This is a genomic window from Zooshikella sp. RANM57 (assembly GCF_050749885.1).
In the GTDB taxonomy this organism is placed as follows: domain Bacteria; phylum Pseudomonadota; class Gammaproteobacteria; order Pseudomonadales; family Zooshikellaceae; genus Zooshikella.
Genome location: NZ_JBOIUB010000013.1, coordinates 1 through 115,343, shown reverse-complemented (window position 1 = coordinate 115,343; position 115,343 = coordinate 1). Strand labels below are relative to the sequence as shown.

Sequence of the window (115,343 nt, the reverse complement as noted above, 5' to 3'; positions counted from 1 at the left end):
GTTCTTTATATAGCTGTTCAAAGACCTCTTTAGCATTGGCTTCTCTTATTTTTCGTTGCCAAGGATCTGTAAAAATAGCATTAAGGTTTCCAGCCAGTCCTGCTTTTTTGAGTAATTCCCACTCACCTTTATCTAACCAAATGCCGTGCACATCAGGACTTAAATCCAAACGATGGTCGGTATCTTTAGAAATACGATACTTAACCATCAGTTTTCCTGTTTGAGGACAGGTCATCGCTCGTTTAGAATCTTCGGCTTCTACATCTATATTTGCCTGTTCAAACTGGTAATCTGGATTTGCCTCTTTCCAGCGTAAATAGTCTTTCAATAAGACCCAGTTGCCACCACAATGATCACATATATGGCAAGGAAACAGCATATCCAAATAACCTGGCGTCAACGAACCTTGACGACAGCTGGTACATTTCAACATAACGCACTCCTAATGCCGTCCAGTAGATGAGTTTATTAATAGCAAAAACGCATCCATTACGCAATTATTTCGATAACCGTCTCTTTGCCTTGTTTTGCAAGAAAAATAATCTATCAACACAGATAATCAACGTTTTCTACAAACCTGCTTGCTGTAAACGATTAGCATGTTGTCGATAGATACTAATGGGATTGGTATTAAAAAATCCATACATACCCATTACCTGATTAATTTCATCTAAATGATTAAGTTTATAATCATCTCGAATTACTTTTCCTAAATGCATATTACAACTGCTAACCAGACCATCATGTTTAGGCGTATTTGCATCGCCGTGCTTACCAAACATTAATGCTGTACCTAACATAATATAATCAGAAGGATCAACGGGATTAGTATACGATTTATTCCCTCCCCAAGAGTAATAATGTACGCCATTAACTACGGCTTCACCTTCTCCACAGGGAGTTAAAGGTAATGCGGCACTGTATTTTTCATTAAATGATTGCATTTTTTCAGTACTAAGCGCAGTCAACACATTAGCAATATTTTGACTCTTTCCTGAAGGGTTATCTGCAACAGCATTATCCACCAAGGTGATTGCACCATTCGTAATAAGCTGACCTACAAATTTTGTCACTTTACCTAATAATGGCTGTTTTTCATCCAGTTTTTTAAATACGCCTAACACCTTATCCGCAAAAATACTACCATTAACAGGTGTTCCAATGGCGGTTACTGACTTAACCAAATCTGGACGTACCGCAGCAACATAACGAATCGTATTACCACCTTGTGCATGGCCAATTAGATTAAAACCTGTCGCACCATTAATTGCCTGCCATTTTTCCAGCTGTTCAATTAACTGTTCACCACGTGCTTCATCAGACTCAAGTGCACTCAAATTTGCAGTAAATACTGTTGCACCACTTCTACGCAGTGATTGCGCGATACCATAGAAGTAATCAACGCCTTTAATGGATTTAAAACCCATTGTTCCATGTACAAGCACAATAGGATGAGCTGTTTTCGTATAATTTTCTTGCACTGTAGGCTCAGTCAATTGATTGATAAACTTAACCCAGTTTAACCAACCAGCATGTGCAGTACTTGTCGTTGCCAAAGCAACGCTAACAGCTACTGCTGATAGTGTTTTTTTCATTGATAATCTCCTCTTTTAAAACAACAAACATCTACATCAAAAAACTTCGCTATAGTTATGTATTTCTTGCGAAGCGAGTACAGAAAATTTATACCCACAGTGAAGGGTATATTTAGATAATTAATAGGGAGTACTTATATTTTCAATAGCAGCAACACGTTTACGTTCGTCAGAACTAAACTGCTGATTGAGTAATTGGTTAATTGCCAATTGTTGGTCACTAGTGGATAGTCCAGCATGTTCGATTTCTGCCTTCATTGTTCTAAAGGTTGAAAGTCGGGACTTCCATTGTTTTCTTTTTTTATCAAGTACTGCAAGTCTTTGTGCAGCCTCATTGCCTAATAACTCACTTCTCGCTTGGTAACGTTCAGTTTCAGATACATACTGCTGATCAATATTACTAAGCTGATTCATAACTTGTTCAGGCGCGACAATAAACCTGACTTGAGTAGGTATTTCATCCAATATACGAGTATATTCAGCCTGTTTTTCTGTAGAGGAAAGCGACTCATTCTGGGCTATTTTAATTTTTTGTAGTTGATACTGATCATACTCTTCCTCCAACCCGAAAAAAGCGTCTGCAGCTTCCATTCCAAGCTTATCTCGCCGTAATTGATATAAGTGTTCGAAATGAGCTTGAAGTTGTCCTACATTATTTTGAAAATTAACCTGTGTTGGTTCTACATTTCCATTTAAATGTATATTTGCATACTGTTCTTGATAGTTAGACAATTCGACGCGATAACTAATATAATCGCTCAGCAAGCTTAACCCTTCCTCTCTTGCTGGAGAGGGTAGGTTTTCAGTTAAATAATGCTGAAGCTTTATAATAAGCTCTTCAGTGGGAACCTCCCCTGTTGCAGACAAAAAATAATCAAATAAATCTTTTGTTTCTTGTTCTACAACAAGATGGCCTGCTTCATCTATTTGTAGTCGCCCGTCAATGCGTGTTCCTTCCCAAGATGAAGGTAAAAGCGCTTTTATTTTTGAAGTTTGGTTGGTGTTATTCTCATTGACAGCAATACGTTCACTGGATTGTTCATTTTTATTTAACGTTATCTGTTGACGTTGCTGAGTTATCATACCTTGTTGAACTACAGGCTCTGATTTAGATTGCTGCAATGAATGCTGTCCCTTTTGTAAGGTCGCAATACTGGCATATGCAACAATCACAGCTGGTGGCAGAATATAGTACCAAGCACGTTTCATAGTGACATTCCATGTAGTTACAGAAAATATCCCCATCCTGGCAAACAGTTAGGGTGCATTAGGACCACTATGGAGGGTGGAAATACAGCTTATCAATAACTAATACAAAACTTTTGCAGTGTTTTTCTTACTGCTATGAGTCTCAAATACACTTTATCATAAGGGCACCTCTAAAAATGTACTTTTTGAGAGTATGCCTATAAGCAAGTTATAAGCTATAAGCCGTATGGTTCCTTAAATTTTATTAAATAGAATTTTTATTTGGAACAGAATATACATAAATATGTGTGACAAGCATCATGTTTTTAACATTTATACTGACTACTGTATTATGTATAAAAATAACAGCAACCTTATAAAATATAAGAAATTCCTAAAAAACCCCTTTTCAGACAAAGTAGCGCTTCAACTAATCAATGAACATTATAACTGCAACACAACATATTATTGAACGCTAAAAGCTAAACCCAATACTAAGGGTATATTGGCTATAAGGGCATCTATAAGCCAGTAATACAGCAAGTCAATTGTTAAACAGATTAGGCAACTCAGACGCTCAATATGACTGTAATCAACAGCCATTCACCTGCCTTGTATTAAAATCACCAGAATCGTAAATTTTGCTGTCAATACAGCTAAGTATACAATATACCCATAACGAAGGGTTTTTAGGGGCGGCCGTCAAGTGATGAAGCCTCAGAAGCTTATATTAATAAGTGACTGAGGTGAAGAACGCTGACAACAAACCTTAAAAATGATTCGTGAAGGGTATAGCTATAAGTAAATCATGCCAAGAGTTAAGGTAACTCCATGAAAGACTCCATATCTTGTACAAAGCTAGAAGTGTGTGTTGACTCTGTCGACGGTGCACTCATTGCGGCATCCGCAGGTGCTGATCGCTTAGAGTTATGCGGAGAGTTAAGCTGTGGTGGGCTGACGCCATCAATTGGGCTGATTTACAATATTAGAGACAAAATTAATCTACCCATTAATATCATGCTACGTCCCCGTGCAGGAGACTTTTGCTACTCTGATGAAGAGTTTGCGGTTATGAAAGCAGATCTGTTAGCCATCAAACATGCTTTTCCAACGCTAAATGGTTTCGTAACAGGCATCTTAACCACAGAGGGAGAGTTGGATTATGACCGTTTACATAGTCTAATAGCACTGGCTCATCCCTTATCCATCACGCTGCATCGAGCCTTTGACATGACTAAAGACCCTATTCAATCATTAGAGGTCTGTTTAAAACTTGGCGTTGAACGAATTTTAACCGCAGGATTTCAGCATCATGCTGTTGATGGTATCAGTGTCTTACAAGAACTTATCAAGCAGGCACAAGACCAGTTGATCATCATGCCTGGCAGTGGACTAAAAGCCAGCAATCTTCAATCCTTTCTTGAAGCTGTACCTGCTCAAGAAGTCCATATGTCTGCAAGAAAACGTATTGCCTCAACAATGCAACACCAGAATCCCAATATACATATGGGTCCTAACGCTGCAGGTGATGAGTTTGGTTTCTATTTACCAGATATAGAAGAAATTAAAGCAGCCAAAGCGATCTTAAATCAAAAGTAATTTTATTTACCACCACTGACTATTAGCCTCATTATCCTCAATTAAAGGCTTATGAAAACTACCCTCTCTCCGGGTAGTTTTCAGCAATACGCTATTCACTTCTAGTCTAGCCCCCCAGTTTATTTAAAACGCTTTTCAATACATTATCGACAAGATTAGTAACAAAATAATTTTGCTACATTTATATAAAAACCTAATGACGCTTTCATCAAGCTAAAACGCTATAATTATAACGTTTACTTTACGCACAGTATCTTGTTTTGTACCAAAGGGGCTAACAATGACAAGCCATTGGCTGCGCAAAAAAATCAGTTTGCTTATCACTATAATAGCCGGCGTTTTGATTGCCTTTTTAATTACACAAAAAGATCAAACACTCAAAAGAGATGAAAATCGTAAGTCCCAAAAGTTAGCTGAGTATATCGTTGCTAAAACAATTCCTGTAAAAGGCAGAGCCATTGGTTATGGAGAGGTTAGCCCAGAAAAAACGTTAGATGGAAATGCTCAAGTTGAAGGAAGTATTATCTACATTAGCCCTGAGTTAAAAAAAGGCGCCAGTGTTAATCAAGGTGCTGTTCTGATTAAAATAGATCCCTCCGATTATCAATTATCTCTCGCCAAAGCCGAAGCCAGCCTGGCGATTTATCAAACAGAACGCGATAAACTAATAACCGATAAAAAAAATACTCAATCACTTTTTACCATTGCAGAGCAAAACTATACGTTGGGTTTAAAAGCACTTGAACGAAAACGCAAACTACTTAAACAAAAAAGTATTTCACAATCATTAGTTGAAGAAGAAGAACAAGCACTCCTCAAACTACAAGAAAGTAAACAAACACTAGAAAATGCGCTAAAAACGTTACCCGCTCAAATTAAAGTGACTGAAGCTCAGATTATTCAAGCGCAACAGGATATTGAGCAGCAACAGAATAATTTGGCGCGTACAGTCATTACCAGTCCTTTTAATGCACGTATTAGTCAGGTTTATGTAGAACAAGACCAATTTATTAGCCGAGGAGGAAAACTATTCACGGCTACCAATATAGGACGGGTTGAAATAACGGCAGAACTTCCTGTCTCTCACGCTAGAGTTTTATTAACCGGAATTGAAGAAATAAAATTTTCAAATACTATTCCATCAACCCAAGAAGTACTCAAAAAATTGGGACTAAAGGCAAAAGTAAAACTAGTGGGTGCATTTAAAGATACGCTCTGGCAAGGAAAAGCCATTCGTTTAGGTGAATCGATTAATCAAACCAGCAGAACTGTCTCAATCATTGTTGGGGTCGATGATTCATACCAAAAAGTCATTCCAGGTAAACGTCCACCACTACTCAAAGGAATGTATACTGAAGTAGAGTTTACAGCACCAGCAAGAGAGCGCCTAGTGATCCCTCGAACGGTTATTCATCAAAATAAAGTCTATACCGTAGGAAAAAATAACCAACTAGTCATTAAAGACGTTATTGTCGCTTACAATATCGGCGAACTTGCCGTCGTTGAACAAGGAATTAGTGATGGGGATAAAGTCATTACGACAGACTTGATACCCGCTGTAGAGGGAATGGTCTTACAGCCGAAGCTAAATACGACACAAGAGAAAATAATCCTGGCACTTGCTAATGCTGAGTCAGCATTTAAATAGATGATATGACCTAATACCTTATAAAAGTCCGTTCAAAAATATATTGGTTTTATTGTTAAAGAGGCATACATGATCAGGTATTTTGCAGAGCACCCAACTGCCAGCAATATATTGATGATACTTTTTTTGGTCTCTGGACTACTGACCATATCCAAAATGGAAAAAGAAACCTTTCCTAGCATCGAAAAGTATGAAGTGCAGGTGAGTGTCACCTACCCAGGAGCTGATGCCAAGGAAATAGAAGAAAGTATCTGTCTGCCTCTTGAAGATGCTACTGATACCATTAGTTTTGTAGAAGAAACACGCTGTGAGGCTGCAGATAATATGGGCAGTTTCGTGTTAAAAATGACAGAAAATGGTAATTTTGACGATTTTATTCAAGATATTCGTGATGCTGTAGATGCCGTGAATACCCTACCACAACAATCTGAATCCCCTGTAATTGAAGAGCTTAACCAAACCAGTGATGTGGTCAGTATTGCAATCAGTGCCAATATTGACAAAACCCAACTCAAACAGCTTGCAGAAATAATGAAGACAAAGCTTGCTGAAAACCCCATCATACCAAAGGTTTCTATCAGCGGTTTCTCCCAACGTATTCTTAAAGTAGCTATTGCAGAAGAAAATTTAAGAAAGTATGGAATGAGTATTCAGGATATCGCCAATGCCATTAGTAACCAGTCTCTCGATTTACCTGCAGGCGAATTAAACACAGATAATCGTTATTACCAAATCAAATTTTATGACCAACGAAAAACCCCTGATGAGCTAAGTAAGCTTATCATTTCAAGTAGTACTTCTGGCGCAGAAGTTACACTAGGAGAAATCGCAACTATTACTGATACTTTTGAAACAAAAGAAGATACCATAGCATTTAACGGACGTCCTGCCGCCATACTTAAGATTTCTAAAAATAAACGTGATGACAGCTTAAGTATTTATGAAGCTGTGAAAAACTTTGTCGAAAATGAAAATCAGACTCTACCCGATGGCATTGAGCTGATTATTACCAATGACTTTGCTTCAATTATTAAAGACCGTATTCAGCTGGTGCTCACAAACAGTTGGCAAGGTATCATTCTTGTCATCTTATCATTGTTCTTATTTTTTAACTTTAGGTATACCTTTTGGGTGGCTATGGGTTTACCTGTCGCATTTTTGGGAAGCTTCATGTTTATCCATGCCATGGATGTATCAATTAATATGATCTCAATGGTCGGCTTATTAATTGCCATTGGTATTTTAATGGACGATGCTATTGTTATTTCTGAAAGTATTGCCGCAGAATATAAGCGTGGTTTATCTCCTCTTGATGCAGCCATTGAGGGTACCAAAAAAGTTGCAAGAGGGATTCTTTCATCTTTTATTACAACCATTCTAATTTTTGGAGGATTGTTATTTCTTAAAGGAGATATTGGCCAAGTACTTAAAGTATTACCCATTGTACTCATCACCGTTATCACCGTCAGTCTAGTAGAAGCATTTATTATATTGCCCAACCATCTCATTCATGCCATTCAAAAAGACCATGATAATCCAACGAAAATACTTCACTGGAAAGAAAAATTTCACCATCTTTTTGAGCGTTTAAAAGAAAATGTTGAGTCCCTTGCTAAATGCTCAATTAAATATCGTTACCTGACGATTGGACTTACTTTTGCGTGCTTAATCATCACACTCTCTCTAGTACCGGCGGGACTTCTAAAATTTAAAGCATTTCCAGAAATTGATGGCAATAATATCGACGCCAAAATTCTGCTACCACAGGGAACACCGTTAGCACGTACAGAAGAAATTGTATCTCACGTCATCGCGGGTCTAAAGAAACTAGACAACGAAATGAGTCAAAACGAGATTGCACCTTTAGTGCAAAATTACAGCATTAAATATAACGAAAACAGTGTTGCGGACGAATCAGGGAGTCACGTGGCAACGATTAGTGTGGATTTACTTTCTGTAGAACAGCGAAAAGCCACTATCAATCAAATTACCGCGGAGTGGCAAAAAAACGTTGGTACCTTTGCTGATGCTATATCCATCATGTTCAAAAATCCTATGTCAGGGCCTGGTGGTCAGGCAATACAAATTCGTTTACAAGGAAATGATTTAAATGAACTATCCTCAGCATCTTATGCCCTACAAGAATGGCTTTTAGCTTATGAAGGGGTCAGCGGAATTCGTGATGACTTAAGGCCAGGTATGCCACAAATTCATATAAAAATGCAGGAAGGCACGCTGGCAAAAGGCATCAATGCCAACATGATAGCTCAGCAGCTACGAGGCGCTTACCAAGGAAATAATGTAGCAAGCATCCAATATGGCGATGAAGACTATGAAGTTCATGTCATGCTTGACGATAACTCAAAAAACACGCTTACCGACTTTGACTATATGTCTATCATTCATCCTGCAACAAATGAAGCGGTTCCCCTTAGTTCAATCGCTCACATAGATTATGCCCGTGAGTACGCCAAAATAAACCGAATTAATAAGAAAAGAACGGTTACCGTATATGGTGAAGTAGACGATAAACGGGCTAATACAGCCCAAGTATTGATTGATACACAAAAAAACTTTTTTCCAACATTAAAAGCAAATTACCCAGATATAGAGATTGGTCTGGAAGGACAAATGAAAAATAGCAAAACTACAGGAAGTTCATTTGGTACTATTTTTACGATGGGTATTCTAGGCATTTTTTGTTTATTAAGTTTTCAATTTAAAAACTACCTTGAACCTATCATCGTTTTATTAGCTATTCCTCTTTCTCTCATTGGTGTTATCTGGGGACATATTCTGCTTGGAATTGATTTATCCATGCCCAGCGTGATGGGGTTCGTTTCATTAGCCGGTATCGTTGTTAATAACTCAATACTGCTGGTAGAATTCGTCAAATTACATGCTAAAAATGGCATCGCTGTTCATGAAGCTGCCAGTAATGCCACTCGCGACCGATTCAGGGCCATTTTTCTTACCACATTAACCACAACCATGGGCATGATTCCATTACTGTTTGAAACCAGTATGCAAGCCCAAATTCTCATTCCACTCGTCACCAGTATTGTTTTTGGATTATTAACCTCAACCGTACTTGTATTAGTAGTTCTTCCTGCATTTTATATGATTCTGGAAGATTTTGGGGTAACATCCATTGAGCCTGAAACAACCATAGAGTAAAACATCACTAACGGGCACCTCTAAAGAAAATTTTGTCTTATTTGGCTAGCGACCAGTTGAGCAATATTATTCAGATCAGGAAGGCCACTGCTATTAAATAGATCATCACAGGTAAAAACATACCTTACGGCTTTATCATCAGTAGATTCATCATTCAAAAACAGCCTGCAAGAATCACTTTCTGACATAAATCTTCGGAAAGTAACAGAAATGCCACGACAACCATCTTGCCGCATAAGTAAAAAAATACAATCTAAACGCCCACTCAAATTATTTGGCATTTTAAATTTATAGGCAATTTGCATTCCACCACGAGGATTATTGTCATTAACAGGAATATAAGCACTATTTAACAACTCCATCTGCAGGTAAAATTCACAAGCACGTAATATATAGTGAATAGGTTCTACCGCCATAACCGGTAAATGTAAAACCATTACAGGATCAAGTGCTAAAGGAATATCAGCCTGAAAGTACAAACTCCATCCTTCATTTTGTCCACTTAAACGACAGTTTTCTGGTAGTCGAAAAGAAAAATCAAATGCGGTTTCGTCATGAGGTCTTATTTCAAACTGGCTCGCAACGATCATTTCATCACGACGCTTACGTAAAGCACGACGTTGAAATACACCATTCTCAGGTTTCAGATCAACCCAGTATTCTTGCAAGGTAAGATTAAGCTGTTGTGCTTTTTGGAGATGAGTCCCTCCTTTAACCATTACTTTGCCATTAATTGTTTCACCCTGGCAATAAACCTGCTTGTCAGTTTTTAGTAAAATCTGCACACCAGCAATCATACTTAAGCATGATTGCCCATCAAGTAAAATTGCCATGCGTGAAATACCTGAGTAATTTTCTACCTTGTTAAATAGTCATGGTAACAATTAGTTTATTACAAACTGCTCAAAAATATTTCAAATGAAAATTATTAAACTATAAACTACCGCTATTTTGTTCAAAAACAATTAACACTGAATCCTGAATCACCAAAGTAACAGCGCGCACAAAATAGATACGATAATAATCGTTACATTGTTAAGAGTAGATGAGCACTTTCTAGTGCTCAAATGGAAGTGTCATGTTTTAGCAATATCTTTTAATACTGGCATCAATGCCGCTTGCCACGAAAAATGTTTATCGCCTAAAACCAAAAAAGGAGGATTCAATAAAGATTCTTGAGTATTGTAAGTTAATGGCTGAAAATTAAAATCAACAAGACAGCCACCAGCCGTTTCTACAATTGCTTGTGCCGCAGCAGTATCCCACTCACTGGTTGGCGTAAGACGAGGATAAAAGTCAGCTTTACCTTCCGCAATTAAACAAAATTTTAATGCACTACCCAAATGTGAAATATTTATAGCAGGGAGAATTTCTGCAAGATGTGTCAAAAATGGGCTTAGACGTTCACCCATATGACTGCGACTGGCAATTATATTCACAGCATCAACTTGGTGTAGTGAGTTAACTTGAATAGGTTTCACTTCACCTTCAGCCGATTCCCAAAATGCTCCAACGTCATCAGAAGCATAATAAACTTCGTTCGTTACAGGGACAAAAATAATGCCCAAAACAGGACGGTGGTTTTCAATCAACGCAATATTAATAGTGAACTCACCATTGCGCTTAATAAACTCTTTTGTACCATCAAGCGGGTCAACTAACCAAAACGTTGACCATGTCTTGCGCGTGCTAAAGGGAATCTCTGAAGACTCTTCTGATAATACAGGAATGTCTGGCGTGAGTTGCTGTAACCCTTCAACAATAATTTGGTGAGATGTCATGTCCGCTTCAGTGACAGGAGAATGATCGAGCTTTTCCTTAACACCAAAATCATCATGTTGGTATATTTCAATGATTGCAGCACCGGCTTGCTGACATATTTTTTTCAGCTCACCAATTAACTTAGTCTTATTCACTACAGCTCCTGTTGTAAAATATCGCGCACCAAATATAACGCAGCAATTGCTCTTGCTTCAGTAAAATCATCACGCTGCATAAGTTGGTATAGATTGCGAAGATCAATAATTTCCTTTTCCATCGGCTCTGGCTCATCTCCAGGCAAAGATTCTGGATATAGCTCCTGAGCCAATACAACACTCATCGAGTGACTCATGTAATTAGGTGACAAGGTAAATTCACTGATAGTACGAAGCTGCCGAGCACCATAGCCCGCTTCTTCTTTTAGCTCTCTATTAGCACCCTCAAGTACTGTTTCTCCTACTTCAACCAAGCCTTTGGGTAAGGTCAGTTGATAGTTTTCCGTACCTGCTGCGTACTCTTTGATCATCACCACCTGGTTTTGATCAATCATCGGTACAATCATGACCGCCTTGCGCCCCGTTCCTCGATTGCCGAGGCGCTCATAGGTTCGTTGTTCACCATTAGCAAATGTTAGCTGCAACTGCTCTACTCTAAATAAGGCTGTTTCTGCAACAACTTCTTTACGATTAATTTTAGGCATGGACATATGCTTATTAATCCCTGCAGGACATGAGTTTATGACTACGTTAAGATATACGTTTCACATTCCCAAGCATTGATGACCAATGCTTGAGAGCATCCCTATAATTTTAGGGTGAACACTCAAGTACAGCGTTTTACTTCATACTACATCTGTAAGGTAACGAATGATCAATTGGCACGACATCGATACTGTCTTGTTAGATATGGATGGTACTCTTCTCGATCTGCATTTCGACAACCACTTCTGGCTTGAGTATATGCCCGCAAAGTATGCTGAAAAACAAGGCATTAGTCTCGATGCAGCCAAGCAACATCTTGAACCTATCTTTATGCAAACCAGCGGTCAACTTCAATGGTACTGCCTCGACTACTGGCGGCAAACCCTCGATTTAGATATGGTAGCCATTAAACAAGAAATTGCTCATCTCATTAGTTTAAGACCTTCTGCAGAAGTATTTCTAACTGCGCTTCATCAGTCGAAAAAACAAGTGGTTCTAATAACCAATGCCCACCAAGACAGTTTATCTCTGAAACTTGAGCGTATTGCCTTATCGCATTACTTTGACCATATGATCACCTCACATCAGTATGGATACCCTAAAGAGCAACCACCTTTTTGGGAACACCTGGCTAAGGAAATTCACTTCGATCCTAGTCGTGCGCTATTTATTGATGACAGTTTACCTATTTTGCGCTCAGCACGTGACTATGGCATTAAACACCTGTTAGCAATATCACGACCTGACAGTAAGCAGCCCCCCAAAGCAACAGAAGAGTTTCTTGGCGTGGACAGTTATCTATCTTTATTACCGATTAACGACTAACTAAACCTAAAAGACAATTTGTTAAAAAAAGAAGCAGGTAGTTAAACGTTGAGTAAACAAACAAACCAAACCTCAGAAAAATTACGACTTGATAAATGGCTTTGGGCCGCACGTTTTTTTAAAACCCGAGCACTTGCTAAAGCGGCAATAGAAGGAGGTAAAGTGCACTATAATGGAAGCCGCACTAAACCCAGTAAAGAACCCGTGGTTGGAGATTCATTGACCATTCGTCAAGGTTGGGATGATAAAACAGTGGTTATAACCGCTTTGTCACAACAACGTCGAGGGGCAACCGAAGCACAACAGCTTTATTATGAAACTGAAGAAAGTATCCAACGACGGGAAAAACGCGCTTTTGAGCGAAAATCCAATAATGCCAGTCAAATTGCCCCAGATTCACGTCCTACCAAAAAGCAGCGCCGTGATATTCGAAAACTAAAAGATCATGGCGCTTAACCACAGTAAGCGTTGTATAACGAAGTTTAAATCTACTAAATATAAGAGGCTTCGTCATATGACTCATTAAAGAAAGCGCTTCGACTTAAAGGGAGTCATCCTGTTTAGGGACTCGCTGCCAAATAGGCAGAAGTTCATCTGCGGTCTGATGTGCTGCCTCAATCATAGGTGCATGGCCAACATGAGGCAGAATAATCATACTGACGTCTTCAAGATAACGATGAAAATGTGGTGCAATTGCTTCTGAGAGTACACGATCATCTTTACCCCATAAGACCAGTGTTGGCATTTTTAATTGATTAAGGTATTCCGCCGCTTTTTGCTGTTGGTAAAACACTTCTGCTGAAGACCTTAAGTCTTTGAATATTTTCCTGTTACGCTCTGCATGTTCTATCTGCTCCAATTCCATCGCATGAACAATAATACGGGGGATTTCTGGAGGGTTGGACATGACAAACGCTAAAAATGCTGACATATCACCTGGTTTTTCAACAAGAAGTGGATTATTACCTTGCTTTAATAGCTTCTCATACTCACTGGGCATATCCAGCACGACAATACCTGCTGAGTTAAGCAGCCCTAATGTTAAAACCTGCTCAGAATGTTCTGCAGTATAAATAAAGCTAATCCACCCCCCCATCGAATTACCCACCAAGTGAAACGTTTCAAGCTTCAGTGCATCAACAATATGCTTAAAAGCAGCAACTTGGTTTTCAATAGAGTAACTCTCCAGGTCCCAATCCGTATTACCATGCCCTGGTAAGTCAATGGCAAAAAAGTGGTAGCGGTCGGGTAATAGCCTGATTAATTCCAGCCACACATCTTTATTAGCTGCAAAACCATGCACAAAAACCACTTTTTGCCCTTCAGGATCACCACCTTCCAGATAACTAACACGATGTCCTTTTACCATTACCTTTTTTACAACCACACCCGCACCATCGCGAGTATAAGTTAAGGCATTGTGATAAATCAGAATTGCTAAGCTATCGCGAAATAAAAGGCAAAAAGCGACAACAACAGTCAACGTAATAAATGCTGCTGTCACTCGTTTGACGGGGAATGCTGTTCTTTCGCTCAAATTACTCTTTGCTCTCAGCGGTCAACAACTTAAATAACACAGGAACAACAACAATGGTTAACATCGTCGATGACAGTAAACCACCCATAATTGTCCACCCCAGAGGTGCCCACAAACTACTACCTGATAATGTTAACGGTAGCAGGCCACCCACTGTTGTAAACGTTGTCAGTACAATTGGCACTAAACGTGTTTTGCCTGCTTCTAATGCAGCATTAACAACAGATAGGCCATCCGCTCTCAGTTGGTTTGCATAATCAATAAGAATAATAGAGTTATTAACAACAATCCCAACCAGTGAACTAAAACCAATAAAGGCCATAAAAGAAAAACTGTTTCCTGAAGCAAACAAACACACTAAAACGCCCACTACGGATAAAGGAATAGCGGCAAAAACAATGACAGGTTGTACAAATGACTTAAACTGCAGCACGAGTACGGCAAAAATACCCAGTAAAGCGATTAATAATGCCTTAGTAATACCTGCAAATGACTCTGCTCGGCTCTCTTCTTCTCCTCCCACCCGATAAGAAAAATCTGTAGGCCACGTTAAAGACTGTAGCTGTTTTTCGATGGCAGAAGTCACATTAACAACCTGGAACCCTCTGGCCACATCGGCAGTAACCAATGCTGTTCGTTCTAAGTCATAGTGATGAAAACTGGCTTGGCCTGGGGTGAAGTGTAATTGGGCTACCTGACGTAGAGGAATAGACTGGCCAGTGACAGAAGCTACGGTGATTCGCTCAAAATCATCCAGAGTGGGCTTATTATTATCAGCCAAACGAACAACAATTGAATACTCATCTCCCAGCTCATCGCGGAATGTACCAACTGATGAGCCCGACAGGGCCGTCCTGACGGTTTTATCTATTTTTACAATAGGGATACCCAGTAAACCGGCTTTATCTCGATTAATTGCAACATTAAGATCCGTTTTATATTCACCGGTGGGGTTACGTACATTAATGACTCCTGGAGTACTTCGCATAATATCCGCAACGGCATTCGCCATTTTTTTCAGCGTTGGAATATGATCACCTACTACCCAAATGGCGACTGGCGCATCTAATGGAGGACCTTGCTCAAACTCTTTTACCGCAATTTCTGCCCCTGGTATTTCAGCGACCTGTGTACGCAACGTATTTACAAATTCCGGTAGTTCCTCTTGCATATCCGGTGAGAGCTGAACAAACAGCTGAGCATGATTAGGTTGTTCCCGCTTGGGCTCCACATTGTAATAGACCTTAGGATTACCACGACCCACATTGGTTATAACACTCTGTACACCTGCATACTGTGCTAATCGTTGCTCAACTTGACGCGCTATGCTGCCAGTGGTATCAAAGCTGGTGTCCTCAGGCGTATCAATATTAATCATTAACTGGGGTTTTTCAGCTTTTGGAAATAGACTGACCCCTACTTTGGGAAATAGCCATACGCTACTGGAAAGTATCAATACCACGCACAACAATAGCCATACTGGGTGCTTAAGACTCCAATTGAGTAGAGGCACATAACAACGGTTGGTAAAGACAGACAACCATAAAGCAACTCGTGTTTCTTCTAATTCACTGGTTTTTTGATCAGCGTTGCCAGGCGTTCCCGTGTTATCTGTTTTTTTCAACATTTTACTGGATAACCAGGGCGTAAAAGAAAGTGCAATAATCAGCGAGGCCAGTAGGGTTAAAATAACCGTAACAGGGAGAGAGCGGATAAAGCGCCCTGTTCCACCTTCCAGCATCAATAAGGGAACAAAGGCTAATACGGTGGTTATTGTGCCACTGGCAACAGCCCACCCCATCTGTCCAGCCCCTTCAATGGCCGCTTGCAGGGGTGTTCTTCCCTGACGATATAATCGGGTAATGTTCTCAGTGATGACGATGGCATTATCAACTAATAACCCCAAGGCAATGACTAATCCTGCAATGGTAATCTGCTGTAACCCAAACCCTACAAGGTCCACCCAACCTATTGCCACCAGCATTGAACAAGGAATTGCCAATACAATCACTATGCTTTGTTTTAGCCCAATCACCGCCAAAACAATCAAACCCACTAACAATAACCCTTGTAACAAGTTGTTTTGCAATAATGACAGCATTTGATCAACACTGGCTGTCTGATCAAAAACAACATCTGCTTTTATGGTTTTAGGTAATGTTTTTTTAAATGTGGAGAGCGTTTCTGTTAAGCCCTGCTGAACATGAAAAATATTAGTCTTTTCTCGCTGTTTAACTGAGACAATAACGGATCGTTTACCATTATGGGTAATTGAGTGTGTGGGATCATCATCAGCAAAATGCACATCAGCCACATCGCTGACAAAAACTACATGCTTGTCCGTTCCGCGAACAATGGTTTTACGAATAGCATCCAGCGACTTGAAATCACCACTGGTTCGCACCGTAAAACGAGCCTGCCCTGCATCAACATGACCCGCAGGGATATTAACACTGGCCGCTTCCAATGCCTTTAACAGGGTATCCAGTGAAATATTCCACTGACGCATTTTTTCCAAATCAGCGCGCACTTGAATTTGCTGGCTTGGTATTCCCCATACATCTGCCTGTTTTACACCAGATACTTTTTCAAACTTTAACTCCAGGCGCTCTGCCAGTCTTCTTAACTCACGAAATGAAGCCTGTTCTGAAGTGAGCGCTGTAAGGAAAATATTGACATTCGTAGGTGATGCTTTCAAAACCTCTAAGCGCAATAAATCATCTGGAAGCTCTTCTCTGGCCTGATACATCGCCTGCACAACATCATCATAGTAATCATCAGGATCTTCTATATCGTGAAATTCAATCTGGGTTGTCACGACTCCATCTTTAATTGTTGTTTTGAGCTTTTTTACATCATCCAGGGCATAAAGTGCATCTTCAATGGGGTCAACAACCAACTGCTCCATATCGAGCGGAGCTGTTCCAGGATAAACCGCGATGATGGTGGATATCGGTAAGGTGATTTGTGGATCTTCTGAGCGCGGCATCGTCATCAGTGATACCACACCCAATATCACCAGCAGCAATAAAACCATTAACGTAAACTGGTAATTAACAACGGCAAACTGCGGTAACTTCATGCCTCCATTTAGTTTCATACCACTACCTACTCCCCAGCGAGACGCACATGCATCCCGTTTTCTAAATACTTAGCGCCCAGAGTGACAACCTGTTGTACGCCGTCCAACCCCTTTCGTACTGCCAACTCACTACCTAACATGGCAGAGATGTCCACCCAATGTTGCTGAACTTGATGTGTTTGTTCATCAAAGGCGTAAACCATCGCTTTATTTTTTTTGGCTGTGACCATTGCCGAAACAGGGATAAAGGCAAGTGGCTTGGTGGTATGGGGAAAAATATCCATCCGGCCAATAAGTCCAGACTTAAGCGCCACAGGAGGTTTATCTAACTCAACCTTGACATTAAACGTCCCAGACTTAGGGTCAGCCATTGCGGCAATTTGGTTAACACGCCCCTGGAATACTTTTTCTGGATAAGCATCAAAATGAACGGCTGCTTTATCACCAATAGTCACCCGAACGACATCTCGATCAGCCAGACCCACTTCCATAACCCACTGATCTTTACCCAAAGCGACAAAAAAGGCGGGTGTACCTGCACTTATTAATTCATGAGGCTCTAATAATCGCTGTAAAACCCGTCCTGGTTGGGTAGCCTTGATAACAGAATGGCGTTGATTAAACTGGGCAATACGAAGATCTGCCTCAGCCAATCGTACGGCTGTTTGTGCATCCTGCAGTTGTTGTAACGAGATCGCTTTTTTTTGATAGAGACGGTTTAAACGTTGTAAATCCCTTTTAGCCTTAATTACATTAGACTCAGCTGAACTGACTTGAGCATTGACTTCTTCCTTATCTAACGTCGCTAGCAAGTCCCCTGTATTAAAGTTATCGCCTTCATCAACATACACAGCCTTAACAAGACCGCTGGTTTTAAACGCCAGTCGAGTTTCTGCGGAGTAGCTTAGACGCCCTGCAGTACGAATAGGTAACTGACGGAGTTCACGCTTCACATCAGCGGTTGCGACAACTCGAACAGGCTGTTGGTTATTATTTACGCTAACCTCTTGCAAGTTGCTATCCGCATGAGCCTGACTCCAGGCACAGCCTAACAGCCCAATCCATAACACACGGCCCAACCTAGTAGTATGTTGTGACAGCCGTATTCTTGAACGTTTCATATCGAAGCCTGTTGAGTTGTCGAGACTAAAAACAAATGTTGCAGTAGGCAGTACTCAAAGTCGTACTGAATAAAACAATGTTGACACTGCTAACATATAACTCAAGAATGTTTTCACTGTCAACATTGATCTTTTTATATGTTGACCTGTACTGACAGTCATCCACAGACTTTCTAAACTTAACGTTACTAGGCTTTTAAACATCACATAAAAAACGATACTTAATTCTTCCTTTAACTTTTCCCACTCACCCCATGACTTCAAGTATCAGGATGCCTATAATTCGCCCCCTCACTAAACGAGTTGAGCAATAGTGTTATGAGTGAACATGATCAAATTCAGCGCTTTCTTTTTGAGCAGACAGACATTCGTGGCGAGATAGTTTCTCTTGAAAAGAGTTATCAACAAGCCCTGGCAGCCCATGACTATCCTGAGCCCATCAGACAACTGCTCGGAGAGCTAATCTCGGCAGCCATTTTATTGAGTACGACATTAAAATTCGCTGGAGTTATGACCTTGCAAGCTAAAAGCAGTGGTCCTATCCACTTATTGATGGTCGACTGTAATGAGAAGCATGAATTTAGAGCATTAGCTCGCTGGGAAGGTGATATTCGGCAAATGGATCTACGCAGCTTGTTACCTGCTGGTCACTTGGTCATTACCATCGATCCAGAACAAGGCAAGCGTTACCAAGGTATCGTACCTCTTAATGGGGACACATTAGGGGAATGTTTCAGTAGCTACTTTGCCCAGTCAGAACAGTTACCCACCCAGATGTGGCTGTTTGCTGACCATGAACGTACAACTGGTTTATTACTGCAGGCTCTTCCAGCAACCCAGGAAACTGATCCCCAACAAAGAGAACTTAAGTGGGAGCACATAACAACCCTGGCTAAAACAGTAAAACCAGAAGAACTGTTAACACTGGAACCACTTGTTGTGCTTCACCGGTTATATCATGAAGAGACAGTCCGTGTTTTTCCCGCAGAATCTGTTGCATTTCATTGTCACTGCTCTCGAGAAAAGACATCAGTAGCCCTGCGCTCTATTGGTCGTGAAGAAGCAGAAAGTGTATTGGAAGAGCAAGGGGAACTGGTTCTTCACTGTCAATTTTGTAACCATGCTTACCACTACACAGCAATAGATATATCCCAACTTTTTGATGGTGATGAAAATACGTCATCATCCACTTCGCTTCACTAGTAAGCCGTACGATGCAGGCTATAGTCTGCATCGTCGATACCCCCTCTAAATATATAAAGTCCCCTGTAATAGTTGCATTTAGTCATTAATCTGTATATATTTTCGCCACTTTCGGTTTGCTCACATGATGAGCAATGATTTGTATTAATTTACAGTTCATTTGACCAGTAAAATATCGCGTTAACTCCAACGTTATAAATCTACTTATCTGCAAAAGAAGGAGGCCCACAATGATAAATACTCATGTGTTCATTGACACAACGGGGTTCCTTGCCAAATACGTTTTCAGTTAATAAGCCGCTTTCCATCGCTGGCTTATATCATTACAAGCCCTATTAACACCTTACTCATTACCAGCTCGCCTGGGGATTGTGTTTTAGCTGCTTGGCACTGAGCCCACTCTAATGTTTTGTTATCTCCTGTTACCCCCATAGTGATAACAGAAGAAAACAATCAAGTTTTGTATTTCAAGAATGCAATTTAGGAGTGCACATTATGCTTTGTTTTATAAGCCAGCCTCATTTAGGAGCCACTTGTCGTATGCATATTTTTACATTGATCGTAATGACACTAGATTATGAAACCAAAAGATATAAAAGAGATTATTACCTGCTTAGGTGAAGAACGACGTTTGTTTTATTATCACAAGGATCGATATTGTTTTGATCTGCTACGCTATGCAATGGATAAAAATAAACGCCAAACCTGCAAGCTAAGTCAGCTTAAACAGAGCCAGTTTGGTCATTTTTTTGCTAAAAAAACGGTCAAAGAAGCATTATCAGTTTATGGACAAGGTGAAATCAGTCAGGAGCAGCTTACGAGTTGCTGGCTGGAAAAACCATTCATTTTTGCATTGACCTTAGCCTGTTGGGGAGATGGTGATAGAGGCTGGGACCAAACATCCCGAAACCAATCTAATTTAGTCTTGCAAATCAACTTTACTGGCGAGCATTTAGAAAAATACTATTCGCTGATAAAACCAACCTGCCGAGATGAAGGTCCCTTTGCGTCCGATATACACCCAATTAATACTAAAGGTCGACACACAATGGCCTGGGTCCGATTAGATTTTGACCTGGATACCAATGAAGCATTAATAGAAGAAGTTCAGAACGACTGGCTACGAGATGCATATAGTGCTTATCAACGCTTGAAAGCAAAGCGTAAAAATAATCCCAGCCTTCAACCAAGTGATGTATGGTATGACATTGGAGGAGATTATGAGGAACTCTCCTGCTACGTCGAAACCTGTTTACAGCCCTACCAACACATTTGGGCTGAGGCATCACTGGCTGCGGCAATACAGTTTATTAAAGAGGAATTAGGGATTACTCAAATTTACTTCCACACCGATGAAACTGGAAAAAAAATAAAAGACATTGCGCATAATCCACCTCGATCCATTTATACAAAACTACCTAAACAGTTTGGATTTAAACAGACCTCTGAGGTGCCAGCGTTTTTATATCAAGATAAAGTCGCTCGACGTTATATCAAAGCCATTCCACAACCTCGCTGGCTTGTCATGCGGCTTTAATAGAGCCGATATACCCTGCAACTGACATGTAACCTCAGTTATACCCAGAGCACAAATAGGTCATTTTGGTCTATTTGTGTAATAAACATAAAAAACTTTATTATGAGTAAGCGCTCTTTAACTCAACGTTAATGGATAAAATAATCAATAAACAACACACTGAAGGCATCTCAAAAACGAGAGTCATTCCTCCATATTAAGGAAATACAAATATCATACAGCCATTAACGTAGTAAAAACCCTTTTTTTTGATATAAAGCTTCTTAATCTATTGCTAATTGCCTTAACGCAAACTATGTTTTTTTGGCATAATGCTACCGCTTACAGTATGCCCTGAGTGAACGTTTTTTGAGGTGATATCATGGAACTTGGTTTAACACATACAAAAACTGAGTTTTGTTGCTTATCAGCGTATGTATATACTCAATAGCTAATCACAAAGTGTATAACCACATGGTGTAATAGAAGGCATAATAAGGTAAAGCTAAATTGATTTTTTCCTACTCAACACTCACCCTGCAACATCTCATTTATAATGGAATTAGTTTCACCTATAAAACTATGCTACTTAATACCAAGCAGAAATATGCTCAACGCAATGGTAGGAAGTTATCTGGTTAATAGGAAAACAAGTCCACTAATATGATTTGTGTAAAGGGTAACACTAAACCTTTGTCGACTTAGCCTGAAACCACTATGCTGAAAACAACATGTCGTCATGTAAGCCACAGGACTTAAGAATTAACTAAAACGGTATTAAAAGCCGGCGAGGTAATTGATAATGACTGATAGCAAAGAGGGTCCTCAGGTTTTTGAAGATCTCCATGCGGCTCAGCTGGTGGAGCAGGCAGTAATACGCAATGAAGGCCGTTTAGCATCAAATGGTGCATTAGTCGTTGAAACCGGAGCAAGAACGGGGCGCTCTCCCAAAGACCGCTATATTGTCGATGAACCGAGCACGTCAGATGCCATTGACTGGGGCTCTATTAATCGACCATTCCCTGCTGATAAGTTTGACATTCTCTGGGATGAGGTTGAGCAAAGCCTAGCAGGACAAAATCGCTTTATTCAGCATTTACATGTGGGGGCAGACCCAGAGCACTACCTGCCTGTTCAAATGACGACGGAAACGGCATGGCATAATTTATTTGGCCGAAACTTATTCGTTCGTCCATCAACATACAACCCACAAGGTAAAGAAGCATGGCAAATTCTTAATGCCCCTCACTTCACTTGTGACCCCGCTAAACATGGAACCAACTCTGACGGCGTCGTTATCATTAACTTTGCCAAGCGCAAAGTACTCTTAGCAGGTATGCGTTATGCCGGAGAAATGAAAAAAGCCATGTTCTCTGTGCAAAATTTCCTGTTACCCGAAAAAGATGTCCTCCCTATGCACTGTTCTGCTAATGTCGGGGAAAACGGTGAAACAACACTTTTCTTTGGCTTATCGGGTACAGGCAAAACAACCCTCTCTGCAGATGAACAATGCTACTTAATTGGTGATGATGAACATGGCTGGGCTAAAGGCAGCGTCTTCAACTTTGAAGGAGGCTGTTATGCTAAATGTATTAACCTTAGCCATGAAACAGAGCCAGTCATTTGGAATGCTATTCGCTTTGGCTCTATTGTGGAAAATGTGGTTATTCATCATCATACCAATGAGCCGGATTATGCCGATATTTCGATGACTGAAAACAGTCGTTGTGCATATCCCCTTGAGCATATATCCAAGCGTGTTCACGAAAACCGTGCAGATGAGCCAACCGCAATTATCTTTCTTACCTGTGACATGACAGGCGTACTGCCTCCCGTATCCATACTATCGAAAGAAGCTGCTGCTTATCATTTCCTAAGTGGTTACACCGCGTTGGTAGGTTCTACTGAGATGGGCAGTGAAGCAGGGTTAAAATCCACTTTTTCAACGTGTTTTGGTGCTCCCTTTTTCCCCAGACCAGCACGCGTGTATGCTGAACTTCTTATTAAGCGTATTGAAGAGTTTGGCAGTAAAGTCTTTCTTGTGAATACTGGTTGGACAGGTGGTGCTTATGGCAAAGGCGGTAAACGCTTCAGTATTCCAACGACTCGTGCAGTCATTCACGCCATTCAAAATGGTGAGCTTGCTGAAGTACCCACTAAACACTTATCCATTATTAATGTTGATGTGCCAACACAAGTGTCTGGTGTCGATGCTAATTTATTGAGTCCTCGTGATACCTGGCAAGATAAGCAAGCTTATGACGATGCAGCCAAAGACTTAGCACAGCAGTTTATTAACAACTTTAAAAAGTTTGAGGTATCTGAAGATATCATTCAGGCAGGTCCTCATATTGATAGCTAATAACTGTTTTATATAACCGTTTTTTAGACTTCGTTACCCAACCCAGAGCGTATTCCAACTACCCAATAGTTGGAATACATCTCAACCCGGAAAAATCATACTGTTTTATTATCCCGCACACTGGATGGTTGAATCAGTGTACTGATGCTTCTCTCCATTCACTAAAATAGACAAACCCTATCTACAGCACTTGTCCTATTAATAATTCTTTTGAGTATTTACCTGATGAACATCGTCCAACCAGGCTTAATACTATACCTTTCATTAAGGGTATCGATGTCTTAACAATAATGGACTTTCAGCTTTAGGCGGTTTAGTAAACCTAAATACCTTAGCTTATCGTATCGCTGAGATTTATATGATAAGCAGTTTGTATAGTGAGTGCGGAGTAAGACACTTTCCGTTTGAGTGTGTCATAATCTGAATTGTTTTTATTAATTGAGAGAAAGGTAATTCATGGAAACTATCTTTCAGCGTATTGCGGAAGAACTCGATGTTCGTCAAGTGCAAGTTGCTGCAGCGGTAGAGTTACTTGATGGTGGCGCTACTGTTCCTTTTATAGCCCGTTACCGGAAAGAAGTAACAGGTGGTCTTTCAGATACCGACTTACGTAACCTGGAAGAGCGGCTGCGCTACCTCAGGGAGCTGGAAGAACGACGTGACACAATACTTAATAGCATTAAAGAACAAGACAAACTCACCCCCGAACTAGAACAAGCCATTCATCAGGCCGATACCAAAACACGACTTGAAGATTTGTACCTGCCTTATAAACCCAAGCGTCGTACCAAAGCACAAATTGCTAAAGAAGCAGGATTAGAGCCACTTGCCGACTTACTCTTCAACGAACCAGAAACCTCACCTGAACAAGCCGCCGAGTCATTTATTAATGCCGATCAAGGTGTAGCGGATACCAAAGCAGCACTTGATGGCGCTAAATTTATTCTCATGGAGCGCTTCAGCGAAAATGCTGAGCTGCTAGGTAAACTTAGAGAGTTTTTATGGGAAGAAGGTGACCTGTCTTCAACCGTGGTTACCGGAAAAGAAGCTGAAGGCGCCAAGTTCCAAGACTACTTTGCACATCGTGAAGCCATCAAAAAAGTACCTTCTCACCGAGCACTGGCTATTTTTAGAGGACGCAACGAAGGTATCTTACAAGCAGTTATTGCTGTGGGAGAGGAACAGGAACGTGGAACTTCTCACCCCTGTGAGCACATGATTGCAGATTTCTGGAAAATCACTGACGAGCAACGTCCTGCAGACAAGTGGTTACAAGAAGTCGTACGTTGGACCTGGCGTGTTAAACTCCTAAGTCAGTTAGAGGGTGAACTCCTCACTCGTTTACGTGAAGCCTCAGAAGAAGATGCCATTGCCGTTTTTGCGCACAATCTAAAAGACCTACTGCTAGCGGCTCCTGCTGGACAACGATCTACCATTGGCCTTGACCCAGGCTTACGGACAGGAGTCAAAGTGGCAGTGGTTGATAACACAGGGAAACTCGTTGAGCACACGACCATTTTTCCCCACGCCCCTCAAAATGACTGGGATAAATCAGTTGCAATAGTTGCCGCTCTCTGTCAAAAGCACAATGTTGAGTTAATCAGCATTGGCAATGGTACAGCCTCCAGAGAAACAGACAAATTAGCGGGTGAAGTGATTAAAAAATACCCCTCGCTTAAAGTAACCAAAATTATGGTCAGTGAAGCAGGTGCTTCTGTTTATTCTGCTTCTGAGCTCGCCGCAAAAGAGTTTCCTGATCTCGATGTTTCGTTCCGTGGTGCTGTTTCAATTGCCAGAAGACTGCAAGATCCACTGGCAGAATTGGTAAAAATAGAGCCTAAATCCATCGGAGTGGGCCAATATCAGCACGATGTGAGTCAAACGCGTTTAGCGCGATCATTGGATGCTGTGGTTGAAGACTGTGTAAACGCAGTAGGCGTTGATGTGAATATGGCATCGTCTCAGTTATTGCAACGTATCTCCGGACTCAATCAAACGATTGCCAACAATATTGTCACTTTTAGAAATGAGTTTGGTGCATTCAAAAATAGAAAAGACCTGAAAAAAGTGCCTCGCCTGGGTGAAAAAACATTTGAGCAAGCCGCCGGGTTCTTGCGTATTATGAATGGCAATAACCCATTAGATGCTTCCAGTGTGCACCCTGAAGCTTACCCTGTCGTCACATCCATTGCTGAACTGAATCAGCGTGACATACGCAACATCATTGGTGATAGCTCCTTTTTGAAAACATTGGATCCGGCCAAGTTTACGGATGAGCATTTTGGTATACCAACCGTCACCGATATCATCAAAGAACTTGAAAAGCCTGGACGTGACCCTCGTCCAGAGTTTAAAACCGCAACCTTTAAAGAAGGTGTTGAAAAACTCGCTGATCTTAAACCCAACATGACACTGGAAGGTGTTGTTACTAATGTCACAAATTTTGGTGCATTTGTTGATATTGGTGTTCACCAGGATGGGCTAGTCCATATCTCGGCCTTGTCTGACACCTTTGTTAAAGACCCTCGCGATGTGGTGAAAGCTGGCGATATCGTTAAAGTCAAAGTACTGGAAGTTGATATTCCACGTAAGCGCATTGGTCTAACAATGCGTATGTCAGATACCGCAGAAGACTTTAAAGCCCAAAAAGATCAACCGCGCGCAGAGCGAAAATCTGCAGGCAGTGATAAAAAAAGGCGGACAGCCAATACTCCCAACAAACCGACTGGCGGGACCTTCGCCGACCTTTTTGCTAATGCAAAAAGCCTTAAAAAGAAATAATCACTCTTTTGGTCTCTGGAAATTTCCAGAGGCCATACTGATGCCCTTCGCTATTAATTCCTTCTTCAGCTACAACATGATTATAATTCCCTCCACTGCGGCAATATCTCATGGTTATACTTTTCAAAGAGTATCCATGTTACTTATATGGATTTAACCTTGATAAACAAGGTAAAAATGCTGATAACGTTCGCATATAACACTATATAGGGGTATACCTTAGTATAAGGCGACTTGTAGTGATGAAAACTCATCCCCATATAGTGTTCTCCACTCACCTGATTAGCTTAAGGAAGCGTTGTTTTGGCTAATTTAGCAGACCGGCTTAAGTTGTTAAGCCAGCCGGTGAACCGCCAACTGCTCAAAGCAACACGGCGCGGCATAGAAAAAGAAAGTTTACGAATCACCTCTGATGGTTTCTTAGCTCAGACCCCTCATCCACAGCAGCTGGGTTCTAAGCTAACTCACCCCTATATCACAACAGACTATTCAGAAGCGCTACTGGAATTTATTACACCCGCCTTTACGGATATTGATACTACCCTTGGGTTTCAACATGATTTGCATCGCTTTACCTTGCAACATTTAGAAAATGAGTTGCTCTGGGTAAACAGTATGCCGTGTATTTTAACGGGAGATGAAAATATACCCATTGCCTATTATGGTGAATCCAACATAGGTAAAATGAAGTATATCTATCGTGAAGGCTTAGCCCACCGCTATGGTAAAGCAATGCAAACCATCGCAGGCATTCATTATAACTTTTCTCTGGCGCCTGAAATCTGGTCGCTGTTAAGTGACTATGAGCAAACAAGCTCAAACATAGCCCATCAAAACGATTTACAGTCTAACTGCTATTTAAATCTCATTCGTAACTTCCGTCGCTTAAGCTGGTTATTAATGTATTTATTTGGCGCATCACCCGCTGTATGCCGCTCCTTTTTCAGCCATACCAATCATCAACTACAAGACTTTGATGATTACACCGTTTATTTACCTTATGCGACTTCTCTACGCATGAGTGACTTGGGTTATCAAAATAATGCCCAGTCAGGCTTGAATATTTGTTACAACACACTGCCAACATATATTGAGTCCCTTGAACACGCCATTCAAACCCCCTTTCCAGCCTATGAGAAAATTGGACTCACTAAAGATGGTCACTATTTGCAGCTCAATACCAATATCCTGCAAATTGAAAATGAATACTACAATGCGATTCGTCCCAAGCGTACGACCCAATCAGGCGAACGCCCTGCCAGAGCATTACAGGCAAGAGGTATTGAATATATTGAAGTGCGCTGCCTGGATTTAAACCCATTTGATCCTATTGGGATAAGTGCTTCTCAAGCTGCATTTATGGATGTGTTTTTAACCTATTGCGCTTTAGCTGAAAGCCCCGCTATCACGGCCCCTGAATGTGAGGCAATCAATCATAACTTCACACGTGTCGTATTAGAGGGAAGAAAGCCAGGACTTCAGCTACAGAAGCTAGGAAAATCAACCACATTAACTGACTGGGCCAAAGAAATTATTGCTTTATTGATGCCCATTGCTGTGCTACTGGATGATGCGCATGACTCAAATAATCATCAAGAAAGCTTGAAGCTAGAACTGCAAAAAATTGAAAATCCAGAACTAACGCCCTCTGGACAATTGCTTAGCTCGCTATCAGAGCATCAATGCAGTTTCAGTGAGTACACCTTGATTCAATCCAAACAGCACGCTGAAACTTTCAAACATGCCCCATTAACACCAGGTAATCAGAAAGAATTACAAATGCTTGTCAATAAATCACTTCAACAGCAAGCAGAAATTGAAGCGGCTCCTCAGGAACCATTTGAAACTTTCTTAGCTAAATATTACACATAAGTAATTCCATACGTTGCAGGTATATATCCTCCTAAAGATGTATACTTGCAACCCAAACATCTATGGTCTAGCGCTGAACCACTATATTTTTAAATAGCAAATCTTCAACTAAAGGCTCACCAACTTCCTCTTTGAAAAAAGCCTGTACATGTTGTAAAGCAACTTTACGTAGTTTTTCTTTTCCGGCAACCGTATCAACATCATCTATTTTTTGTTCACTGAGCAACAGTACTAACAAATCACGTACTGCATCAATATGTTTATTGACTTTAGCCTTAGCCACTTCTCCAGTAATTTTGAAAGCAATATCTGCTTTTAGATACTGCATGCGTTTTGTTTTACTTGAGAGATTAACGATGATGGGAGGACTGACATCAAGGTAACTCACTTGAGGTACTTCTTCTTCTGCATACAAAAGTGTATTGAAACATTGACCCATAATAAAAGTGATAAAAGCCAAATACCTAAACCGATAAGCAATTCCTTGTCTCATATGCATTCCTCTTCATCGATCATCTGACCTCCCTGCACTATCCATTACGATATTGCGAAGTAAGTGATAAAATGCCTTTAAACAGGCCAATTTATACCCAAAATACAAATTGACAAGAATAAACATTACCAATAACACAGGCATTTTTGAGAATAACTTCTGATTGTCTGTTTGAAAAAATGCTAGGAAGCTACAGGTTGCAATATATGTATAAGCCTTTTGGAATGAAGAATAAAGTTCCACCATTGAACAATTTTAGCAGCTAATAGACTAAAAAAAGAATGTTCACACAAATGTGTCCTTGGTGTTATTTTTCATGCATAAATCCATTATGACCTTAGTCAATCGTTTGTAGTATATCGATCGTTACAGGTATATTTGTTGGAACAACTGACTTACTGTATTCAATATTATGTAAATGATTATTGACTAACTTTCTCGGCAGGAGACTATTCATGGGCTTACCACAATCTCGCCCTTTATTCTTTTTAGCGTTTCTGACCTGTGCAGGCCTTATTGGGGGAGCCTTGTTTTTTCAGCATGGCTTGGGGCTTGAGCCTTGTCCTCTATGTATCGTTCAACGTATTATTTTCATCACCCTTGGCGTGGTCTGTTTATTAGCCAGCATTCATAACCCTGGTAATACAGGCTACCGAATTTATGCTGGACTCTCTGCTTTAATTGCAGGTACCGGAATTGGTATCGCTAGCCGACAAGTATGGCTACAAAGCTTACCTCCTGATCAAGTACCAGAATGTGCCCCACCACTCGATGTGTTAATCGATATGTTGCCATGGCAAGAGCTGTTAACTGTTATGTTTACAGGGACTGGGGACTGTGCAGAAGTTCAGTGGACATTTCTTGGCTTGAGTATTCCTGGCTGGTCACTGGTTGCATTTATTGGTTTCTTTTGCTTCGCTATGATTGAACTATTCCGTCAACGTCCTAAACGTATGTTTACCTAAGTACACTTAAGGTACTGTGTGTTCATCAATATATAGCGATTAATGACCATTTCCAAACTTAAGGGCATCACTAAACAATCGTCATTTATTAAAACATGAAAGGCTATTCATGACGGTACATCACAGCAAAATGAAAAAAGAAAAACAATGTTATCTACTAATATAACTGCTGTGAAAAAGAATATTTTTAGATGTTCCCTTAAGTACCAAACTACTCACTATCCTTCACAGGAGGGGAAAGTTAGCGCGTTACAACCAACAAAAAACGTATTTTTTCTTGAATAATCATAGCCCTTAGCCAGACATAATCTGCTTAATCGCACTCCAAAACCTATTACTCCTGCCTATAGTGCATTTCATTTTTTTCTGTGTAAGCCAAGCCTTATCACTGTTTTTTTGCCATCGCATCAATCATTATCACTTACAATACTGTCTTATTATTAGTAATACTCAATCATAAAGCGACAAAATGTAATAAGTAGATAGAACCTTATCCTCTTCTGATACAAGCAAGCGCATGACTATTGCTTTAAATAATTATTGCACTTGCTGCTTTCCCGCCTCTGGCCTAATCTACCGATAAAAAACAAACTTCATCACATATGTAAATAAGTATGTAGTAACATAGCATCATCGCACACGCTAAATAGCATTCGCGAAGGGTGTAAAACTTAAAAAAAAGTGAATGGTATGTATAAGGGGAAAATGAATGCTTGAAGGTTGTCATAACGCTAAAGAGCGCTGGGGTGGAGTGTCTGAAATCATTGACCGATGGTTAAATGAACGACAGGAACTCATCGTTTTATATTGTGATATCAATGGTCTTAATGGTAACAAGGATAAGAAGAAGCACGTTAAGTACGATGAACTCCAATCACTTTGCCAACTAATGATGGACTATGTCTCTGCTGGACACTTTGAAGTCTATGAGCAGCTGCTAAGAGAAGGAAAAGAGTTTGATGATGGTGGTATTGAAGTCGCCAAACAACTCTATCCACTTATTCAAAAAACAACAGAGGTATGCCTGCACTTTAATGATAAGTACGACAGTCAGGCTAGCTGTGAATCCATGCAAGACAAAGTACGTGAAGACCTTTCTCAGCTTGGTCAAGCTATGGAAGAACGATTTACTTATGAGGATCAGTTAATCGAGGTTCTTCATAATGCACATAAAGAGCTACTCTCTGAATAACCTTTATCGCTTGTCATGCTTATGCTTCGGATAGCGGGGTTTTAATTTTTAAAGCTCCGTATTCCCTTTCCCCAAGGGCCATGCGAGCCCTTCTACTTATACTCATGCTGAAATTTTCTTAGTCTTGACTCTGAAGCATACTTCAGGCTCTATGCTTAGGGCGTGGAGGCAATTTATGGAAACAAGTCTTAGTATTGGCACACTTGCTAAAGAATGCGGGCTGACTGTAGAGGCTATCCGGTATTACGAAAAACAGGGGTTAATGCCAAAGCCTCAGCGAACGGATTCAGGCTACCGCTTTTACAAAACCACAGATATTGACCGTTTAAGCTTTATTTTACGATTAAAGCGTTTGGGTTTTTCTCTCAAAGAAATTAGGGAACTCCTTTTACTTAAATCTGCACCTGAAAAAAATCACCAACAAATTCACCAGTTAGCAGAAGAAAAATTGGTAGATATCGAACACCGAATCAAAGATATGCTCCGTGTCCGCCATGACTTATTAACACTACTAAAGAGCTGCTCAAAAACACACCAGGAGTCAGCATGTCCCATACTCAACGCACCTAACTCACTACCCAAGGATTTACAGTCATGACAGCATTTATAGAAAATATTATTACGCTCACCAATGCTGCATCCCCCTGGCTACTCCTTGGCCTGGTACTTGCCGGACTAATGAAAACCTGGCTACCTCAGCAACATTTACAACGCTGGCTTGGTAAGCCTGGTCTAACCGCTATTATACGTGCCGCTATTATTGGCGCGCCCTTACCTTTGTGCTCTTGCGGTGTTGTACCCGTTGCGATGGAACTACGCCGAAAAGGAGCCTCCAAAGGCGCAACTTTATCATTTTTAGTTTCTACTCCTGAAAATGGCGTAGATTCTATTACCTTAAGTTATGGGATGTTAGGCCCTTTTATGGCCATCATTCGTCCAATCTACGGTATTTTTTTAGCGCTATTGACAGGTCTCTTAGGTGAAAAACTCACTGAAAAAGAGACTCAGCCAGTGACTCATTCGCCCTCTGGTGGATGTTGTAAAGGACATAGTAAACCCCAAACAAAAACAACCACATGGGAGGGTATACGCTATGCCATTACTCAACTGTACGATGATATGCTAGGTTGGCTGCTTATAGGCCTAATTGTTGCGGGCTTAGTGATGACATTCTTACCATCCTCCGCACTCAGTGACTGGGGACATGGGGTGTTTGCCATGTTCTTTATGTTGATTGCAGGTATACCTATGTATATTTGCGCTACCGCTTCAACGCCTCTTGCTGCAGCATTACTGCTTGCTGGAATTTCCCCTGGAACTGTACTGGTATTTTTATTAGCAGGGCCAGCGACCAATCTAGGCACCCTTGGAATTATTCGTAAAGAATTAGGTCATCGTGCTTTTTTAGGCTACATTATCGCAATTAGCCTAGGGTGTATTAGTTTTGGATTAATGACCGATTTAATTGTTGGTCAGCTCCAAATTGACATTACCGCACAAATACAGCCAGAACATGCTTTATTTCCTATTTGGTTCAATACCATGTGCAGTATTCTTTTAGTGTTACTGGCCATCAAACCTTTAAGACGACAACTGCTACCTGTCTAGTCTCTGTAAAGAAAAACTCATTACCAACCTTTATCCTGCGACTGAAGCTATATCATGCCACAAACAAGATAGCTTCAGTCATCTCCAATCTCCAAGATAAAAGCTGCTAACCTGTATTTATATCCTTAGTGAGAGAGTAACTTTCTCTATAACGCACAAATTCTTACGGCTTAGCTAACGTCTGTTTAATCATTATGTACACCTTTCCCAAACTACTCATTATGACTTTTTTTATCTTCTTAGTGGCCGGCTGTAGCCAAAAAGAAGAAAAATTTTGGGAGTTAGCCGTAGTGGGTAATTACACCAGCGCACTGTCACATAATGGTAAACTCGCCATGATTGGCTCCATCAACCACGGTGGTAGCCTTTGGCAATTCCCAGCCTATGAGCGCCGATTTAACTGGAATCATCAAGAAGGTGTTTTCAGCTTTATCGTTGCTGCCGCCTTTTCCGGAAATAATGAATTAGCCGTTACTGCAGATAACTTACAATCTCTTGTGCTCTGGTCAACTGTAACAGGTGAGCCTCAAGCATTCTGGCGTGCACCAGGAGATATCTCCAGTGTTGCATTATCAAATGCAGGAAATATTGCGCTATTAGGTTTGCTAGATAATCGCGCTATTTTATTTAATATTAAAAGCGGAGGGGTTGAACGCACTTACCTTCACGCAGATAGCGTTAATGCAGTTGCAATATCAGATGACAACATGATGGTGTTATCAGGATCAGACGACTACACCGCTAAATTATGGGACACCACAACAGGAAAGCTTATTCATAATTGGGATATGGGAAATAAAGTTGTTTCAGTGTCTTTATCAGCAAACCATCGTTTTGCATTTATGGCAGCGGCAAATAGTATTGCCCAAGTACGCGATACTAAAACGGGGGAGCTAGTGTACGATGTTAATCCCCATGCTGAGTGGATGGGGCGCGGCCCTACTCTCGCCAGTGCAATATTTTCTGATAACGAACAACTTTTATTAACAGGCACCACCAACCGTGAAATAAAACTGCATGATTTAAAACAAAAAAAAGTGATTAAACAGTGGCAAGTGAGTAGAAGACAAGCGTGGAAACCTACAGGCGTTGCTATTCAAGCGTTAGCATTTGGTCAAGATCAGTTTTACGCGCTTGGCTCTAACGGCCTGATGTATGCCTTACGCTAATCGCAAAGAAATCCACTTTATATGGTGATCCTAAGCGTTTAGTAGTGGCGATGACGACATTCTCTCACCGCCAACTACTAGTATGAACCTAATATCAAAAGGAAGTATCACGCTCAATTGCACGTGATTTATCACCCATTAACCTTTTTTAGGTTCTTCTTTCTTTTCAGCTTTCTTTTCAGCTTTCTTTTCGACTTTCTCAGGCTTTTTGATTTCTTTCAGCTCAACTTTAAAGATAAGCGTGGAGTTTGGGCTAATCTTATTAGGGATACCGCCTGGTCCATAAGCTAACTCAGAAGGAATATAAAGCTCCCAAACAGAACCTTGAGGCATTAACTGTAGTGCTTCAGTCCAACCAGGAATAACTTGATTCACACCAAATGTCGCTGGCTCACCTCGCTTATATGAGCTATCAAAAATATTTCCATCTAAGGTACGGCCTTCATAGTGAACAACAACCGTACTATCAGCCTTTGGCTTTTCACCTTCACCTTTAGTGATTACCTTATACTGTAATCCTGAGTCAGTTTTGACAACTCCATCAGCCTTAGCATTTTTGTCTAAAAATGCTTTTTCTTTCGCTAAGTTTTCTTTTGCTTCTTTTTCCATACGCTTTTGAGCACGTTCATAGCTTTCACGTTGAGCTTTTTGAATGATTTTGATCATTTCTTGCTCATCCAGCGCAGTTTTTTCATCTTTCAACACATTTGCCATTGCAGCAGACATGACATTTAAGTCCAGGTCATCATATTTAAAGTCTGCTTTCAGCCGTTGTGAAAACATAACGCCCAGACTATAGCTGAGTTTCTGCTTGTCGTTGGTTAATTTAACAGGTTCTGCAAATACCTGTGAAGCTGTTGCCAACACCAAACCGGCTGTTAATACTTTTAATTTCATGATCTTCTCATATAAGTTGGTTGAATTATGTCCTTAGCACTACGCACCCAAAAGGATACTGCAGTTTTGAGCCCCCTAGCCTTAGAAAGTTCGCCTATGGCCATTTGGGCCGATAAGTGCCAACCTTCCACTCCTATTGGCAGGCAACCAATTTAAGGGTTGACCGCATCATACCCCATCAGCCAGAAAGAAGGTATAGAGCGTTAATGAGTTGTCCACTTAATGCACAGTTATTGGATCATGCTGGTTAATACACGTTAAAATAGTAAAGTAATTCCTTAGTATTTTAGTTCCATAAATATCGACAATTATAAACCTGCATAAAGCCCGCAAAACTCAATAGTCACTTTGTGTTTAGGTTCAAAATGTATTAGCGGTATTGCTTGCTCATGCGACTCTCTGATTTTTATTGAAGAGGAAATATAAGGCGATAATATTGGCATATCTTCATCTAATAACTGATTAACCATTTCCTGAGGTAATTTTGCTCGAGGTTGAAACTGATTAACCACAATACCTTCAATACTTAGTGCAGAATTATGATCAACACGCGTTTCATTGATATTCGCAATTAAGTCATAGAGCGCTCGACGAGAAAAATCATCACAATCAAAGGGTACCAGGCAATTATCTGCCGCTATCAATGCCGATAAACTATAAAAATTAAACGCGGGTGGCGTATCTATATAGACTTCATCAAATAAGTGTTCAACACGATCAAGTGCTTCGCGTAACTTATATATCTTATGGCGGGTTTCCAGTTTATGCTGCAACTCATTCAATTGAGGAGACGAGGGTAATAATGAAAGATCTGCATATTGGGTTGTCGCAATATAAGAACGAAGATTGGCTCCGGTTAAACGAAATGTCAGACTTTCCTGAAAGAAATCAGCTATAGTAGGAAGAGATGTACTATAGTTTTTCCCAAGCAGATAAAGAGAGGAGTTACGCTGCCCATCAAGATCGATAAGTAGCGTTCGCTTACCCTGGCTGGCAGCGATAGCAGCGAGATTACACGCTATTGTGGACTTTCCAACACCTCCTTTCTGATTAAAAACTACTCGACGTTTCATAATTTAGCCTCTTTGCATGAATGGATAATATTACGTCAATTTGCCATTAATATTTTTCCTCTTGATGAATACTTCAATCAGTTACAGCACAGTGGAAAAATTACACTGATTCACATTTTGTCTTATTAAGAGTTTTCCTGGAAATATTGCAACTATTACTTAAAGTATAATGCTATTAGTATCAATATTACGCACAAAATATTTGCAAGTGTTTCCTATTTTTGCCACCATAAGGTAAATATTTTTAATTTTTCATCCTTAAGATATGGATAATTATTTTTCTCTTCGTATAATTCTTTTAAATTGATCTCTACGCTACTGTTAGATGAGGAATTAAAATGGCAGCCAAGAAAAAAGCAACGGCTCGACGAGCTGTAGCTGTTTCTGTTTCAGATATAAAACAGCAAATTCAAAAACTCGAGCAGCAATTAGCTCAAGCTCAAGAGAAAGAGCTAACTCAACTCGAGAAGCAAATAACTTCACTTCAAACCAAAGTGGAAAAAGCAAAACTAAAACAGGAGAAAGCAAAGCTTCGACAAACAACACTTTCAGCAAAACTTAAAGTCAAAAAAACTGCCGCTACAGTGCGCCAGTTAGAGAAAGCAAATGTTGACTTAGCTGTCGCTAGAGAAGAAGTTACGGTTCTCAGAGACGAACTAAGCACTGCTAAAGAAGAGCTTAAAGAGCTTAAAGAAGATATCAAGTACGCCACTAAGCGTGATAAAGTACTTGCAAAATTCGAAGCAGAAATTGCCAAAACGCAAGCCGTCAAAGAACTAAAAGCAGCTAAAACTGCAACCAAAAAACCAGGCAAACGCGGTCGTCCAGCAAAAGCTAAAACTGCGACAACAACTGCGAAAAAGCGTGGTCCAGGTCGTCCTCCTAAAGCGACAACGGCTAAAGCAGCTGCACCTAAGAAACGTGGCCCAGGTCGTCCGCCGAAAAAAGCGACAGCTGCCGCAGCAACGACAGCCGCAGCGCCTAAACGTCGTGGTCGCCCGCCTAAGAAAGCGACGACAGCAACCACTGCTCCTGCAGCAGCAACAGCCGCACCTAAGAAAAAACGTGGTCGTCCACCTAAAAAAGCAACGACTGCTGCAGCAACAACAGCCGCACCTAAAGCAACAGCACCTAAAAAGCGTGGTCGTCCACCTAAAAAGGCAACTGCAGCAACTGAAACGGCGGCAGCAACAAAAGCTAAAGCAACCAAAGGTCGTCGTGGCCGTCCACCTAAAAAAGCCACAAAAGCTACAACAGCGCCTGTAGAAGCGCCTACACAAGACTTACTGACAGATACCTCAACAACTGAAACAGTTGTTGAGTCTACAAGTCAGCAAGAACTGTTACCTGTAGAAACAACGACTCCAGATACTGTATCTGAAGCGCCAGTGACTACACCTGAAGTGTCTGATGATAAAGATTCTGATGCACCAAGAAGCATCTTTGATCCTGCCACAGACATGTAATAACGGTTTACTAAAGAAGGGCCTAAGTCCTTCTTTAATTTAAACTTTCATTGCATTCTTATACTCAATGGAGTTAATGCGCTAACCTAAGCCATTGCTCCAATTCTTTTTTTAACTTCCGATTAATTGTGGTTAACTCAGTATAATAGTTGATGTAACAATTGGTATTAATTCTAACTAACTGCTTGCTATCAGTACTGTTTAGGTAAAAATCTGCACTACAATATAGCCAATACATATAGCGATTTTCTGCCCATAGTTCTAAATGCTTTATCTGCTGTCTAAATTTATAACCCTGAGTAATTGCGCATTTTTCTACGGGTTCTTTCAAGCGCTGTCTTAAGTATCTTATTGGTTCTATTACTTGCTTACTCCAATCCTTTATGCATTGATAGACAGGATTACTTTCAGGAAGTGGGAGTACTTTATTTTTTTGAGATAACCAAACACAAAACAGCAACCAACAACAATCCAGCCCATGATCATCTTGCAACCCCAATAAAATTTTCTCTTTTTCTGGGGTATAGTAGGCCACTGCAAACGACCAAAATGAATGGTTAATTAGTGCATCAGGCATATAAACGTACACCGCTCGTATAAATACTCACAAAATAAGCTATTACCGATATAATTCTCTTAGTCATCAATGTAATGCCTTTGGCTGCCATTAACTGCCTATAATTCTTTTTGATGACAGGTATACTGGGCAACATACTCAATCATCACATAGCTAAGTTTTTATGATTCGATTACATGACATCAGTTTACAGCGTGGAAGTAAAATACTACTAACGAATACAAGTACAACCATTCATGATGGCCAAAAGGTCGCTATTACAGGTGCCAATGGTTGTGGAAAATCGTCATTATTCGCTGTTTTTAATCAGCAACTGATGATAGATAGTGGTGAATTTACCATCACCCCCAATCTGCGTATCGCGCACATGGAACAAGAAGTAACAGCTCTTGATAAAGCAGCCATAGAGTATGTGATTGATGGAGACCAACACCTACGCTCAATCCAACATCAACTGGCCGTAGCAGAACAGCAACACAATAATAATCTTATTGCTCACTTACACAGCGAACTTGAAAAAATTGATGGTTACACAGCACATCATCGTGCAGCGCAGTTACTTCATGGCTTAGGCTTTAATACTCAGCAAGAACAGCTACCTGTTACTCATTTCTCAGGGGGCTGGCGAATACGCCTCAATCTGGCACAAGCCCTTATGAAACCTTCTGATCTATTATTATTAGATGAGCCCACCAACCACCTTGATCTTGATGCTATTCTTTGGCTCGAACAGTGGCTAAAAAGCTACCGGGGTACACTGATTATAATTTCCCATGACCGAGATTTTCTGGATAATGTGGTTAATCAGCTTATTCATATTGAACATCAAAAACTCAACACCTACCGAGGTAACTATAGCCAATTTGAAGTATTACGTAGTGAGCAGCTTGCCCACCAACAATCAATGTTTGAAAAACAACAAACACAGCGTGCCCATATTGAAAGCTTTATTGCACGTTTTCGAGCGAAGGCCACAAAAGCCAAACAAGTACAAAGCCGGATTAAAGCCTTAGAGCGTCTTGAAAATATTGCACCCGCGCATGTTGATTCACCTTTTACGTTCACCTTCCCCTCTTCTGAAAAAATGTCAGACCCTCTGCTGCAGCTTCAAGACTGCACCTTAGGGTACGCAGACCACACTATTCTGCAAAATGTAAAACTTAATATTCACCCAGGTGACGCTATTGGACTATTAGGGCCAAATGGTGCAGGAAAATCAACATTACTTAAAAGTCTGGCAGGAATCCTAAGCACACCTAAAGGTGAAAGAATTTGTGGCGAACATTTAAAAATAGGTTATTTTGCGCAACATCAATTAGAGTTTTTAGATAATAATGCGAGCCCCACACTACACCTACAACGGTTGTCGCCCAATGCATCAGAGCAAAGCATACGAAATTTTTTAGGTTCCTTTGACTTTCGTGGTGATTTAGCCTTTGACCCCATTACCCACTTTTCTGGAGGAGAGAAAGCCCGCTTGGCTTTAGCGATTATTGCCTGGCAAAAACCCAATTTATTACTACTTGATGAGCCTACTAACCATCTTGACCTGGAAATGCGCCAAGCACTAACTGTGGCATTACAAGCATTTACTGGCGCATTAGTTGTGGTTTCTCATGACCGACACTTATTACGCAACTGTGTTGATCAACTGTTGCTCGTTGCCAATAATCAAGTGAAAGAGTACGAAGGTGATCTGGACGATTATGCGCAATGGTTAAACCAAGAAAAGCAACCCTCTGCGCAACAGTCTGATAGTTCCGCAATAAATCAAACCGCACAAGCCTCTCAATCCAAAAAAGATCAACGACGCAAAAAAGCCGAAATTCGCCAACAGCTTCGTCCTCTGACGTCAAAAATCAAACAACAAGAGCAAGCACTAGAGCAGCTGTTAACTAAACTGGATACCATCGCCAACCAATTAAATGACAATGAAATCTACAGTGATGGTAAAAAAGAGCAGTTAAAACAACTACTGACTGAACAGCGCACAATAAAAAAACAGCAAGAAGAAACCGAAGAACAATTACTGATAAACATGGCAGAGCTTGAAACACTTGAAGAGGCGCTCAACGATGCAGGCTAATTGAAATAAACACGAAAACCTAGGAGGGAATGATAGCAGCGTTAGAGTGATGTTTTGCCAATGGTTTTAAGGGGAAAACCATCCCTGGTCAGTGATGTATATGATTAATACCTCATTAACAACTCAAATTGACATTATTCCTGGACTATCATTATGGATAGTGGGTTTAGCGGCGGATTGTGTTAACACCGATAGCATATGATCCGCCATTTTTTGCAACTGCCATTCAGGTTGGCGGGTACTCCCCATAATGCGTAGTCCCCATGACCCTGTCATCAAGAATTTCGCTAATTCATCTGCTGGTTGATGCTCAGCTACCTCACCACATGTTTGAGATTGCTTAATTTTATCCGCAAAGCGGCCTTCCATATCATTAAAATAATCCATCACACGTTGGTGTATTTCATTATCGTGTGGTGCTACCTCTAACATCGTATTAATCAGAAAACACCCTTTACTCTCTTCATCTTCAACAATTTTAAGTATTAACTGCGAAAAATAATACCGAATTGTATTTAATGGTGACTGGTCAGCAGAAAGACAGCGTTGTAACTCTGAAATACAGCGGTCTGCATACCGATCTAGCGTTGCGATAAATAATCCTCGCTTACTTTTAAAGGCTGCATATAAACTACCGGGTTTAAGCTTCGTTGCTTCTACTAAGTTAGCAACAGACGTGGCACTATACCCTGTATTCCAGAATAACTGCAAAGCCTGCTCTAACACTTCATTGCGGTCAAATTCGATGGGTCTGCCCATTTCTCCCCCTTCTCTTCATCAAAGGATCACATTAAACAAAATGTATTAGCGAATTCTCGCTATAAAGGACCAACGTGTGCTCCAAACAAGCAGCTACGTCCTTGATAGCAATGGAGGGATACATGTTGATTTGCCACATCACACAACAACTGACGACTCACTGAGGAATGTTAACAACGTTGAATCATTTTACTGATTCACGATTAATCCTCATCAACCACACAGCTATTGATGAAATCACTTTTACTAGACAAAACTTTTTTCTTACAAAAAATTATTTCTGCACCCGCAGGGTAATTATGTCGAAATTTATCAGCAGTCATGCAGTCAGCTCACTAAGCGGCGTACTTAATTCCGACATAATCATCCTTCGCCCATACCACCTGTCCAGTAATTGTTTTCCATTTTTGGTTGAGATGAATTAACTGCCCCATACGTAATGGTTGCTTGCAGCTAACACCTGCACCACCGGTGCTTTGATTGACAATGAGGCACTGCGTTTTTTCTTGCCCCACATCCAGCTCAGCAGGCTCATAGCAAGCAATACGGGGCGACTGGCGACGTTCATGAGATAAATACTCTAAGTCCCCTACATCAAGTGCTTTTAGCAAATTTTCTGGACGATAGCTTTCATTTATTCGCATCACCTCTGCAACACTTGGGTGCACAGATTCGTTAACGGCTGGCAATAAATCATTGGCTACCCGCTGGCGTTCACCAATAGCACGCCTTCCTCGACGATGGCTCAAGGCGTCAATCATTTTATAAGGAAATGAATAGTTATTTGGAATAATAATCTGCTCAAAATTACTTTCTTGTTCTATTTGATGTGTATTCGCAAGAATTTGAGCAACATATTCAGCATTAAATTGTAAACCACAATCACCTGCTTCCCCCATCATCCATAATAAAGTTTGGTCTGATAGATAGTTTTGCTCATAACCACCACCGATATTAGAGTGCACCCCAGAAAACCACACTTGCTGGATATCTTGATACTGCGCAAGTTCTGCACTGGTGTTTACCCATAAATCCGGTGTAAATGCGCCTCGACATTCATCAATGGCCAAGGCTTGTCGGGCTGTTTGAATATAATGACCTAACTTTACATCAAAAAAACCTACCCAACGTTGAGATAGTTTTTGTAAGAGTGGGGTGGGTGCCCCCATCGCGCCCACGCTATCCCATACGCCTAGAAAACGAATACAAAAGTTATCTGTACTTTTTTCTCTTAACGATAAATAAAACTCATGCTCAGGGGATAAATAACGTTGTTCAGGTGACATTCGGTAATAACGGTAAGCACGAGGTAATAAGTCAAGGTCTTTAGGTGAAATAAGGCCAATAAGTCCCATAAAGCCACATAATGCTCTAATCGTATAGGCACCCCGGCTAAATCCAAAGCAATATATCTCATCCCCTAGCTGATAGTTATTGGCTAAAAAACGATAGGCCTGCAAAATATTGGCTGAAATACCATAGCCTGTCGCCCCGCCCAAATATTTTTCCAATATACCTTCTGTGCCAATACCAGGATCATAATAGGAAATTTGTGGCGTTTGGAGACAAAAGTCTGGCCCTGAAAAAGCAATGGGCTGAACAGCTCGCATTAACTTAACAACGTTCGTGGTACAAATTCGTTTAGTTCTCTCATCAACTTGATCAGGACTGTTCCATGTACCATCGCAAAAAATTATCAAACGCTTTTTCATGAATTTGCCCTTAACAGGAAATGATGAAGACCCTGTTCATCCGGTAAGATCATCAATCCTGATTACAATGAAAGCAAAATAAACAACTATTCCAAGATACAGCCATCACTGCATTAATCTGTCTTATTTATTACATATAGTTTAAGGATTATTCTTTTGCTGCTTTTTAATAAAAATTTACACTTCGTTCAATTTAAACCTGGCAAGCTACTAAGATGCAAAACAAACGCCAAAAAGTAGAACGATAAATTATTGAATGAGCATTTTTAATTGCTTTATTCATATAGTTTCCCATTTATCAAAACATTATTTGACTTTGTCAGAATTGCCCATAGCAAAATCTAAATGGTCTAACTTTAAAATAAATAATAAATAAAGGGCAAAGGTCCATGCAAAATAAGGGATTTACGATAATAGAAGTCATGGTTGGATTAGCTATTGCCGCTATTTTAACAACCATTGCCTACCCAAGCTTTATATCATTGATTGTTGAAAACCAACTTGCTGCAGGCTCAAATAGCTTTGTGGGCAGTATTGCTGTTGCACGCAGTGAAGCCATAAAGCGGGGCCAGGCTGTCCGACTGGAAGCTTTAGATGCATCGGATAATAGTAATGAATGGGGACCTGGCTGGCGAATTATTGTAGTAGCCGATAGTGAGCTAATTCGAGAATACGAAGCCTTAGATAACAACGCTACGCTCAACAGCGTAGGGAATAATGGCAGTTATACATTTAATTCCAGAGGTTTTATAACTACCACCAGCGACACCCTTAATTTATGCCATAGCTCGGGCAATGGTAGTCGCCAAATTCAATTATTACGTTCAGGGAGTACAAGTTTAATCAAAGGAGCTGGATGCACACCATGAATATATTCATTAAGTCAGCCGCACAACGTGGCGTAGGGATGATTGAGTTATTAGTTGCTGTCTTTATTTTATCCATTGGTTTGCTGGGAATGGCAGGATTACAGGCCGTCAGCTTAAAAAATAATAATGATTCATTAAATCGTAGTTACGCAACATTTTTAAGCTCCAGCATCATTGATCGCATAAGAGCTAACCCTACAGGTAGCTATGCTACAGACTTTAGTGATGCACCACCTGTAAAAGCAGATAGTTGCGAAGGCAGTTCAAGTAATTGCAACAATGCTCAACTTGCTCAATATGATTTAGCGACGTGGAAATGTTCCTTAGGTGGACATAACGATGACAGTAACTGTACTGGAGAACCTGCAGGCTTATTAAATAGTGGTCAAGGTAATATCACTGTTACTGGCACCGAATATACCATCACTATCCGTTGGACTGAACGTCTTGACGCAGAAGGTTCTCCTGTGATTACCAGCTTTGTAACGAGGACACAATTATGAAAAAACAGCAAGGCTTCACTGTCATTGAACTCATGATTGCCATGCTGTTAGGGTTATTTTTAATGGGTGGCATTATCAGTATTTTTAACAGTAATCAACAAACATTTCGTATGCTAAATGGACTTTCCACCCTTCAAGATAATGCACGTTTTGCTTTTGATACCATCTCTGAAGATGTTCGTATGGCAGGCTATATGGGCTGTCTTTCCAGTATCAATGATGTCAATTATTTAAATACTCTTAACCCTTCAACATCTGATTATATCTTTGACTTAAGTACTGGGCTGACAGGCTATGAAGCATCAGGGTCAACCTGGAAACCAACTCCAGAAAGCTATGTAACCGATTTAAACCCACAGAAAGGATCCGATATTCTTGTTATTCGACGTGTTGAGGATAATGGTGCCAGCCTCACTCAAGCGATGCCCTTTCCTTCTGCTGACTTAAAGTCAGAAGCCACAACACCTATTGCAGATGGTGAAGTTATTTTAGTGAGTGACTGCAGTAAAGCGACTATTTTTCAAGTTACCAATATTACCACGATTGTAGATGATACCGAATATAACGTTGTGCATAATTCAGGAACATCTGAATCACCAGGCAATGCACAAAAAGAATTAACTAATGATGGATCAACCTACGACGAAGATGCATCTGTCTATAAATTCAGAACAGCCGTGTATTATATTGCCCCCTCTGCATTTCCTAATAGTAGGGGTAATACCGTGCTCTCCCTCTGGCGAAGAGAAAGCCTGGATGTACCTGAAGAATTAATTCGCGGTGTAGAAAATCTATCTATCTTATATGGAGAAGATCTAGATAGCTCTGGTGTACCCAACCGTTATGTTGCAGCCAGCAGCGTGGGGGATATGAATCGTGTTGTTGCTGTAAATATCAGTTTAAGTGTTAATACTGTTGATGAGGTCAGTCAAGACAACAACCTTATTACCCGGACATTTAATACCACCATTAAAATTAGAAATCGTGGAGTCTAATACGCCATGGACACACATAAAAAGGCTTTTCATACTCCCTCAAAAAAACGTCATCAAACTATAACCCAGCAACAATATAACCTAAATAAAAAAAACCTTTCGCACATGCGCAAAGCTTATAACAAACAACAAGGTATTGTTTTAGTCATCAGTCTGGTCATTTTATTACTACTTTCCATTGTTGGCATTAATGCCATGATGACCACTTCATTAGATGAAAAAATGAGTGCTAATTTAAAAGACCATAATACAGCATTTCAAGCGGCTGAAGCGGCTTTAAGAGAAGGCGAGGAAACAGTTGATGCATTGGTAACGCTCAGTGTCTTTAATAATGACGGTGATGAAGGTATGTATTCTTTAGCAGCGGCTAAAGACTCACCCTGGAAAACCATTGATTGGAGTACATCCAGCAAACTTCGCACACTTTCCACCACAATGGCCGGGTTAGCGGATCAACCTAAATACATTATTGAACACTTTACCTCTGTGACTTCTGAAGAAGAAGAACTCAATTTAATGAATGTTGGTGAATCTACGGGTTCAGGTGCAACTGAAGTATTCCGAATCACTGCACGTGGTGTTGGTACCTCAGCAGGATCACAAGTCATTCTGCAAACCACTTTTGCTAAACGGATCTAAATACGCTCTTGGTAATAGGCAGGGTCGCAATGAGTAGCAGACACAACTTTCAGACAAAATGGTTAAGCCTATGTATAGCTTCCATCGTATCAAGCCATGCGACAGCAGGTGTCCTTGATATTGCAGAGCATGCACTGGAAATCTCGATTGGGGCTGAACCCAATATTGTCATTTTATTAGATGACTCCGGTAGCATGGACTGGGAGGTAATGACCACCGACCAAACCAATGGAGGCCTCTTCACGGGTCAACAGCGTGATGGTACCAATACGGGCGTTGGCCCTGTAAAGCACCGTGATTCCAATGATGATGGTACCGCAGATTGTAACTTTAGTAGTGGTACATTTTTTGGCTATACCTACAGTGTTGAGTTTGGTTCAAATACCTATAGCGACGACGGCAATGACTGTAATACTGCGGATGATCAATCCTGGCGTTTTAGAAATAGTAATTTTAACGCCCTTTACTTTGACCCTACCCGAGAGTACAAACCCTGGCCAGGTGTAGATAGTAATGGAGACCCACTGACAAACATTGATATTACTAATGCCCCCGATAACCCTTACAACCCTGCAGAATATATCGATTTAACACAGCATAACTCAAACTGGGATGGCGGTACCGATCGAGATACTTCAGACCGCAATGGCGATGGTCAACCTGATGGCTTCCGCTATTACACTTGGACTGACAGTAATAGTAATGGTTTGTTTGATAACGGTGAGCAAACAGAGTTCTATATAAAAAATGCTGATGCTGCAACCAAGCAAAATTTTGCTAACTGGTTTAGTTATTACCGCTCCAGAGACTTAGTTGCTAAAGGCGCATTAGGCTTTGTCATTGATGAGCTGAGCAATGCCCGAGTGGGTTTTGCCACCATTAATGACAGCAATAATAGTATTGAAGTTGCCTCTATGAATGCATCTTCAAGCTCAGGTAATAAAAAAGCTTTATTAGATAAAATTTATGGTTCCCCTGTGCCCGCACTCGGTACACCTATACGCCAAAACCTGGAACTGGTAGGAAAATACTTTGAGTGTTTAAGTGGAAATATTTTTGATGCCGATGGTTCTTATACATGCCCACTGTTAGCAGCCCCGATAGGTACTTGCCAACAAAACTATGCCTTATTAATGACCGATGGATTTTATAACGGTAGTGATCCATCTGTAGGCAACGCAGATGCAAATACGACGAATGCATTTGATGGTGGTGCGTTTGCTGATTCAGCATCCAATACGCTGGCCGATGTTGCCATGCATTACTATAAGCGGGATCTTTCAACAACATTAGATAACAATGTACCCGCCACAACAAATGACGCTGACCGCTCTACCTTATCTGAAGGTGATAGCATGCATCAGCGTATGAACTTGTACACTGTTAGCTTTGGGGTCACAGGTTCAATATCAAGTATGCCAACAGACTTTACAACACCTTTTACCTGGCCTGCTACAGACACCAATGAAGGTATCGTCGATGATTTATTGCATGCTGCATACAATGGTCGCGGAGAGTACTTTAGTGCTGGTGATCCAGAAAAACTAGCATCAGGATTAAGTGAAGTTTTCAAAAAGATTCAAGCAGAATCCGGTGCAGCCAGTGCTGTCGCTTTTAACACGCAAAATATTGAGTCAAACACACTACTGTTTCGTGCTTTCTATAATCCACGTTACGATAATGGTGATGTCGTTGCACAAAAAATTAATACGGATGGATCAATCAGCGACCTAATTACTTGGTCTGCTGCATCAAAACTGGATGAAAAAATAGCAGCTGATGGGCGTGTCATCATTACTTATGATAAAGCTAATGCGACAGGTGTCGCCTTTAATTATGACAGCGGCCTAACCACCGCTCAAAAAACTGCATTAGAGTCCCCTGCCCCAACCTCACTACCCAGTGGCTATGGTGATGGAGATAGTGTCATTGGTGATGAAAGAGTGAGTTACTTACGTGGCAGTCAAACATTAGAGGGTGAAAATTTTGATACGGGCCAGTTCCGTGAGCGTTTCTCTGATTCAGGCCGACTCGGAGATATTATCCACTCAACGCCAACCTTTGTTGGTCCTCCCAGTTTTATTCGTCGAGACTCTGAACCTTATCCAACAGCAACGGGAAGCTTATATTCTGAATTTGCAGAAGGTAAAGTCACACGAACAGAGATGGTTTATGTAGGCGCCAATGACGGTATGCTCCATGGACTAAATGCAAATACCGGCGAAGAAGTTTTTGCCTACATTCCAGATATTCTATTTGATAAATTGGGTGAATTAACTAACCCTAATTATGTTCATCAAATGTACGTTGATGAAAAAGTCAGCGTCAACGATGCTTTTACGGCGGTCACCGACGGAGGGGCACCCGCTTGGGCATCTGTATTGGTTGGTGCGCTAGGAGCAGGTGGAGAGGGTTACTTTGCCTTAAATATTACCGAGCCAAGTAACTTCAGCACAGAAACATCAGCTTCAAATCAAGTGATGTGGGAATTTACCAATGCTGATGACAGTGACCTCGGCTTATCATTTAGTCGCCCCATTATCGCAATGACCAATACAGAGTATGCCAGTGGAGAAAAACGTTGGGCGGCTATTTTTGGTAACGGCTACAACAGCACGAGTACTGATGGAGACGCTGCGCTCTATGTTGTCTTTCTCGATGGAGGATTAGATGGTGTGTGGACTGCAGGCACTGACTATATCAAGATATCCACAGGCAAAGGTAAAGTAGAAAGCAGCGATGGTACTACACCCAATGGTTTAGGTATTCCTCGTGCTATTGATCTCGATTCTAATGGCACAGTTGATTACATCTATGTCGGCGATCTTCAGGGCAATCTTTACCGCTTTGATTTAACATCAACAGCAACAACAGATTGGAGTGATAGTGCGAGTCAACAGATTCTTTTTACGGCTACCTATAGTGATAGCAGCATCCAGCCCTTAATTGGTCAACCCATCGCTGTTCGTAACCCTAATGGTACAGGTTTAATTGTGATTGCAGGGACAGGTAGCTGGTTTCTAAATTCTGATGTTTCTTCAACAGCAATACAAAGCCTCTACGGTATTTGGGATACTCTTAAACCTAGTACCACCTACCCAGTCCCTCGTAGTGACTTAGTCGAACAATCGTTTACTAATATCGCGGGTACTGTAGAAGGGACAGTGGTCCGCACTCTCACAGATAATCTCGTGACTTATAAAGAAACAGGAACAAAGGTCATGGGTTGGTACATTGACTTTGATGTATTAACCGCAGGTAGTACTACAGATATTGAGTTTCCTGGAGAGCGTCCAGTTCGACAATTACTCATCAGAGATGGCATCTTATTTACCAACACAGTCATTCCAAGCACTAATTTATACTGCACCTCAGGACCTGGTGGCTTTCAGATAGCTATAAGTCCAGTCAGTGGTGGCGTCGGACGCCTCACCCCTATTTTTGATATTAATAGTGATGGTTCATTTGACGCAGAAGATAATGTGCCCGTGACTGATACAGTGGTGTCAGGTACACGGTTTGAAGGTGCGACGCCATCAGACTCATCCTTCATTGGTGATTTCTTGGTAACTCAATTAAGCGATAAGTCCATAGAAATCATTAAAACAGATACCAGCGACTCTGCCACTGGTCGTTTATCGTGGCGACAAATCTTTCTAGAGTAAGGTGATTAATATGCCAAGGATTCTAACATACCGAAACTATTTGTTTTCAAGCCTACTTTTCTTAATAAGCTACATAGTTTTATTTAGCCCATCCGTATGGAGTGAAGAACCTTCATCAGCCCAGCCTGCTTATGATTTACCGAACTATTATCCTGCTGAATTTCAGTACAAAGCAGTGGTTGATCAGTATCTTCCTAGAAAAGGAAAACTTGTCCTAAATGCTCAACATTTTCCCATTTGGCAAAATGCTAAACTACATTTACTCGCTCAAGAATATGCGACTCTTCATGCATTAAAACCCGGTATGACCATAGGCTACAGTATGAAAAGTATTAATAGCCAAATGATGATTAATGAGATATGGGAACTCCCCAAGGAAATGGCTCCTCCTCCTCACTAGCTTCTTGACTGATTGGACTACGTAATTTAATAGAAGGAAAGCATGAATGAATAAAAAAAATGGTTTCTCGCTGATAGAGCTTATGATTGTTGTAGCGATTATAGCTATTATCGCTGCTATTGCTTACCCTTCCTATCAGAATCATGTTTTAAGAACTCGTCGTGCAGATGCCCAAGCAGCATTAATGCAAATGTCACAAGCGATGGAACGCGCTTATACAGAAGCATCACCTAATACCTATCCAACCGCATTAGGAACTGGAACAGGTAAGTTAAACTTTCCATCTGAAGCTCCCTTAGATGGTGATAATAAGTTTTATGATTTAAAAATTGCTGCAGCAGATGGGACTAGTTATTCTTTAACAGCAAAACCAAAAGCGGGTCAAACTGGAGATGGGCTTTTAAGATATGAATCAACTGGTCGTAAATGTCGTTTCAATACGGATGGTGCAGCAGGTACATGTGCCGCCGGTGTTACTGCAGGCACTGCAGTCTCATGGGATGCTCGCTAGATAATCAATAAATCAAATTTAAGTGCTAAGTTGTTACATCAATTGCTTTATACATTGCTTCACCTGATGTAAATAATGCCCACCAAATAAATTATAATGATTCAATAGATGATAAAGATTATAAATGGGACGTCGCAATACATAATCTTCTGACAGAGGGAAAACCTGATTATAACCAGTATAAAAATCTTGTGGGAAACCACCAAATAACTCTGTCATGGCAATGTCTATTTCTCTATCGCCGTAATAACAAGCAGGATCGTAGAAAAAAGGCTCACCGTTTGCTGTGAAGCCTGTATTACCACTCCAAAGATCACCATGTAATAATACTGCTTCTGGTTGATGGTCCACTAACAACTGTTTAATAGCGTCAATTATTTCTTCGCAGAGAGCCGCTCCCTGTTGATTAGCCATTTCCAATTGAACACCAATTCGTTGCTCAGCAAAAAAATCTGACCAATTTGTTTGCCAATGATTTACCTGCAAAGAGCGTCCAATAAAGTTATTTTGTGACCAACCAAAATGCACTCGTGTTGTCGTTTTATGCAACTGCGCAAGCTGACGACCAAATTCACTCCAATTACCCATGCCAGGAGCAACATACTCTAATAATAAATAGTTACAACCATCTTCATGATCTGTGGCTATAACCGCAGGTACTTTCAAACAGTCAGCTTCTTTTAATACTTGTAAATTCAGTGCTTCTGCTAAAAAATTAGTATTTTCATCATCGTGATTTATTTTTACAAAAAAGCTTACATCTCCTTGTCGTAAAGCGAATGCTTGATTAATATCACCACCTACTAATGTCTCAATATATTCTATATCAAAAGCACAGCCTAAATAATTAGAGATATGCTCATTCAATATACTTTGCAACTTTGGAGATATGATCATGATGTACTTAAACTATTGGTAAAAGTTTAAACAAAATTACTTTATTACTGTTTTATTTACAAAGCCTATACTAAAAATGAAAAAACATCATTAATATTAAGTGATGTTAATCCATATCCTCTATTCAATAATATGCAAAGCATTTGCATTTATAAATAAGTAATCATAAGCCTGAACTATCAAACTAAAAGAAAAGTGAAACACATTAATGCAGTCGTTATAAATTTTAAAAAAGTACAATAACCACCACTCAATCCCATGCAACTTATCCCTGTAAAACAAACACATTCTGTAAACTGGCTTATAACGCCTGATGGTCAGCCTCGAGGTTATATAGCCCCTCACACCCTACAAGAACTTTGGTTTCATACAGGCACAGCTTGTAATCTCCGTTGCCCCTTTTGTTTAGAAGGATCTAAACCTGGTGATAATCGCTTAGAACTCATGAAACTTGAAGACATCCAGCCTTGGATACATGAAGCATTGTGCTTAGGTGTTCAACAATTTTCATTTACTGGTGGGGAGCCTTTTGTCGCAAAGGATATGGTAAAAATTTTGCGATTCGCCAGCCAGTATCGTCCTTGCTTGGTATTAACGAATGGTACAGCGCCTCTTCTACAACGTTTACCACAGCTTAAATCGTTAATTTCATCTCCTTATACAATTCGATTTCGCATTAGTATCGACTATCCAGACGCTGTACAACATGATAAAGACCGAGGAACAGGCTCTTTTTCACTGGCACTTAAGGCGCTCCGTGAACTCCATCAAATAGGGTTTCCAGTCTCAATTGCTCGCCAACAATTAAGGGAGGAAAATTCAGAATATGTGACAAATCAGTATCGGAAGCTACTGGATAACATCGGCCTGCCACAGTCAATTTCTATCATTCCCTTTCCTGACTTTGCGCCTCCATTTACTCACAGAAAAACGCCTCACATTACTGAACACTGCATGCGAACCTATCATTCCCCTACTAGCCGACAACACTTTATGTGTGCATTCAGCAAAATGGTGGTTAAGATACGAGGGAATCTACGGGTATATGCCTGCACCTTAGTTGATGATGATCCTGAGTATGACTTAGGGGCAAATTTGCATGAAAGCATGAGTCAGCAAATTCGTCTTGGGCATCATCGCTGCTACAGCTGCTTTGCTTTTGGCGCCTCCTGTAGTGAAGGCACATAAAGCTGGCTTTTACCTCTTAATTAATGAAGGAGGTTATAAGCCCCAAAATTATGTCAACCACACAAGTAAGTGCCCGTTCCAACAGCACAAAGCTCATGTTGATCGTTATAAAACTCTGAACGCGTTACAGCGACTTTATTACCTGAACGCAACAATGTAGCAACCACATAAAAGGCATTACCTCGACCTGGACGCAAGTAGTCTACACGTAAATCTATGGTGCTAATTTTTGATAGACGCTTAATACGCTCTTCTAAGCTCAAATGCTCTAATTTACGGAAAGCACCCACCAAAGCCATAGCGCCTCCAGTAACGTCCAGCATTGCCGAAATAACGCCACCATGCAATATCCCCATAAAGTAATTACCTATAAGCTCTTCTTTCATTGGTAAATGCATTTCAACACAATTAGCTTCAACACGAGTAATCTTCATCCCTAAAAATTTATTGAATGGAACCTTGTCAAAAAATGACATCACTGCAGCTTTTATTTCAGGTAAAAACTCTTCAACATCTTTTGTACTATGCTTCACTGCTTCCCACCCTTGAAAGCGTTAAAAGTAGTAGACCTGGATATCCGCTGAGATCAAGGGCATATCAGTATCTTGAAATACGACATACCCTAACTTATCCCCATATCCTTGGTTATAGGATAATACCCTCTAACATAACGCCAGAACAGCATGTACCAACTTTTCTATCCCTGCTGAGGCTTCATTTATTCGCTGCGCAAGCATATAAGCTGGTGTTGTGACTAGTTTATGTTGTTCATCAATGACAACATCGTCTACATTACAAGGCACATGCTGTGCGCCCATGGCATTGATCGCTTCGGCTGTTGCTGTATCGTGACCAATCGTACACTTTACTTTATCGCCATAAATTTTGGCTGCTAATACCGGGGCAATGCAGATCAAGCCAACAGGTTTTGTCGCTTTAGCAAACCGTTGACAGACTTCAAGTACTTCAGGCTGTACTTGCATAGCCTGTCCCTCAGTTGCAAATGAACATAAGTTCTTTGCAGCACCAAATCCGCCAGGAAAAATTAATGCATCAAAATCTCCTTCTCTAAGCGCAGACAAACTTTTTATATCCCCTCGAGCAATTCGGGCAGCTTCAACCAGCACCTGCCTTGTTTCGCCCTCAACCACTTCTCCAGATAAATGGTTAATCACATGTTGTTGAGGGATATCAGGCGCAAAACACTGGTAATGTACATTAGCTTTATCAAGGTGCAACAAAGTTAATACCGACTCATAAATTTCAGCTCCATCAAAAACACCACATCCAGACAAAATAACTGCAACACGTTTCATTTTCTCTCCTTGTTTTGCTGTTGGAAGTACTTTAAGTCGAAGTATCAGTTAAACAACAACCATACAACCGCTAGCTTTTAGTCAAGATAGCTTTTGCATTCATAAAATTAGAAAGTCCTAATAAAATACGTTTTACGAATTATGTTAACCAGATCAAATTTATCAGGGTACACTCACCTGAAATATACAATCATCCAAATCCAAAGCATGTAAATTTTTTTTTATTACAATATTATGCCTAGTTTACCTGTACAAGTACCTTACTCATTAGATGCTTCATGGACCTTAACGATATCTGCACCAAAGTGCTCAACCCATTGTGCTATGTAAGTTTACCAAAAAATATATAATTTCAATAAAAAAATAACGCAAAATTAATTAATATTACTTCCATAAAAAACACAACCATTCTCATTTAAATAAATCGATAACGTCGTATAAAAACTGCTTTTTCCGACTTTATTTAAAGTAAATTTCATCACTCACAGACTTTCCCGACATGAATTTTTGACTTCACGCAAATAAAATAAAATAAAATGAATTAGTTGTTTTATTGTCATCTTTTTTTCATGTTAGAATCTATCCCGCAGAAGAGAGGTTAACTACTTATTACTCATTACTTGTTTGGTTTTTACCAAACAACGTATTCCCTCAGTGAGAATATATAACCATAGTGAAGGGTAAAAATTCATCACAAAGGGTTTACGTAGTAAGACCCTATAACAGGTTTTAAAATGAACTCAATTAAAAAGGATAATGGTTGAGTACAAATAAAGCATGTTATAGGCAACGTGGAACGTTAGAAATAAGCAGTAAATGATACCCAAAGTAACGTAAACAAAGCAGTACCTCCTGTTACTTTGTCATTAACAATGGCAAAGTAACAGACTTTAAATGCTATTGATAAAAAAAATAGTTGCTCTGGGTTCAAGTATTAGGTGCAAACATTATAAAAAAACCTACATGTTAAGAAAGCATACATCCCCTGTGCGACAGTCAGCCAAGGGATAAGCCAATGGCATATGCGTTCTTGCAGTCACACATGCCAAGAGTAGTAGTTATGCAAAAAATTATACTTCCTACAACGTTAGTGATGGCTTCACTCATTACACTTTCTGCTCATGCAGAAATGACTTATAGCTTTGGCAATGTCAGTGTCAACTACCTTGAGTGGGATGCGGATACTGAAGTCAAAACAGGCAGAACAAAAGAAGACTTCTCCTACCTTGAAATAGAAGGCGGTGCCGGCTTCAACTGGGGTGAGGTTTATGGCTTTTATGACTTCGAGGAGTGGGATAAAGACTCAGATAAATACCGCTTCTTTGGTAAAGGCAATGTGCGTTACTTCCTCGGTGATCAGGGCTGGCATTTATTTGGTCAGGTTTCTGATTTCAGAACAAAAGGCTTCGATGAAACCAATACATTTTTAGGTATTGGCAAAAGCTTTAATTTTTCCAATGGCTTATGGCTAAAAGCCCATGCAGCTATCCATCATACTTTCCAAGGTGATGAGTTTGGCTCATTTAATGGTCATAATGGTTATCAGCTAGGTGTTGTTTGGGGTAAAGACTTCTCTGCACTAGGTCAAAACTTTACCGTAGCACAATGGCACGAGTACGACTTTATGCGGGAAGATGACTATATGGGTAGTCATGATGGTTCACCCAATACCTCCGGTTATAATGGCGCAATTTCTGGTTGGTGGCATGTCAATAATCACTTTGATGTCGGTGTTCAATACCGCTATGCTGATGATTATTTAGGTTCTCCTACATATCAAAATGGTACAATACTATCACTGAAGTATAATTTCTAAAAACTAAATCTCCCTCGTCTAGTTAGTGACAAGTAAGGACGCTGACTACTAACCCATTATAATAATAATGATGCGTTTCTCCTTATTAAAAGCCAATTTCATATTGGCTTTTTTGTTTATATTTTTTCCAAAAATTATCCATATTATCAATATCCCCAAACGAAGGGTATAACTAAGGTGATTCCAATGCTTTCACCACAATGGATGACAACTCTTCACTGACAAACTTGGTTAAAGCCGCATCAGCCCCACTAGCATCAGCCGCAGCAGAAGTAATATTACTGGATAATGATGTATGTAATAAAATATACGTTGAAGATAAATCCTGATCTTTGCGTATCTCTCGCGTTAACGTATACCCATCCATTTCAGGCATTTCAATGTCTGAAATAATCATATCCACATGTTTACCCTGTTGATGTAAATCGCGTAATAAATCCAGCGCTTCTTTACCATCATTTGAAACAACATACTTAACCGGAAGGTTATCCAACGTTTGACACACTTGCTTTCTGGCCATACTTGAATCATCTACAACCATTATTAATTTGTCTTGTAACACCGCAACCTGCTCTGGCAATAGTTGTAAATTCAGTGTCGAATTTCCTAAATGCTCTGGCACAACCTCATTAAGTACTTTTTCGACATCGATAATTTCAACCATATCCTTATCAAGTGAGGCAACCCCCGTGACATAGCTGCCTTTCCCAGTAGCTTTGGGGGGTGGCAAAATATCTTGCCAGCCTAAACTAACAATGCGCTCTACCTCTCCCACTAAAAAACCCTGCATGGTTCGATTAAATTCTGCAATAATTATATTTATTTTGCCTTTAGCATCACGCAGTGGTGCCAGTCCAATAGCTTGGGCCAAGTCAATTACACTGAGAGGAGAGCCTCTTAGTTTTGCGATACCAACAATTGCAGGATGTGCATGAGGAAGCTGGGTTAGTTTTTGTGTAGGTATAATTTCTTTTATTTTTAAGACATTGATTCCATACCGCTGTTTACCACATAATCGGAATAGCAATAAATCCTGTCCTAAGTGGCGTTGATTACTGTTATTCGTTTGACTTATTCCTGTCATATTTACTCTCTAATGGATAATCCATACGTTCAATCTGTCACTAATCCTTAGCGGCAAACAAAATAATATCAGTCAAAATTAAGTTTAGTTTAACCTCAACAGAAATCGACTCTAGTGTACATCCATTATTTCTTCGTTAACTTATACCCATAATCAAAGGTTTATCGTAAGACAGAGCATAGTTAACGCGACTTAAGAACGCAGACAAAAGCCAGATAATGCGTATTGAACTGTTTGCCACAAGGATGCAGCAAACAAGCTTACAAAGCAGGATTCACGGTGTGTTTGAAGGTCATTATGCTGGTTTTGGACAAAGGTGCTCCCGCAAAAACTTAAAGTATCGTTGCCGAATGGTTTCACTTTCATTGACTAAGTGATGCTTTGCCGATGGGAGTATGAGTTTTTTCGGTTGCGTAAAAATTTTATCCAGTACTTTTAAGTTATGTTGCCAATCTACCGTTGAATCTTGTTCCCCCTGAATAATAACAGGAGAAAGTGAACTTTTATCACTGCCTTCGATTTCCTTAATCCAGTGATGGAGTGCACCGACCCAATCAACAGACAAGTTTATAGGCTGTAAAGGATCTTCATGGCGAATAAATTCTACAAATGACAGATCTGTTGAGTTAGCCGTGAAACGTCTTTTAAGCTGTCGAATAAAAGGCTTAAGTAAGAAATAAGCACACAACGACTGCCGCCAAGCTCTTGGCCTAACAAGCGGTGCTAATAAAACAATATATTGAAAAGGACTGGTCACTACATCAAATTGATTACGCTGCAGGTAATCAATAATCACTGCACCACCAGTACTTTGCCCAATGATATGCCATGGTTTAGGTAGTTTATTTTCAGCGAACTGCAAACATGTTGAAAGCGCACTTTCATACTCTGAAAACATTTGAATCGATGCTCTTGACCCTGTAGACAAGCCATGTCCAGGTAAATCAAACGCAAAAACATTAAAACCGAGCTGAAGCAAAAACTTAATCACATGCCTATATAAACCTATATGGTCATAATAACCATGCAGTAAATAAAAAGTGCCTTTTGAGTTTGACTGTTTATAGATATGACAAGCAATCATGTAAGGCGTTGATTCCAACCAACCAAAAAAATGTTCTACATCGGATAATTCCTGAGCGAAATCAATTCCATAATAGCTAAAGTAAGCCTGTTCGTTTGCTGTTGGTTGGGTAGGAGCATCCAGCAATAAAGGCCTAATGCCCTGCTGTAACTGTTCTAAAGAAAATGGAAGCGTTTTCATTAATAGCCTATTTTTTGCACTTTTCCACAAATGAGAGCATATACATTAACTGCTTATATCATTTTCACTAAACGGAGCAAATGCCAAAGACTGAGTTTTTGTGCAGCATAGTGAAATAAATCATCCATGAACCAAACAACGCCTTGTCTATAATTAACTGCTAAACTCAATATTGTCTGACAATTTTATGATATGACACTGAATTCAGGCTTATACCTCTAAAGATTCAGTTATTGAAAAAGGAATTATTAATAAAAATAAATAACTTTGTTCATAACACCATATAATAAGGACAGTTTAAATGTTATCCCCCTACTGCTTTCTTTTAGCCTATCTAGTTTCAACAATTCCTTTAATTGGTTGGTTTCTTGGTGGCACATGGAATTTATTGTTTTTACTTTTCTATCTATTGTTTCCTGCTGTTGATTTTGCTCTTGGCTGTAGCAAACAAAATCCTACTCCTCAACAAGAACAACAGCTGCTAAATGATTATCGCTATAAGTTTATTATTTGCGGATATAGCTGTATTCAACTGTGCTACTTAGCTTTAGGATTTTACAGTGCAAAATTCGAAGTTTGGACTTCAACATTAGCATTGTCATTTAGTACAGGATTTCTGGTCTTTGCTGGCGCTATCAATATTTCTCATGAACTTGTACACCGTAATACCAAGCATGAACGATTACTGGGTGGATTTATGCTAATGCTAATTGGTTATGCAACGTTTAAAGTAGAACATGTTAGAGGCCATCATGTTAATGTTGCAACCCCCAAAGACGCCTCTACTGCAAAACTTGGTCAGTCGATCTATTTATTCCTACCTCAAGCCATAATCAGAAATATTATTCAAGGGTTTAAATTAGAAGCTATTCGTTTAAACAAGAAGAAACTGCCATTTTGGCATTGGCAAAATGAATTACTTTGGTGGAGTGCAGGGACTATGATACTGTGGATAAGCTTTGCTTTGTGGGCAGGATGGCAAGGTTTGATGTTTATCTGGATCAGCTCAATTTGTGCCATCCTTTCGCTAGAAATAGTGAATTATGTTGAACATTATGGCTTAGTCCGCAAGCAGTTGTCTGATGGTCGTTACGAACGCGTCAGCCCAATACACTCTTGGAATGCCAGTGAAATATTCTCAAATGCAGGACTTTTCAATTTACAACGTCACTCAGATCATCATGCCCACCCAGCCAGGCGTTACCAAATATTACGGCATTTTGATGAAAGCCCACAGTTGCCTTCAAGTTATGGCGCAATGATGTTACTTGCATTAATACCCCCACTCTGGCGCATGGTAATGGACCCTAGAGTCATTCAATATCGACAACACGCTTTAGGGGATATCTAATAACCATAACGTTTACATCTAGTTAAGGGTACCTCTAAAAAAAGTGCATTTTTAGAAGTACCCTTAAGTAATATAGATATTGCTTATTTTAAACTATTATAAAATGCAGCCAAATCAGCAATATCTTGGTCACTTAAATTTGCCGCTTGAGCGTGCATAACAACAGCTTGCCCTCCTTGTCGCTGTTTTGTACGGTACGCCTTTAACGCACTTTCCAAATATGCAGCATTTTGACCCGCTAAATGTGGATAGATAGGAATTTTAGCGTGGCCATCCTCACCATGGCAGGCCGTACATATTTTTGCCTTATTTTTACCTGCCTCAATATTTCCTGCGGCACTGGCATACATTGAGCACAAACTGAAAAGTGATAAAAAAAACACCCAGAAAAACTTCCTCAGTAATACAGACATAAAATTCCTCATATGCTAATACACAATGTAATAATAATTAATTTGCATACAGATCATAACCCATTTTCACCCTGCTACACTAGGCACACAAAAAGTGACACTTTTATTTAATTTTAAAGACAACTCAAATAAACTGGCGCTCTATAGTAGCCCATTTAAAACCTTTACCATTTTGACGGAAAATATACGATTATTGAGTTATATTTAGGCAAAATATCAGAGATAAAAAATGAAGTTTTGATCAAACACACCGGTTATACCGAATGATTTATTGACACATTTTCCGTACCTAATTCATGCGTATTTTTTATGCAACTCACCGAGTAAATTGTCTAACGAAAACCTGCCACTGTGGTCCATAGTAAAATAGGTATATACTAGGCCGCTCGTTTTATACACCGTGAAAGGGAGAGCTTGCATATGTCCAAGCAGTTTGTTGTTCGCCAGTTTCCTGTGACACGCATGCGCAGAATGCGCTACGATTCTTTTTCCCGCCGTTTAATGCGTGAGCATAGCTTATCCACAAATGATTTGGTGTATCCTATTTTTGTTACCGAAGGTTCGCAACAACGTGAGCCTATCCCCTCTATGCCAGACATCGAACGTCTAAGCATTGATCAACTCGTCATCGAATGCAAAACACTTGTTGAATTGGGAATTCCTGCTATTGCCCTATTTCCTGCACCTGATGCTGCGGTAAAATCAGCCGATGCAAAAGCAGCCTATGATCCTGATGGGTTGATGCAACGAGCAATAAATACTGTCAAAAATGCATTCCCTGAGTTAGGCATCATAACTGATGTAGCTCTTGATCCTTATACAACACATGGGCAAGACGGTATTATTGATGAGTCTGGTTATGTATTAAATGACATTACTGTAGACGTATTGGTAAAACAAGCACTAGCACAAGCTAGAGCAGGTGCGGATATGGTTGCACCTTCTGATATGATGGATGGACGTATTGGAATTATACGACAAGCCCTGGAAGCTGAAGGTTTTATTAATACACGCATAATGGCTTACTCTGCAAAATATGCATCAGCCTACTATGGTCCTTTTCGGGATGCGGTTGGCTCCAATACAACATTAGGTAAAGGTAATAAATTCACCTATCAAATGGACCCTGCAAATAGCGATGAAGCCCTTCAAGAGGTCGCACTTGACTTACAAGAAGGTGCAGATGTTGTGATGGTCAAGCCTGGTATGCCTTATTTGGATATTGTTCATCGGGTTAAAAAGGAACTTCAAGTACCCGTTTTTGTCTATCAGGTGAGCGGGGAGTACGCCATGCATAAAGCTGCTGTGGCTAATGGCTGGTTGGATAATAATGGTGTCATGCTAGAAAGTCTGATTGCAATGAAACGAGCAGGTGCAGATGCTATTTTCACCTACTTTGCCAAAGAAGCCGCCGAACTCATTCATTCAGCCTAAGCAAACCCCATTTATCTTTTTTATTTAGCTATACCCTAAGCCAACCTTTATGAAGCACTATTATAAGGGCACCTCTAAAAATAGTAATTTTTTTGTGAGAGCAAGGAAGCACTGCACGGAGGACCGCAGTGTATAAGAAATACATGAGGATCCGAGTACAGCGCTAACACAGCTTTCACTGAAAAAGTGCATTTTTAGAGGTGCCCATAAGTACAACGGATAAACAGCATATACTTAATAACCTGCTATCAAGTCCTTCGCGCTAAGGGTATAGTAAGCATCATCAAACACTTACATGACAACCACCAATAAATAATGTTTTACGTAGGGATGCTTTGACATTGGGGTTGTTGTATCACGTAACGACACAAGTTTACAGACGCTATAATGAATATTAATCAGGCCATTCACTATCTGGTCCGTACTGCTTAGCAAGGAGTATTATGAACTTGTCTGCCAGTCAAGAAATTCAAGAGGCTGCCAACGAAACAGTTGAAGAGCCGAGCAAAATCACGGACTTATCAAACCCCGACTATTATATTAACAGAGAGCTTAGCCATCTCGAATTTAATGCTCGGGTGCTAGAGCAGTCCTTAAATGAATCTTACCCTCTACTTGAGCGATTAAGATTTCTGCTGATTTTTGGCAGTAATATGGACGAATTTTTCGAAATTCGTGTTGCCGGCTTAAAACAGCAAATCAATTTCGCTCGAGAAAAATCAGGGCTAGATGGAAAACAACCCCAACAAGTATTAACTGAAATTGCCCAAAAAACCCATGAGTTAGTTAATAAACAATACCAAATTTTAAATGATGTATTACTGCCTAAGTTAGAAGAACAAAACATCTGTTTTTTGAGAAGAACTCAATTCACGCCTAAGCAAGCGGAATGGATAAAAGATTACTTCTACCAACAAATTTTACCTGTTATAAGTCCCATCGGACTGGACCCCGCACACCCATTCCCTCGGTTAGCGAACAAAATACTGAACTTTATCGTTTCTTTAGAAGGTAAAGATGCCTTTGGTCGTGAAACAGGCATGGCAATTATTCCTGCCCCGCGATCACTGCCAAGGCTCATCAAATTGCCTGAAGATCTGAGTAATGGCAAAGAATGTTATGTCTTTCTATCTTCAATGATTCATAGTCATGTTGAAGACCTTTTCCCTGGCATGACGGTAAAAGGCTGCTATCAATTCCGTTTAACACGTAATAGTGACCTCACACTTGACTCTGAAGAAGTCGAAGACCTCGCAAGAGCACTGCAAGGGGAACTATGGTCCAGACGCTATGGTGATGCGGTCCGGTTAGAGGTTGTCGCTAATTGTCCACAACCTTTAATCAATTTTCTATTGAAACAATTTAACCTGACAGAACAGGAGCTTTACCAGGTTGATGGACCCGTCAACTTAGGACGTCTAATGAGTGTTTGTAATAGTGAAGATCACTCAAGCTTACAGTATGAACCTTTTAGTCCAGGCTTTCCAAAAGCCCTGGTTAAAAATGAAGACTTACTGGGTGCTATCAAAAAAAATGACATATTACTATTACACCCCTTTGAGTCCTTCACCCCCGTTGTCGATGTTTTACGCCAAGCGGCAAAAGACCCTAGTGTATTAGCGATAAAACAAACGTTATATCGTACAGGAGCCAACTCAGAAATTGTCAGTGCCATGGTTGATGCTGCCAGAAATGGTAAAGAAGTGGTTGCGGTCATAGAAATTCGTGCGCGGTTTGATGAAGAAGATAACCTCCAGTTAGCCAGTCGGCTTCAAGAAGCAGGTGCAGTCATTGTCTATGGTGTAGTTGGCTATAAAACCCATGCCAAAATGGCATTGATTATTCGCCGTGAAGGTAAAACAATGCAGCGTTATGTGCATTTGGGGACAGGTAACTATCATGCTGTCAATGCGCGAATTTATACAGACTACAGTTTTCTGACCTGTAACAAAGTACTAACTGAAGATGTACATCAACTATTCCAGCAGCTCACAGGTATGGGTAAAGCAGTGCAAGTTAAAAAACTACTGCATGCGCCTTTTACCCTTAAAAAAACCATACTCGAATTGATTTATAATGAAGCTCATAATGCAAAAGAGGGTAAGCCCGCCAAAATTATCATTAAAGTCAATTCCATGACGGAAGCAAAAGTTATTAAAGCACTTTATCGTGCAGCCCAGGCAGGCGTGGAAATAGATTTAATTGTGCGTGGTACCTGCTGCTTGCGTCCAGGCATTAAAGGGCTATCTGAAAATATTCGTGTTCGTTCTATTGTGGGCCGTTTTCTTGAACACACCCGCGTCTATTACTTTTGTAATGACAACAACCCTCGGGTATTTTGTTCCAGTGCTGACTGCATGGAACGTAATTTAGATCGCAGGGTAGAAACAGCCTTCCCAGTTGAGAATCCCAAACTAGCCTTACGTATTAAAAAAGAACTGGACATCTACTTAAGTGATAATTGTATGAGCTGGGAACTTCAAACGGATGGCGGCTATATCCAAAATCATCCACCTGAAGGTGAAACTGAAAGAAATGCTCAGCTAATATTATTAGAGAAGTTAGCACGTTAGCGCTCAATCATCTTGAGCCGCTAATACCTTAAACCCTCTACCTAAAGTGCACGTCAAATGAACTATTTTTCAGACGTGCACGTTGAACTAAACATTATTAGAAAAAAATCTAAAGTGATAAGACTTCTGTTTTCGAAGACAGCGCCACTCTTTTTAAAATCTTTTTGAAAGTTGCAATTAATCTGTCTATGCAACAGAAAAGCTAAAACCCGCTTTTGCAAGATACAGCTGTTCTTGCTCAAAATCCGCCTGCGTTAAAGGATGCTCAGACAACCACCCTGCTCCCAAAGTTAAGCTTAATCCCGTGCCAGAAGTTGTGGTTTCCAAATGATACTCTGGCAATAGCTCATCATCCCGAACATGGTTGAGTAAAATGGCAATCCTTAACAAAATAACAAGCTTAAACATACGAGCTGCTACACCCGGTACAAAATCAACAAACGCGTCTTCAGGCAGTGCTCGCCGATGACAGCGAACTAACATTGCTAAACGTAGCTGGTCATCTCGCGAAAAACCCAACAGGTCAGCATGCTTTAGTATATAAGCACCATGCTTATGAAATTGCGCATGGGAAATATCCAGGCCAATTTCATGTAACTGGGCGGCCCAGCCAAGCAGTTGTCTATCTTCCTGTTCTAAGAGCCACACGTTATCTACTTGGTCAAAGCATTTAATCGCATGCTTACTCACACGCTTGGCATGCTTGGTATCCACATGATAACGCCGCATTAACGCCTGGACTGTGCGATTACGTACATCCACATGATGAAAGCGTCCCAACATGTCATACAAAAGCCCTTCTCTTAAGGCACCATCGGAGTATGCCATCCTGGGGATTTGAAATGCTTCAAACACAGCCATCAAGATGGCCAGTCCTGCCGGGAAAATCCCAACACGATCAGGCTTAAGTCCTGGTAAGTTGAGTTTATCTACACAGCCTACAGCGATTACCTGTCGCCGAAGATGTTCTAGCCCTTCTAATGTAATACCTGAGCCAGTCATGCCTAACCCTTGCAAAACAAAGGCAATCGACTTTACCGTTCCTGATGAGCCGATTGCTACGGACCAGTCTGTTTGCTGACAGTCTTCTATTATATTAAGTAGCTCCAATCGAGCCGCATAATATGCAGCCTGGAAATTTTGGGCGCTAATGACACCTTGAGGAAAAAAACGTTTAGTGTATACCACACATCCCATGTGAAGACTTTCTAAGAGTGTCGTATTAAATCCTTGCCCTATAGCAAACTCTGTACTTCCTCCACCAATGTCGACCACTAAGCGTGCTTCATCTTGGCCCGCCACAGTATGAGCAACGCCTTGAAAAATTAACCGTGCTTCTTCCCGGCCCGCAATAACATCAACAGCATGGCCCAACACTTTCTCCGCAGCCGAGAGAAATTCTTCAGCATTCGTCGCCATGCGGAGTGCATTGGTACCAACTACTCGTATTCTGTGCGCAGGTAATCCTCTGACATATTGTGCAAACCGGCTTAAACATGCTAAGCCTCGATCTATAGCATCTGAACTAAGTACGCCATGATCATCCAACCCTGCTGCTAACTGAACTTTTTCACCCAAACGCTCAATGGGCCTTATTTCATCACCTTCCTGCCTCGCAACAATCATGTGAAAACTGTTTGAACCTAGATCAATTGCTGCGATCAGGGACTGGTCATTATGTTCGGAGCGGGATATGCTATCGGTCATCAGCAGTCCAAATTGGCTAATTTTTGTTATTATCTGGGTGAGTGTCTAAAATTCACCAAGTCAATAACAAGTACGACAAATTAATAACAAATAACAACAAGTCAGTATCATATTACTGCAATTTAATGGGTCATCTTAGCGAATTGTTTGCTTAAGGAACAGAGTGCTATCATAGGCCCCATTTTCTTTTTGGAATATATCTTGGAGAAACTGCGACATGAGCGAACATATCAAGCATGTAACTGACGACTCATTTGACCAGGATGTCCTCAACGCTGAAGGACCTGTACTGGTTGACTATTGGGCTGAGTGGTGCGGTCCCTGTAAAATGATTGCTCCTGTATTAGATGCTATTGCGGAAGAGTATGCAGGTAAGCTGACTATTTGTAAGATGGATATTGACAAGAACGAAAAAACACCACCTAAGTACGGCGTACGCGGTATACCTACGTTGATGCTTTTCAAAAATGGTAATGTTGAAGCAACAAAAGTAGGGGCTTTATCTAAATCTCAGCTAACTGCTTTTCTTGATAGCAACATCTAATGGTGTGATGTTTCTTGTCAAATCAGTGCAGCATAGCCTGCACTGTATCCCAAAAAGCCCCATACAAACAGCTATTAATAGTGACTCATACAACGTTTATTGCATATTCCTATTTTTTTCTGGACTTAGTAGTAGACTGAATCTATTATCAGTGATAGATTATGCAAACTAGCCTAATTGAGTGCAGGAAGCTATTCTTATTACAGTAATTCAGCTGTTGGTTCCTTGTAGGACTACCCTTTAAGGTATTGATAAGTCAGCTGTATCGAAGTAAACAGTCTCTAAACAAGAAATACCAACCTCATGTGTTACTTGTAATTGAGATTTTCTCGTAATACGCTATCTATTGTTATACTGTAATCTGTAATTAAGTTGTGCTGTAATTTAGTTACGTTAGTTAACTGCAGAAGCTGATATTTTGTTGTAAAACAAAGAAATACTGAAAAGATAGAACTTCAAAAACATAAATTACTTTACAAAAACTAATTTACAAGCAATAGTGCGATCGAAAAACGAACTGTACAAAATAATTGTACAAACGAAATATAGAATACTCGATTCAAACAATACTTACCGAATTAGTAATTACCAAACACATACCTTGGTTTCTGCTATCACTACAGCAACTTAGTATACCTTTCATTGTTATTTCATATAACCCGCTATGAATCTTACCGAATTAAAGCAAAAACCCGTCCCAGAATTGCTGGAAATTGCAAGCCAAATGGGACTAGACAACTTAGCCAGATCCCGGAAACAGGATGTAATTTTTTCAATACTGAAGCGTCATGCCCGCAGTGGTGAAGATATTTATGGCGATGGTGTACTTGAAATATTACAGGATGGCTTTGGCTTTCTGCGCTCTGCGGACAGTTCTTACTTGGCAGGCCCTGATGATATTTATGTATCTCCTAGCCAAATTCGCCGCTTCAATCTACGTACAGGCGATACGATTGCAGGCAAGATACGCCCCCCTAAAGATGGTGAACGCTATTTTGCACTGCTAAAAGTTAATGAAATTAACTTTGGCAAGCCTGAAAATGCAAAAAATAAAATATTATTTGAAAATTTAACGCCTTTATTTCCCCAAGAACGCCTGTTAATGGAAGCTGGTAATGGCTCCACTGAAGATTTAACAGCGCGTATTATTGACTTAGTCGCCCCTTTCGGGAAAGGGCAACGTGGCTTAATTGTTTCTCCGCCAAAAGCGGGTAAAACATTAATGCTACAAAATATTGCGTCCAACATTTCACGTAATAACCCAGAATGCCACCTTATTGTACTTCTCATTGACGAACGTCCAGAGGAAGTCACAGAAATGGCTCGTTCTGTACGAGGCGAAGTGGTAGCAAGCACCTTCGATGAACCTCCTTCTCGTCACGTTCAAGTGGCAGAAATGGTTATCGAAAAAGCAAAACGACTCGTGGAACATAAAAAGGATGTTGTCATTCTTTTAGACTCCATCACTCGTTTGGCTCGAGCTTACAACACTGTGATTCCCTCATCAGGAAAAGTACTCACCGGTGGTGTTGATGCTCATGCACTAGAAAGACCAAAGCGGTTCTTTGGTGCAGCACGGAATATTGAAGAAGGCGGCAGTTTAACTATTATCGCTACAGCCTTGGTAGATACTGGTTCTAAAATGGACGAAGTTATTTACGAGGAATTTAAAGGTACGGGTAATATGGAACTGCATCTTGACCGACGTATTGCAGAAAAACGTGTGTTCCCTGCGATTAACATTACTCGCTCAGGTACTCGTCGAGAAGACTTACTCACCACGGAAGAAGAGTTACAGCGTATGTGGATTCTACGGAAAATACTTCACCCAATGGATGAAATTGCTGCCATTGAATTCCTCGCTGACCGAATGAAAGACACAAGAACAAACGAAGAGTTCTTCCAATCCATGAAGAGGAAATAAATACTCTTCAGTATGTGTATTGAACCTCCAATCAATCATAACCATCTGCTGCTTCAGTAGGTGGTTATGGGCTAAAAATATAAAATCACTGGTGCTTTATTGTTTGGCTAGTGGTCATTATTAACCCAATAAGTTGCGCTCAATTTAGCGTATTGGGTACACATAAATAATTCCCTTACAAACCGTCCCTTTTGTCATAATTCATGGCTAGCTATAATGCTGGTCTGAATGAGGCATTTTGGACTCCGATGAAATACAAAGATTTACGCGACTTTATCAAACAGTTGGAAAAAAAGGGTGAACTCAAGCGTATTAAGACCCCTATTGATCCCTATTTAGAAATCACCGAAATTGCTGATCGGACTTTACGACGACAGGGCCCTGCCCTTTTGTTTGAATCACCAAAGGGGTCTTCAATCCCTTTATTAGCGAATCTGTTTGGCACACCTGAACGGGTTGCTTATGGAATGGGAGCAGAGTCTGTTTCCCATTTACGAGAAATAGGTCAACTGTTGGCTTACTTGAAGGAGCCTGAACCTCCCAAGGGAATGAAAGATGCTTGGGAAAAATTACCCATCTTCAAGCAAGTCATGAATATGAGTCCAAAGCAGGTTCGAAATGCACCTTGCCAACAGGAAATTTTTAAAGCATCTGATGTTGATCTCACCTCATTACCTATTCAAACATGCTGGCCAGGCGATGTTGCCCCTTTAGTAACCTGGCCCCTGGTGATTACCCAAGGTCCACATAAGCCTCGCTATAATTTAGGCATTTATCGAATGCAGCTGCTAGGGCGTAATAAACTCATTATGCGCTGGTTATCACATCGAGGCGGTGCTATTGATTACCAAGAGTGGCAAAGTGTTAACCCAGGAAAACCTTTTCCAGTTGCAATTGCCCTTGGTGCTGACCCAGCAACCATTTTAGGGGCAGTCACTCCAGTTCCTGATACTTTGAGTGAATATGCATTTGCTGGCTTACTTCGAGGCAGTAAAACTGAGCTTGTAAAATGCCATACCTCTGACTTACAAGTTCCCGCTAGCGCAGAAATTGTGCTAGAAGGTTTTATTTACCCAGATGAGTTTGCCCCTGAAGGCCCCTATGGTGACCATACAGGCTACTATAATGAAGTTGATAACTTTCCTGTTTTTACCGTAGAGTGTATAACCCACCGTACAAATCCCATTTACCATAGCACCTATACCGGCAGGCCCCCAGATGAGCCCGCAATTTTAGGCGTTGCACTTAACGAAGTTTTTGTACCTATATTACAAAAACAGTTTCCAGAAATTGTTGACTTTTATTTACCGCCTGAAGGCTGTTCATATCGTCTAGCAGTTGTGACCATCAAAAAACAATATCCAGGTCATGCCAAAAGAATTATGTTAGGTGTCTGGTCATTCCTACGACAATTTATGTATACCAAATTTGTCATTGTTACTGATGATGATATTGATGCTCGAAACTGGCAAGATGTTATATGGGCAATGACAACCCGGATGGACCCTCAGCGAGATATGACATTTGTTGATCATACCCCCATCGATTACCTTGACTTTGCATCGCCAATTTCTGGTTTAGGTTCTAAAGTAGGGATGGATGCCACCAACAAATGGCCTGGTGAAACAAACCGAGAATGGGGAAAACCCATTGTGATGACTGAATCAGTTAAACAACGTATTGATGAACTATGGGATCAGCTAAACATAATGTAATAAAAAACTGTCAATAAGACCCGTAGCGCAGAATTTTTAGGGTCAGCAATCAAACGATAATGCCTCAGAAGCTAAAATGAATAAACGACTAGGAACAAATTGCTGACAACAAACCATAAAAATTAGTTGCGAAAGGGATAACCGCTTGTGAAATTATAATTGTGGAGCGCCAGCAGTGACTACAAAAACCTTAGAAGTGAACATCTACAGTATCGATCGCCTCCCTAACACTATTTTTCGCGTTCGTCTTCAACAAACAACTGAGCCATTACCTACCTTTTATGCTGGTCAGTATTTAATAGTTCAATTACCTAATCAGCAACAATGTCCTTTATCTATTGCCAGTGCACCAGAACAATACCAAAACAGTGATTATCAGCTTGAGCTTCATATTCAATATTTACCTGAAAGTGAGCTTTCAAAACAGGTAATTGACTATATTCAACAACAAAAAACGCTAACCATTACTTTACCTTTGGGCAACTGCCACTTAGCAACAATACCTAAAAAACCTTTGGTCTTTATTGCAGCAGGCACAGGTTTTGCGCAAATGAAAAGCATGTTAGAACACTGTTTTGTCCAACAACATGCCTATCCATTGCACTTATACTGGGGAGCAAGATTATCAGAACAGTTTTATTTACAAGCACTCCCTCAACAATGGGCCAAAGAAAATAAAATAATTTTCCATCCAGTTGTGAGCGACTCAGCCATTGAAGATGAAGTGTACCGATCAGGTTTATTAATTGAAGCAGTTCATGAAGACTTAGTAAATATAAAAGATGCTTTCTTTTATATTAGCGGCTCACCCACCATGGTTTATGCTACATTTGATGGGCTTATAAGTGAAGGTATAGCTGCTGATCATATCGCAGCAGATGTGTTTGATTATGCACCCAGACAAAAATAACTCGATTGTATATTCAGGATTTCACCACTAGGCTGAAATCCTTTCCTTTTATACCCCTTTCAAAATATTTTTTAAACCACGCTATCATTAACGATTTAAAGAAATGATTCAGCAATTTAATTTTTTATCCACCTTTCTCTAGCGCTAAAAACCCTATAAACAAATCGCAAAATACAAAAGTATTTCACGAAAAACAATCCAAAAATATCTAAAAAAAACAACGTCCCTTACCTATTTTCTCATAAAAATATTAACACTCATCTATTTTTTTAATCATATTTCATTATCATTTTCACTGTGAAGCATATTTTATTATTAACTATTTCCTTCAGTCTGTGAACCAATCTGCTCGCCTGATTAGGTTTCACGCAACGTTCTTATACCTTAGGTATTTTAGGATAACCTTCATTACAAACTCAAAACCTATGTATCCCTTATATGGGGGCTAAATATACCTATAGCGAAAGGTATATATAAAAAATTTATTAAGTGAAGTTACCAGACTCGCTTCCTTTGGCAACAACAGGTAAATGTATGAATGACATCAAAAAAAACAAGTTTCCTAGCCACACCCTACTGAGTGTAGTCGTTGCCTCCACCGTCAGCTTGATGCCTCTCACAGTATTTTCCAGTGAAATAGCCCAATCAGATGTAACACACTATGCACCAAGTGATGTAGGTCCAGATGATGCCGTTATTATTGTTGATGATTGGGAGCCACCTGTAGACCCCAAGCCAGACCAAGTTAAACATCCTTATCCACAACAGCACAATTTTCAAAAGTTAACCAAGCCCAGTCAGCACCAACAAGATGTACTTAACCAACAGGTTAAAAGCTACTTTGAACAGTGGCAAAAAAGCTATATTAAAGCATCAAATGGCAATACACCTGGTGGTGGTTATTACGTAGCTATGAAGGGCACAGGAGGTGATGGTAATGAAATAACCACTTCTGAAGCACACGGTTATGGCATGTTAATTTTAGTCTTGATGGCTGATGCTACAAACTCAACTCAAGATAAATTTGATGGCATGTATAACATGTACGATAAGCATCGTAGTAAAGGTAATTCACATCTTATGTCTTGGGTTATTGATGAGTCAGAATCACCCAATAAAGACTCCAACTCAGCAACTGATGGTGATCTTGATATCGCTTATGCGTTGCTACTGGCTGATAAACAGTGGGGATCTACCGGAAAAGTTAACTACCTGAAAGAAGCAAAGCGCATCATTCAACAAGGCATCCTGAAAAGTAACCTCAACTCACAATCCAAACGACTTATGCTCGGGGACTGGGATACCAATCAGTGGTCTACCCGCTCATCAGACTGGATGATTGGCCATTTAAGAGCTTTTTATCAAGCAACAAAAGATGATGCCTGGAATCAAGCCGTCGATACTATTTTTAAAGTTTCAACACAAATACAACAGAACCACTCTCAATCAACGGGACTCATGCCCGACTTTATAGTGGGCGAGTCAGCAAAACCAGCACCACCTGATTTTCTGGAAGGTGAAACGGATGATGACTTTTCATGGAATGCTTGCCGCTTTCCATTACGTATTGCGGTTGATGCAGTACATCATAACCAAGATGCATCCCGAGCGTTATTGAAACCAATTATCCAGTGGATAACCAATGCGACAGACTCAAATCCATCCAGTATTATGGCTGGTTACACCCTGGATGGTACGCCCTTGGTAGGTTACAGTTCCATGGCTTTTACAGCGCCAATGATTGCAGCAGCGGCAGCAATGGGAGATACTCAATATCAGTCTTTTGTTAACAAAGGCTGGGACATAATGCGTAAAACAAAGGACAGTTACTACAGCGATACAATCAATTTACTGGCGATGTTATTTATTTCTGGTAACTGGTGGACACCAACAGAAGCAAACCAACAACAACCAGAGCAACCTGTATTTACTGAAGATTTTGAAAACGTCTCATCGAAACCACTCAATCTTAAACTATCTGAAGAAGTCAATATTAAAAGCGACTGTGGCAATAACCATGGAAAATGTTTACGTATCAGCTATCACCCCAATGAACAAGGATCACCTCGGATTACTAGTCGCTATAGTCTCCCACCTGCTAAAGCATACACACTAAATTACGACGTTCTGTTTGAACCTGGCTTCGAATTTGTTAAAGGTGGAAAGCTTCCTGGTTTAGGTCCCGTACAACATGTCACAGGCTGTAAGACAGGTCATACTGAAGGCTGGAGTGCACGTTTGATGTGGGCAAGAGAAGGGCAATTAAGAAGCTACTATTACCCGCAAGATCGTCAACAACGCTGTGGTGAATCAACCATGGCTGAATCATTTCAATTTACCCCAGGTAAATGGTATAGCATTTCTCTTTATGTCAACGTTGGAGAAAATAACAATAACCAGCAAGGTAAAATTGAGGTGTATATCAATGGTAAAAAACTTATTGAAAATAGCCCAATTATGTTAAGAGGCAGTCAATCCTCAAATAGCGAAATAAATCAGTTGCTATTTAATACCTTTTTTGGTGGCAGTGATCAAAGCTGGGCACCCAGTAAAACTGTTTACTCACGTTTTGACAATTTTTCTATCCACAAAGGAAAATATATCCCTTCCGCTAAATAATATGAAAGAAAAAAGTATTTGCCGCACTACTTGCGGCAAATATCTTTAAAAAACGACTCCAATAAAAAACTAGCCAGGTACAGATGACGCAGTAACTTCAGTCACGTAGCCACTATTATTCAATTGATGTTTAACCGTATCAATTTGCCATGTTCCGTTAACCCCGATACGAAAGTCAGACAGCTTGAGCTGACGTTCTGCACAAATAGACATTCTTCCGGGTAAAGACAAAGTAAGCTGCATTTCACCCATTGCAGAGCGTTCTAACTCTGCTTTTGCAAATGCTTTTGCCGCTTCGGCAGAAACGGCATCTGTTTTTGTCTGCTTGATAATATTTTTACTATTACTTTTATTACTGGTCTTTTTTGAAGCCGTTACTTTTACTTTTTTAGCTGACTTCTTATCATAGTAACTGGTTTCAACAGCATCGTATGATGTGCGCTGCGTAATATTAACACGCCATTGACTTACCTCCTGAGGCTGTAAGTTAATATGCCCTTGCTCCGTTACTTGTGGCTTTAAGCTGATTGTATCATTGGTTATTTTTAGCACACCACCAACACTATCCGCTAAACGTGTTAGAAAATTAATGTCACTCTCATTCCGTTGATTTAAAATAGAAAACGATTTATTTTTATACTTATCGTCTATATCAATGGTAAGTTGACTTTCCAGTGCAATTTTTTCAAAAATAGTCTTCAACATCACAGATCGCTGCTTACGACTACTGTTTTTTCCTTCCCATGTAGTGGTCTTAGGTGATTTAAGTGATGAAGACATATTAGCGGCTTTTGCTGTAATTTTCATTGTACTGGGAACACTGGCTAACTCGATTTCATCAACAACAAATGTGCCCATAAAAACCATTTCTGTGGAACTATAACCTAAAAATACTTTTAATTGTGCGCCTGTATCAGGTAATACAATAGCATGATCAGTATCATCCAACAGTAATTCCAGTGTATCAGATTCCCACCCGGCATTATCTGTAATCGTTAAATCAAGTAGTCTATTATTGATTATATCTGTTATATTTTGTTCATCAGCCAATAGCATATAAATGGGTTTTATTGCCATAATATAACCTGACCTGAAGTGTTCTCAACATTTGATATATTAGGAATAATGACAGGTATATTTTCGGGTAGAAATACACCAAGGTCAACCAAACCATAATTTTCTTCAAATATCAACTCAGTGACGCCTTCTGTTTGCCCACAGACCTTCCAGGCAATACGATCTACCGTGTCATCCACTTGCGTCCAGTAGATAACTTTCCCTTGTTTTTTCGCCTGTTCTGTCAAGATGATTTGTTGCTTTTTCCACTTTTTGGCTGAGCTAATTGCTCTCTTTTTTTCTGAACCTGAACTGTTGATTGTTGACATACTTCCCCTCCAAACTGTTTTAAATTTATTGTAAAGCTAATTTTTCTAGGTAATCCATCAGAAAAAAATACACTCTGTTGATCCGTTAAAGACTCGACTAAATACAAGCCATGTAACTTGCCAGTCCCTGAAGTTAAAACAAAGGGTTTACCTTTACTTGCCAGATTTCTTAATCTATCCAACAAAAAGTAACTATCTTTATTGAGTTCAGTAAAAATGACACCTTTTAATGCAATCGTGGATAACCCAGGCCCTAGATACTGAGTTGCTGGTAAATAACTGATTCTATCCTGTGTTGCCCATCGATAATTATCCGAAATAGTTAAGTCTTCATAAGCAGCTGTTGATATTGAAAAGTGAAAATACCCCTCTTGTGTTCCCGGTAATGATAACGTCATCATTATCATACTTTGTTGGCCATTAGCCGATGTCATAAAGTGCTCCTCGTGTTTTTAGCTGTGCTTGTTGTTCACGTTGTGTCAGCTCTTTTCTAACCAACATGGCAATTTCTTGAGGGTTTTGATTGGCTGTAGCATTTATAGTAATGGGTGCATTCACTGCAACATTTTGTTGTGCTGTATGTGTCTTAATCGGGCTAATATTATGTTTTGTTAAAGCCCCATTACCCACACCAAAACCACTATTATTGCCCTTAACAACATCAGATTGAAAAGCAGTCTGAACTTTAGCTGCTCGATATTGGTTCAAATCGATAACATGGCTTGAATCAAATGGTTTATGATTAACTTGCCAATGAGGCATGTTTGCAGATGCCTGTGCAGAGACAGTCTGACTAACCAAAGCGGATCCTTTAATACCTTTTATATTTTTAGTTTTATCCCCTGATGTTTTATTTTCATCTTCATCGTCACTAAAAAAGCCAATAATGTCACCAAAAACGCCACTGACCAAATCAGCCATCCCTAATAGCTTATCTGTTAGCCAACTAATGCCTTCTGCCACAAGCGTTATTGGAGATAATAAAAAACTAAATACCGCACCTAATACATTACCGACTGTCGATCCTAGAGAACCAAGCTCAGCCAACTCAGAAGCAGTGGCTTGAACCGGTGTAAATAAATTACTAAAAGCGCTGACAAGCCAGTCTATTGCAACACCAATTGCACTAAACATTGGTTCAAGAGCACTAAATAATGGTGCAAGTGCCTGTCTAACTGGCGCAATGGCATTTAATAATCCGTCAAATAAACCGGACATAAATGCTTTAATAGGACCCCAGTATTTATAGATAATCGCACCTATAACGGCAACCGCTGCGACAATACCCGCAATAAGAGCAACCATTGGGTTTGCTAACATTGAAGCATTAAATGCCCAAAACTGAGTTGTGGCTAAGCGAATGCCTGATGTAAAAGTTAATAATGCTAGCCTTGCTTGAAGGAAGCCAAGACGTCCTAATAACTTAAATTGCCTGGTCAGTGATTTGACACCTGCTGAAAAACCTTTAGTTTCAAATGTATTCAGTACCAGATTAGCTCTACGCGATATTAACGCTGTTGTATTATTAACTAAGGACTCACTAAGTTCTGCAAGATGTTGTTGTCCTAATTCAACAACTGCATTACCGACATTATCCAATGCTTGTGGAAAGTCAGTAATTAAATTATCAACACTGGTAAACGCTGTTGTCAGGCGTGTAGCAACATTCTCAATGACTTCACTCTTCACCTTAAATGCACTCAAAATTGCTTCACTGGCACCACCAATATATTGACCAGCAAAGTCTTTTGCTAAGTCACTGGCAGCATTACCTTGCAATACAGCTTTTAGGTTTTCGTCAATAGCAGGCAGATTTTCAGTTAAATTCAATGGATTACCAATAGCGCCTCGAATATCCCCAACAAACTGATGAACAAGATCGCTTTTAACATTAAACTTTTCTGCAATCATGCTGGACAAATTATCTTGTGCATTATCAAGTAAGGCAGGTGAAATAACATTGCTGAATTCATTAAGTGCTGTACTTGTAACACTTGCAAAAGCGCCTTCAAAATCATTTAAAATATTAGTAAGACCACCCGTTGATGCAACAATATTTGATAGCGATGATTCAACCAGTGTTTTATCAATATTCATTTTTTCACTAATCAAATTTCCCAGCGACTCAACACCATTATTAACTAATGCTGGCGCTATATCATTTTGAATAGCGTTACCAAAGGCATCCTTTACACCAAATAAAGCTCCCGCTGTATTCGTTAACAGGTTTTCGATGCCACCAGAAGCTTGCCATATACTTTGCAATGAGTTTTCGACAAGACTTTGCTCTAACTTTAATGTGTTGGCTATTGATTGACTGATAACAGGAAGCTTAGTTGCTGCCACACTGTCAGTCATGGATTGTAGATTTTTAGTCAGTGATTGAGATAACTCGTTTGTTGCAAGTTCAGTCTGTTTACTGACTGCAGCAATCGTATTATCAAAAATAGTATTTAGTGAAAGTGAAACTGCATTAGTCATAAAACTCGCCTTGCATTGCTCTTTCCTTTGCTCTCTTATGCCATATAAATAATTCCGATAATTCCAGCTCCCAAAGCTCAGACGGGGGCCAATGAAAGACCACCGCCAAATCAGCTAATACACTATAAATATCTTCTGGAATTATCGTTGACCTAAAAAACCGGCAACCACTTCATTTACTTTTTGAAAATCGCCGGCATCCAAGTCTTCAATTGCAGAAGGCGCAAGTTCAGCTAAATCAGCGATTAACTCAATAGACTTAGTAATGTCACCACCTTTAGAGTCTTCCATTTTTTTTAAGTCTTTAGCTCTTGGACGACGTAGGTAGATTGTATCAACTTCAACACCTTCTGTTGTTACAGGATAATTTAGAGTAATTTTTGTTTTCATTATTTTTTCTCTTTAACTAGTAATTATGATATTTAATCTATAACAGGAGAACAAAACAAAAGACAAAGTTGTAGACTGAGCCTAGCGTAAGCTCTCCTTATATTTGGTTAACAGTTATTAAACAGTAAAAACGCTAATTAATATTTTGCAAAACCTAATATTTCGTTATCAAACCACACCAATCGCTTTGCGAATACCTTGTAGTTTATCTACGCCATTAATGACTCGCTTCATATTAATCACATCAATTTCTGCAAGAATATCTTTATCCATAGTGAGTTTATAATAAGATAATGCAACCTGAATTTTCATTGCACCTTTATCACCTGCTTTCCATGCCCCCATATCCAATTCTTTAAATCCTCCAGCAAGGACAAGTTCAACTGCATGAACTTTACCACCCTGCTCCATTGCACCACGAATAATAATATTTTCTTTTTTCGAGTAGTTTAATTCAAACCAGTCAAAAATATTCTTATTACATTCATGCACAGTAAAACTACATTCAAGCTTTTCCATGCCCATATCGATACTTAAAGGAGTATCCAAACCACCTGCACTGTATTCCTCAGTTTTAATAGTGAGTTTAGGTAGTGTTATTTCCGAAACACGTCCTGCATAGCCTTTACCAGCAATATACAGGTTCATATTTTTCAGCACTTTAGGCATGCTAAATTTATCACTTAATGCCATTAGACAAGCTCCTCCAAGTATTCATTTGTTAAATGAGATGTAAAAGTAATATGTTCAGCGGGATAAGGTGGTGTAAACTCTATATTAAAATACACTTTTCCTTGTTGAATATTAGCAGGCGAGTTAAGCTCTGGATCTGCATAACAACGTCCTCCAATAATCGCTCCTTTTGCCTGCAAGTCACGCAAATAATTATTGACCCCTTCAGACACATGTTCGAGATAAAGCGTCGTTATATTTTGGTCAACCGCCCACATATGTGCACGTAACAAGCTCTCATTAATCATATCCGCCGTGCGACGAACAGATAGAAAACGCCATTTTTCATCTCCACTGGTGGTATGATTACCCCATAAACGAAATCCATCTTTACGAATAACCGTGGTAACATGTTTTTCATTCAATAAGTTTGCACGACAGTTTTTATCACCTAATGTAAAGTCAACAGCACGAACCAAATTACTAATACCATTAACAGGCTGATTAGAAGGTGACCACCAAAAACCCAGATCATTATCTGTACGAGAAATGATGCCAGCAACACGAGGGCTCATAGGTTGATCTTGATAATTTTTAGTATCGGCATTAAATACCTGTACAAAAGGATCAACCATATACACACGTTCAGATGAAACCTGTTCTGCGTACTTAATCGCATCTGCATCATTACTGTTTGGTCCATCAACGATCACAACAGCCCGCAGCCGTTCTGCAACAATTTTTAACTTATCTGCAACTTCAAACTGTTGGCTAAATTTGGGTGCGACCAAAATACGAGGTGTGACTCCCAAAGTAGACTCTGCACTGAGTAACGCCATAATACCTTGGTAGTGTGCGCCATCATCGGACATATCTTTCAAAAATTCAGCTTTTTGAGCATCTGCTTCCGTTTGTTCAGGTACTCGAATTACCACTACCATCGAGCCTGCTTGATCAAAAACTCCTTTAATCGCATCAGGTAAAGTACCTGTCTTACCCAGCTCAGCCGCTTCTTTAATATTACCAGCAATCAAAACCGGCGTATGATAGGGGAATTTACTATTATCTGCTTCAGGTGCTGTTCCTACTACCCCGATAACAGAGCTTCTTACGGTACGGATGGGACGTGGCCCACTATTATCTTCTACAATTTCAATACCATGTAAAAAATTTTCAGACATTTTCGTTCCTTTATTTATTTTGTGATAATTATTTTATGTAATTTGATTTCTTATTATTAGGTGAAATATTTCACTATTTTATTTTTATTCATCTTCAAGTCTTGAAGGTAGGGGAACCTCTTGTTGAACTTTCATACGTTCTTTAGCAGCTCTTTCTAACAGAGCATCAGCATCACTTTTTTGTCCTAAGTACTCTTTAATTTGAGCCTCTTCCAAAAGGGGTCTAACACGCTTCGTATATCTCAACCTACGTTGATACTCAGCTTGCTGGTAGTCAAATTCATACTTCTTTTTATTATTTGTTACCCACTGATTCAATACCCACTCATCAAAATCTGTTTTTGGTTTTTTCTCAGTCCATAACGAGTCAATTGGACCTAACTCAGTAATCAACTTTGACTCTAAACAATTTTCTTTGCTGAAAACAGTTTTACCACGATGATCCTCAATATATTTATAACCCGTCAAGTCATCCAAAACGACAACCGCAAAACCTGTTTTAGTAAGCAATGGTTCAATCTTCAACGCATTGACAGGAATATGAGCTATACCACCGCGCATGCTTGCAAAATAGACGTCAGCGTTAACTTCACCAGTTTGTTCATTAAATGTCCAATATTTAGCTTTTTTCATTTATCATCCTTATATATAAATCGCCATTGCACGAGCTATGTTACGAGGCCTTGTTTCTTTCCATTTATTATTTTCACTATTTTCATTTGGGTTATTTTTTCTTGTATGATTTATTCCACAATCACTATTTGGTTCATCCGGACCTTCAGTGCCAACTGCATCACTACCTCTTTTGTTTCTATTATTTCCATCATTAAGTGCATAATATAAAATTCCATTATCATCAACAAAATCATGATGATGCCATTTTATTTGATCATGTTGAACACTTAAAATATTTCTTCCTATATCAATTCCTCGTCCATTATCCCATACACGAATAAACTCACCCCTTATATCACCCGTATTTATATTTTTATTTTTAACTAAATGAGGATATGTTTTCGCTAATCGCCAGTAGACTTCTACAGGTAAATTTACATTCATTTCCAATACAGCTTCTTCAGGAGGCGTTTCACTCAACCAATAGAATGGCATTCCCACCCTTCCACCATATGGTATCCACCAAAATGGTTTTTTATTATCACTCCAACCATCATGCCTATTAGTGATGTTTGAAGGATCTTTTCCTTTACAGGTTAAATTAGGCCCTGCATACATTTGCATGGGGATTACTTGATCATTCACTTCAACAGTACATATTTCACCCGTTCGGTATGTCCTTTTGGGATCATAGGGTAAAAACTGGGCTGTAGATAACTTATTATTTAGTTTATAAACAGCTTTTGCAGTAGCGAGAATATCACTACTATTACTATCTAAATTATCTGTTCTTTTTGAAAAAACATCTTCTACATATTTTTTTGATGCCAACATAATTGCAGGGTCTACACTCAATTCAACTGAACTGGCATTTGATACTTGCAACATAACCCGTAAAAATAAACTGCTTCCACTGCCTTCTGTTATATTTGGCTTATATGTTTTTGGATATTTTCCAATTGCAACTAAGTTATCCTGATCATCATATATACCAAATTCAGTGATATAAAAACCACCTACTTCGTCAGGTATAACAGCCTCAATAACCAACCAATTTTTATTTTCAGGGTTTATATATAAATCATTGATTGTGCCACTCCAACACTCACGAACTAGTTCTGTATCAATCTCTTTTGGGAATGTTTCTTCACCATTATCATTGCCTCCATCACCGACCTTTATTGTTTTTAATTTTAGTTTATTGCCAAGCGCTACTGTATTAGCTAGTTGCGCCTGACCTATTTTAGTCAAAATACTGTAATATTTATTACTCATATAATTCCGTCAAATAGATTATTATCATTCAAATATGAAGTTCCAAACCAAAACATTGAACTTATATTTAACATACCCATCAATATTATTTTTATAAAATTAACAGCCAATTGATATCCACTTAATTGGCCAACTACCTAGCTGTCCTAAGGTATTATATATTCTTAATACAACTGATGAGTTTGTCTTAGTGTCTATTACTTCAAGAACAGATGCACCACCAGCTCCCATATGCATACCAATAATTTGAAAGCATTTATTAGGATATGGCATAGGAAATACTACTTTCAAATCACCATTTGCTTCAGAGGTACCCTCCCCCCATTGGATCATAAGGCCTCCAAGCCACGATGGAAATTTTATATATCCACTAATATCTAGCTGGATTTTAAATCCAAATTTAAGTAGCGATGGAGTTATATATTTTTCATTATTAACACCATTGTCAACTTCATCAATATCAGCTTTTTTTCTTTTAAAAAAACTAGTTAGTGTACTAAAGGCTCCTTTTGGTGTAATAAATTTACTATCATTAACACCTTCTATACTTTCATTATCTGTTGCTTTATCTTCATATTTTACATACTGAGTATGTGGGTCATGCTCTTGACTATGATCCTTGATTTTTTCTTTTACATACTCCCTTGAGGCCAGTACTACAGCGGGATCAACTTTCAATTGAATAACTTCTGAGTTTGAAACTTCAAGAATGACTTTAATATAAGAACTTGTTCCACTTCCTTCATCAAGCGTTGGTTTATACGTTTTTGGATATTTTCCAATAACGATTAAGTCACCCTCGTCATCGTATAAACCAAATTCAGTAATATAAAAATTGCCTACTTCATCAGGAATAACTGTTTCAGTAACTAGCCATTTGTCATTTTTGAGATGATTATGTAAGCCATTTATACTTCCTTCCCAACGTTTTCGAATAATATCTTTATCACTTTCCTTTGGTGTAGTTTCTGCACCGTCATCATCACCACCATCACCTATTTTTATGGTTGATATATTCAGTTTTTGTCCAAGCGCAGCTGAATTAGCAAGTTTAGCCTTTCCAATATTTGTAAATATACTATAAAATTTATTTTCCATTTAATTTATCCCAAATACAATCGTACGAACACAAAAAGCATCACGCCCGTGTTTCATCTTGTAGAAAATTTATAATAGATAAAATACTTTAGACTGGTGTAGCAATATAACTTTTAGGATAAACTGTTATTGTATTTACTGATTGATAGCCACATCCAACAAAGCAAGAAGTAGTTTCTTCTATATTTTTGACTATAAAGGGATAAACTGTTGTCGTATTACCACTCTGTGCAGCGACACCAATATAAGGTGTTGTTGATTTATTTGCTAAGTAAATACGTAAATCATATTGACTACGTGCATTTTTAGTTTGTTCTATTATATCTTTGATATTACTATATTCTGTTTCGCTAATTCCTCTTGAACGGCTAAAAACATTTGCTCTAAATGTACCAGGTATACGTCCAGTTTCCTCTTCATAATCAAACCACTCTTCAATTTGGATATCGACATCCGTTGCGGCTAATGCTTTTTTGAGTGCACCAATTGTTCCCTTTTGTCTATGCACACTGATCGATTCTTTTATTACATTTCTTTTAGTTCTATCATCCCATGTATTATCCCACTTATCTACAGATAGCGCCCATGCTAGCCAAGGTAAGTACTCGGTAGGACATTCATCAGGATTCCATAATTTTTTAAAAGAAATATCAATTGCTTCAGCTCGTTTTATTATAACTTCAATTTTATTTTCGAGCTCTGTGCCATTAACAGGGATTAGCCTTTCTTCACTATCATTTACCTGTTTCATTATAAGTCAGTTCCAATGATATTTAGCTTAATATTAGATGAATCATCATTACTTCCTGGATTACAATAAGCTACCTGATTCCCTTTGATTTTTAGCTGATTAAACTTAATTTTATCGGGTGATTTCAAAATTACCTGCTGTACACCTGGTACATGTAGAGCAGCAAGAATACCTGACTCGGTTATATCATGTCCTAGATAATGGTGTTCTATAACATACTGTTTAATCCTGTTTTCAGCTTCCTTCAATACCACCTGCTGATCAGGGCCAGAATAAAATGTAATATCTGCCTCTATCTCATAATGAATTGGTGTCACAGGCTCAACAACAACTTTATCTGTTAACGGCCTTATATCTTCATCATTTAAAATGGCTTCAACACGTTTTAAAGTTTCTTGGTTTGGTGTTCCATCACCATCATAACTTTGAACGGTTACATAAACAGTTCCTGCTTCATCCTCATGCCCTGTAACATATACATCTTTTACTTTATCTGATGCCGCCAATGCATGAAATCGATAAGCTCCTTTTGGTCCCGCCGTACTAAACCCTTCAGGACCTAGAATAATTCGTTGACGCAAAACGTCGTCACTTTCAAGTATTTGTTTTTTGGGTGGCTCAGATTTAAGATCTGCTTCTTGAATAACTTTGCGTTTAATGCCTATGAGTGCAGCCAGGTTATCTAAGTCAGTTCCCCTTGCATAAGCCACCATAACTGAGCGTGCGGCTTCATTAATTCGTTGACGAATCGTGAGTTCACGATATGCCGCCACTTCAAGTAGTTTATATACAGGGTCTGACTCCAGTAAAGCACTATAGTCAGAGTAAATTGCTTGAAAATCACTTAACAATTCATCCAAAATAACTTCATAATTCAGCGTTTCAACAATATCTGGTGCAGGAAGCTGTGATAAATTAATTTCTGTTGTCATACCTCTATTCCTTTCAATGTAATGACCTGTTGCTCAGGTAAATAAATACCTTTTAGTTCAAAACTCGCAGTACCTTGTGTAAGACGTTTTAGAGTTATCTGTTGTAATCGAAATCTTGGCTCCCAAAGAACAAGCGCATCAGCAACTGCAGCATAAAATGCAGCAATCGTTTGTTGATTCAATGGTGCATCAATGAAATCATGCAGCCGACAGCCATAATTACGCCTCATTACTCGGCTTCCTAGAGGAGTGGTTAAAATATCAATAATTGATTGTTTTAAGTGCTCTAACCCTCCAATTTCTTTTCCCGTATACCGGTTCATACCTAACATTATTGAGTATCTCCTGTTGGATTTGCTTTACTATGTGCGCTTACTGTATGAGTATGCTTATTATAAATAGCCCGGTCTTCAGCCATACTTCTTGTTTTATCTGTTATATCTTGTGTTGAGTTTATATTTCCTTCAACATGCACATCACCTTTAATCGAAACCCCTCCTCCACTTATAATTTCAGTTGTGCCACTACCTGCAATATTTATTTTTAGCTGGCTATTTTTTCGATCATATATAAAAGTAGTATTATCCTTATACCGCTGTATATGAATATCAGGATGGTTTGCTAATTTATCAAACTTATTTTGGTATAATGCAGGCAACACTACACCTTGTTCTAGCTCTCCATTTGGAGAAAACATGATTACTTGCTCGCCTACCTCTGGAGCCCAATAATCAAGATCATTGTGTGCCCTTGTAGTGAGCCATGGCAACCAACTGGACATAAAGTCTCCTGACTCTACTCGAACAAGTGCATCATCATAATCAACATCTATAATCACACCAATAATGACAGTATTAGCTAGTTTTCTCTCTAACTGAGATACTCTGTAAAGTAAGTTATCTCTCATTACTGTTAACCTCTGTATATCGCTCTGCAATACCAAAGTCATCTCTATCTGAACTAAAGAAAAGATGCTTAGGGTTATCGGGTGTTTCTATACTAGCGTTATCACTCGCTAGCTGCATGGTATGTTGCCATTCTACTTGCCAACCATTCACTAAGTGATCACCAATTTTATTAATACTCAAAGTATTGGCTATAACATTCCTTGCAGGTGTTATACTATTTACTCCCCAATTATTTGACTTTATAAATCGTAGCACATTATCTAATAAGTTAAGTGATACCATATCATCCATCCAGTCATCTTTTGCTTTATTAAAATAGTAGAGCAAATAAGTAATCTCATACTCTTGTGTATCAAAAAAATCTTGCTGTTTTGGACTCAATTGTTTTGGTGTAATACGTAAAGCAGGAAAATCATTAACCGTTAACTGTGGATTCCTGATATCCAAGATCCCCGTTTGCGATCCGATATTTTTAGCTTCACTTATATTATCTTCAAAGCATTCAATGATTCTTTCTGTTATCTCTGCTAATTTCATAAAATTCCCACTCAAATTATCGACAAACCAAGCAATTTATTGGGCACACAACATTCTTAGTGACTACGTTAATAGGTCGATGTAATCTAACATATACCCTTCATACATCATTATTTGGGCTTAGTGTACTCCACCTATCTCTATTAATATAAATTCAGGAAAAATAAGGCAAAGTGATTTTTTAAATCCTGAAATACTATTAATTTCGTAAATTATTGATGCACTTAGCTATCGCTAGCAATAATCACTGAATAGGTCTGCGAAGGTATATCAATTACCTAATTTTGACTCAATAAGCCTATCAAGCTTATTACTAATAAGCTGTAAGTCAGCACGTATCTCACTTTTAATATCGGTGATTCTGTTATCCTGCCTTTGCTGCATTTCTGCAAGGTGCCCAATAGATTGACTATTTTGGTCAATTCTTTTATCAATCGAACCACCCCATGTAAAGAGTGATATAACGACTGCAAATGTACTAATGATATGAGTTACACTTATATTTTTATCCAAATGCCACTGTTTCATTTGTGATTCTGTTTTATCTATACTATCTAACAATTTTTCTCCTTCATTCCATCGTTATTAGTTGTACAAAATGTTTTCCTACTATCGTTAAAATGGTAATAAATATCACTATTTATACTTCAATAGTGACTCTATATTGAAATATACTTACTGATCATATTTCAACCTACAGGATATCAACAATATAACATTGAAGTCCCCTACATGTGCTATTGAGGTCATTATATTGATTCCTTTGCTATACGTTCAGGTGAAATATTTCACTTATTATATGCTTAGCACTCATTGGGTTTGTATCATTCTTAACCAATAAGTATGCGGTTTATGCATAATGATATGGACGTCATGTCTTAGCATAATACAACCTCAAGTATGTATTCATGCTTGTAGACCCATGAATGCAATGCCTTCTCGCCAATTCCTGGAAGAAAGCCACGTGATATGAGAAGAAATGACGATAACACCCCGTCAAGACAATCAAACGTTATGTTGTATGGTAACTCATGGATAGAAAGAAAGAATAACGTCAAAACAAAGTTTTCTGAAGGCTATAGACAGGCTTTGGTGAAAGAATTAGGTAAAGTTTGGTCTGTGCGTTTACCTGATCAAGAGTGTACAACAGTAGCGGTCTAGGCTAACAAACGACAAGCTGTTTGGGATATTTTAGCTGAAGTTTGGAAAAATACGTTAGATGGGTCCAGTGACTTTAATGAACAAAAAATTGTTGATGGTAGTAATAGAAATTCAAAAGTATCATCTTTATTAGAGCGTTACTATAAAACGGTAGAAACTAATGAAAAGCACGCTAAAATTGTCAGAAACTCATTGTATAAAATCATAGAAAAACATCGGTATTAATAGCATACTAATACTGTATACAGTCGTTAACACTATTTAAATCAACACTGCCGTAGACTATTTTCGCCTAGCAAGGCACAAGGAATGCCGTGTAGTCATTCTACATAAATGACGTGTAACACCGCTAGGTGGAAAAATAATCACGGCCCGAAGGGTTATTACGGTAATATTCAAATAGTGTTAACAGGCCCTAGTATGTTATAGCTTAATCGTGATTTGATTTTACATGATTTCCAAATGAAAAAACTTTACGAGCAACAAAGCCAAGTCCATACCAAACAAGGGTGAATACCCATAATACGACTACGATGTTGCCTTTCCCATAAAAGTTATCTATCTCAACATCGCTTGGATCATCAGGGTTATAGCGAATTCTAACCGGGTAATCTATATCATAATGTTTTGGGTCAACGGTATGATTTGTTTTATACTCAACCTCTTCACCATTTGGTAGATCGAACTGAATTATTGCGTAATGAACAGTTACATTTTTACTTTTATAATCAGCTTGAAAATTTTTTACATAACCTAAGTCCGATTTTCCAGACATAATATTTGTAAGCCAATAAAAAGTTAGAATTAAACTAATGGTTGCAAATATATAAGCAGGTATCATTATTGCTTTTTGAAAATTCATTTTATATTCAACTATGATCTAGATAGAAAATACTAGTGGTATGTCACCTGCCAAATAACTGGATATGGACCTTGTTCACACGAGTGGCATACAAGCTCATCATTGCGTGTTCCTCTGAGATTAAACTCAAGTTCAGAGTCTGCTTTAGTAATTTGACAGTAGTCTGTTGTATCGGGTCTACCTTGGTACAAGGTGATATTATCGCCTTCCATACAAACATTAAACGTCAATTCAGCAATCGCGCGCTTGCCATCTATTTCCAAATAAGCTCTGTAACCGCTTATTGTGAGCTTATAGTCAACTTGGTTAGAATCATTATTCTTTTTGATTTCTTTAGGTATATACGTTCCGTTAAAGGGATTCAATACCTTTTTTACTTCATCAAATGCAACTACGAATACTAGCATGTAATACATATAGATTAAAAAACCAGTAACCGCTAAAACAACAAATCCAGAAAGGCTTTTTTCCTTAATCATGACAATAGCAAGCCCACCAAAATAGCATATCATGATAATAGGAACAAATGTAGCAATAAGTACTAGCCAAAATCCAACCAGTTCAGATAAATCTGAAAATGCTAATCCTCTATACAAAGCATAACCAATACCAACGACAAATGTCATAATATATACAAACAAGAAAAATTTAAACGCTTTTTTAATTTCAGACATCAAGAGTATTCCTAATAAATAACCATAACCAACTAAAAACAACTATAAAGCTTAAGCTTTTTCTACAAGTTTTTGAAAAGAATATAATCTTTCGAAAACAAGATTTGTGATAATCTATATATTCCATACGATATAAAATATGCTGAAAAAACATCAATCGAATAGTGAATACCTCCCAGCAACACTACAACCGAGAAAAATAAAGAAAAAATTATATTTACATACCTCAGCAATTTGTTATCCCAAAATATGAGTGCAGCTAAAAATGGTGCTCCCACATGACCAGAGAAAAACAAGTCGCCTGTAAATGTATAGAAGTTTGTAATATTATCTGGCACAATAAGCGTCGTTTCAGGAGGTCCCAAATGAGTCAGCACATTAAAAAATGCCCTTATCAGAATAAACAATGAGAATGTCTTTGATACAAACGCAATCATTTTGGGCTGAATAATGACATACAAAAAAAACAAAATCCAATAAAAAGTGGCACCATAAACATGTATCGTATTCACATCCATTAGTGGTATATGATCTAGTAACAAATCATCGACAGAACACCCTGCAACATCAGATGAGTATTCTCCTGCTAGTTTTGCCACTAAAAATGAAAAACATAAAAATACAAATCCTAAAATAGCTGATATATAATATGGCATCCCTTTAACCTTTTTCATAAAAATACTCAATAGCTTTTAAATATAATTTTTCATAACATTCTGTTGTTTTTTGTATAGAATGTTTATAAGCTAAACACCTACTTCTTTCTTTAATTTTTGTTATTAAGTTATTATCTTTTATTATTTTAAGTAAGCAAGCTGCTGCCTGTTTATAATCATGGGGTTCAAATAAAAAACCATTATCACCTTCTATAACTAATTCAGGTAGAGCCATCGCATTTGCAGCGACAATCGGCAAACCAGAAGCGACAGCTTCTAAGGTGACAATACTTTGTAACTCTGCAGTTCCTGCATGAATGAAACAATCTACTAAAGAAAAAACATGTGGATACTCAGCATTAGAAAGATATTTTGTAAAGTATACTTTATCATCAATAGCCAGCTTTTTGACTAGTTTGAGAATTTCATTATATTCATTCCCTACCCCCGTAATGATCAACTGACATTCTACAGTTTTATTTACCTCTTTGATTGCATAAATAATTGTATCAATATTTTTTTCTTTATCCAGCCGCCCAGCATAAAGTACTGTCGGAATATTTTTTAGACCAAATCTTTTCGCTAATAATGTATTTTTCTCTCTTGGCTTAAAGATTTCAAGGTCCACTCCGCATGAAATAGGTAATATTTCACCTGGTAAATTTAGCTTTCTGAGCAATTCTGCAGCCGTTTTTGTTGGCGTCGAGTATAAAACAGCCTTCTCAAACATTTTTTTCACCCACAGCCATGCCAATTCATTAAAATATTTTTCAACTTTTAATGGCAAATGAGTGTAATGAAAAAAATTCTCAGGCATAAAATGATTTGTTGCAACCATCGGAATATGAAATTTTTCACCGACTTTTGAACATATATCACCCAAAAAGAACCGTCCTTGAAGGTGAATAACTTCTGGATTAAATTTAAGAATTGCCTTTTCTATTTCTTTTCGAATAAAGATAGGCCAGCACACTCTAAAGTTTTTATAGATGAGTGCAGGAAATGATCGCACCCTAAAAAGGTTCACACCTTCATAAGTATCATAACACGACTTCATAGTTCTTGATGGACATATAACAAGCACATCATGATTCCTATGAACTAATGACTGTGCTAACCTATGTGTGAAATAAGCGCCTCCATTTAAATCAGGAGGATAACTATCCAAGACTGTTAGTATTTTCAAATCTTTCCCACCATTAACTACAGGACACCTCTAAAAATAACAATATCTATACAACTGTCACAGCAACTATAAGATAAAGATTATTTTTTATATATACCTATCATTACTGATTAAACTTAGTCACACCCATTTGATGAGTCACTATCACAAGTACTACTACTGTTATTATCATTATCACTATAATCAGTATAACAACTATTGCTTGCATTATTTGTTTTTTGAGTCTTTGTATTACTACTTTTGACAACAATTTTTCTAATTAAAATAACACCATAGAACAAAACAAATACAGTTATGCAGGTAAAGATAAAGGGTACTAAAATATAACCAGTATCATTACTAGCAAACACTTTACTTGAAACCAAACACATGGCTAACAAGATTACTCTCAACATGACACCTTTCACTCCTAAGTAATCATTTCAAAACAAAGTACCATTAGTTTTTAAAATATACTATAACAGTATAGATATCTCTATCATACAAAGTATTTTTTGGTAAAATATGAGTACATCCTAGTCTTTAAATGCGAACTATAGCACCATGCAAATTTTATTTCGTATTAGCAGAACTAATTATTAGTTTTCTTGCCTATTGGCTGTCAAATATCAATTATTATAGGGATTGGTTTCATGGTAATCGCATATAACTTTACTTTTATAAAAGCCATTTTTTTCTCAAGATCCTCTGTCTACCATTGACACAATCTATACTCATTACAGATTATTTTTATATGCAATTGCTCTGTTCAATATTGCGTATTAGTAAAGAGTAAAATTTACCCAAAGTGGTTGCGTTTTAGATACTAAATCAAATGATGAAGTGGAAGGACTTATGATCTTATGATTAGAGCAGCACCAGCATAAACTGCATTCCTTCCCCCCATGTTAGTCAATAGTGCAGATGACAAGGCATAAAAATGACTCGTGAGAGGTATAGCTTATGTAATGCCAAGGTAATCAGGTATTCAACTTCAAATTGATACTACCATCTGTATTTTTATACACTTTATTGAAAATATGTACAAATTGGTTGAAACCAAGGAGGTATTTTTTTATTTTAATACTTTTAGCTGTTTATTGAGCAATGACTTCGAGTTTTTTGAGTCCACATATTAGTCCATCTTTATATTTTATAAACATTAAAAATAGGCTCTTATGTAAACTCGTTTAGACTATCAACAAATCATAGAAATAGTATTCTAATATTAAATCAACCTATATAAACTGAAAATACTCTCCATTTATCTTCACTATGTTTATATTTATTGTTCCACCACCTTCTAAGTTTATGAGCGGTATAGTCTCCTCACCTTCGTCCAACTTTATTTTTTTATTGATATCTTCTGACATGTCAGGCTTTATTATCAGCTTTATATATTTATCATCCAAATATTTCTTCACAACAAGCTCGCGGGGTAATATTTCAGTTTTCTTAAGTTTGTTTTTTACTAGACTTTCAGCTGCACTCTTTGATTGCTCAAGAAAGAATTCTTTATCATATCCCTTTGCGTCAATTGTTATTAAATTACTAACACTAAAAAACCTCATAAACTTATCAACATCACTTTCAATCATGTCAGATAAGTTCGTTTCAAAAATGCTCAGTATTTTATGTGCAATATCTAAAAAGTCTTCATGCGTTTCTTCTTCAAATATTTCCAATTTATTCAACCATGGTTGAATATCGTATACATCAGCCTCAAATGACTTTTTTATGACAATCGCATTAAGCTCTTCATCATACTCACCATCTGTAGGTGAGTATGAAAATTCACTAATCAACTTACCAGCAGAAGCACCTTTATTACCGATTTGTAGATTTCCTTCAATAGCAAAGTCTACTTTACGTATATCAGCAATACCCTTCTTGCGATTTACCCAGTGAGGCCTACATACAAATGAAAGTTCATTCATACCTTTAATAAGGTAATCATTTATGCTTGTCGAAAAAGTCCCGGACTCAGAGTCATGCTCCAAAAAGAAAGGAATACCATTTATCAAAACTTCAAGTGCTAATTGCGAATAGCTATAGGTCAACTGTATAACTTTAGAACTCATTATGTGAACTCATTCATTAATGATGATTTCGAAGTGAAGTCAATTCTACTAAACTTTGGCTATAGCAATAGTATACGCTAAAGTCGTTATCTAATGGAGATCAGGATGTTTATGAATAGACATCACCTTACTTTAAGTTTTAGTATTGTGTTCTTTTTCACTCTCTTATCAGGCTGTGACAATCATAGTCAAGAAATAGAATCATTTAAAGCGTCGATTAAGGATAACTTCGTCGACTTTAAAGGTGGAGAGATGCACCGAAAAGTCTCTTTTGACTTAAGCTGGAAACTAGAGGAAAGAAATCGTGAAGTCCCAGACTACTTCAAAGTAGTCGTTTCAGATTTCACAATACAAAAATATCCTACTACATGTTATGAATTTAATTTCTTTATGAAAGTGACAGGAGATACCTCTGAACAATTTGAAGATGCCAAATGCCCTGATATGAAAAAGACGCCCGCTAACTCCATACCTTGGTATGACGCTCAAGCATACTGTGAATGGCTTGGTTCAATATTTGATAAGAAAGGCTCACTTCCTACAGAAGCTCAATGGGAGTATGCCGCTACCAGTGGCGGAAAAGATGTTGAATATGCAACCAATAATGGCAAAATTGAGCCAGGGGTCAATACTATCTGGGGTGATTCTAAAAAAGCACCAAAGCTACCTCCCTCTATCAATAAGTATCCTCCTAATCCAGCAGGTATTTATGGTTTACATGGTGGAGTAGGAGAATATGTATTTGACTGGCATGATGCCCTGTATCCTGCTGATGCACCAGAGAAGGACCCTATGGGACCAACCTCTGGAACCTTAAAAGTTTATAAAGGAAATGACTTTCGCTCATCTAAAATATCTGAAGTTTATACACGTGGTTCAACAGATCCAAATTATGGTTATTATCGTGCAGGCTTCCGCTGCACTTTTACAGATTAAAGACCTATATTACTTTTTAGAGGCTTTCCAAGCCTCTTTTTTTGCAACCTTTGCTGGGCTGATATAGTCATCGAGCACATTTTGAAATTCTCCATCAATATACTCCTCAAACTGCTCATTTCTTATATAAATATCTCCAAAACCACGCATATCACGCAAGTCCTCATCAACTTTTAGTGCAAGCCCTTCAACTGATTTTATATCTAATTTAAGGATATCTTTTTTCTTTTCAAGATTCCACATAACTCGATTCACAGTATAATCAACATCATGTGTTTTTATTTTTGCTACCTTGACTTTCTTTGGATTAATTCCTCCTAACAAGTAAGGGCTAATTTCAACCTCCTCATATCCGCCAAGTTCGGAAATACGTACATCAAAAAATTCACTGAATTTTTTCTTAAGAATGCTTCTTATTACAACATCAGGCTCATCCTTATCTGGCGTATAAGCATCTTTATTTTCATCTCCTTTTTTTGCAGGCCATTTAAAGCTGCCCAAAGGATACTCTTCCATTAATAATTTTTCATCGTCCCAGTTTACTTTAAAATACTCAGAAACAATATGTGCTTTTAATACAACAGGTAATACTTTACCTTCTCCTTCAACTTTTACTTGCTCATTGCTGTTAATATCAATTGTCATTGTTGCTTTATATAGAAGTCCTGTTTCCCCTGTTACTGCTGCATTTAATGCATCCCCCAGTTTCATTTCAATTCCAATTTTTGGCACAGCTTTCTGTTCAGATGTTACTTGCGCTTTTTCTTTTTCGCCAAAAACTATTCCAGCTTTTAGTTCCCAACCTGCATCAAGAGAAATAAAAGCTTTGATGTAATAATTATCTTTTATCTGTACTGCAAGACCAACTTCAAACTTTGCTTCAATTATTTTTATACAAAAAAGTAACTCATAATAAAGATACACTTCAGGTTTATCTTTATATTCTTTATTCTGCCATTTTAAATGTAACCCACCTTTAAATATATCAATATTAACATCCGCGTAAAAACCTAACTTAGCTGTTGACAGTGTCCTTAGGGCATTGATAAACCCATGGATAACATCACAAAGTGTAAAAATGGGGTTAAGTTCTTGTAAACAGTCAAACTTAATTGGTTCTGCGCCAAATCCATTATCAACGGTTAAACTCATATCAGGGTAAGCACAATCAGTACCCCTTGATAACGTTCGTGACTGCTCAATTAAAGTTTGGGGAATACCATCTTCTGATTCAGAAGTAACTTCTTTTCTTTTCTCCTCAAGCTTATATGACTTTACCTCCGCTTTTCTTGGATCATAGTTTTTTATTTCATCTGTTTTTAGAAGTTCCTTATCCCTAAATATTTTCTTTATACCAATTTTTCTTGATTTGAATGAAGGAAAAAGTAGTTTTAATTCCCAAGCAGTCGCTGAGTATACATGTATTCCTAAATCACCTAAACATGGCCCACTTACTTTATATTTTTTTACTGGAGACTGATATTCTTTTAATAAACCTAGTATATCGACTATTTTCCTAAACTCTCTATTTAATGCTGGTCTTCTATATGATGCTTCTACTTCAAAAACCTTCATATTCTTACCATCGTAGGTTTTTTCTACCAACGTTGAATCATGGCTATGGTTTAACTTATCTGGAGCCTGTGATCCTGTTAACTCAATCCCCACAGTATCACTATATACGCTAACGCCTTCACCAAGCTTTGTTTGACTTGGCTTAGCATCAGGCACTACACAAATAACCTTTGGCTTTTTATTTTTTAAGTTTCTTTCTTTGTGAGCACAAGCAATTTTTACATTACACTTAGTATCACACTCCTCACAAGGCTTATCTTTGTCCTCTGGGAGTTTCTCTTCTGCCTTAGGTTCTTTTTCCTTAGGCTCTTCCGTTTTTTTCTTATCTTTTGGTTCTTCTATTTTTTCAGGTTTTTGTTTCTCTGGTCCTTTTTGTTCAGGACCCGTCTTTTTTTCCGGACCTTTTGTTCCGGGTCCACCTGTTCCTGGACCTCCTGTTCCTGGACCTCCTGTTCCTGGACCTCCTGTTCCTGGACCTCCTGTTCCTGGACCTCCTGTTCCTGGACCTCCTGTTCCTGGTCCTTCTGTTCCTGGTCCACCTTTTGGTGGTATAGGACACTCACCTTCTGGTTTACGACCAGGTATTTTTAATTCATAACCCGCATAAATTTTATCGGGGTCTTTGATATCTTTATTTTCTTTTAAAATTTCGTCTACGGTCGTGTCGTGCTTTTTAGCCAAATCACCTAAGGTATCACCACGTTGAATAACATAGGGATCATCACAGGAAGGCTCAGGTATACGAATATTTGTATTCGCATAGATAAGATTATCATCGGTAATACCAGGATTAGCTTGACGTAAATCCTCAACACTTACACCATTTTTTAAGGCAATCGTGGCTAAGGTATCACCAGGTTGTATACGATAAATCTTATCTGAACTCATTTTCTGTAAACTTCCTAAAAATTCTGCGGACTAAACCTATCTCAACTATTTTGTTTTTGTGCTTGATACATTGTTAATAGCTGGGCTCTATATGCTGCATCTTTGTTGTCTATATAAGAAAGAGGGATTAAATTTTTATCTTGATCCACGAGCATTCCTGAGTTTTGCTCATATAACTTACTGACTAGATCTTGTAGTAATGGCTTATCTAGCTTGATATCGTTATACCGCTCTATAAACTCTACACGTATTAATCGATCTTCATAATTAAATGGATCTATAATATGATTTAACCCATAGTCTTTATAAAGCTGCTGATAGGCAATACAACGAGCAGGATTAAAAGGCTCACCTGGCTTTTCATATACCAGCGCATTATATTTTTCCAGGCGCTGTATTTTTTCATGCTCTGAAAAATCCGTATTAAACAAAATATCCTGTTCTAACTTCATCCATTCGCGTTTGGGGATATCAGGGCCAAATTCTGTGACCACTAAAATTAATCGTGCGACTTGTTTTGTTTTACTGATGTTATAATCGTCACTTTTATCACACCAATAGCGTATAGTGTCATGGAGTTGTTGGGGTTTTAGTTTTTTAAAGGCAGGATTTTCGTCCATTAAATATAAGGCTATGGCTTCTTCCACTTTATGTTTGTGTTCGGCCATAATGCCTTCCCACTGTTTGGCACTAAATTCAAACCAGGGACTTTCTTCAGGGAACTGCCCATGCCAGGTTTGGGGGTTTTGCCAAGTAACCCATTCTCGTTCCAGTTCATCTTTAATCACATCATGGGTTTCTTTACTACGGGTCTCTCGAAATAATTCAGGCCGGTAATGATTGGGCACCCATAACCTGTCAATGGGACCTAATAATTTGGCTTGCTCGTTGGATGTGCTGGCATTCAGTAGTGGATTGATCACTCGGGGATCTTGATAACGGAAGACTAATTGCTCCGCGAGCGGTGTTTTAACGTACAACAGGCTTTGTATATAGTTTGATAGTGGCTCCATTGCTTGTGTCGAGCCTAGTAAAAGTCCCCAGTATGCTTCTCGGTTTTCATCCAGTACGAAATTCAAGATTTTTGAATCCGCTGTGAGCTCAATTAAGCAAGGTGATAAATGCAGACAACCATTCAGTGGGGTATCAATAAATACGGGAAATACAGCGGGATCATCTTCCAGCGTAAATAAGGTTGGCATCAGATCATCCACTATCGCCCCATCAATTAAGGCATACAGGTGGTGTTGTCTATCTTCAACGTATTGGTTTAACTGGCTATTAAACGCACTCATGATTATGTTTGTCTCCTACCCAGTTACATTACACAGCACAATCAACACAGTCGCCTTTGGCAGCACAATCACTGACCAGTGGTGTACCTGTTTTGGCCGCTTTTGCGAGGACTTCTTGCTGGCCTTCGATGACATTTAACGGTAAAGCCGCCACACTTTTCGCTCGGCTGGCACGGCCACTACCAAAGCTGATCACACTGCCGATGATGGTCACGCCTGACGGATCGAGTTTGATGAAATTACCACCCACTTTGGCGGTTAGCTCGACTCGGGAATCCATCACTATTCTGCGGCCCGCTTTGATATGATTTTCGCTGCGACAGTTTTCCAGATAGGCTTTGTCAAACTTGGTGTACGTTGATGACTGGGATTCAATATGCCGATTTTGACCGATTTCAATACGCTCATTTTTATCTTTTTGCCAGTGCGCATCCCCTTCAATCAATACGTAACTGTTTTTACCTACAACTAAATGCCGGTTGCCATTGATATGCTCTCGGTGATCATTTTTAACCTGTATATCCATATCTTTTTGAGCATGGATATAAATTTGTTCCTGACCTTTTTTATCTTCAAAACGCAGTTCATTAAAACCACCGCCTCCGGGGCTACTTTCGGTTTTAAAGGTGCTACGACTTTTATGGGCAGGTAATTCATACGGCACTTTATTATTTGCGTGGTAGACACACCCGGTTACCATTGGGTTATCAGGATTACCATCCAGATATTCAATCACCACTTCCTGACCAATACGCGGAATAGCGACTTGCCCCCATTGCCCACCCGCAATGCCCGTATTGACGCGTAACCAACGGGTGGTTTTTTCATTTTTTTTGCCGTCCCGATCCCAGTGAAACTGCACTTTGATCCGACCGTGTTTATCGGTGTAAATTTCTTCGCCCGCAGGACCGGTGACTACAGCAGATTGTGTACTCTCAATGAGGACTTTTTTATGTTTTTGCGCTGGGCGATAGTTTTTATCCGCAGGGATACAATCAAAATAACTGATGTAATGCCCGCCCTGACTGGGGGCCCCTTCATCCAATGCCTGTGGGTTTGTCCCTTCATGTGTTACCCGGGTAATCAGGTATTCCCCTTCAAATTGAGCATGCTCAGTGATATTCACCCGATGCCCAGGCATCAAACGACGACTATTACTGGCACCTTTCAGCATTACTTTATTCGTTTGTCTGGCTTCCATACGCAACTTTGCGTATTCATCGCCTTCTTCGGGGAGTTGATAATTGCCTGGGTACTGATACTGTTCAAAATAATCATCACCATCTGCATTTTGGCTCACTTCAAGATTCAAACTGGGTTTCTTGAAGTTGTAATCACGCATAGAGACTTTGCCAAACTGGACCTTGGCCTGTTTCCGTAGCCGGTGAATACTGTCAGTATCATTCACCATGCCACTCACGCCTTGGAAAATTAAGTCCCCACCTGGAATACTCGTTAATGCAGACTGACTATCGGCCATCACCATGCGATGACGATCTGAGGTATGCTGAAAATGAAAGTGAATACCTTCCTCTTCCATTAAGCGTGAAATAAAGTGCAAGTCGTTTTCATCATACTGGACGAGATAAGTCCGAGGCTGATAATCCCTCGTTAACTGGAAGGTAAAGTCATCCGGTGTTAAATTGGCCGCTAACAATACCGACTTAATAATATCAGGGACAGTTTTTTGCTGAAAAATTTTAGTGTTCGTTCGTTTTGTTAAAGTCCATGCTTTCGGTGCTAACGTTAGCTTATATCGCGTAAACCGACGACCTGTATCCATTTGTTCAAAGCCAATAATGACGCTATTAACTAATCGAGGATGACTTGGATCTTTAAGGGTTAATGTTGCTGTCTTGTGCAAATAGTCAGATGGTAGCAACGCATCATTTTCAACAGCCAGCTCTATTTTAAATTGGTATATACCTGATAACTGTTCCAGGCCATCAACTTTCATGACGCGTAATGCATCACTACTTTTTTGACCTGCTACAACAAAATCAAATAGATTTTCATTAGCTGCAATAGAAACCATGGATTACCTTTTCAATAATGCACCTTTTATGGATATTTGTTACCCGCAATAGGACATATTTAAAAATGAGCTTGCTCTTGGGTTTTTTGGACCTACTTCTATTATAAAACCCCTAGTCAGAGAACACTGTTATAATAAGCATTTTCTTCCTGTTTTTTTGTAACATCGTTAGCTAGGGCACAGATTATTTAGTCTCTATGTGTAGTAGTTGTTTGAGAGTGAATGGTCCTTTTTAAACACATTCTATCCCCTTCACGAATCATTTTTTGGGTTTGTTGTCGGCGCTCTTCACCCCGGTCACTTATTATTATAAGCTCCCAGGGCTTCATCACTTGACGGCCGCCCCAAAAAACCCCTCGTTATGGGTATATAACTACAAAAATAACTAGATCACAAAATTGTTTTTCCATTCAAGAATGGTTGCCGGCTATAATAGAAAAGTAAATTGCAAATAAGTATTACAATTTTTTATTTACACAGCATGTATACCCTAAAAGGTAACGCTATGGGTATAGGCTCACTCTGCAAATGGGTAGCGTAAGTTTCATCAACCGAGGTTATTTATGAGATATAAATCTCAAATATTATTTGGAACATTTTTATCCATTAATTGTTTGCTCATTGCTGCATGTGGTGGGGGTAGCAAAAACTATCGCCCTGTGGGTGCTTCCCAACCTAAAAATACAACGGTTCAACAAACAACGATTAACGCAGGGTCATCCTCTGTTGCAATTAAGGTAAAACCAAAAGCAGATACACCTGCAACCCCAGAAAAATCGACTGATAAAAAAACCTACTATATTCGACCAAGCCAACATGCCCCTCAAACCACAGTAACGTATAAACCTGGTACTGCTTCAAGCTCTCACATAAGCTACCAGAGTGGTAACAGTATTATTATTTCAAAAATTGCAAAAACGGTAGGCATTCACTGTGTACGCCAAGAACTAACACATGCTCGCTACCTTGATAAAAAACAACCTGCATCCAGACAAACATTCTGCACTTATCAGTTTCCAAAACACTGTGGTGGTAACCGATTTAGCTTAATCGAATCTGGAATTCGAAAAATTCTAATCTACCATGATCTGAAGTCTCACCTTAATGTGTTAGACAGCATATCACTTACGCCCAATTCCCGTGCAGGTATCTGGCATGCTGATGATCACGTTGCCAGCACAGCTCAAAATGTAAGTAGTTTATTTGATAGTGATTCTGCTGATCAAATTCGCTTAGTGGGAACCTTGGTAGAACCAACAACTCAGCAACGTCAATATTTAACGAAGCGTTATGCTAACGCTGTGAATGAAACAAGTCGTTGTTTTTAATTTTATCTCTTCCGCAAATTATACCCATAACGAAGGTTTTTTAGGGGCGGCCGTCAAGTGATGAAGCCCCAGGAGCTTATAATAATAAGTGACTGGGGTGGCAGTTAAATGCTCCTGCATAAACTGCATTTCCACCATCCTTGGTGGTCAAGAGCGCCGACAACAAACCCTAAAAATGATTCGTAAAGGGTATACGCATAAAAAAATGCCTGTATAAACAAATACAGGCATTTTCATTTCTACCTCTTATGAGGTTTTCAACACACGCCAGTCGTCATGTCCTGAAGTACCACAAACCTCATGTGTCCAGGTAATTTTACGGTAAGTAAAATGAACATCTTCAAGGTGTGTAAAGTAAGCTGAGTTTGGATCCTGACAGTTAGGCATTGATGCATTAATAGCAACAACAATGGCATCTTCCAACTCAATCGTGAAGTAAAGTTCTTGAGTACCTGATGCAGAAGTACGATACCAGTCGATTTTACAAGTGATTAGACGTTCACCTGAAGTCAGTGAGTTATAAAGTAATGGTGAACACTTATCAAAAACCTTGGTAATTACCATAGGTTGGTGAACACGTTGACCAGTAGGCTGACCACTCTGAGGGTCACGTGGCAACACGATATCATGGCGGAAAGCTTCAACCAAAATTTGGTCTTCGTGACCTTCCTGAAAGATATTACCAACAGAATCTTCTGTAAATGTACCTGCAGTAATAAGTCCTTGTTTTTCGCCTTCGATAGTCATATACGCCGGTGTTGGCATGGCTCGATCCTTAATAAATTAGTTGTTTAAATTATCTTCAACAATCTCTAAGCGTTAACTGCATTAAAGATGTGAAGAAATTCACAAGAAACACCTTAGGAAGTGTCTGCAAAATTTATCTAGTTATTAGCAGCGATCGTGCCAATTTAAATTTTACTTTAAATATCATAGTGTTATAAACAATATCCTATTCATCTACAAATAAACACACGAAATCTGAGCAATTAATTGCTCAGTTTTTTCTTGTTTTTGTAATTTCTTGCTCAGTTATAGAATAATAATTTTATAACCTTTATTAATCGCACCTATAAAAGTAAAAACTTTCTATTAATAACTATTTTTTTAAGGAATATATCACAAAACATATTCGTACTTTTTTGCTCAATAAAAAAAGCAGCATTACGCTGCTTCAATTATTTGCTCAAAATGAATGGCTTAAAGAATTAGTTTTGCGCAACCATAATATTCCTCACAACACGAAATGTCGTAAGCTTATCAGCTTGACCAGTATGGGATTTAACCAAACTGCCATTACAGTCCGCTAAAGAGTCTGTATAAGCACCTCCTCGCGCATAGGGTTTGCCATTCATCATTACCCATTCCTGCGCATTACCATATACATTGACCAGTCCCCAAGAATTAGCTCGGCCACTGGTTACAGGTAACAAACTTTGTCCTTTAAGCAGTTTACTGCCCAACTTAACACGACAGTTGTATTCATTATGTTTAGACTTTTTATTTGTTAAAGCCGCGTGTAACCATTCCTGATCAGAGGGAATGCGATACGTAAACCCAGTCTCTTTTGTTAACCAGGATGTATAATTCAATGCACTTTTTAAAGAAATATTTGTTACTGGCAATCGAGAATGACTAGATTGTTGATGGCATTTTTTCGTTTGATCACAATACTGGGCAAAATCAGCCTGGCTAATTTCATACTTACTCATAGCGTAATAAGCAGCACCCTGAGCATAGGGCGGCACAACCACGAGCTTGGGTCCAGATGACTGATTGGTTAATTTGTCAGCACAGATGGCCCGACTATTACTACCATGCCCAGCAAACCGAATTTCACAGGGGTCCAGGCTTTTTAATATTTTTTTAACATGTGTATTGGCTGGAAAAAAAACACTCGCCAGATGTCCATATTGCCTTGCTATATCTGGCTGCTTTTTGCTCAAACGTTGCATATTTTGCAGGTAATACTGCAACATACTTTTCTCAACTTTCTGATGCATTGACTTGTCCATACTCTTTAACTCAGCCAATGCGGCTTTGAGCTTATTTTTATTTACCTTCTGCCCCTGTTGATAAAGTTTAACCACAACCTGTTGCTGCTGGTAACGCTGATCCTGCTCTAATTTTTTAAGCGATATTTGATAATGTTCAATGGCGGTTAATAGTTCTTCGCTTTTAGGTTTATACACTAACCCTTTTTTTACGAGTTTGATCGACTCATTATAAGACTCATTTTTTGCTTCCTTCTCGGCCAGAGAAAGATATAAACGTACCATTTTAGTATTCGCAACTTTATGAATATAGTTACTGTTAACACCCAGTAACTTTCTTAGCTGCAAATAAGTCTTTAATGATTGTTTTTCATCCTGAAGTTTGACACTGCGGCTAAACAACTGCTTTAAATTATTTACTTCAGCAATACGCTGTTTTGCCTGTTGCTCTGCTTGATATGAAGCTTGAGCGGTATTTAAAATATTCTTCTCATCGTCTAAACCAAAATAATCTGGCGCGTATTCTGCGGCCTGATTTAAATGGTCAAGGGAAGCTGTAAAACGCTTGGCTTCTCTCAATGCTCTGGCTCGAGCAACAAACAATTCAGCGATACGCTGCTGCTGGTCCAATAACCAGTCATCACTCTCATCAAGCTTCTTCTTCACTGCTTGATACTGGGTATATAACTGATAGCTCCACAGCTCATGAGAAAAAGGCACGTCTAACAGTTTATTAATTTTTAACTGTAGTGTCTTAGTCGTACTTTTGGCGGCGAGGTTATCAATAACGTCATTGGCACTGGATTGTTTGTTCAAACGGCGCTGTGCATCAATCTGATCCACTAGACGTATAATTTTTTCATTATCAGGAAAAAGCAGAACGGCTGTGGATAACACTCTATCCGCTAAATCATAGTCCTTTTTTTGAATCGCTCGCTCAGCATCAAAAATATATGTTTTAGCAAGTTCTTGATTTTGCAAAATTTCATGTTGAGGCGCTATGGTCCGGGCAGTTTCCAGCAAATCAAACATATCCCATTGATCATCACGAGGATAAATTCTCCGTCGCTGTATTAACCATTTGTATTTTTCTCTCAGTTTTTCTTGCAGCGCTTCCAGATGAACATTGAGTGCTGCTGAGTCAGGGTAATACTGTTGTCCCTTGATCAAAACTCGATGAGCCCCTTGAAAGTCAGGCTCACCCTGCTCATCAGCAACACGTGCAAATGCATTTTCTTTCAACAGTTCAAGAATTCTTTCTTTAGTTGCATCTAGCACTTGCTCTTGTAATTCAGCTGACTGTTCATCAATCAATACAAAAGCCTGCTCAACCTGATCAGCTGGCAACTGTTTTATTTCTTTAATAACCTGGGTTGCTCTTCTCTCATCTAAAAGTGAAGATGTTGATGTATATATTACAGGTGTTAAACCAGCCAAGAGCGCAAAAATCACCCCAAAAACTGTGAAACCTTTACGTTTATTACTACCTAAAAATGTATCAATAAACTGTTGTACAGTCTCAGGTCGATCTTCTTTTCTAAATGCGACTGCTGCAGATAAGGCTTTCCATTGCGCATTTTTTAAAATTTTTGCTCGCTTGGGTTGCAGCTTTTTATCCTGTGCTTTTAACGCCGAAAGCTTATTAAAAGGATGCTTTCCTGTTAAACATTCATTAACTACACAGCCAAAAGCATAGATATCATCGCGAATATCAGGCTCTTTTCCTAACAACATTTCCAGGCTGGCATAAGCCGGCGTTAATGCGCCTAGTTCACCCGCATCAAATAATGTTTTATCCCCGTCTTCCTGGGTTTTGGTTTTTGCTGCGCGCGCAATACCAAAATCGAATACTTTTGCTGTACCGTCTTCTAATATAAAAACATTACTGGGTTTAAAATCTGAGTGAATAATATGTTTGTTATGCGCATAAGTTAAGCCATTTGCAATACCACGGATAATTGAAATAGCCGTTGTCAGAGGCAATCCATCCGGATAGTCTTCACGCAATAACTGGTCTAATGCTTTTCCCTGTAACAACTCCATTGTCATGAAAACAACATCATCTTCACGATCAAAATCATAAACGGTTACGATATTTGGGTGGGCCAATGTTTGCGCTTTACGGGCCTCACGCTGCAAAGCAATTAATGATTCCGGATGCTGACGAAATTCTTCATTAAGTACTTTTACGGCTACATAAGGGTTTCTATCACTGGCTTCGATTTTTCGGCGGTCAATGGCTTTATAAACCACCCCCATACCACCACTGCCTAATACTTCAACTAATTCAAAACGAGCTTTTAACACAGAGCCAAGACCAACACGCTGGCTAATATGTTGTGGATTATTATTATGGTTTGTTTGATCAAGCTGACTGTGTGTTACATATTGAGTTGGTTCAAGCCGATGACCTGTTGTCTCAGAAAATGCAGAAGTATTTCCTGTGGATAATGCTTCAGAGGTAATAAGTGTTTTTGCGTCATCAGCATGTTGAGTATTTAACGCAGCAGTCGGAGCGTGTTGTTGACTGAGTTGTGTGGATAAATGAGATCTATTCGGCTGCCCAGTTATCACCGTTTTGTCATCAAGTGAATTATCACTTGATGGATTTCCACTACCTGATTTCCTACCTGTAATTACCGTTGCGTCTTCTGCACTGTAATCATTATTAGTCTGAACATGCTGTTGACTAATCACCGTTGCATCTTCAGTTACAGAATGCGGAGGAATATCATCTTGAATAGGTTGTTTTTGTTGAATACGTTGGGAGTCAGCCGTTCCTGCTGTTGAAGACCACTCACGAACTTCTAAACCGCGATCAATACGGGTTTTGCTGTGCTTCGTTTTATCAGCGCCCATGCCAGTACTTCACGTGTGAAAATTGATTATTGGATATCGATCACATTAACTGTGACATTGTCTTTGGCTCGTCCTGCCAAAGTTGATTCGATCAATTTTTGCACACATTGCTCAATATTACGCTGACGTAGTCCACTTTTTATAACATCAACAGGTACCTCACCATAAAGACCGTCGCTACAGAGTAATAACCGATCTCCAGGCATTACATCAAATACGCGGATATCCAAGGCTAATTCGATATCTGAACCGATTGCTCGAGTAATAACATTAGCCTGAGGATGAACCAGCGCTTCCTCAGCAGTAATCACCCCTTGATCAACAAGCTCTTGCACAACTGAATGATCATGACTGATTTGATAAAGTGCATCCTCACGAAAGACATAAAGACGGCTATCGCCTGCCCAAATACAGGCACACTCATAGCCATTCAGCACGGCAGTCACCACCGTACTGCCAATAACAGAGCTTCCTGGTTTAATGGTGACATCTTCAATCAGACGCCGATTCACTTCTAACAATGTTTGTTGAACGATTTCAATTGCGCCATCTAAAGCATCGCTGTTGGGCAAACGTGATAACTCATCAATGATCATCCGACTGGCTAAGTCACCTGCAAAATGTCCACCCATGCCATCCGCTATTGCCCAAATGTGATTGCCATGACCAGACTCACTGTCAATTCCGACTAAATAGGCGTCTTCATTTATTCTCCTGACATTACCTTTGTGCGTTTGTGCTGCTGTTACGTAGTGGGATATTTGATTACTCATGATTTATCAAACAAACGCCTCAGTCTTCCAGAAGTCCTACCGAATCACTATGGGTGATGACACTGCCTAAATTAATCCACCCCCCCTGCTCCCATTGTCCTGTCATAAAGCTGGTAAACCCAGCTAAAGAGGGTAACCCTTCACAACACAATAAAGCAGGGGCAATATGTTCTGAGCCATGGGTCCACCATAAGCTATAACTGTTAAACATTCGGTTTAACAGGTGCTCTGCTAATGCAGGCATGGCTTGTAATGGACGAACTCGCTCTACTTCTAAGGCGGCCATTAAATGAGGACGAGATACCTGCCGGCTATGTGCAGGAGCATGCTGCTGAGCTGAAGTTGATAAACGAGGATTGCCCAGTTGTTTAATATTTTTTTCCATCAACTCAAAATCAAAGTCATCATCTAACACGGTATAAGCAATATCTTCCAACCGATCCAGCCAATAACCACACTCAGCCAGTATTCTCATGGGGCTTTTAACATGTTGTAAATGACTGACAAACGTTAACGGAAAATAACGTCCAACTCGGTCAACACTAGGAATCAACAAACCATGCCAAATCCCTTCACCACATACCCCATCCGATAATAAAAACCGCCAGACGGGACAAGATAAATAGCTGTTCAACCAGCTATTACCCAATTCATTTTGGCTATGACGAATAGCCCCTTGTAACCACTCATCCCAATGATCTAAAAACTCTCGAGGAAGACGCCTGGAGATAAAATCACCATGGGTTGGAAATTTACCGTAAAACCCTGTCAGCAGCATGATATTTTCCTATAATCTCCCAACAGCGTTATAACCACGTAACAAAGAGCGGTTAAATGGATTGATGACACTGTTGGCTGAAAGCTCATAAGCAGCCCGTCGATTATCAAGCTTAAACTCGACTTTAAACCGTTCAGCACGCCCGGTATTAACCACACGGAAATTGTCCATAATTCTAAAAAATGACCAAATACCCTGCTCACGGAATGCAACACGAACACCATTGAGGTCTTCAAATAAAATACTCGACTCACCGGCTTCCTGAGGCCAACTCACTTTCTGCGGCACTCTGGGTCCATGTCGATAAACCAGCTTTTGACCATCAATATCAACTTCTACCCTGGCCACATTGGCATCTAGATACACAGGCTTCATCGTAAAGTTAAGCTGTGGTGAAGCGGCACCATCCTGGAAAAATACTCTACGGATTTTAGCGCCCGTCTCAAACATACGAAGTGCACGTGAACTGATGCCTAAGGACTGTCCATCAACCGTTCTAAGTCGCCATGAACCTCTATTGGTATTAGCAAACGGCTTAATATATTCATCAAAAAAGCGAGCTTCTATGCCACCCGGTTTAAAGTATTCAGCAAAGTCGCGTAACTTCACTTCCGCTCGCGCATTGGCCAGTGGATAACGCCCCGCTAAAGCTTGCTTATAAAAACTATATACATTTGCCCGATAAATCTGATTAAGGTATTCACTCGCTTGCCCCATCATCAGACCCCAACTGCCGTTAGTGACATCTAATATCCATCGTCTAACAGGCTGTGGTGTAGTACCTGATAATGCTTTTAACGTGGTAAAGTAATCACCACGACCTCCAGTAATTTTTTGCTTGGCCGCATTATAAGCAGACTCACCAGGATCACCGCTATTAACGATAGACGACAGATAACTACGCAAACCATTTAAGGCATCAATAATCTGATCCATTTGAGTTTGCCCACTACCCACGGCCGCAATAACCTGATTCACATCGCGGAATTGTCTTTCAACTTTATTGGCGCCTGGTCCTAATGATTCTGGCTTACCTTTATCTTTTAACCCGGCTTTATCCGCTGCTCGATCTAATCGCTCCGCTCGGCGACTCAGTCGACCTAGTCGGCCACTTCGCACACCGGCGGCTTTACGCACTTCATTCGCTTTACCAAGATTTTCCATAGTCAGAACTGACATCATGGTATTTTTTTCAACGTCTTTTAACACTTCTCTAAACGGTGAAAAGCCTGCAGTGATTTTTCCGAGTTGATCTGTTGCCTGACGGATATCACCAAAAGGACGTACTTTCAATTCATTCAGTGAGGTATTCCAATGCTTGATGTAATCTTGGAAATATAAGTCTTGTACTTCATCATGAAACATTTTGATATCCGCTTCTGAGAAGTCACCACTTGCGGTTGCTAACACCCAGTTATCTCTGGCAATTTCAGCCACATATTTATAACTCTCAGGCTTGAATTGAGTGTAAAAACCATTTTTGGTGTAAAGCTTTGGAATTTTGTAATCTGCATTTAAAAATACATAACCAATTTCCTGACCTAACTCAGATATAAAACTACGCATCGCATCCGGACGGATAAATTCTTGTTTTATTCGAGCATAAGCCTGCTGTGGTAAAGGTACTTGGCGTAATACAATTCTGGCTTGTTTAACCAGACTCTCATCCAACTTAATGGGTTTAAAGCCCGAATTAAGTAAATCATCAAGATAGGTATTTAATTTATTTTGCAGCTTAGCTTCACCACGAAGTTGGTTTTCCCAGTCAAACTGCATCCAGTCGCGAACATAATCTTCATCAAGACGCTTTGGCATAGCCAACATAATATAGGCTTTTAATGCCGCATGAAGAAAATCAACATCATTCATGTTGTCTTTAATTTGCTCTTCCAGCCGCCGCTTAAGGGCTGGTAAAAACACTTCTTCGACCTGATCAAAATAAGCACGGGTTGCATTTGGCTGAATTTTCCGTCCTTGATATAAGCCTAATCCACCCGTAAAAGGTACTTTATCCTGATCATAAACCTGGGTTGCATCGCGAAGTGGATCTAATACAGGTATCGTATCTATTTCTCGATAACCAGAGCGAAGTTCATCTTTTCCTGAAATAAAAGACTTAACATAGTCTTCAATACTGCCAATGCTTAATTGGTTCCAGGTAAAACTGGTTGACCAGGCAAAAGCACCTAAACCAGCGGTAATCAGTGCAGCAGCATAAGAACCTCGCTGTACCCACAAGCGTCCTGTTTCATACTTGCGATCATTGCTGACCAAACCTGACTCTGCAAATATTACATCTCGCAATAGACGGGTAATAAAATAGCTTCTGCCCGTTGTTTGATGAGTTGGTTGAGGTGCAACCCCCATCTGGTTAGCATAGCTATCGACCATACGATCAATTGAGGTAATATTTTGGGTACCACTGGTAAAATAAAAACCTCGCAAATAAGGCTGATGATGAAAGCGTGAAGGGGCAAATACTTTTTCAATAAAGGTATGAATTTGCGGCTTAATAAGCAGTAATTGTTGAGAAAAAGATAAAATTCTACCGCGACGATTAACATCCCGCTCTTGATGTACTTTACCTAATAACTGTTCATTTAAGCGATTAAGTAATATATCGACTCCCTGATCAAATAACTCAACGACATTGAGTTGATCACTGTCTTCAAAACTATTTCCCCATACCTGAGCGCGTTCTTCACGTCCTAAGTCTTCAAAAAATTCGTTAAAACCCTCAACCAAATCACACTTGGTAAACATCAGGTATACAGGGATACGCATTCCCAACCGTTCATTCAGCTCTTGTAAACGTGCACGAATGGCTTTGACATGAGCATTCATTTCCGCTTCAGTTTGCAACGCAATATCCTGCAAACTTATCGCTAAAATCACACCATTAATAGGACGGCGAGGACGATTTTTTTTCAACAGCCCTAAAAACCCAGTCCATGCTGCAGCGTCAACAGACGCATGACTGTCTTGTGTGGTATAACGTCCAGCAGTATCAATTAATACCGACTCATTGGTAAACCACCAATCACAATGCCGCGTTCCGCCGACACCATGAATAGCTTCTCGACCAAACTTTTCTTGCAGTGGAAACTCAAGTCCCGAATTAACCAACGCGGTTGTTTTTCCACAACCTGGAGGACCAATGATGATGTACCAAGGTAATTCATACAAAAACTGTTTACCACTTTTACCTTGCATACTGGATTGGCGCAATAAATCCATTGCATCAGTAAAACGGTCATTCAGTAACGCGATTTCTTCTTCTGATTCTTGAGCATCCGCACTTTGTTGCGCTAACTGATCTTGCTGAAGTCCCTCAATCAACTGAGCATTTTGCTTTTTAGCCTTCATACTCATCCGTAAGTTATTCAGTCCCCACAATAGCATTATTGCCATAATGCTAAATAACCGGACAACTTCACTGGCTAACGGCTTTTTATCAGCAATTGCGAATAATGGCCCCACAAACCAAATTAAAATTGAAAGGGCAATAACCCCAACAAGAGAAATAAACCACTTTTGTTTAATAACGTTGATGAAGCCTTTCATTCATTACTTCCATACACTGCAGTTGATGATGACCCATATACCCTTCACGGTTGGCTCTGGCTAACCTTCATCTTTATTGTCAGAATCGGCTGTTGTTTCTTCTGTATCGTCAACAGTTTCTTCTGTTTGCTGATCCTCTTCCTTATTTTTTTCCTCTTTGTTCGTCGATGATAAATCCAAATCCTTAGCAAATTCTTCCGCAGCTGGATCAATTAAAGAGGTATAGTCATTTCTCAATGCAACAGACTCTTCATTAAGGAAGTAAGCAAACCCTGAATACATCGCAAGCAATACAACAGCACCAAGTGCACCAACAACCCACAGGGGAACATAACGAATTAATGCATTACGACGATCTTGAACGCCTTTCCATTGAGTTGATAACTCTCGCTCATAATCGCCCCGAACCATTCGCAGCTGTCGATATAAATCATCGCGTAGTTCTTCTAACTTAACGTTTCCGCGTTCAATAACACGGTATTTTCCTTCAAAACCCAGGCTTATAATAATGAACATTAATTCCAGTAAATCCTGATGACGATAGCCATCGGCTCTCAACCTATCCAGTAAAACAAAAAACTTCTCCCCCCCCCATGTCTCGTTATGGAAAATACTGAGCAGACTGTGCTTGCTCCACTCAGCATGTCCACCCCAAGGGGTTAACGCAATAATTTCATCAAGAAAGGTACACAACACGTAACGCGCAGCATTAATTGTTTCTTCAGCCGCCTGTCGCTGCCTGTTTTTGAGTTCAAACTGTTTAATTTCCTGCACTAAATAACTGCGTAATTCTTGAATATTCTCATGGTGAGCCAAATTACGCAGCCGAATTGCCATGTTAATCAGCGTAGAAGCCGAATTAACCAGGTTATTTACACCGGTTAATTGACCGGCTTGCGCCTGTTGCCACTGCTGACTAAATGACTGCGGTGCTTGCTGATAAGACGAATGTGATGACGCATCCTGCGTACCAGATGATCTTCTTCCTGGTGTTGGCTTAACAGGCCTTCCACCTTGTTGAAAATTAATGACTGTCTTATCCGCATTATCTGAGTCGTAACCATCCATGCGGTTGCCTCATGGTTAAGAGGATATATTAATGTTCATTACTGCTTAATCGCCCAGAACTCCATTTCAATGTCTGGAAACTCACCTGCCACATGGATAGCAAAGCCACCGGATTTACTTAACTGTGGCCATATCTCTGAATTAGCATCAAGTTGAAAATAACTAAAACCGGCATGGTAAGGTATTTGACGAGGTGCAACATTAAGCGCTGTAAGTGAAATACCGGGTAGCTGCAAATTAACAAGTTGTTGAATATTTTCAACTGTTCCAATTTTAACTTGTGACGGGAAACGCGAGCGTAACAGTTCATTAGCCACATTTGCTTTTACTGCAAGCACAAACACCGCATTTTGATACAGGTTTCGATCATTAACCGTTGCCACACGCACACCGTATTTACGTTCTTGCAACTCAAGTTTAACGACATTTTGTTCTAGTACAGTACTGAGTGACTGACGTAGCTCGCCCATTAATGCAATAAATGAAGCTTCAAGATCATCATGTTGATAACTGGGTAATTCATTCGGACGTTTTTGGCGGTTGGTAAATGTGGATAACTCACCTGCAAGTTGTGCCATGTAACCATATAAATTTTGCGGGTGAAGCAATTCCAGTTTAGATAAATGCTTAAATAGAGGTTCGTTACGATTAATCGTTTGTAGCATAAGAAAATCAGCAACATCTGAAAGTCCCTGGCGCGTTGAACCTTGCATACGACCTGCCAACGCTTCACCACGGTGATTTAATAAACCAGCCACTTCACTCAAATAACCCACCAGTTTAGGCACTGCTTTTACATCCAAACACGGGGGAATATAGTCTTCATCTAACACAATGCTTTTATCGGCACGGCTTTCAATAATTTTACAAATGGGTAAAGCCACATAGTTGCCTTTAGCATCTTCTTCCGCGCGTAATGACAACCGTAATAAACCAACATTAATTTCGGCTATCGTAGCATCACCGGCATTACTATCATGCACGGTCTCTTCTTTATTGATATATCGTGCAATAATATTTTCATCGGTTTTTTTATCCGCTTCGATATCATCAACGGCTGACAGTGGACAGGCTAAGTAAACGATTTTTTCTTTTGTTTCTTCTTTTATATCTAATGTGAGTTGTCCATTAACAGTATTTCGGACCGAAAATAATGTGCCATCAGGTAATATACCATCACAACTATTAACGACGATTTTGCCTAGCGCTAAATGTTGCTGGTCTATACTCAGGTTTTTAACACCCCAGCTATAAGCAACACCCAAACGCACGCGCTCTTTAAGCTGGAAATCATAATACCGATCATGTTGCTGAAAATGTTGAGGCCGAAGAAACATACCTTCGGCCCATACGATTTTATCCTGCATTGCCATTAGTTTTGTTGTCCTTACTGCAAATGACTACTATTTTGAAAGACTTAAACGATTGATGCGTAAACTAAACTCATTACTTGATAGTGGCTCCACTTTCACAACCAGTCGCCAATTAGCATTTTCAATATCACGATATGCAGCTAAAAATGCGACAAATTGTGTCGAAGGATTAAGTAATAAATTAAGCTCCGATGTTGAGCCTGGTACAAACTCATGCTCTTCTTGACCAAGCAGACTTGCGCCTAATACCTTTACAGGATCTGAATACAGCGCAAAAAAATCAGCATTTTCAAAAACGACAGGTGAATTTAATTCATATAACTTGACGACAACGGGAGAAGGCCGACCACTATGATCTGGGTTAGCATCTGGTGCCACCACAACTTCCAAATCCAGTTTAGTTTCACTTTTAAAGCAGCCCGTTGTTATGAGAGCAACGCAACAAAGCAAGCCAAAAAGTAGATTGTATTGCCATCTTGCTAGCCACTTATTCACTGTTTGAAACCTCCAGTTTATTTATCCTGGTTTAACTTATTAATTTGCTCTTCATAAGTACTGGCAAACTCATTACCGAACAACGCCTGAAATACGTTTTCCTCTTCAAGAATATCTCGGTAAAACTCTTTGTACGCTTCCCAGTAACGTGCCTTTTTATTACCAAAAGACATTCCTTTACTTTTTGATTCCTCAAAACGCTGTTCTAATCGTTCAGGATCAAGACGACTCAGCATATGATTCAAGGCTGATCGTGTAGCCGCCATCACTGCCAACTGATGCTTATCAAAATCTGTAAATGCTTCTTCCACTGCACTTTCAGTATCCAGATAGCCTTGCAACGGATTCACTAACATTTGCTTAATCGCCTGATCAGCACTGACACAAAACTTAAGAGGGTTATTTTCTTGCGTTCGGATCATCGTCATCGACATACGAAACTCATTTTTGAGGTTCGCACGGGTCATCATTAGCCGAATCAACCCCTCTATCGTTTTATGAATCACTTTGCCAAGTGTAGCTGGTAGCTGATTGTATTGCTCAGCCGGAACCTCTTCTGGATTAATACCCAGTTGTAGCAACAATTGATTAAACGCTTTATCAGGTTTAACGGGTGTTGTAGCCTGCTGTGGAGGCTCAGCTTGTTTGGATTGCTGATCTTTTAACGTTGCTTGAGCTGTGGGTTGATTTGGCTGAGATACGGGCATTGCCGCAGAAGCATTTGATTTTGCTTCATACTGCTGTTCAACCTTGACCCGAACCGGCTTTTGTAATTCAGGTTGTGGCCGCTCCTGAGCTGAACTTGCTGGCTGAGAACGCCCACTTCGAGAGCGCCTATCCGTCTCAGGCGGTGCAGCCGTTGGCTGAAAAGGTGTAGCCCCACCCGAAACAGATTGCCCTCGCCTGGGACGTGGTGGTCGCGGTTTTGGAAATGCTTGCTGTCCTGCTGGAACAACATTGAACGTATCCTGATGCGTAGCAGCCTCCTTTTCTTTAGCAGGCTTACTCGCTGGCATTTCAGCATCGGCAGCAGGTGCTTCAAAGGCAGCGAGAATATCATCACCAGAAACCACATGCTCTGGATTATCTGCAATTAAAGGCTCTTCTTTAGCCGTATGTTGCTCTTCTGAAGGTGCAAATGAAGGATGTGGCTCTAATCGCGGTTGCTCATTATGTTGAGGTGAAGCATCTGCAAATTGAGCTGATAAATCAGCTTCGTGCTGATTGATGGGCTGGCTCGGTGCCGCAGGTGTTTCATTTTGACCTGAAAAGTCTTCAGTAAAAAAAGGCTGGTCATGATCAGTTAAAGGCTCATCATTTGCGCGATGATTCCCCCACGCAACCTCAGAACCATCATCAACGTCACTCATCACCTCTTGCTGCGGATCAATAGCGGGGCCAAAGTCTGAGAAGAAGTCATCAGGTATTAAGCCTGCATCACCGTTCATCGCCGGTGCCGGAGCTTCACTGGGAACATTAGCTGCAGCTTGCTCTGACATAAAATCATCAGGAATCAATGGTCCCTGGCTATTTACCTGACCGCCTTGAGCTTGCCCTGTGGCAAAATCAACCTGCTGAGAATTAAAGCCCGGTGGCGTAATATCGTCATGTAAAAAATTTGGTCCCTCTGGTTGTGGCTCTTCAACAAATCCTGATGGCTCATCAGTACCAGGGTAGCCTAGGTTTGCTTGGTTATTATCGCCCTGCAAAAAATCATCAGGAATAAGCGATTGGCCAGAACTATGAGACGTTGCACTAGGCGTAGGCATTACATTTGGGGATGACGTGACATTAGGAGTAGGCGTAACACCAGGGGCAGGTACAGCACTATTGAGAGATTCTGCACTCTGAGCAGCTTGAGTAGCCTGAACATTTTGTGCATAGGGATCATTAGAAAGAGAAGTATTCCCCATCTCACCAATAGAAGATGAAGAAGGCGGTTGTGATGACTGCAACGGCGCATGCCCCAAACCATCAACACCAAAACCAGCCAAAAGATCTTGATTAGCCTGCGGATCAGCCGGCTGAATGGGAGGCTCTCCGGGTGATACTGGAGGCTGCTGACTAACGGGCATACCCGCATTAGCAGGCATTGGATCCATACCGGCAGGACTAGGGGGAATGAAGCTGGAGTCCAAAATAAAATCATGATCAGACTGCGCACCACCAGCACCAATAAATCCATCTAAAGGATCAAAAGGTTTTTGACCAAGATCAGCATTAGCATCGGTACTGAAAGAATACAGAGAAGAGCTACTTTGTTCGGAAAATGAGGCCAGAGGATCTAACTCAACATTAGTTTTTTGTGGTGTGATCAAGCCATTTAGATCATCACCACGTGTTTCAGCTGATAAGCTCGACGTTGGAACCAGACTTGCGTCCTGAAGCAGCTCAGTTTCTATAACATAATCTGCAACTTGGATGAGATCACCATGCTGCAAACGTACAGTATGACCTCTGCCTAACGGCTCTGGCGCATTATTAAGATAAACCCCATTTGTACTGGTATCCGTAATAAAGTAAGCGCCCTGTTCATAGGTGATTGTTGCATGTTTACTCGATAAATGCCGGTGCTTATCAGGCAATATCCAATCATTTTGATTGGCACGCCCAATAGTTCCCCCTGAAGGTTGAAAAACCCTCATTGCATTTTGTCCCATTTCATGACGTTGGGGACTGATAACCTTCAGCAACAGTTCCATGTTATTGATCCTGTGTTTTTACTTCTCGCAACATACTTCATCCACAAATAGCACAGTGACAAAACTTAATAATCAAAAAGGATTAAACGTGTTAAGCTTTCTAACAATCATTCAGAAAATTTCTAAGAACGCCTTCCAAACCATTGCCCATCGTTAAAAACATATGTTTAAAAACCATTGCTGTTAAGTATAGTTAATCACATCACAAAAATAATTGAACAAACACTATACCTATAAATAGTTTGTGGCATGAATATCCACCACGCATGCTATCAGCAACTTTCCCCTTCGTTATGGGTAAATTTAGCGGCTTTTAAAGCGTTGGCATATTTAAACATAAAAGCAATTAATTTATAGCGACCCAAAACATGCTTTAAAACAATAAATTACATGACTTATTTCTCACTATAATAATTATTTACACAACCAATACTGTGGACAGTTTTTGGCTGAGAATGGTAGGTTGTACCAAAGATAGAAACTGCGAGAATGCGGTTGTCAAAGTCGTATTGTCACAGGAATCTATCTTTGGAAAGCATAGTAAAAACTGTTTT

The 115,343-nt window shown here is 39.5% G+C and carries 93 protein-coding genes (1 of these 93 running past the window's edge); 37 read left to right on the top strand and 56 right to left on the bottom strand.

Annotation, left to right across the window (positions count from 1 at the left end; translation table 11 throughout):
- The 3 genes from ACQ96U_RS22115 to ACQ96U_RS22105 all read right to left on the bottom strand — a co-directional run.
- Window positions 1-433, bottom strand: the 5' portion of a protein-coding gene (locus ACQ96U_RS22115; protein WP_431723449.1) for a zf-TFIIB domain-containing protein. 122 nt of this gene lie to the left of the window's left edge; only the first 433 of its 555 coding nucleotides appear in the window; its start codon is at window positions 431-433; its stop codon lies off the left edge, out of view.
- 136 nt (window positions 434-569) lie between these two features.
- Entirely contained in the window at window positions 570-1,595 is a 1,026-nt protein-coding gene (locus ACQ96U_RS22110) for an esterase/lipase family protein (RefSeq protein WP_431723448.1), read from the bottom strand.
- A 120-nt stretch (window positions 1,596-1,715) separates the two neighbouring features.
- Window positions 1,716-2,804 carry a lipase secretion chaperone gene (locus tag ACQ96U_RS22105; RefSeq protein ID WP_431723447.1) on the bottom strand — a complete coding sequence of 363 codons (1,089 nt, stop codon included), beginning with the start codon at window positions 2,802-2,804 and terminating at the stop codon, window positions 1,716-1,718.
- Between the two features lie 810 nt (window positions 2,805-3,614).
- Between ACQ96U_RS22105 and ACQ96U_RS22100 the strand changes: the two genes are divergently transcribed.
- The 3 genes from ACQ96U_RS22100 (at window position 3,615) to ACQ96U_RS22090 (ending at window position 9,207) form a co-directional block, all read left to right on the top strand.
- Window positions 3,615-4,382 carry a copper homeostasis protein CutC gene (locus tag ACQ96U_RS22100; RefSeq protein ID WP_431723446.1) on the top strand — a complete coding sequence of 256 codons (768 nt, stop codon included), beginning with the start codon at window positions 3,615-3,617 and terminating at the stop codon, window positions 4,380-4,382.
- 280 nt (window positions 4,383-4,662) lie between these two features.
- Window positions 4,663-6,030 carry an efflux RND transporter periplasmic adaptor subunit gene (locus tag ACQ96U_RS22095; RefSeq protein ID WP_431723445.1) on the top strand — a complete coding sequence of 456 codons (1,368 nt, stop codon included), beginning with the start codon at window positions 4,663-4,665 and terminating at the stop codon, window positions 6,028-6,030.
- Between the two features lie 69 nt (window positions 6,031-6,099).
- The gene (locus ACQ96U_RS22090) at window positions 6,100-9,207 is read left to right on the top strand and encodes an efflux RND transporter permease subunit (RefSeq protein ID WP_431723444.1); all 3,108 of its coding nucleotides are present in this window, start codon (window positions 6,100-6,102) and stop codon (window positions 9,205-9,207) included.
- A 20-nt stretch (window positions 9,208-9,227) separates the two neighbouring features.
- Here ACQ96U_RS22090 and ACQ96U_RS22085 read toward each other — a convergent pair whose 3' ends face one another.
- From ACQ96U_RS22085 to nudE, 3 genes are all read right to left on the bottom strand, one after another.
- Window positions 9,228-10,040, bottom strand: a complete 813-nt coding sequence (locus ACQ96U_RS22085; RefSeq protein ID WP_431723443.1) for a sporulation protein — start codon at window positions 10,038-10,040, stop codon at window positions 9,228-9,230.
- A gap of 243 nt (window positions 10,041-10,283) precedes the next feature.
- Window positions 10,284-11,123, bottom strand: coding sequence for a 3'(2'),5'-bisphosphate nucleotidase CysQ (gene cysQ / locus ACQ96U_RS22080; protein WP_431723442.1), 840 nt, complete (start codon window positions 11,121-11,123; stop codon window positions 10,284-10,286).
- Window positions 11,123-11,668, bottom strand: coding sequence for an ADP compounds hydrolase NudE (gene nudE, locus ACQ96U_RS22075; RefSeq protein ID WP_431723441.1), 546 nt, complete (start codon window positions 11,666-11,668; stop codon window positions 11,123-11,125). The genes cysQ and nudE overlap by 1 nt, the downstream gene beginning before the upstream one ends.
- 166 nt (window positions 11,669-11,834) lie before the next feature.
- Here nudE and yrfG point away from each other — a divergent pair, with 166 nt between their 5' ends.
- On the top strand, window positions 11,835-12,494 hold the full coding sequence (yrfG, locus tag ACQ96U_RS22070) for a GMP/IMP nucleotidase (RefSeq protein WP_431723440.1): 660 nt from the start codon (window positions 11,835-11,837) through the stop codon (window positions 12,492-12,494).
- Window positions 12,495-12,542: 48 nt separating this feature from the next.
- Window positions 12,543-12,950, top strand: coding sequence for a ribosome-associated heat shock protein Hsp15 (hslR, locus tag ACQ96U_RS22065; RefSeq protein ID WP_431723439.1), 408 nt, complete (start codon window positions 12,543-12,545; stop codon window positions 12,948-12,950).
- A gap of 85 nt (window positions 12,951-13,035) precedes the next feature.
- On the opposite strand, the gene ACQ96U_RS22060 is transcribed toward hslR, so the two are convergent.
- From ACQ96U_RS22060 to ACQ96U_RS22050, 3 genes are read right to left on the bottom strand one after another with little or no spacing between them, the layout of a single operon-like run.
- Entirely contained in the window at window positions 13,036-14,031 is a 996-nt protein-coding gene (locus ACQ96U_RS22060; protein WP_431723438.1) for an alpha/beta fold hydrolase, read from the bottom strand.
- A 1-nt stretch (window position 14,032) separates the two neighbouring features.
- Window positions 14,033-17,131 (bottom strand): efflux RND transporter permease subunit, encoded by a 3,099-nt coding sequence (locus tag ACQ96U_RS22055; RefSeq protein WP_431723437.1) that lies wholly within the window; start codon window positions 17,129-17,131, stop codon window positions 14,033-14,035.
- An 8-nt stretch (window positions 17,132-17,139) separates the two neighbouring features.
- Window positions 17,140-18,234, bottom strand: coding sequence for an efflux RND transporter periplasmic adaptor subunit (locus ACQ96U_RS22050; protein ID WP_431723436.1), 1,095 nt, complete (start codon window positions 18,232-18,234; stop codon window positions 17,140-17,142).
- Between the two features lie 318 nt (window positions 18,235-18,552).
- Between ACQ96U_RS22050 and hslO the strand changes: the two genes are divergently transcribed.
- The 5 genes from hslO to gshA all read left to right on the top strand — a co-directional run bounded on the left by hslO (window position 18,553) and on the right by gshA (window position 27,968).
- Window positions 18,553-19,437, top strand: coding sequence for an Hsp33 family molecular chaperone HslO (hslO, locus tag ACQ96U_RS22045; protein ID WP_431723435.1), 885 nt, complete (start codon window positions 18,553-18,555; stop codon window positions 19,435-19,437).
- A gap of 577 nt (window positions 19,438-20,014) precedes the next feature.
- Window positions 20,015-20,974 carry a hypothetical protein gene (locus ACQ96U_RS22040; RefSeq protein WP_431723434.1) on the top strand — a complete coding sequence of 320 codons (960 nt, stop codon included), beginning with the start codon at window positions 20,015-20,017 and terminating at the stop codon, window positions 20,972-20,974.
- Between the two features lie 781 nt (window positions 20,975-21,755).
- Window positions 21,756-23,315, top strand: coding sequence for a phosphoenolpyruvate carboxykinase (locus tag ACQ96U_RS22035; protein WP_431723433.1), 1,560 nt, complete (start codon window positions 21,756-21,758; stop codon window positions 23,313-23,315).
- Window positions 23,316-23,771: 456 nt separating this feature from the next.
- Complete coding sequence (locus ACQ96U_RS22030) at window positions 23,772-26,096, top strand: Tex family protein (RefSeq protein ID WP_431723432.1); 2,325 nt, start codon at window positions 23,772-23,774, stop codon at window positions 26,094-26,096.
- A 303-nt stretch (window positions 26,097-26,399) separates the two neighbouring features.
- Window positions 26,400-27,968 (top strand): glutamate--cysteine ligase, encoded by a 1,569-nt coding sequence (gshA, locus tag ACQ96U_RS22025; RefSeq protein ID WP_431723431.1) that lies wholly within the window; start codon window positions 26,400-26,402, stop codon window positions 27,966-27,968.
- Window positions 27,969-28,035: 67 nt separating this feature from the next.
- On the opposite strand, the gene ACQ96U_RS22020 is transcribed toward gshA, so the two are convergent.
- Window positions 28,036-28,461, bottom strand: a complete 426-nt coding sequence (locus ACQ96U_RS22020; RefSeq protein WP_431723430.1) for a flagellar basal body-associated FliL family protein — start codon at window positions 28,459-28,461, stop codon at window positions 28,036-28,038.
- A 455-nt stretch (window positions 28,462-28,916) separates the two neighbouring features.
- Here ACQ96U_RS22020 and ACQ96U_RS22015 point away from each other — a divergent pair, with 455 nt between their 5' ends.
- The 5 genes from ACQ96U_RS22015 to ACQ96U_RS21995 all read left to right on the top strand — a co-directional run bounded on the left by ACQ96U_RS22015 (window position 28,917) and on the right by ACQ96U_RS21995 (window position 33,395).
- Entirely contained in the window at window positions 28,917-29,426 is a 510-nt protein-coding gene (locus ACQ96U_RS22015) for a disulfide bond formation protein B (protein ID WP_431723429.1), read from the top strand.
- A gap of 709 nt (window positions 29,427-30,135) precedes the next feature.
- The gene (rsd, locus tag ACQ96U_RS22010; protein ID WP_431723428.1) at window positions 30,136-30,618 is read left to right on the top strand and encodes a sigma D regulator; all 483 of its coding nucleotides are present in this window, start codon (window positions 30,136-30,138) and stop codon (window positions 30,616-30,618) included.
- A 175-nt stretch (window positions 30,619-30,793) separates the two neighbouring features.
- Window positions 30,794-31,216, top strand: a complete 423-nt coding sequence (locus ACQ96U_RS22005; protein WP_431723427.1) for a heavy metal-responsive transcriptional regulator — start codon at window positions 30,794-30,796, stop codon at window positions 31,214-31,216.
- Entirely contained in the window at window positions 31,213-32,226 is a 1,014-nt protein-coding gene (locus ACQ96U_RS22000) for an SO_0444 family Cu/Zn efflux transporter (protein WP_431723426.1), read from the top strand. Before ACQ96U_RS22005 ends, ACQ96U_RS22000 begins: the two co-directional genes overlap by 4 nt.
- A 221-nt stretch (window positions 32,227-32,447) precedes the next feature.
- Window positions 32,448-33,395 (top strand): WD40 repeat domain-containing protein, encoded by a 948-nt coding sequence (locus ACQ96U_RS21995; RefSeq protein WP_431723425.1) that lies wholly within the window; start codon window positions 32,448-32,450, stop codon window positions 33,393-33,395.
- A 138-nt stretch (window positions 33,396-33,533) separates the two neighbouring features.
- On the opposite strand, the gene ACQ96U_RS21990 is transcribed toward ACQ96U_RS21995, so the two are convergent.
- A complete protein-coding gene (locus ACQ96U_RS21990) occupies window positions 33,534-34,292 on the bottom strand; it encodes an FKBP-type peptidyl-prolyl cis-trans isomerase (protein WP_431723424.1) in 759 nt (252 codons plus the stop codon).
- Between the two features lie 308 nt (window positions 34,293-34,600).
- Window positions 34,601-35,365 carry a ParA family protein gene (locus ACQ96U_RS21985; protein ID WP_431723423.1) on the bottom strand — a complete coding sequence of 255 codons (765 nt, stop codon included), beginning with the start codon at window positions 35,363-35,365 and terminating at the stop codon, window positions 34,601-34,603.
- 338 nt (window positions 35,366-35,703) lie between these two features.
- Between ACQ96U_RS21985 and ACQ96U_RS21980 the strand changes: the two genes are divergently transcribed.
- Window positions 35,704-36,831 (top strand): hypothetical protein, encoded by a 1,128-nt coding sequence (locus ACQ96U_RS21980; protein ID WP_431723422.1) that lies wholly within the window; start codon window positions 35,704-35,706, stop codon window positions 36,829-36,831.
- A 73-nt stretch (window positions 36,832-36,904) separates the two neighbouring features.
- Here the strand turns inward: ACQ96U_RS21980 and ACQ96U_RS21975 are convergent, their stop codons facing one another.
- Window positions 36,905-37,408 (bottom strand): TIGR02444 family protein, encoded by a 504-nt coding sequence (locus ACQ96U_RS21975; protein ID WP_431723421.1) that lies wholly within the window; start codon window positions 37,406-37,408, stop codon window positions 36,905-36,907.
- A gap of 163 nt (window positions 37,409-37,571) precedes the next feature.
- On the opposite strand from ACQ96U_RS21975, the gene ACQ96U_RS21970 reads away from it, so the two are divergent.
- Complete coding sequence (locus ACQ96U_RS21970) at window positions 37,572-39,494, top strand: ATP-binding cassette domain-containing protein (RefSeq protein ID WP_431723420.1); 1,923 nt, start codon at window positions 37,572-37,574, stop codon at window positions 39,492-39,494.
- Window positions 39,495-39,617: 123 nt separating this feature from the next.
- Here ACQ96U_RS21970 and ACQ96U_RS21965 read toward each other — a convergent pair whose 3' ends face one another.
- Entirely contained in the window at window positions 39,618-40,253 is a 636-nt protein-coding gene (locus tag ACQ96U_RS21965; protein ID WP_431723419.1) for a TetR/AcrR family transcriptional regulator, read from the bottom strand.
- Between the two features lie 335 nt (window positions 40,254-40,588).
- On the bottom strand, window positions 40,589-41,965 hold the full coding sequence (locus tag ACQ96U_RS21960) for a phospholipase effector Tle1 domain-containing protein (protein ID WP_431723418.1): 1,377 nt from the start codon (window positions 41,963-41,965) through the stop codon (window positions 40,589-40,591).
- 389 nt (window positions 41,966-42,354) lie between these two features.
- Here ACQ96U_RS21960 and ACQ96U_RS21955 point away from each other — a divergent pair, with 389 nt between their 5' ends.
- The 7 genes from ACQ96U_RS21955 to ACQ96U_RS21925 are packed head-to-tail and all read left to right on the top strand — an operon-like array spanning window position 42,355 to window position 49,547.
- On the top strand, window positions 42,355-42,834 hold the full coding sequence (locus ACQ96U_RS21955) for a GspH/FimT family pseudopilin (RefSeq protein ID WP_431723417.1): 480 nt from the start codon (window positions 42,355-42,357) through the stop codon (window positions 42,832-42,834).
- Entirely contained in the window at window positions 42,831-43,337 is a 507-nt protein-coding gene (gene pilV, locus ACQ96U_RS21950) for a type IV pilus modification protein PilV (RefSeq protein ID WP_431723416.1), read from the top strand. Before ACQ96U_RS21955 ends, pilV begins: the two co-directional genes overlap by 4 nt.
- Window positions 43,334-44,332, top strand: a complete 999-nt coding sequence (locus tag ACQ96U_RS21945) for a PilW family protein (protein WP_431723415.1) — start codon at window positions 43,334-43,336, stop codon at window positions 44,330-44,332. The genes pilV and ACQ96U_RS21945 overlap by 4 nt, the downstream gene beginning before the upstream one ends.
- A gap of 6 nt (window positions 44,333-44,338) precedes the next feature.
- Window positions 44,339-44,971, top strand: a complete 633-nt coding sequence (locus tag ACQ96U_RS21940) for a pilus assembly PilX family protein (RefSeq protein WP_431723414.1) — start codon at window positions 44,339-44,341, stop codon at window positions 44,969-44,971.
- Between the two features lie 29 nt (window positions 44,972-45,000).
- On the top strand, window positions 45,001-48,636 hold the full coding sequence (locus ACQ96U_RS21935; protein ID WP_431723413.1) for a pilus assembly protein: 3,636 nt from the start codon (window positions 45,001-45,003) through the stop codon (window positions 48,634-48,636).
- A 10-nt stretch (window positions 48,637-48,646) separates the two neighbouring features.
- A complete protein-coding gene (locus ACQ96U_RS21930) occupies window positions 48,647-49,036 on the top strand; it encodes a hypothetical protein (RefSeq protein ID WP_431723412.1) in 390 nt (129 codons plus the stop codon).
- A 46-nt stretch (window positions 49,037-49,082) separates the two neighbouring features.
- Window positions 49,083-49,547, top strand: coding sequence for a type IV pilin protein (locus ACQ96U_RS21925; RefSeq protein ID WP_431723411.1), 465 nt, complete (start codon window positions 49,083-49,085; stop codon window positions 49,545-49,547).
- 33 nt (window positions 49,548-49,580) lie between these two features.
- On the opposite strand, the gene ACQ96U_RS21920 is transcribed toward ACQ96U_RS21925, so the two are convergent.
- The gene (locus tag ACQ96U_RS21920) at window positions 49,581-50,414 is read right to left on the bottom strand and encodes a fructosamine kinase family protein (RefSeq protein ID WP_431723410.1); all 834 of its coding nucleotides are present in this window, start codon (window positions 50,412-50,414) and stop codon (window positions 49,581-49,583) included.
- 288 nt (window positions 50,415-50,702) lie between these two features.
- On the opposite strand from ACQ96U_RS21920, the gene ACQ96U_RS21915 reads away from it, so the two are divergent.
- Complete coding sequence (locus ACQ96U_RS21915) at window positions 50,703-51,632, top strand: radical SAM protein (protein WP_431723409.1); 930 nt, start codon at window positions 50,703-50,705, stop codon at window positions 51,630-51,632.
- 53 nt (window positions 51,633-51,685) lie between these two features.
- Here the strand turns inward: ACQ96U_RS21915 and ACQ96U_RS21910 are convergent, their stop codons facing one another.
- The gene (locus ACQ96U_RS21910) at window positions 51,686-52,165 is read right to left on the bottom strand and encodes a thioesterase family protein (protein WP_309227368.1); all 480 of its coding nucleotides are present in this window, start codon (window positions 52,163-52,165) and stop codon (window positions 51,686-51,688) included.
- 129 nt (window positions 52,166-52,294) lie between these two features.
- Window positions 52,295-52,948 carry an isoprenoid biosynthesis glyoxalase ElbB gene (gene elbB / locus ACQ96U_RS21905; RefSeq protein ID WP_431723408.1) on the bottom strand — a complete coding sequence of 218 codons (654 nt, stop codon included), beginning with the start codon at window positions 52,946-52,948 and terminating at the stop codon, window positions 52,295-52,297.
- A gap of 1,060 nt (window positions 52,949-54,008) precedes the next feature.
- Between elbB and ACQ96U_RS21900 the strand changes: the two genes are divergently transcribed.
- Window positions 54,009-54,764 (top strand): outer membrane protein OmpK, encoded by a 756-nt coding sequence (locus ACQ96U_RS21900; RefSeq protein WP_230409169.1) that lies wholly within the window; start codon window positions 54,009-54,011, stop codon window positions 54,762-54,764.
- 172 nt (window positions 54,765-54,936) lie between these two features.
- On the opposite strand, the gene ACQ96U_RS21895 is transcribed toward ACQ96U_RS21900, so the two are convergent.
- Entirely contained in the window at window positions 54,937-55,848 is a 912-nt protein-coding gene (locus ACQ96U_RS21895) for a chemotaxis protein (RefSeq protein WP_431723407.1), read from the bottom strand.
- A gap of 295 nt (window positions 55,849-56,143) precedes the next feature.
- Window positions 56,144-57,112, bottom strand: coding sequence for an alpha/beta hydrolase (locus ACQ96U_RS21890; RefSeq protein ID WP_431723406.1), 969 nt, complete (start codon window positions 57,110-57,112; stop codon window positions 56,144-56,146).
- Between the two features lie 301 nt (window positions 57,113-57,413).
- On the opposite strand from ACQ96U_RS21890, the gene ACQ96U_RS21885 reads away from it, so the two are divergent.
- Window positions 57,414-58,463: an alkane 1-monooxygenase gene (locus tag ACQ96U_RS21885; RefSeq protein ID WP_431723405.1), complete on the top strand. Its 1,050-nt coding sequence runs from the start codon at window positions 57,414-57,416 to the stop codon at window positions 58,461-58,463.
- 83 nt (window positions 58,464-58,546) lie between these two features.
- Here the strand turns inward: ACQ96U_RS21885 and ACQ96U_RS21880 are convergent, their stop codons facing one another.
- The gene (locus ACQ96U_RS21880) at window positions 58,547-58,876 is read right to left on the bottom strand and encodes a c-type cytochrome (RefSeq protein ID WP_431723404.1); all 330 of its coding nucleotides are present in this window, start codon (window positions 58,874-58,876) and stop codon (window positions 58,547-58,549) included.
- A gap of 420 nt (window positions 58,877-59,296) precedes the next feature.
- Between ACQ96U_RS21880 and hemB the strand changes: the two genes are divergently transcribed.
- Window positions 59,297-60,310, top strand: a complete 1,014-nt coding sequence (gene hemB / locus ACQ96U_RS21875; RefSeq protein WP_431723403.1) for a porphobilinogen synthase — start codon at window positions 59,297-59,299, stop codon at window positions 60,308-60,310.
- A gap of 443 nt (window positions 60,311-60,753) precedes the next feature.
- On the top strand, window positions 60,754-62,883 hold the full coding sequence (ppk1, locus tag ACQ96U_RS21870) for a polyphosphate kinase 1 (RefSeq protein WP_431723402.1): 2,130 nt from the start codon (window positions 60,754-60,756) through the stop codon (window positions 62,881-62,883).
- Window positions 62,884-63,069: 186 nt separating this feature from the next.
- On the opposite strand, the gene ppx is transcribed toward ppk1, so the two are convergent.
- On the bottom strand, window positions 63,070-64,590 hold the full coding sequence (gene ppx, locus ACQ96U_RS21865) for an exopolyphosphatase (protein WP_431723401.1): 1,521 nt from the start codon (window positions 64,588-64,590) through the stop codon (window positions 63,070-63,072).
- A gap of 217 nt (window positions 64,591-64,807) precedes the next feature.
- Here ppx and trxA point away from each other — a divergent pair, with 217 nt between their 5' ends.
- The 5 genes from trxA (at window position 64,808) to ACQ96U_RS21840 (ending at window position 72,302) form a co-directional block, all read left to right on the top strand.
- Window positions 64,808-65,134: a thioredoxin TrxA gene (trxA, locus tag ACQ96U_RS21860; RefSeq protein ID WP_027707567.1), complete on the top strand. Its 327-nt coding sequence runs from the start codon at window positions 64,808-64,810 to the stop codon at window positions 65,132-65,134.
- A gap of 664 nt (window positions 65,135-65,798) precedes the next feature.
- On the top strand, window positions 65,799-67,058 hold the full coding sequence (rho, locus tag ACQ96U_RS21855; protein ID WP_431723400.1) for a transcription termination factor Rho: 1,260 nt from the start codon (window positions 65,799-65,801) through the stop codon (window positions 67,056-67,058).
- 248 nt (window positions 67,059-67,306) lie between these two features.
- Complete coding sequence (ubiD, locus tag ACQ96U_RS21850; protein ID WP_431723399.1) at window positions 67,307-68,773, top strand: 4-hydroxy-3-polyprenylbenzoate decarboxylase; 1,467 nt, start codon at window positions 67,307-67,309, stop codon at window positions 68,771-68,773.
- Window positions 68,774-68,948: 175 nt separating this feature from the next.
- Entirely contained in the window at window positions 68,949-69,683 is a 735-nt protein-coding gene (locus tag ACQ96U_RS21845) for an NAD(P)H-flavin reductase (RefSeq protein WP_431723398.1), read from the top strand.
- 534 nt (window positions 69,684-70,217) lie between these two features.
- Entirely contained in the window at window positions 70,218-72,302 is a 2,085-nt protein-coding gene (locus ACQ96U_RS21840; RefSeq protein WP_431723397.1) for a glycosyl hydrolase family 8, read from the top strand.
- A gap of 69 nt (window positions 72,303-72,371) precedes the next feature.
- Here ACQ96U_RS21840 and ACQ96U_RS21835 read toward each other — a convergent pair whose 3' ends face one another.
- From ACQ96U_RS21835 to ACQ96U_RS21755, 17 genes are all read right to left on the bottom strand, one after another.
- A complete protein-coding gene (locus ACQ96U_RS21835) occupies window positions 72,372-73,379 on the bottom strand; it encodes a phage late control D family protein (RefSeq protein ID WP_431723396.1) in 1,008 nt (335 codons plus the stop codon).
- On the bottom strand, window positions 73,370-73,606 hold the full coding sequence (locus ACQ96U_RS21830) for a tail protein X (RefSeq protein ID WP_431723395.1): 237 nt from the start codon (window positions 73,604-73,606) through the stop codon (window positions 73,370-73,372). Before ACQ96U_RS21830 ends, ACQ96U_RS21835 begins: the two co-directional genes overlap by 10 nt.
- On the bottom strand, window positions 73,603-74,121 hold the full coding sequence (locus ACQ96U_RS21825; RefSeq protein ID WP_431723394.1) for a phage tail protein: 519 nt from the start codon (window positions 74,119-74,121) through the stop codon (window positions 73,603-73,605). Before ACQ96U_RS21825 ends, ACQ96U_RS21830 begins: the two co-directional genes overlap by 4 nt.
- On the bottom strand, window positions 74,108-76,168 hold the full coding sequence (locus tag ACQ96U_RS21820) for a hypothetical protein (RefSeq protein ID WP_431723393.1): 2,061 nt from the start codon (window positions 76,166-76,168) through the stop codon (window positions 74,108-74,110). Before ACQ96U_RS21820 ends, ACQ96U_RS21825 begins: the two co-directional genes overlap by 14 nt.
- Window positions 76,161-76,277 (bottom strand): GpE family phage tail protein, encoded by a 117-nt coding sequence (locus ACQ96U_RS21815; protein ID WP_431723392.1) that lies wholly within the window; start codon window positions 76,275-76,277, stop codon window positions 76,161-76,163. Before ACQ96U_RS21815 ends, ACQ96U_RS21820 begins: the two co-directional genes overlap by 8 nt.
- 32 nt (window positions 76,278-76,309) lie before the next feature.
- Window positions 76,310-76,558, bottom strand: a complete 249-nt coding sequence (locus ACQ96U_RS21810; RefSeq protein ID WP_431723391.1) for a phage tail assembly protein — start codon at window positions 76,556-76,558, stop codon at window positions 76,310-76,312.
- Window positions 76,559-76,726: 168 nt separating this feature from the next.
- Window positions 76,727-77,251, bottom strand: a complete 525-nt coding sequence (locus tag ACQ96U_RS21805) for a phage major tail tube protein (protein WP_431723390.1) — start codon at window positions 77,249-77,251, stop codon at window positions 76,727-76,729.
- Window positions 77,251-78,411, bottom strand: coding sequence for a phage tail sheath C-terminal domain-containing protein (locus tag ACQ96U_RS21800; protein WP_431723389.1), 1,161 nt, complete (start codon window positions 78,409-78,411; stop codon window positions 77,251-77,253). Before ACQ96U_RS21800 ends, ACQ96U_RS21805 begins: the two co-directional genes overlap by 1 nt.
- 84 nt (window positions 78,412-78,495) lie before the next feature.
- Complete coding sequence (locus ACQ96U_RS21795; protein WP_431723388.1) at window positions 78,496-79,044, bottom strand: hypothetical protein; 549 nt, start codon at window positions 79,042-79,044, stop codon at window positions 78,496-78,498.
- A gap of 9 nt (window positions 79,045-79,053) precedes the next feature.
- Entirely contained in the window at window positions 79,054-80,301 is a 1,248-nt protein-coding gene (locus tag ACQ96U_RS21790) for a phage tail protein (protein WP_431723387.1), read from the bottom strand.
- 99 nt (window positions 80,302-80,400) lie between these two features.
- Window positions 80,401-81,399, bottom strand: a complete 999-nt coding sequence (locus tag ACQ96U_RS21785) for a phage tail protein (RefSeq protein WP_431723386.1) — start codon at window positions 81,397-81,399, stop codon at window positions 80,401-80,403.
- An 88-nt stretch (window positions 81,400-81,487) separates the two neighbouring features.
- Window positions 81,488-82,150: a phage tail protein I gene (locus tag ACQ96U_RS21780; protein ID WP_431723385.1), complete on the bottom strand. Its 663-nt coding sequence runs from the start codon at window positions 82,148-82,150 to the stop codon at window positions 81,488-81,490.
- The gene (locus ACQ96U_RS21775) at window positions 82,150-83,082 is read right to left on the bottom strand and encodes a baseplate assembly protein (protein ID WP_431723384.1); all 933 of its coding nucleotides are present in this window, start codon (window positions 83,080-83,082) and stop codon (window positions 82,150-82,152) included. Before ACQ96U_RS21775 ends, ACQ96U_RS21780 begins: the two co-directional genes overlap by 1 nt.
- Window positions 83,079-83,414: a GPW/gp25 family protein gene (locus ACQ96U_RS21770; RefSeq protein ID WP_431723383.1), complete on the bottom strand. Its 336-nt coding sequence runs from the start codon at window positions 83,412-83,414 to the stop codon at window positions 83,079-83,081. The genes ACQ96U_RS21775 and ACQ96U_RS21770 overlap by 4 nt, the downstream gene beginning before the upstream one ends.
- Window positions 83,414-83,989, bottom strand: coding sequence for a phage baseplate assembly protein V (locus tag ACQ96U_RS21765; protein ID WP_431723382.1), 576 nt, complete (start codon window positions 83,987-83,989; stop codon window positions 83,414-83,416). The genes ACQ96U_RS21770 and ACQ96U_RS21765 overlap by 1 nt, the downstream gene beginning before the upstream one ends.
- Window positions 83,979-84,527 (bottom strand): hypothetical protein, encoded by a 549-nt coding sequence (locus ACQ96U_RS21760; RefSeq protein ID WP_431723381.1) that lies wholly within the window; start codon window positions 84,525-84,527, stop codon window positions 83,979-83,981. Before ACQ96U_RS21760 ends, ACQ96U_RS21765 begins: the two co-directional genes overlap by 11 nt.
- Before the next feature lie 270 nt (window positions 84,528-84,797).
- On the bottom strand, window positions 84,798-85,088 hold the full coding sequence (locus ACQ96U_RS21755; RefSeq protein WP_431723380.1) for a hypothetical protein: 291 nt from the start codon (window positions 85,086-85,088) through the stop codon (window positions 84,798-84,800).
- 408 nt (window positions 85,089-85,496) lie between these two features.
- Between ACQ96U_RS21755 and ACQ96U_RS21750 the strand changes: the two genes are divergently transcribed.
- Complete coding sequence (locus tag ACQ96U_RS21750) at window positions 85,497-85,688, top strand: hypothetical protein (RefSeq protein ID WP_431723379.1); 192 nt, start codon at window positions 85,497-85,499, stop codon at window positions 85,686-85,688.
- Window positions 85,689-86,118: 430 nt separating this feature from the next.
- Here the strand turns inward: ACQ96U_RS21750 and ACQ96U_RS21745 are convergent, their stop codons facing one another.
- The 5 genes from ACQ96U_RS21745 to ACQ96U_RS21725 form a co-directional block, all read right to left on the bottom strand.
- Window positions 86,119-86,550 carry a DUF3592 domain-containing protein gene (locus ACQ96U_RS21745; protein WP_431723378.1) on the bottom strand — a complete coding sequence of 144 codons (432 nt, stop codon included), beginning with the start codon at window positions 86,548-86,550 and terminating at the stop codon, window positions 86,119-86,121.
- A 32-nt stretch (window positions 86,551-86,582) separates the two neighbouring features.
- Window positions 86,583-87,224, bottom strand: coding sequence for a hypothetical protein (locus ACQ96U_RS21740; RefSeq protein ID WP_431723377.1), 642 nt, complete (start codon window positions 87,222-87,224; stop codon window positions 86,583-86,585).
- Between the two features lie 62 nt (window positions 87,225-87,286).
- The gene (locus ACQ96U_RS21735) at window positions 87,287-87,898 is read right to left on the bottom strand and encodes a phosphatase PAP2-related protein (protein ID WP_431723376.1); all 612 of its coding nucleotides are present in this window, start codon (window positions 87,896-87,898) and stop codon (window positions 87,287-87,289) included.
- Complete coding sequence (locus ACQ96U_RS21730; protein WP_431723375.1) at window positions 87,885-89,066, bottom strand: glycosyltransferase; 1,182 nt, start codon at window positions 89,064-89,066, stop codon at window positions 87,885-87,887. Before ACQ96U_RS21730 ends, ACQ96U_RS21735 begins: the two co-directional genes overlap by 14 nt.
- A gap of 1,217 nt (window positions 89,067-90,283) precedes the next feature.
- Window positions 90,284-91,126: a hypothetical protein gene (locus ACQ96U_RS21725; RefSeq protein WP_431723374.1), complete on the bottom strand. Its 843-nt coding sequence runs from the start codon at window positions 91,124-91,126 to the stop codon at window positions 90,284-90,286.
- Window positions 91,127-91,237: 111 nt separating this feature from the next.
- Between ACQ96U_RS21725 and ACQ96U_RS21720 the strand changes: the two genes are divergently transcribed.
- On the top strand, window positions 91,238-92,062 hold the full coding sequence (locus tag ACQ96U_RS21720) for a formylglycine-generating enzyme family protein (protein WP_431723373.1): 825 nt from the start codon (window positions 91,238-91,240) through the stop codon (window positions 92,060-92,062).
- 9 nt (window positions 92,063-92,071) lie between these two features.
- On the opposite strand, the gene ACQ96U_RS21715 is transcribed toward ACQ96U_RS21720, so the two are convergent.
- From ACQ96U_RS21715 to ACQ96U_RS21705, 3 genes are read right to left on the bottom strand one after another with little or no spacing between them, the layout of a single operon-like run.
- Entirely contained in the window at window positions 92,072-94,525 is a 2,454-nt protein-coding gene (locus ACQ96U_RS21715) for a LysM peptidoglycan-binding domain-containing protein (RefSeq protein WP_431723372.1), read from the bottom strand.
- Window positions 94,526-94,566: 41 nt separating this feature from the next.
- Window positions 94,567-95,820, bottom strand: a complete 1,254-nt coding sequence (locus ACQ96U_RS21710; RefSeq protein WP_431723371.1) for a DUF4123 domain-containing protein — start codon at window positions 95,818-95,820, stop codon at window positions 94,567-94,569.
- A gap of 28 nt (window positions 95,821-95,848) precedes the next feature.
- Window positions 95,849-97,855, bottom strand: a complete 2,007-nt coding sequence (locus ACQ96U_RS21705; RefSeq protein ID WP_431723370.1) for a type VI secretion system tip protein VgrG — start codon at window positions 97,853-97,855, stop codon at window positions 95,849-95,851.
- Window positions 97,856-98,418: 563 nt separating this feature from the next.
- Between ACQ96U_RS21705 and ACQ96U_RS21700 the strand changes: the two genes are divergently transcribed.
- The gene (locus ACQ96U_RS21700) at window positions 98,419-99,183 is read left to right on the top strand and encodes a hypothetical protein (RefSeq protein ID WP_431723369.1); all 765 of its coding nucleotides are present in this window, start codon (window positions 98,419-98,421) and stop codon (window positions 99,181-99,183) included.
- A 246-nt stretch (window positions 99,184-99,429) separates the two neighbouring features.
- Here ACQ96U_RS21700 and ACQ96U_RS21695 read toward each other — a convergent pair whose 3' ends face one another.
- From ACQ96U_RS21695 to tagH, 9 genes are all read right to left on the bottom strand, one after another.
- Complete coding sequence (locus ACQ96U_RS21695) at window positions 99,430-99,948, bottom strand: Hcp family type VI secretion system effector (protein WP_431723368.1); 519 nt, start codon at window positions 99,946-99,948, stop codon at window positions 99,430-99,432.
- Window positions 99,949-100,391: 443 nt separating this feature from the next.
- Window positions 100,392-104,036, bottom strand: coding sequence for a protein kinase domain-containing protein (locus ACQ96U_RS21690; protein WP_431723367.1), 3,645 nt, complete (start codon window positions 104,034-104,036; stop codon window positions 100,392-100,394).
- A gap of 26 nt (window positions 104,037-104,062) precedes the next feature.
- Window positions 104,063-104,809: a PP2C family protein-serine/threonine phosphatase gene (locus tag ACQ96U_RS21685; protein WP_431723366.1), complete on the bottom strand. Its 747-nt coding sequence runs from the start codon at window positions 104,807-104,809 to the stop codon at window positions 104,063-104,065.
- 19 nt (window positions 104,810-104,828) lie between these two features.
- Entirely contained in the window at window positions 104,829-105,587 is a 759-nt protein-coding gene (gene tagF, locus ACQ96U_RS21680) for a type VI secretion system-associated protein TagF (protein ID WP_431723365.1), read from the bottom strand.
- Window positions 105,588-105,596: 9 nt separating this feature from the next.
- The gene (gene tssM, locus ACQ96U_RS21675; protein ID WP_431723364.1) at window positions 105,597-109,151 is read right to left on the bottom strand and encodes a type VI secretion system membrane subunit TssM; all 3,555 of its coding nucleotides are present in this window, start codon (window positions 109,149-109,151) and stop codon (window positions 105,597-105,599) included.
- A 60-nt stretch (window positions 109,152-109,211) separates the two neighbouring features.
- The gene (gene icmH / locus ACQ96U_RS21670; protein WP_431723363.1) at window positions 109,212-110,219 is read right to left on the bottom strand and encodes a type IVB secretion system protein IcmH/DotU; all 1,008 of its coding nucleotides are present in this window, start codon (window positions 110,217-110,219) and stop codon (window positions 109,212-109,214) included.
- Between the two features lie 38 nt (window positions 110,220-110,257).
- Window positions 110,258-111,592: a type VI secretion system baseplate subunit TssK gene (tssK, locus tag ACQ96U_RS21665; RefSeq protein WP_431723362.1), complete on the bottom strand. Its 1,335-nt coding sequence runs from the start codon at window positions 111,590-111,592 to the stop codon at window positions 110,258-110,260.
- Window positions 111,593-111,622: 30 nt separating this feature from the next.
- Window positions 111,623-112,087 (bottom strand): type VI secretion system lipoprotein TssJ, encoded by a 465-nt coding sequence (gene tssJ / locus ACQ96U_RS21660; protein ID WP_431723361.1) that lies wholly within the window; start codon window positions 112,085-112,087, stop codon window positions 111,623-111,625.
- A gap of 17 nt (window positions 112,088-112,104) precedes the next feature.
- Window positions 112,105-114,789 carry a type VI secretion system-associated FHA domain protein TagH gene (gene tagH / locus ACQ96U_RS21655; RefSeq protein WP_431723360.1) on the bottom strand — a complete coding sequence of 895 codons (2,685 nt, stop codon included), beginning with the start codon at window positions 114,787-114,789 and terminating at the stop codon, window positions 112,105-112,107.
- Between the last annotated feature and the right edge of the window lie 554 nt (window positions 114,790-115,343).

Coding starts and splice junctions, on each gene's coding strand:
- ACQ96U_RS22110 (WP_431723448.1), bottom strand. CDS start 1,595: ATGAAAAAAACACTATCAGCAGTAGCTGTTAGCGTTGCTTTGGCAACG.
- ACQ96U_RS22105 (WP_431723447.1), bottom strand. CDS start 2,804: ATGAAACGTGCTTGGTACTATATTCTGCCACCAGCTGTGATTGTTGCA.
- ACQ96U_RS22100 (WP_431723446.1), top strand. CDS start 3,615: ATGAAAGACTCCATATCTTGTACAAAGCTAGAAGTGTGTGTTGACTCT.
- ACQ96U_RS22095 (WP_431723445.1), top strand. CDS start 4,663: ATGACAAGCCATTGGCTGCGCAAAAAAATCAGTTTGCTTATCACTATA.
- ACQ96U_RS22090 (WP_431723444.1), top strand. CDS start 6,100: ATGATCAGGTATTTTGCAGAGCACCCAACTGCCAGCAATATATTGATG.
- ACQ96U_RS22085 (WP_431723443.1), bottom strand. CDS start 10,040: ATGGCAATTTTACTTGATGGGCAATCATGCTTAAGTATGATTGCTGGT.
- nudE (WP_431723441.1), bottom strand. CDS start 11,668: ATGCCTAAAATTAATCGTAAAGAAGTTGTTGCAGAAACAGCCTTATTT.
- yrfG (WP_431723440.1), top strand. CDS start 11,835: ATGATCAATTGGCACGACATCGATACTGTCTTGTTAGATATGGATGGT.
- ACQ96U_RS22055 (WP_431723437.1), bottom strand. CDS start 17,131: ATGAAACTAAATGGAGGCATGAAGTTACCGCAGTTTGCCGTTGTTAAT.
- ACQ96U_RS22050 (WP_431723436.1), bottom strand. CDS start 18,234: ATGAAACGTTCAAGAATACGGCTGTCACAACATACTACTAGGTTGGGC.
- hslO (WP_431723435.1), top strand. CDS start 18,553: ATGAGTGAACATGATCAAATTCAGCGCTTTCTTTTTGAGCAGACAGAC.
- ACQ96U_RS22040 (WP_431723434.1), top strand. CDS start 20,015: ATGAAACCAAAAGATATAAAAGAGATTATTACCTGCTTAGGTGAAGAA.
- ACQ96U_RS22035 (WP_431723433.1), top strand. CDS start 21,756: ATGACTGATAGCAAAGAGGGTCCTCAGGTTTTTGAAGATCTCCATGCG.
- ACQ96U_RS22030 (WP_431723432.1), top strand. CDS start 23,772: ATGGAAACTATCTTTCAGCGTATTGCGGAAGAACTCGATGTTCGTCAA.
- ACQ96U_RS22020 (WP_431723430.1), bottom strand. CDS start 28,461: ATGAGACAAGGAATTGCTTATCGGTTTAGGTATTTGGCTTTTATCACT.
- ACQ96U_RS22015 (WP_431723429.1), top strand. CDS start 28,917: ATGGGCTTACCACAATCTCGCCCTTTATTCTTTTTAGCGTTTCTGACC.
- rsd (WP_431723428.1), top strand. CDS start 30,136: ATGCTTGAAGGTTGTCATAACGCTAAAGAGCGCTGGGGTGGAGTGTCT.
- ACQ96U_RS22005 (WP_431723427.1), top strand. CDS start 30,794: ATGGAAACAAGTCTTAGTATTGGCACACTTGCTAAAGAATGCGGGCTG.
- ACQ96U_RS22000 (WP_431723426.1), top strand. CDS start 31,213: ATGACAGCATTTATAGAAAATATTATTACGCTCACCAATGCTGCATCC.
- ACQ96U_RS21995 (WP_431723425.1), top strand. CDS start 32,448: ATGACTTTTTTTATCTTCTTAGTGGCCGGCTGTAGCCAAAAAGAAGAA.
- ACQ96U_RS21990 (WP_431723424.1), bottom strand. CDS start 34,292: ATGAAATTAAAAGTATTAACAGCCGGTTTGGTGTTGGCAACAGCTTCA.
- ACQ96U_RS21985 (WP_431723423.1), bottom strand. CDS start 35,365: ATGAAACGTCGAGTAGTTTTTAATCAGAAAGGAGGTGTTGGAAAGTCC.
- ACQ96U_RS21980 (WP_431723422.1), top strand. CDS start 35,704: ATGGCAGCCAAGAAAAAAGCAACGGCTCGACGAGCTGTAGCTGTTTCT.
- ACQ96U_RS21975 (WP_431723421.1), bottom strand. CDS start 37,408: ATGCCTGATGCACTAATTAACCATTCATTTTGGTCGTTTGCAGTGGCC.
- ACQ96U_RS21970 (WP_431723420.1), top strand. CDS start 37,572: ATGATTCGATTACATGACATCAGTTTACAGCGTGGAAGTAAAATACTA.
- ACQ96U_RS21965 (WP_431723419.1), bottom strand. CDS start 40,253: ATGGGCAGACCCATCGAATTTGACCGCAATGAAGTGTTAGAGCAGGCT.
- ACQ96U_RS21960 (WP_431723418.1), bottom strand. CDS start 41,965: ATGAAAAAGCGTTTGATAATTTTTTGCGATGGTACATGGAACAGTCCT.
- ACQ96U_RS21955 (WP_431723417.1), top strand. CDS start 42,355: ATGCAAAATAAGGGATTTACGATAATAGAAGTCATGGTTGGATTAGCT.
- pilV (WP_431723416.1), top strand. CDS start 42,831: ATGAATATATTCATTAAGTCAGCCGCACAACGTGGCGTAGGGATGATT.
- ACQ96U_RS21945 (WP_431723415.1), top strand. CDS start 43,334: ATGAAAAAACAGCAAGGCTTCACTGTCATTGAACTCATGATTGCCATG.
- ACQ96U_RS21940 (WP_431723414.1), top strand. CDS start 44,339: ATGGACACACATAAAAAGGCTTTTCATACTCCCTCAAAAAAACGTCAT.
- ACQ96U_RS21935 (WP_431723413.1), top strand. CDS start 45,001: ATGAGTAGCAGACACAACTTTCAGACAAAATGGTTAAGCCTATGTATA.
- ACQ96U_RS21930 (WP_431723412.1), top strand. CDS start 48,647: ATGCCAAGGATTCTAACATACCGAAACTATTTGTTTTCAAGCCTACTT.
- ACQ96U_RS21925 (WP_431723411.1), top strand. CDS start 49,083: ATGAATAAAAAAAATGGTTTCTCGCTGATAGAGCTTATGATTGTTGTA.
- ACQ96U_RS21915 (WP_431723409.1), top strand. CDS start 50,703: ATGCAACTTATCCCTGTAAAACAAACACATTCTGTAAACTGGCTTATA.
- elbB (WP_431723408.1), bottom strand. CDS start 52,948: ATGAAACGTGTTGCAGTTATTTTGTCTGGATGTGGTGTTTTTGATGGA.
- ACQ96U_RS21900 (WP_230409169.1), top strand. CDS start 54,009: ATGCAAAAAATTATACTTCCTACAACGTTAGTGATGGCTTCACTCATT.
- ACQ96U_RS21895 (WP_431723407.1), bottom strand. CDS start 55,848: ATGACAGGAATAAGTCAAACGAATAACAGTAATCAACGCCACTTAGGA.
- ACQ96U_RS21890 (WP_431723406.1), bottom strand. CDS start 57,112: ATGAAAACGCTTCCATTTTCTTTAGAACAGTTACAGCAGGGCATTAGG.
- ACQ96U_RS21885 (WP_431723405.1), top strand. CDS start 57,414: ATGTTATCCCCCTACTGCTTTCTTTTAGCCTATCTAGTTTCAACAATT.
- ACQ96U_RS21880 (WP_431723404.1), bottom strand. CDS start 58,876: ATGTCTGTATTACTGAGGAAGTTTTTCTGGGTGTTTTTTTTATCACTT.
- hemB (WP_431723403.1), top strand. CDS start 59,297: ATGTCCAAGCAGTTTGTTGTTCGCCAGTTTCCTGTGACACGCATGCGC.
- ppk1 (WP_431723402.1), top strand. CDS start 60,754: ATGAACTTGTCTGCCAGTCAAGAAATTCAAGAGGCTGCCAACGAAACA.
- ppx (WP_431723401.1), bottom strand. CDS start 64,590: ATGACCGATAGCATATCCCGCTCCGAACATAATGACCAGTCCCTGATC.
- trxA (WP_027707567.1), top strand. CDS start 64,808: ATGAGCGAACATATCAAGCATGTAACTGACGACTCATTTGACCAGGAT.
- rho (WP_431723400.1), top strand. CDS start 65,799: ATGAATCTTACCGAATTAAAGCAAAAACCCGTCCCAGAATTGCTGGAA.
- ubiD (WP_431723399.1), top strand. CDS start 67,307: ATGAAATACAAAGATTTACGCGACTTTATCAAACAGTTGGAAAAAAAG.
- ACQ96U_RS21840 (WP_431723397.1), top strand. CDS start 70,218: ATGAATGACATCAAAAAAAACAAGTTTCCTAGCCACACCCTACTGAGT.
- ACQ96U_RS21835 (WP_431723396.1), bottom strand. CDS start 73,379: ATGGCAATAAAACCCATTTATATGCTATTGGCTGATGAACAAAATATA.
- ACQ96U_RS21825 (WP_431723394.1), bottom strand. CDS start 74,121: ATGACATCGGCTAATGGCCAACAAAGTATGATAATGATGACGTTATCA.
- ACQ96U_RS21820 (WP_431723393.1), bottom strand. CDS start 76,168: ATGACTAATGCAGTTTCACTTTCACTAAATACTATTTTTGATAATACG.
- ACQ96U_RS21810 (WP_431723391.1), bottom strand. CDS start 76,558: ATGAAAACAAAAATTACTCTAAATTATCCTGTAACAACAGAAGGTGTT.
- ACQ96U_RS21805 (WP_431723390.1), bottom strand. CDS start 77,251: ATGGCATTAAGTGATAAATTTAGCATGCCTAAAGTGCTGAAAAATATG.
- ACQ96U_RS21800 (WP_431723389.1), bottom strand. CDS start 78,411: ATGTCTGAAAATTTTTTACATGGTATTGAAATTGTAGAAGATAATAGT.
- ACQ96U_RS21795 (WP_431723388.1), bottom strand. CDS start 79,044: ATGAAAAAAGCTAAATATTGGACATTTAATGAACAAACTGGTGAAGTT.
- ACQ96U_RS21790 (WP_431723387.1), bottom strand. CDS start 80,301: ATGAGTAATAAATATTACAGTATTTTGACTAAAATAGGTCAGGCGCAA.
- ACQ96U_RS21785 (WP_431723386.1), bottom strand. CDS start 81,399: ATGGAAAATAAATTTTATAGTATATTTACAAATATTGGAAAGGCTAAA.
- ACQ96U_RS21780 (WP_431723385.1), bottom strand. CDS start 82,150: ATGAAACAGGTAAATGATAGTGAAGAAAGGCTAATCCCTGTTAATGGC.
- ACQ96U_RS21775 (WP_431723384.1), bottom strand. CDS start 83,082: ATGACAACAGAAATTAATTTATCACAGCTTCCTGCACCAGATATTGTT.
- ACQ96U_RS21770 (WP_431723383.1), bottom strand. CDS start 83,414: ATGTTAGGTATGAACCGGTATACGGGAAAAGAAATTGGAGGGTTAGAG.
- ACQ96U_RS21765 (WP_431723382.1), bottom strand. CDS start 83,989: ATGAGAGATAACTTACTTTACAGAGTATCTCAGTTAGAGAGAAAACTA.
- ACQ96U_RS21760 (WP_431723381.1), bottom strand. CDS start 84,527: ATGAAATTAGCAGAGATAACAGAAAGAATCATTGAATGCTTTGAAGAT.
- ACQ96U_RS21750 (WP_431723379.1), top strand. CDS start 85,497: ATGAGAAGAAATGACGATAACACCCCGTCAAGACAATCAAACGTTATG.
- ACQ96U_RS21745 (WP_431723378.1), bottom strand. CDS start 86,550: ATGAATTTTCAAAAAGCAATAATGATACCTGCTTATATATTTGCAACC.
- ACQ96U_RS21740 (WP_431723377.1), bottom strand. CDS start 87,224: ATGTCTGAAATTAAAAAAGCGTTTAAATTTTTCTTGTTTGTATATATT.
- ACQ96U_RS21735 (WP_431723376.1), bottom strand. CDS start 87,898: ATGAAAAAGGTTAAAGGGATGCCATATTATATATCAGCTATTTTAGGA.
- ACQ96U_RS21725 (WP_431723374.1), bottom strand. CDS start 91,126: ATGAGTTCTAAAGTTATACAGTTGACCTATAGCTATTCGCAATTAGCA.
- ACQ96U_RS21720 (WP_431723373.1), top strand. CDS start 91,238: ATGAATAGACATCACCTTACTTTAAGTTTTAGTATTGTGTTCTTTTTC.
- ACQ96U_RS21715 (WP_431723372.1), bottom strand. CDS start 94,525: ATGAGTTCAGATAAGATTTATCGTATACAACCTGGTGATACCTTAGCC.
- ACQ96U_RS21710 (WP_431723371.1), bottom strand. CDS start 95,820: ATGAGTGCGTTTAATAGCCAGTTAAACCAATACGTTGAAGATAGACAA.
- ACQ96U_RS21705 (WP_431723370.1), bottom strand. CDS start 97,855: ATGGTTTCTATTGCAGCTAATGAAAATCTATTTGATTTTGTTGTAGCA.
- ACQ96U_RS21700 (WP_431723369.1), top strand. CDS start 98,419: ATGAGATATAAATCTCAAATATTATTTGGAACATTTTTATCCATTAAT.
- ACQ96U_RS21695 (WP_431723368.1), bottom strand. CDS start 99,948: ATGCCAACACCGGCGTATATGACTATCGAAGGCGAAAAACAAGGACTT.
- ACQ96U_RS21690 (WP_431723367.1), bottom strand. CDS start 104,036: ATGGGCGCTGATAAAACGAAGCACAGCAAAACCCGTATTGATCGCGGT.
- ACQ96U_RS21685 (WP_431723366.1), bottom strand. CDS start 104,809: ATGAGTAATCAAATATCCCACTACGTAACAGCAGCACAAACGCACAAA.
- tagF (WP_431723365.1), bottom strand. CDS start 105,587: ATGCTGCTGACAGGGTTTTACGGTAAATTTCCAACCCATGGTGATTTT.
- tssM (WP_431723364.1), bottom strand. CDS start 109,151: ATGAAAGGCTTCATCAACGTTATTAAACAAAAGTGGTTTATTTCTCTT.
- icmH (WP_431723363.1), bottom strand. CDS start 110,219: ATGGATGGTTACGACTCAGATAATGCGGATAAGACAGTCATTAATTTT.
- tssK (WP_431723362.1), bottom strand. CDS start 111,592: ATGGCAATGCAGGATAAAATCGTATGGGCCGAAGGTATGTTTCTTCGG.
- tagH (WP_431723360.1), bottom strand. CDS start 114,789: ATGGAACTGTTGCTGAAGGTTATCAGTCCCCAACGTCATGAAATGGGA.